At 64.1% G+C, this 112,089-nt stretch carries 113 protein-coding genes, 1 tRNA gene, 1 other RNA gene and 1 pseudogene (2 of these 116 running past the window's edge); 59 read left to right on the top strand and 57 right to left on the bottom strand.

The window, feature by feature from the left end:
• Positions 1-84: the end of a cupin domain-containing protein gene (locus C7G61_RS01735; RefSeq protein ID WP_108512334.1), read on the top strand. It extends 471 nt beyond the left edge of the window; only the last 84 of its 555 coding nucleotides appear in the window; the start codon falls outside the window, past its left edge; it ends in the stop codon at positions 82-84.
• Here C7G61_RS01735 and rocF read toward each other — a convergent pair.
• From rocF to C7G61_RS01720, 3 genes are all read right to left on the bottom strand, one after another.
• Complete coding sequence (gene rocF / locus C7G61_RS01730; protein ID WP_108512333.1) at positions 81-1,055, bottom strand: arginase; 975 nt, start codon at positions 1,053-1,055, stop codon at positions 81-83. The two genes, C7G61_RS01735 and rocF, sit on opposite strands and share 4 nt — an antisense overlap.
• 118 nt (positions 1,056-1,173) lie before the next feature.
• Positions 1,174-1,992 (bottom strand): acyl-CoA thioesterase, encoded by an 819-nt coding sequence (locus C7G61_RS01725; RefSeq protein ID WP_108512332.1) that lies wholly within the window; start codon positions 1,990-1,992, stop codon positions 1,174-1,176.
• A gap of 229 nt (positions 1,993-2,221) precedes the next feature.
• A complete protein-coding gene (locus C7G61_RS01720) occupies positions 2,222-4,762 on the bottom strand; it encodes a glycogen/starch/alpha-glucan phosphorylase (protein WP_420836732.1) in 2,541 nt (846 codons plus the stop codon).
• A gap of 241 nt (positions 4,763-5,003) precedes the next feature.
• Between C7G61_RS01720 and C7G61_RS01715 the strand changes: the two genes are divergently transcribed.
• On the top strand, positions 5,004-5,234 hold the full coding sequence (locus C7G61_RS01715) for a hypothetical protein (RefSeq protein ID WP_108512331.1): 231 nt from the start codon (positions 5,004-5,006) through the stop codon (positions 5,232-5,234).
• A 19-nt stretch (positions 5,235-5,253) separates the two neighbouring features.
• On the opposite strand, the gene C7G61_RS01710 is transcribed toward C7G61_RS01715, so the two are convergent.
• Positions 5,254-5,484, bottom strand: coding sequence for a hypothetical protein (locus C7G61_RS01710; protein ID WP_108512330.1), 231 nt, complete (start codon positions 5,482-5,484; stop codon positions 5,254-5,256).
• A 169-nt stretch (positions 5,485-5,653) separates the two neighbouring features.
• On the opposite strand from C7G61_RS01710, the gene C7G61_RS01705 reads away from it, so the two are divergent.
• Entirely contained in the window at positions 5,654-6,085 is a 432-nt protein-coding gene (locus tag C7G61_RS01705) for a hypothetical protein (protein ID WP_108512329.1), read from the top strand.
• A gap of 102 nt (positions 6,086-6,187) precedes the next feature.
• On the opposite strand, the gene C7G61_RS01700 is transcribed toward C7G61_RS01705, so the two are convergent.
• Entirely contained in the window at positions 6,188-6,997 is an 810-nt protein-coding gene (locus tag C7G61_RS01700) for a DUF2865 domain-containing protein (protein WP_190241616.1), read from the bottom strand.
• Between the two features lie 249 nt (positions 6,998-7,246).
• On the bottom strand, positions 7,247-7,810 hold the full coding sequence (pyrE, locus tag C7G61_RS01695) for an orotate phosphoribosyltransferase (protein WP_108512327.1): 564 nt from the start codon (positions 7,808-7,810) through the stop codon (positions 7,247-7,249).
• 226 nt (positions 7,811-8,036) lie between these two features.
• On the opposite strand from pyrE, the gene C7G61_RS01690 reads away from it, so the two are divergent.
• Complete coding sequence (locus C7G61_RS01690) at positions 8,037-8,663, top strand: glutathione S-transferase family protein (protein ID WP_108512326.1); 627 nt, start codon at positions 8,037-8,039, stop codon at positions 8,661-8,663.
• A 38-nt stretch (positions 8,664-8,701) separates the two neighbouring features.
• Here C7G61_RS01690 and C7G61_RS01685 read toward each other — a convergent pair whose 3' ends face one another.
• The 3 genes from C7G61_RS01685 to C7G61_RS01675 form a co-directional block, all read right to left on the bottom strand.
• The gene (locus tag C7G61_RS01685) at positions 8,702-9,337 is read right to left on the bottom strand and encodes a LysE family translocator (RefSeq protein ID WP_108512325.1); all 636 of its coding nucleotides are present in this window, start codon (positions 9,335-9,337) and stop codon (positions 8,702-8,704) included.
• 100 nt (positions 9,338-9,437) lie between these two features.
• On the bottom strand, positions 9,438-12,512 hold the full coding sequence (gene polA, locus C7G61_RS01680; protein ID WP_108512324.1) for a DNA polymerase I: 3,075 nt from the start codon (positions 12,510-12,512) through the stop codon (positions 9,438-9,440).
• 106 nt (positions 12,513-12,618) lie between these two features.
• Positions 12,619-13,674, bottom strand: coding sequence for an acyltransferase family protein (locus C7G61_RS01675; protein WP_108512795.1), 1,056 nt, complete (start codon positions 13,672-13,674; stop codon positions 12,619-12,621).
• A 181-nt stretch (positions 13,675-13,855) separates the two neighbouring features.
• On the opposite strand from C7G61_RS01675, the gene C7G61_RS01670 reads away from it, so the two are divergent.
• The 4 genes from C7G61_RS01670 (at position 13,856) to C7G61_RS01655 (ending at position 20,079) form a co-directional block, all read left to right on the top strand.
• On the top strand, positions 13,856-15,166 hold the full coding sequence (locus C7G61_RS01670; RefSeq protein ID WP_108512323.1) for a UDP-glucose dehydrogenase family protein: 1,311 nt from the start codon (positions 13,856-13,858) through the stop codon (positions 15,164-15,166).
• 173 nt (positions 15,167-15,339) lie between these two features.
• A complete protein-coding gene (hrpB, locus tag C7G61_RS01665; protein WP_190241615.1) occupies positions 15,340-17,817 on the top strand; it encodes an ATP-dependent helicase HrpB in 2,478 nt (825 codons plus the stop codon).
• Positions 17,818-17,940: 123 nt separating this feature from the next.
• Positions 17,941-18,456, top strand: a complete 516-nt coding sequence (locus tag C7G61_RS01660) for a TIGR02281 family clan AA aspartic protease (protein WP_108512322.1) — start codon at positions 17,941-17,943, stop codon at positions 18,454-18,456.
• 123 nt (positions 18,457-18,579) lie between these two features.
• Positions 18,580-20,079 (top strand): phosphomannomutase/phosphoglucomutase, encoded by a 1,500-nt coding sequence (locus tag C7G61_RS01655; RefSeq protein WP_108512321.1) that lies wholly within the window; start codon positions 18,580-18,582, stop codon positions 20,077-20,079.
• Positions 20,080-20,242: 163 nt separating this feature from the next.
• On the opposite strand, the gene C7G61_RS01650 is transcribed toward C7G61_RS01655, so the two are convergent.
• The 6 genes from C7G61_RS01650 to C7G61_RS01625 form a co-directional block, all read right to left on the bottom strand.
• Positions 20,243-21,712 carry a methyl-accepting chemotaxis protein gene (locus C7G61_RS01650; protein WP_108512320.1) on the bottom strand — a complete coding sequence of 490 codons (1,470 nt, stop codon included), beginning with the start codon at positions 21,710-21,712 and terminating at the stop codon, positions 20,243-20,245.
• Positions 21,713-21,733: 21 nt separating this feature from the next.
• A complete protein-coding gene (locus tag C7G61_RS01645) occupies positions 21,734-22,027 on the bottom strand; it encodes a hypothetical protein (RefSeq protein ID WP_108512793.1) in 294 nt (97 codons plus the stop codon).
• A gap of 120 nt (positions 22,028-22,147) precedes the next feature.
• Positions 22,148-22,648, bottom strand: coding sequence for an Lrp/AsnC family transcriptional regulator (locus C7G61_RS01640; RefSeq protein WP_108512319.1), 501 nt, complete (start codon positions 22,646-22,648; stop codon positions 22,148-22,150).
• A 68-nt stretch (positions 22,649-22,716) separates the two neighbouring features.
• Positions 22,717-23,679, bottom strand: coding sequence for a sugar kinase (locus C7G61_RS01635; protein ID WP_108512318.1), 963 nt, complete (start codon positions 23,677-23,679; stop codon positions 22,717-22,719).
• An 80-nt stretch (positions 23,680-23,759) separates the two neighbouring features.
• Positions 23,760-24,710 carry an NAD(+) diphosphatase gene (gene nudC, locus C7G61_RS01630; protein ID WP_108512317.1) on the bottom strand — a complete coding sequence of 317 codons (951 nt, stop codon included), beginning with the start codon at positions 24,708-24,710 and terminating at the stop codon, positions 23,760-23,762.
• 4 nt (positions 24,711-24,714) lie between these two features.
• Complete coding sequence (locus C7G61_RS01625; RefSeq protein WP_108512316.1) at positions 24,715-25,140, bottom strand: HIT domain-containing protein; 426 nt, start codon at positions 25,138-25,140, stop codon at positions 24,715-24,717.
• Between the two features lie 257 nt (positions 25,141-25,397).
• On the opposite strand from C7G61_RS01625, the gene ffs reads away from it, so the two are divergent.
• The 5 genes from ffs (at position 25,398) to C7G61_RS01600 (ending at position 28,843) form a co-directional block, all read left to right on the top strand.
• Positions 25,398-25,494, top strand: an RNA gene (gene ffs, locus C7G61_RS01620) — signal recognition particle sRNA small type.
• A gap of 109 nt (positions 25,495-25,603) precedes the next feature.
• On the top strand, positions 25,604-27,442 hold the full coding sequence (locus C7G61_RS01615; protein WP_108512315.1) for a DNA polymerase III subunit gamma/tau: 1,839 nt from the start codon (positions 25,604-25,606) through the stop codon (positions 27,440-27,442).
• 24 nt (positions 27,443-27,466) lie between these two features.
• Positions 27,467-27,787, top strand: a complete 321-nt coding sequence (locus tag C7G61_RS01610) for a YbaB/EbfC family nucleoid-associated protein (RefSeq protein WP_108512314.1) — start codon at positions 27,467-27,469, stop codon at positions 27,785-27,787.
• Position 27,788: 1 nt separating this feature from the next.
• On the top strand, positions 27,789-28,394 hold the full coding sequence (gene recR, locus C7G61_RS01605; protein ID WP_108512313.1) for a recombination mediator RecR: 606 nt from the start codon (positions 27,789-27,791) through the stop codon (positions 28,392-28,394).
• Positions 28,395-28,417: 23 nt separating this feature from the next.
• Positions 28,418-28,843 (top strand): hypothetical protein, encoded by a 426-nt coding sequence (locus C7G61_RS01600; protein WP_190241613.1) that lies wholly within the window; start codon positions 28,418-28,420, stop codon positions 28,841-28,843.
• A 141-nt stretch (positions 28,844-28,984) separates the two neighbouring features.
• Here the strand turns inward: C7G61_RS01600 and C7G61_RS01595 are convergent, their stop codons facing one another.
• Both C7G61_RS01595 and C7G61_RS01590 read right to left on the bottom strand, forming a co-directional pair.
• Complete coding sequence (locus C7G61_RS01595; RefSeq protein ID WP_108512312.1) at positions 28,985-30,352, bottom strand: AmpG family muropeptide MFS transporter; 1,368 nt, start codon at positions 30,350-30,352, stop codon at positions 28,985-28,987.
• A gap of 58 nt (positions 30,353-30,410) precedes the next feature.
• Positions 30,411-31,616: a DNA recombination protein RmuC gene (locus C7G61_RS01590; RefSeq protein WP_108512311.1), complete on the bottom strand. Its 1,206-nt coding sequence runs from the start codon at positions 31,614-31,616 to the stop codon at positions 30,411-30,413.
• Between the two features lie 170 nt (positions 31,617-31,786).
• On the opposite strand from C7G61_RS01590, the gene def reads away from it, so the two are divergent.
• The 3 genes from def (at position 31,787) to truA (ending at position 34,129) form a co-directional block, all read left to right on the top strand.
• Positions 31,787-32,314 carry a peptide deformylase gene (gene def / locus C7G61_RS01585; protein WP_108512310.1) on the top strand — a complete coding sequence of 176 codons (528 nt, stop codon included), beginning with the start codon at positions 31,787-31,789 and terminating at the stop codon, positions 32,312-32,314.
• A gap of 145 nt (positions 32,315-32,459) precedes the next feature.
• Positions 32,460-33,392 (top strand): methionyl-tRNA formyltransferase, encoded by a 933-nt coding sequence (fmt, locus tag C7G61_RS01580; protein ID WP_108512309.1) that lies wholly within the window; start codon positions 32,460-32,462, stop codon positions 33,390-33,392.
• A complete protein-coding gene (gene truA, locus C7G61_RS01575; protein WP_108512308.1) occupies positions 33,392-34,129 on the top strand; it encodes a tRNA pseudouridine(38-40) synthase TruA in 738 nt (245 codons plus the stop codon). Before fmt ends, truA begins: the two co-directional genes overlap by 1 nt.
• A 124-nt stretch (positions 34,130-34,253) precedes the next feature.
• Here truA and dapE read toward each other — a convergent pair whose 3' ends face one another.
• From dapE to rpmH, 11 genes are all read right to left on the bottom strand, one after another.
• Entirely contained in the window at positions 34,254-35,408 is a 1,155-nt protein-coding gene (dapE, locus tag C7G61_RS01570) for a succinyl-diaminopimelate desuccinylase (RefSeq protein ID WP_108512307.1), read from the bottom strand.
• Positions 35,405-36,055 carry a DUF805 domain-containing protein gene (locus tag C7G61_RS01565; protein ID WP_108512791.1) on the bottom strand — a complete coding sequence of 217 codons (651 nt, stop codon included), beginning with the start codon at positions 36,053-36,055 and terminating at the stop codon, positions 35,405-35,407. Before C7G61_RS01565 ends, dapE begins: the two co-directional genes overlap by 4 nt.
• 73 nt (positions 36,056-36,128) lie before the next feature.
• On the bottom strand, positions 36,129-36,974 hold the full coding sequence (gene dapD / locus C7G61_RS01560) for a 2,3,4,5-tetrahydropyridine-2,6-dicarboxylate N-succinyltransferase (protein ID WP_108512306.1): 846 nt from the start codon (positions 36,972-36,974) through the stop codon (positions 36,129-36,131).
• 166 nt (positions 36,975-37,140) lie between these two features.
• The gene (locus C7G61_RS01555) at positions 37,141-37,839 is read right to left on the bottom strand and encodes a pyrimidine 5'-nucleotidase (protein ID WP_108512305.1); all 699 of its coding nucleotides are present in this window, start codon (positions 37,837-37,839) and stop codon (positions 37,141-37,143) included.
• 168 nt (positions 37,840-38,007) lie between these two features.
• Positions 38,008-38,994 carry a DUF1036 domain-containing protein gene (locus tag C7G61_RS01550; RefSeq protein WP_190241653.1) on the bottom strand — a complete coding sequence of 329 codons (987 nt, stop codon included), beginning with the start codon at positions 38,992-38,994 and terminating at the stop codon, positions 38,008-38,010.
• 101 nt (positions 38,995-39,095) lie between these two features.
• Positions 39,096-39,992 carry an acetylglutamate kinase gene (argB, locus tag C7G61_RS01545; RefSeq protein WP_108512303.1) on the bottom strand — a complete coding sequence of 299 codons (897 nt, stop codon included), beginning with the start codon at positions 39,990-39,992 and terminating at the stop codon, positions 39,096-39,098.
• Positions 39,993-40,225: 233 nt separating this feature from the next.
• Positions 40,226-40,597: a DUF423 domain-containing protein gene (locus tag C7G61_RS01540; protein WP_108512302.1), complete on the bottom strand. Its 372-nt coding sequence runs from the start codon at positions 40,595-40,597 to the stop codon at positions 40,226-40,228.
• On the bottom strand, positions 40,594-41,247 hold the full coding sequence (gene yihA, locus C7G61_RS01535; protein WP_108512301.1) for a ribosome biogenesis GTP-binding protein YihA/YsxC: 654 nt from the start codon (positions 41,245-41,247) through the stop codon (positions 40,594-40,596). The genes C7G61_RS01540 and yihA overlap by 4 nt, the downstream gene beginning before the upstream one ends.
• 187 nt (positions 41,248-41,434) lie before the next feature.
• Positions 41,435-43,312 (bottom strand): membrane protein insertase YidC, encoded by a 1,878-nt coding sequence (gene yidC / locus C7G61_RS01530; RefSeq protein WP_108512300.1) that lies wholly within the window; start codon positions 43,310-43,312, stop codon positions 41,435-41,437.
• Between the two features lie 20 nt (positions 43,313-43,332).
• On the bottom strand, positions 43,333-43,677 hold the full coding sequence (rnpA, locus tag C7G61_RS01525) for a ribonuclease P protein component (RefSeq protein ID WP_108512299.1): 345 nt from the start codon (positions 43,675-43,677) through the stop codon (positions 43,333-43,335).
• 25 nt (positions 43,678-43,702) lie between these two features.
• On the bottom strand, positions 43,703-43,837 hold the full coding sequence (rpmH, locus tag C7G61_RS01520; RefSeq protein ID WP_008542748.1) for a 50S ribosomal protein L34: 135 nt from the start codon (positions 43,835-43,837) through the stop codon (positions 43,703-43,705).
• 431 nt (positions 43,838-44,268) lie between these two features.
• Here rpmH and C7G61_RS01515 point away from each other — a divergent pair, with 431 nt between their 5' ends.
• The gene (locus tag C7G61_RS01515) at positions 44,269-45,744 is read left to right on the top strand and encodes an ATP-binding protein (RefSeq protein WP_108512298.1); all 1,476 of its coding nucleotides are present in this window, start codon (positions 44,269-44,271) and stop codon (positions 45,742-45,744) included.
• A gap of 49 nt (positions 45,745-45,793) precedes the next feature.
• Here the strand turns inward: C7G61_RS01515 and C7G61_RS01510 are convergent, their stop codons facing one another.
• Genes C7G61_RS01510 through C7G61_RS01500 form a run of 3 tightly spaced genes read right to left on the bottom strand, consistent with a single transcriptional unit; the run spans position 45,794 to position 48,407 of the window.
• The gene (locus C7G61_RS01510; protein WP_108512790.1) at positions 45,794-46,762 is read right to left on the bottom strand and encodes a Bug family tripartite tricarboxylate transporter substrate binding protein; all 969 of its coding nucleotides are present in this window, start codon (positions 46,760-46,762) and stop codon (positions 45,794-45,796) included.
• Positions 46,763-46,818: 56 nt separating this feature from the next.
• A complete protein-coding gene (locus tag C7G61_RS01505; protein WP_202975746.1) occupies positions 46,819-47,658 on the bottom strand; it encodes an alpha/beta fold hydrolase in 840 nt (279 codons plus the stop codon).
• A 35-nt stretch (positions 47,659-47,693) separates the two neighbouring features.
• Positions 47,694-48,407: a GntR family transcriptional regulator gene (locus C7G61_RS01500; protein WP_202975745.1), complete on the bottom strand. Its 714-nt coding sequence runs from the start codon at positions 48,405-48,407 to the stop codon at positions 47,694-47,696.
• Positions 48,408-48,481: 74 nt separating this feature from the next.
• Between C7G61_RS01500 and C7G61_RS01495 the strand changes: the two genes are divergently transcribed.
• The 7 genes from C7G61_RS01495 to C7G61_RS01465 all read left to right on the top strand — a co-directional run bounded on the left by C7G61_RS01495 (position 48,482) and on the right by C7G61_RS01465 (position 53,703).
• Complete coding sequence (locus tag C7G61_RS01495; protein ID WP_274542256.1) at positions 48,482-49,156, top strand: glutathione S-transferase family protein; 675 nt, start codon at positions 48,482-48,484, stop codon at positions 49,154-49,156.
• The gene (locus tag C7G61_RS01490; RefSeq protein ID WP_108512297.1) at positions 49,149-50,366 is read left to right on the top strand and encodes a CaiB/BaiF CoA transferase family protein; all 1,218 of its coding nucleotides are present in this window, start codon (positions 49,149-49,151) and stop codon (positions 50,364-50,366) included. Before C7G61_RS01495 ends, C7G61_RS01490 begins: the two co-directional genes overlap by 8 nt.
• Positions 50,363-50,980 (top strand): carboxymuconolactone decarboxylase family protein, encoded by a 618-nt coding sequence (locus tag C7G61_RS01485; RefSeq protein ID WP_202975744.1) that lies wholly within the window; start codon positions 50,363-50,365, stop codon positions 50,978-50,980. The genes C7G61_RS01490 and C7G61_RS01485 overlap by 4 nt, the downstream gene beginning before the upstream one ends.
• A complete protein-coding gene (locus tag C7G61_RS01480; RefSeq protein ID WP_108512296.1) occupies positions 50,980-51,870 on the top strand; it encodes an amidohydrolase family protein in 891 nt (296 codons plus the stop codon). The genes C7G61_RS01485 and C7G61_RS01480 overlap by 1 nt, the downstream gene beginning before the upstream one ends.
• Entirely contained in the window at positions 51,867-52,652 is a 786-nt protein-coding gene (locus C7G61_RS01475; RefSeq protein WP_108512295.1) for an enoyl-CoA hydratase/isomerase family protein, read from the top strand. Before C7G61_RS01480 ends, C7G61_RS01475 begins: the two co-directional genes overlap by 4 nt.
• Positions 52,653-52,962: 310 nt before the next feature.
• A tRNA-Arg gene (locus tag C7G61_RS01470) sits at positions 52,963-53,039 on the top strand.
• A gap of 73 nt (positions 53,040-53,112) precedes the next feature.
• Complete coding sequence (locus C7G61_RS01465; protein ID WP_190241612.1) at positions 53,113-53,703, top strand: alpha/beta fold hydrolase; 591 nt, start codon at positions 53,113-53,115, stop codon at positions 53,701-53,703.
• Here the strand turns inward: C7G61_RS01465 and C7G61_RS01460 are convergent.
• Complete coding sequence (locus C7G61_RS01460; RefSeq protein ID WP_108512785.1) at positions 53,654-54,151, bottom strand: GYD domain-containing protein; 498 nt, start codon at positions 54,149-54,151, stop codon at positions 53,654-53,656. The genes C7G61_RS01465 and C7G61_RS01460 overlap by 50 nt on opposite strands.
• 138 nt (positions 54,152-54,289) lie before the next feature.
• Positions 54,290-54,760 carry a methyltransferase family protein gene (locus C7G61_RS01455; protein WP_108512293.1) on the bottom strand — a complete coding sequence of 157 codons (471 nt, stop codon included), beginning with the start codon at positions 54,758-54,760 and terminating at the stop codon, positions 54,290-54,292.
• A gap of 406 nt (positions 54,761-55,166) precedes the next feature.
• On the opposite strand from C7G61_RS01455, the gene C7G61_RS46960 reads away from it, so the two are divergent.
• Positions 55,167-55,301, top strand: a complete 135-nt coding sequence (locus tag C7G61_RS46960) for a hypothetical protein (RefSeq protein ID WP_274542255.1) — start codon at positions 55,167-55,169, stop codon at positions 55,299-55,301.
• An 824-nt stretch (positions 55,302-56,125) separates the two neighbouring features.
• Here the strand turns inward: C7G61_RS46960 and C7G61_RS44405 are convergent.
• The 5 genes and pseudogenes from C7G61_RS44405 to C7G61_RS01430 form a co-directional block, all read right to left on the bottom strand.
• A pseudogene (locus C7G61_RS44405) lies at positions 56,126-56,419 on the bottom strand (ArsR/SmtB family transcription factor); the annotation flags it as partial.
• 143 nt (positions 56,420-56,562) lie between these two features.
• Positions 56,563-57,489, bottom strand: coding sequence for a hypothetical protein (locus C7G61_RS01445; protein WP_108512291.1), 927 nt, complete (start codon positions 57,487-57,489; stop codon positions 56,563-56,565).
• A gap of 13 nt (positions 57,490-57,502) precedes the next feature.
• A complete protein-coding gene (locus C7G61_RS01440; RefSeq protein ID WP_108512290.1) occupies positions 57,503-58,831 on the bottom strand; it encodes an HlyD family type I secretion periplasmic adaptor subunit in 1,329 nt (442 codons plus the stop codon).
• Entirely contained in the window at positions 58,828-60,561 is a 1,734-nt protein-coding gene (locus tag C7G61_RS01435) for a type I secretion system permease/ATPase (protein WP_108512289.1), read from the bottom strand. Before C7G61_RS01435 ends, C7G61_RS01440 begins: the two co-directional genes overlap by 4 nt.
• 131 nt (positions 60,562-60,692) lie before the next feature.
• Entirely contained in the window at positions 60,693-60,983 is a 291-nt protein-coding gene (locus C7G61_RS01430) for a hypothetical protein (RefSeq protein ID WP_108512288.1), read from the bottom strand.
• 182 nt (positions 60,984-61,165) lie between these two features.
• On the opposite strand from C7G61_RS01430, the gene C7G61_RS01425 reads away from it, so the two are divergent.
• A complete protein-coding gene (locus C7G61_RS01425) occupies positions 61,166-62,413 on the top strand; it encodes an NAD(P)/FAD-dependent oxidoreductase (protein ID WP_108512287.1) in 1,248 nt (415 codons plus the stop codon).
• Here C7G61_RS01425 and C7G61_RS01420 read toward each other — a convergent pair.
• Positions 62,401-63,240, bottom strand: a complete 840-nt coding sequence (locus C7G61_RS01420) for a hypothetical protein (RefSeq protein WP_145963541.1) — start codon at positions 63,238-63,240, stop codon at positions 62,401-62,403. The genes C7G61_RS01425 and C7G61_RS01420 overlap by 13 nt on opposite strands.
• A 682-nt stretch (positions 63,241-63,922) precedes the next feature.
• On the opposite strand from C7G61_RS01420, the gene C7G61_RS01415 reads away from it, so the two are divergent.
• The 6 genes from C7G61_RS01415 to C7G61_RS01390 all read left to right on the top strand — a co-directional run bounded on the left by C7G61_RS01415 (position 63,923) and on the right by C7G61_RS01390 (position 70,077).
• Entirely contained in the window at positions 63,923-64,840 is a 918-nt protein-coding gene (locus C7G61_RS01415) for an ABC transporter permease (protein ID WP_108512285.1), read from the top strand.
• Positions 64,837-65,718 (top strand): ABC transporter permease, encoded by an 882-nt coding sequence (locus tag C7G61_RS01410; protein WP_108512284.1) that lies wholly within the window; start codon positions 64,837-64,839, stop codon positions 65,716-65,718. The genes C7G61_RS01415 and C7G61_RS01410 overlap by 4 nt, the downstream gene beginning before the upstream one ends.
• On the top strand, positions 65,715-66,695 hold the full coding sequence (locus tag C7G61_RS01405; protein ID WP_108512283.1) for an ABC transporter ATP-binding protein: 981 nt from the start codon (positions 65,715-65,717) through the stop codon (positions 66,693-66,695). Before C7G61_RS01410 ends, C7G61_RS01405 begins: the two co-directional genes overlap by 4 nt.
• Positions 66,692-67,642: an ABC transporter ATP-binding protein gene (locus C7G61_RS01400; RefSeq protein ID WP_108512282.1), complete on the top strand. Its 951-nt coding sequence runs from the start codon at positions 66,692-66,694 to the stop codon at positions 67,640-67,642. Before C7G61_RS01405 ends, C7G61_RS01400 begins: the two co-directional genes overlap by 4 nt.
• A gap of 46 nt (positions 67,643-67,688) precedes the next feature.
• Entirely contained in the window at positions 67,689-69,218 is a 1,530-nt protein-coding gene (locus C7G61_RS01395) for an ABC transporter substrate-binding protein (protein WP_202975743.1), read from the top strand.
• 625 nt (positions 69,219-69,843) lie between these two features.
• Positions 69,844-70,077, top strand: coding sequence for a hypothetical protein (locus C7G61_RS01390; RefSeq protein WP_108512281.1), 234 nt, complete (start codon positions 69,844-69,846; stop codon positions 70,075-70,077).
• Between the two features lie 188 nt (positions 70,078-70,265).
• On the opposite strand, the gene C7G61_RS01385 is transcribed toward C7G61_RS01390, so the two are convergent.
• Complete coding sequence (locus C7G61_RS01385; protein WP_108512280.1) at positions 70,266-70,970, bottom strand: glutathione S-transferase family protein; 705 nt, start codon at positions 70,968-70,970, stop codon at positions 70,266-70,268.
• Between the two features lie 109 nt (positions 70,971-71,079).
• Between C7G61_RS01385 and C7G61_RS01380 the strand changes: the two genes are divergently transcribed.
• Positions 71,080-71,433, top strand: a complete 354-nt coding sequence (locus C7G61_RS01380; RefSeq protein ID WP_108512279.1) for a winged helix-turn-helix transcriptional regulator — start codon at positions 71,080-71,082, stop codon at positions 71,431-71,433.
• A gap of 19 nt (positions 71,434-71,452) precedes the next feature.
• Here C7G61_RS01380 and C7G61_RS01375 read toward each other — a convergent pair whose 3' ends face one another.
• A complete protein-coding gene (locus tag C7G61_RS01375) occupies positions 71,453-73,156 on the bottom strand; it encodes a tetratricopeptide repeat protein (protein ID WP_244608091.1) in 1,704 nt (567 codons plus the stop codon).
• Between the two features lie 271 nt (positions 73,157-73,427).
• Here C7G61_RS01375 and C7G61_RS01370 point away from each other — a divergent pair, with 271 nt between their 5' ends.
• Both C7G61_RS01370 and C7G61_RS01365 read left to right on the top strand, forming a co-directional pair.
• Entirely contained in the window at positions 73,428-73,721 is a 294-nt protein-coding gene (locus C7G61_RS01370) for a hypothetical protein (protein WP_145963540.1), read from the top strand.
• Positions 73,711-73,998, top strand: coding sequence for a hypothetical protein (locus tag C7G61_RS01365; protein ID WP_108512276.1), 288 nt, complete (start codon positions 73,711-73,713; stop codon positions 73,996-73,998). Before C7G61_RS01370 ends, C7G61_RS01365 begins: the two co-directional genes overlap by 11 nt.
• A gap of 171 nt (positions 73,999-74,169) precedes the next feature.
• Here the strand turns inward: C7G61_RS01365 and C7G61_RS01360 are convergent, their stop codons facing one another.
• The 5 genes from C7G61_RS01360 to C7G61_RS01340 all read right to left on the bottom strand — a co-directional run bounded on the left by C7G61_RS01360 (position 74,170) and on the right by C7G61_RS01340 (position 76,903).
• Positions 74,170-75,645, bottom strand: coding sequence for an amidase (locus C7G61_RS01360; RefSeq protein ID WP_190241611.1), 1,476 nt, complete (start codon positions 75,643-75,645; stop codon positions 74,170-74,172).
• A gap of 122 nt (positions 75,646-75,767) precedes the next feature.
• Positions 75,768-76,046, bottom strand: a complete 279-nt coding sequence (locus tag C7G61_RS01355) for a DUF1488 family protein (protein WP_108512275.1) — start codon at positions 76,044-76,046, stop codon at positions 75,768-75,770.
• A 29-nt stretch (positions 76,047-76,075) separates the two neighbouring features.
• Positions 76,076-76,255 carry a hypothetical protein gene (locus C7G61_RS01350; RefSeq protein ID WP_108512274.1) on the bottom strand — a complete coding sequence of 60 codons (180 nt, stop codon included), beginning with the start codon at positions 76,253-76,255 and terminating at the stop codon, positions 76,076-76,078.
• Between the two features lie 85 nt (positions 76,256-76,340).
• Positions 76,341-76,640, bottom strand: a complete 300-nt coding sequence (locus tag C7G61_RS01345; protein WP_108512273.1) for a hypothetical protein — start codon at positions 76,638-76,640, stop codon at positions 76,341-76,343.
• A complete protein-coding gene (locus C7G61_RS01340) occupies positions 76,637-76,903 on the bottom strand; it encodes a hypothetical protein (protein ID WP_108512272.1) in 267 nt (88 codons plus the stop codon). The genes C7G61_RS01345 and C7G61_RS01340 overlap by 4 nt, the downstream gene beginning before the upstream one ends.
• Before the next feature lie 192 nt (positions 76,904-77,095).
• Here C7G61_RS01340 and C7G61_RS01335 point away from each other — a divergent pair, with 192 nt between their 5' ends.
• Complete coding sequence (locus C7G61_RS01335) at positions 77,096-77,902, top strand: transglutaminase-like domain-containing protein (RefSeq protein WP_108512271.1); 807 nt, start codon at positions 77,096-77,098, stop codon at positions 77,900-77,902.
• A gap of 65 nt (positions 77,903-77,967) precedes the next feature.
• Positions 77,968-78,216 carry a hypothetical protein gene (locus tag C7G61_RS01330; protein WP_108512782.1) on the top strand — a complete coding sequence of 83 codons (249 nt, stop codon included), beginning with the start codon at positions 77,968-77,970 and terminating at the stop codon, positions 78,214-78,216.
• 67 nt (positions 78,217-78,283) lie between these two features.
• Here C7G61_RS01330 and C7G61_RS01325 read toward each other — a convergent pair whose 3' ends face one another.
• Positions 78,284-78,511, bottom strand: coding sequence for a hypothetical protein (locus C7G61_RS01325; protein ID WP_108512270.1), 228 nt, complete (start codon positions 78,509-78,511; stop codon positions 78,284-78,286).
• Positions 78,486-78,773: a hypothetical protein gene (locus C7G61_RS43755; protein WP_145963539.1), complete on the bottom strand. Its 288-nt coding sequence runs from the start codon at positions 78,771-78,773 to the stop codon at positions 78,486-78,488. Before C7G61_RS43755 ends, C7G61_RS01325 begins: the two co-directional genes overlap by 26 nt.
• Before the next feature lie 275 nt (positions 78,774-79,048).
• Here C7G61_RS43755 and C7G61_RS01320 point away from each other — a divergent pair, with 275 nt between their 5' ends.
• From C7G61_RS01320 to C7G61_RS46955, 7 genes are all read left to right on the top strand, one after another.
• Positions 79,049-79,984, top strand: coding sequence for a class I mannose-6-phosphate isomerase (locus C7G61_RS01320; protein WP_108512269.1), 936 nt, complete (start codon positions 79,049-79,051; stop codon positions 79,982-79,984).
• Positions 79,981-82,266 (top strand): glycosyltransferase family 4 protein, encoded by a 2,286-nt coding sequence (locus C7G61_RS01315; RefSeq protein ID WP_108512268.1) that lies wholly within the window; start codon positions 79,981-79,983, stop codon positions 82,264-82,266. The genes C7G61_RS01320 and C7G61_RS01315 overlap by 4 nt, the downstream gene beginning before the upstream one ends.
• A gap of 39 nt (positions 82,267-82,305) precedes the next feature.
• A complete protein-coding gene (locus tag C7G61_RS01310) occupies positions 82,306-83,601 on the top strand; it encodes a glycoside hydrolase family 130 protein (protein ID WP_108512267.1) in 1,296 nt (431 codons plus the stop codon).
• 47 nt (positions 83,602-83,648) lie between these two features.
• Complete coding sequence (locus C7G61_RS01305) at positions 83,649-83,891, top strand: hypothetical protein (protein WP_108512266.1); 243 nt, start codon at positions 83,649-83,651, stop codon at positions 83,889-83,891.
• Between the two features lie 374 nt (positions 83,892-84,265).
• Positions 84,266-84,463: a hypothetical protein gene (locus C7G61_RS01300; protein ID WP_244608090.1), complete on the top strand. Its 198-nt coding sequence runs from the start codon at positions 84,266-84,268 to the stop codon at positions 84,461-84,463.
• A 33-nt stretch (positions 84,464-84,496) separates the two neighbouring features.
• Positions 84,497-84,736 (top strand): hypothetical protein, encoded by a 240-nt coding sequence (locus C7G61_RS01295; RefSeq protein ID WP_108512265.1) that lies wholly within the window; start codon positions 84,497-84,499, stop codon positions 84,734-84,736.
• Positions 84,737-84,788: 52 nt separating this feature from the next.
• Entirely contained in the window at positions 84,789-84,923 is a 135-nt protein-coding gene (locus tag C7G61_RS46955) for a hypothetical protein (RefSeq protein ID WP_274542254.1), read from the top strand.
• A 90-nt stretch (positions 84,924-85,013) separates the two neighbouring features.
• Here C7G61_RS46955 and C7G61_RS01290 read toward each other — a convergent pair whose 3' ends face one another.
• A complete protein-coding gene (locus C7G61_RS01290; protein WP_108512264.1) occupies positions 85,014-85,976 on the bottom strand; it encodes a VOC family protein in 963 nt (320 codons plus the stop codon).
• A 924-nt stretch (positions 85,977-86,900) separates the two neighbouring features.
• On the opposite strand from C7G61_RS01290, the gene C7G61_RS01285 reads away from it, so the two are divergent.
• Both C7G61_RS01285 and C7G61_RS01280 read left to right on the top strand, forming a co-directional pair.
• Positions 86,901-87,467, top strand: coding sequence for a thiamine pyrophosphate-binding protein (locus C7G61_RS01285; RefSeq protein ID WP_108512263.1), 567 nt, complete (start codon positions 86,901-86,903; stop codon positions 87,465-87,467).
• Complete coding sequence (locus C7G61_RS01280; protein WP_108512262.1) at positions 87,464-88,063, top strand: thiamine pyrophosphate-dependent enzyme; 600 nt, start codon at positions 87,464-87,466, stop codon at positions 88,061-88,063. Before C7G61_RS01285 ends, C7G61_RS01280 begins: the two co-directional genes overlap by 4 nt.
• A 98-nt stretch (positions 88,064-88,161) precedes the next feature.
• On the opposite strand, the gene C7G61_RS01275 is transcribed toward C7G61_RS01280, so the two are convergent.
• Entirely contained in the window at positions 88,162-89,085 is a 924-nt protein-coding gene (locus C7G61_RS01275; RefSeq protein WP_108512261.1) for a LysR family transcriptional regulator, read from the bottom strand.
• A gap of 165 nt (positions 89,086-89,250) precedes the next feature.
• Here C7G61_RS01275 and C7G61_RS01270 point away from each other — a divergent pair, with 165 nt between their 5' ends.
• Positions 89,251-90,483: a rhodanese-like domain-containing protein gene (locus C7G61_RS01270; protein WP_108512260.1), complete on the top strand. Its 1,233-nt coding sequence runs from the start codon at positions 89,251-89,253 to the stop codon at positions 90,481-90,483.
• A gap of 70 nt (positions 90,484-90,553) precedes the next feature.
• Here C7G61_RS01270 and C7G61_RS01265 read toward each other — a convergent pair whose 3' ends face one another.
• Positions 90,554-91,273 (bottom strand): DNA-3-methyladenine glycosylase I, encoded by a 720-nt coding sequence (locus tag C7G61_RS01265; protein ID WP_108512259.1) that lies wholly within the window; start codon positions 91,271-91,273, stop codon positions 90,554-90,556.
• 320 nt (positions 91,274-91,593) lie between these two features.
• On the opposite strand from C7G61_RS01265, the gene C7G61_RS01260 reads away from it, so the two are divergent.
• The 4 genes from C7G61_RS01260 to C7G61_RS01250 all read left to right on the top strand — a co-directional run bounded on the left by C7G61_RS01260 (position 91,594) and on the right by C7G61_RS01250 (position 95,286).
• Complete coding sequence (locus C7G61_RS01260; protein WP_108512258.1) at positions 91,594-93,468, top strand: DEAD/DEAH box helicase; 1,875 nt, start codon at positions 91,594-91,596, stop codon at positions 93,466-93,468.
• Positions 93,469-93,528: 60 nt separating this feature from the next.
• Positions 93,529-93,819, top strand: a complete 291-nt coding sequence (locus C7G61_RS01255; protein WP_108512257.1) for a DUF1330 domain-containing protein — start codon at positions 93,529-93,531, stop codon at positions 93,817-93,819.
• Between the two features lie 15 nt (positions 93,820-93,834).
• Complete coding sequence (locus C7G61_RS46950; RefSeq protein WP_274542253.1) at positions 93,835-93,969, top strand: hypothetical protein; 135 nt, start codon at positions 93,835-93,837, stop codon at positions 93,967-93,969.
• 63 nt (positions 93,970-94,032) lie between these two features.
• A complete protein-coding gene (locus C7G61_RS01250) occupies positions 94,033-95,286 on the top strand; it encodes an aminopeptidase (protein WP_108512256.1) in 1,254 nt (417 codons plus the stop codon).
• On the opposite strand, the gene C7G61_RS01245 is transcribed toward C7G61_RS01250, so the two are convergent.
• From C7G61_RS01245 to C7G61_RS01235, 3 genes are all read right to left on the bottom strand, one after another.
• On the bottom strand, positions 95,287-96,339 hold the full coding sequence (locus tag C7G61_RS01245) for an amidohydrolase family protein (RefSeq protein WP_108512255.1): 1,053 nt from the start codon (positions 96,337-96,339) through the stop codon (positions 95,287-95,289).
• A gap of 62 nt (positions 96,340-96,401) precedes the next feature.
• Positions 96,402-97,394 carry an alpha/beta fold hydrolase gene (locus tag C7G61_RS01240; protein WP_108512254.1) on the bottom strand — a complete coding sequence of 331 codons (993 nt, stop codon included), beginning with the start codon at positions 97,392-97,394 and terminating at the stop codon, positions 96,402-96,404.
• Positions 97,395-97,439: 45 nt separating this feature from the next.
• Positions 97,440-98,267: an MBL fold metallo-hydrolase gene (locus C7G61_RS01235; RefSeq protein ID WP_108512780.1), complete on the bottom strand. Its 828-nt coding sequence runs from the start codon at positions 98,265-98,267 to the stop codon at positions 97,440-97,442.
• 152 nt (positions 98,268-98,419) lie between these two features.
• Here C7G61_RS01235 and C7G61_RS01230 point away from each other — a divergent pair, with 152 nt between their 5' ends.
• Positions 98,420-99,364 (top strand): alpha/beta fold hydrolase, encoded by a 945-nt coding sequence (locus tag C7G61_RS01230; RefSeq protein ID WP_244608089.1) that lies wholly within the window; start codon positions 98,420-98,422, stop codon positions 99,362-99,364.
• A gap of 94 nt (positions 99,365-99,458) precedes the next feature.
• Positions 99,459-100,442, top strand: coding sequence for a Bug family tripartite tricarboxylate transporter substrate binding protein (locus C7G61_RS01225; protein ID WP_108512253.1), 984 nt, complete (start codon positions 99,459-99,461; stop codon positions 100,440-100,442).
• Between the two features lie 2 nt (positions 100,443-100,444).
• Here C7G61_RS01225 and C7G61_RS01220 read toward each other — a convergent pair whose 3' ends face one another.
• Together C7G61_RS01220 and C7G61_RS01215 are read right to left on the bottom strand one after the other, a co-directional pair.
• Positions 100,445-101,968, bottom strand: coding sequence for a permease (locus C7G61_RS01220; RefSeq protein ID WP_108512252.1), 1,524 nt, complete (start codon positions 101,966-101,968; stop codon positions 100,445-100,447).
• Complete coding sequence (locus tag C7G61_RS01215; protein WP_190241610.1) at positions 101,965-102,717, bottom strand: ABC transporter ATP-binding protein; 753 nt, start codon at positions 102,715-102,717, stop codon at positions 101,965-101,967. The genes C7G61_RS01220 and C7G61_RS01215 overlap by 4 nt, the downstream gene beginning before the upstream one ends.
• A gap of 289 nt (positions 102,718-103,006) precedes the next feature.
• Here C7G61_RS01215 and C7G61_RS01210 point away from each other — a divergent pair, with 289 nt between their 5' ends.
• The 6 genes from C7G61_RS01210 to C7G61_RS01185 all read left to right on the top strand — a co-directional run bounded on the left by C7G61_RS01210 (position 103,007) and on the right by C7G61_RS01185 (position 109,833).
• Positions 103,007-103,882, top strand: a complete 876-nt coding sequence (locus C7G61_RS01210; RefSeq protein ID WP_108512250.1) for a branched-chain amino acid ABC transporter permease — start codon at positions 103,007-103,009, stop codon at positions 103,880-103,882.
• Positions 103,882-105,033, top strand: a complete 1,152-nt coding sequence (locus C7G61_RS01205) for a branched-chain amino acid ABC transporter permease (protein ID WP_108512249.1) — start codon at positions 103,882-103,884, stop codon at positions 105,031-105,033. The genes C7G61_RS01210 and C7G61_RS01205 overlap by 1 nt, the downstream gene beginning before the upstream one ends.
• The gene (locus tag C7G61_RS01200) at positions 105,030-105,788 is read left to right on the top strand and encodes an ABC transporter ATP-binding protein (RefSeq protein ID WP_108512248.1); all 759 of its coding nucleotides are present in this window, start codon (positions 105,030-105,032) and stop codon (positions 105,786-105,788) included. Before C7G61_RS01205 ends, C7G61_RS01200 begins: the two co-directional genes overlap by 4 nt.
• A 10-nt stretch (positions 105,789-105,798) precedes the next feature.
• Positions 105,799-106,578 (top strand): ABC transporter ATP-binding protein, encoded by a 780-nt coding sequence (locus tag C7G61_RS01195; RefSeq protein ID WP_108512778.1) that lies wholly within the window; start codon positions 105,799-105,801, stop codon positions 106,576-106,578.
• A 136-nt stretch (positions 106,579-106,714) separates the two neighbouring features.
• On the top strand, positions 106,715-108,553 hold the full coding sequence (locus C7G61_RS01190; RefSeq protein WP_108512247.1) for an AMP-dependent synthetase/ligase: 1,839 nt from the start codon (positions 106,715-106,717) through the stop codon (positions 108,551-108,553).
• Positions 108,554-108,633: 80 nt separating this feature from the next.
• Entirely contained in the window at positions 108,634-109,833 is a 1,200-nt protein-coding gene (locus C7G61_RS01185) for an ABC transporter substrate-binding protein (RefSeq protein WP_108512246.1), read from the top strand.
• Positions 109,834-110,139: 306 nt separating this feature from the next.
• Here C7G61_RS01185 and C7G61_RS01180 read toward each other — a convergent pair whose 3' ends face one another.
• A protein-coding gene (locus C7G61_RS01180; protein ID WP_108512245.1) for a PQQ-dependent dehydrogenase, methanol/ethanol family crosses the window boundary here: on the bottom strand, positions 110,140-112,089 show its 3' portion. The gene runs 231 nt beyond the window's last position; the window shows 1,950 of its 2,181 coding nt (coding positions 232-2,181); its start codon lies beyond the right edge, outside the window; the stop codon is at positions 110,140-110,142.

The following is a 112,089-nucleotide window of genomic DNA, read 5'->3' as shown; positions in this document are numbered from 1 at the left end:
GCGACGCCGTCATCCTCGCATCCGACGGGGCGCACCGTGAATGGCTGTCTCGTGCACGTCGCGATGAGCCTCGATCAGCACTAAGTGCCGTTGCCCGGCAACACCGCGTTGCTCGGCGTTCGGCGATCGGTGATCTGCAGTCCGAACAGGCTGCCGATCAGTTCGACGGCGACACGCGCCGTGCGGCCGCGTTCGTCGAGGAACGGGTTGAGCTCGACGATATCGACCGAGCGCACCAGATCCGAATCGTGCAGCAGCTCCATGATCAGATGCGCCTCGCGATAGGTCGCGCCGCCCGGCACCGTGGTGCCGACGCCGGGCGCGACCGCGGGATCGAGAAAGTCGACGTCGAAGCTTAGATGCAGCACGCCATTTTTGGCGCGCACGCGATCGATGACTTTGCGGATCAGCACGCCGACGCCGAACTCGTCGATCGCGCGCATGTCGGCGATCGCGATGCGGCGCTCGAACACCAGCTGCTTCTCCAGCGGGTCTATCGAGCGGATGCCGAACAGGTCGAGCTGGTCGGGGCCGATCGAGGCGCGCGGATGGTCACCGAGCAGGCCGTCGAGGCCGCCCTCGCCGCACAGAAAGGCCGCCGACATGCCGTGCATGTTGCCGGTCTCCGTCGTCTGCGGCGTGTTGTAGTCGGCATGCGCATCGAGCCACAGCACGAACAGCGGCCGGCCCTGCTCCTGCCAGTAGCGCGCAACGCCGTTCACCGATCCCATCGAGAGCGAATGATCGCCGCCCATGAAGATCGGAACGGCGCCGGAACTCGCCAGCGAGTAGGAACGCTTGCTGAGCTCGCGGATCCAGCCCTTGATGGTGTCGTAGTATTTGGCATTCGCCGGCGGCGGGCCCTCGTCGGGAGCAACGCCGGGTTTGGCCATGTTGCCGTGGTCCTCGACGGCAAAGCCGAGCTGACCGAGGATGCGGCCGATGCCCGCGGTGCGCAGCGCGTCCGGCCCCATCAAGGTTCCGAGTTGCGAAGCCCCGATCTCGATGGGGACGCCGAGCAGGGCGATCTTTGGTCGGCTGGCGCGTTCGGACATGAGGCGAGGCCTCCGAAGAACTGTAGGGTGGGCAAAGCGTAGCGTGCCCACCGATAAAGATCACCAGCCGGATAGATGGTGGGCACGGCGCAAACGTGCCTTTGCCCACCCTACGCCGCTACGCTTTAAAATACGCGATTTGCGTTGTGGTTGCGAGCAGGCGTCCCGAAGGCGACCACAATTCGCCGTTCTGGTCGCCATAGCTCCTGTGGAAGATCTTGGCATCCGCCACAGCCAACACCCGCGTGATATCCTCGGCCGCGAGGTCGTCCGACGCCGTGTGGAAATACGTCGTGATCGATACCGTGCCGAACGGCATCAATTCCCGGCGCGCCAGAAATACCCGGCCGAAGAACGCATCCGACATCGACATCAGCGACAGCATGTCGATCTTTCGCGGCACGTGATCGCTGATCCACTGCTTCGAGTACGCATCGAGCGGCGGCGACGCCGGCGAGCCGTAGAAGCTCGGTTCGCCCTCGACGAAGCGGAAATCATACTGGTGCGTCCACGTCATCGGAGTGTTCGGGAACGCGCGCGCCTGCTCGAACGGTGTGGCGCCGGGAAATTTTGCCTGCTGGTGCGACCATGACGGGCGGCGCTCGGCGAATATTGCGGTGGCCAGCGTTGCGACGTCACCGCCGCCCTGCGTCATCTCCACGCACCAGTGCTGGCTCGAACGGTTGGCCTTGACCAGGCGAACGTCGAGATCGAAGGCGCCTTCGACCACCGGCGCGCAGAAATTCACGGTCAACGACAGCGGATCGCCCGCCCGCTGCGGATGGTCGATCAGCGCGCGCAGGATGGTGGCGGCCGTGCAGCCGCCGAACGGGCCGACGAAGGCCCAATAGTCCGGGCTGGTCCTGCCCTGCCAGCAGCTATCGCCGGCGGTGACGCGTGTGGCGTTGTCGAAAAGGTGAGGGGTCTTGGTGAGCATGAATACTCTTCAGTCTTGAGAGACGCGACGTGGTTGCCGCAGATGCCGTCATTGCGAGCGAAGCGACTTGTCCGCCGTAGCTCGAAGAGCGAAGGCGGAAGCAATCCATCGCGCCGCAGAACTGGATTGCTTCGTCGCTACGCTCCTCGCAATGACGGCGGATGGAGTATCGCGACTCTTTGGCCGAATTCAATGACGCCCGAGGTAATGGCGTCCCGCGTCCCGGGATTTACCGCGTCACCCCGCGCTGGGCGCTTGTCTCCGGCACCGGCGCGGCGGCGCGCACCGGCACGTGCCAGATATCCTCGGCATATTCCCGGATGGTGCGGTCGGAGGAGAACCACGGCATCCGCGCGACGTTGAGGATCGAGGCGCGGGTCCAGGCCGGCACCACCTGCCAGCGGGCGTCGATGCCGCGCTGAGCCGCGTAGTAGGAATCGAAATCGGCCGAGACCATGTAGTGGTCGAGATAACGCAGCGCGTGACCCATGGAGGCAAAGCGGGCGGGATCGTCGGGCGAGAACGCGCCGCTCTCGATGGCGGTGATGGCCCGGGCCAGCCGCGGCGAGCGGCTGATCACGTCGGTCGCATCCAGGCCCTGCTTGCGCCGGACCATGACGTCGCCGGCCTCCATGCCGAAGATCGCGATGTTCTCCGCGCCGACATGGTCGCGGATTTCGATATTGGCGCCGTCAAGCGTGCCGATAGTGAGCGCGCCGTTGAGCGCCAGCTTCATGTTGCCGGTGCCGGAGGCTTCCATGCCGGCGGTCGAGATCTGCTCGGAGAGATCGGCGGCCGGAATGATCACCTCTGCAAGGCTGACATTGTAGTCGGCGAGGAAGACGACCTTGAGCCTTCCTGCGATGACGGGGTCGTGGTTGACGACTTCGGCGACATCGTTGATCAGCTTGATGATCAGCTTGGCATAGCGATAGCTCGCCGCCGCCTTGCCGGCGAAGATCTTCACCCGCGGCACCCAGTCGCGCTGCGGCTCATCCTTGATCGCCTGATACAGTGCGACGGTCTCGACGACGTTAAGCAATTGACGCTTGTATTCGTGGATGCGCTTGATCTGGATATCGAACAGCGCCGACGGATCGATCTTGATGCGGAGCCGCTCGTTGATCAGGCGCGCCAGCGCCAGCTTGTTGTGATGCTTGACCTCGCGAAAACGCTGCTGGAACGCGTTGTCGCTGGCGCGGGCCTCGAGGCGCTCGAACAGGGAGAAGTCGTCGAGCACGGCCTCGCCGCAGACCTCGCGCATCAGGCCGGTCAGCTTCGGGTTGGCGAGCATCAGCCAGCGGCGGAAGGTGATGCCGTTGGTCTTGTTGGTGATGCGGCTGGGATAGAGATGGTTGAGATCGTGGAACACGGTCTCCTTCATCAGGTCGGAATGCATCGCCGAGACGCCGTTGATGCGGTGCGAGCCGACGAAAGCGAGTTGCCCCATCCGCACCCGCCGTCCGGACTTCTCGTCGATCAGCGACACCGAAGCGCGGAAATCGATGTCGCCGGGACAGCGCTGATCCGCCAACGCCAGATGCGCGACATTGATGCGGTAGATGATTTCGAGATGCCGCGGCAGCAGCCGCTCGAACAGTTCGACCGGCCAGGTCTCCAGCGCTTCCGGCAGCAGCGTGTGATTGGTGTAGGACAGCGTCGCCACCGTGAGCTTCCACGCTTCGTCCCAGCGGAAGTTGTGCAGGTCGACCAGGATGCGCATCAGCTCGGTGACGGCGAGGCTCGGATGGGTGTCGTTGAGCTGCACCGCGACCTTGGAGGGGAGGTTGCGCAACTGCCCGTCGGATGCGAGGTGCCGCTTGATCAGGTCCTGCAGCGAGGCCGAAACGAAAAAATATTCCTGCCGCAGCCGGAGTTCGCGCCCCGCAGAGCTCTCGTCATTCGGATACAGGAATTTGCAGATCGATTCCGCACGCGCTTCCTCGGCGACGGCGCCGAGATAATCGCCGGTGTTGAAGACATCGAGCCGCAGCGGGTCGGGCGCACGCGCCGACCACAGCCGCAGCGCGTTGACGTGCTGGCCGCGCCAGCCCACGATCGGGGTGTCGTAGGCGACAGCTTGCACGGTTTCCGCCGGACGCCAGGTGGCGCGGTCGCGGCCGCGGTCGTCGACGTGGTCGACAAAGCCGCCGAAATGGATGTGGTAGACCACCTCGGCCCGCTGGAATTCCCAGGGGTTGCCAAAACTCAGCCATTCGTCCGGGTATTCGTGCTGCCAGCCCTGCGCGATGATCTGGCGGAACAGACCGAAATCGTAACGGATGCCGTAGCCGATGGCGGGAATGGCCAGCGTCGCCATGCTCTCCATGAAGCACGCCGCGAGCCGCCCGAGGCCGCCATTGCCGAGCGCCGCGTCCGGCTCGCATTTGCGCAGGTCGTCAAGCCCGACGCCGAGATCGCCGAGCGCCGCCTCGAACACCGGCAGCAGGCCCATATTGTTCAGCGCGTCGGTGAACAGCCGGCCGATCAGGAATTCGAGCGAGAGGTAATAGACCCGTTTGCTGCCGGCATCGTAGCTCTCCTTCTCGGCCGTCAGCCAACGGTGCACGATGCGGTCGCGCAGCGCCAGCGCCGCGGCCTTGTACCAGTCGCGCCGTGTCGCCATGCCGGCGTCCTTGCCGATCGCAAGCCGGAGCTTGGCGAGGATTGCGCCCTTGATTTCGGCCAGCGACAGCTCGTCGATCGGCTGATCCAGCGCCGGATAACTGGCCGGATGGTTTCCTGGGATTTGTTCCTGCAATACGTCGATTCCTGCGATTGAGACTCAGAACGAAGATACGCGCCTTGCCCGGCAATCGAAACGTCGGAGTATGCCGGAGTGCGTTGTGCACTGCGCTGGTATGATTTTATGCAAGGACCGGGCCGATTTCGCGGCACCGGCGGCCGTCTTTTGGTGATATAATTGGGGTGCAAAAGCCGAGGGATCGCTGGGATAACCGGGTGCCAGTACGCGTGACGGAAACGTGTGCCGCCAGAACGGGAGGCCTGCCATGAGATTGACGATAGAGATCGTCGCCACTGCGTTGTTGGTTGTCTGCATCAGTGCGACCAGCGCAGCCTTTGCCGCCGGCAAGGCCGGCAAGAGCGCCGACGGCCTGAGCTGTTCCTTCAGTGTTGCGCAAGGCGCTTCGCCCGCCGCGCGCTGTGCGGCGATCAAGCGGCAATGCGGCGGAAAGTTCTACGCCAATTACTGCGGCGACAAGCTGCTCTCGGCGATGTGAAGGATTGAGCCCGGACGGTTCATGCCGTGGCGCCGTTCCAGCCTTCGCCTTCCTCGGCAAGTCCGGGGTAGCGGAGATAGAGCTTTTGCAGCAGCTCGAAATGCAAGGCGGACGATATCTCGTCGAGAGGCTTGGCAAGCAGGGCCCGATCGTCGCTGTCGAGGGCGGACACGATCGCATTCGTGCGGTCGATCGCGTCGGCCGCTTCCAGTAACAAGGTCCGGATCTCGGTAGCCTGCGTCGCGTCCATCGTCCTCGGTTCTTTGCGGCAAATCACCGAAAGACAATCTCTGATAGGGGACATTTTGCTGCTCTACCAGAACAAATTAAGAACACTTTAGCAAGTGTTTGATATATCATTGTGATTCGGCGCAGTGCCGGCACAACATCTATGGTCTATCCGAGTTTGTGAGGACTACATGTCCACCATCGCCTTCGATCAGTTCGCTCTCACCCGTATCGCCGATTTCGCGCGCTCGCTGTCGCGCCTGCATCAGGCCTCGCGCCGCCGGCTCGTCGACGACGACGCGATCGACCGCGAGTTCAACGCGGTCTGCATGTCGGTGTGGGGTTACACCACGGACGATTTCAGCGACGAACTGTTTTCGGTCGAGGACCACGCCTTTCTCGACGCGCTGGATGAAGCGCAGGCACGAATCTTTGCCGCCGAACAAGGCTACGACCTCGTCGACGATCAGGGCATGCTGACGGATTGGTGGGGCTATTGCTGGATGATCCTGGCCGAGAAGCGCGGCTTGCTGACGCCGGAAAACCGCGCCGCGGCGCGTGCGGCGATCGAGGAAAAATATCTGTCGGCGCCAAACGTGATCGGCGTCATCGTCGGGCGGTAGCCGACGTCAGCCTTGTAGCCCGGATGGAGCGCAGCGCAATCCGGGAAAGTGTGCGAGACCGGCCCCGGATTGCGCTTCGCTTCATCCGGGCTACAAGATCGCCTAGTTCACTTCCGCACGCTTCGCTGGCTTCGGCGCAACTGTCTTCGGTATCGAGGCGGTCGGCAGTTCGGCGTCGCGTCTTGCCTCGGGAAGCGGCGCGCCGGCCGCGACCATCTCGGCGCTGACCGGCGCCACCTTCATTTCGCCAAGGCGGGCGCGGACATCTGCTGTGAGGCCGGGATAGGAGGCGACGGGAGTGAACTCCGCCGTCTGCTCGGCCCCTAAGCGAACGCCGGTATAGGCCACCAGGCCGTCGGTGGTGGCAACGACATCGCCGGAGCGCAGCGAGGTATCGAGCGTGAGATCGACCGGCGCCAGCCCGGACGGGCTTCGGCCGTTGCAGGTGCAATCGGCGCGCAGCGCCTTGCGATAGGCGAAGGCGTTTTCGCTGTCGGCATAGCGCTCGCCATTGCCTGCGGTCGCGCTGTCGATATGACTGCCGTAAAACACCTTGGTGACGCTCGCCGGGCAGAAGGCCTGGCAGGTCTGAACCGGCGTGGCGTTGCCGCGCATGGTCAGCGGAAAATACTTGCCGTCGCAGCTTCGCACGCAGAAGGCAGGCCCAGACCCCGCAACGCGCGGCGCCGGCGCGGAATGGGCCGGTTGATTGGTGCCGAACGGATCGGCGAAGAAGTTCGCCTGCGCGGGGGCTTGCCGCGCCTGCGGCTTTTGGGCGCCGCCGAACAGGAAATCGAACAGACCTTCGGCGGAGACGCTGCCGGGTGCCAGCGCAAGCGAGCCCGCAAGGGTCGCGGCGGCCACAACCGTCGCGCGGCGCCGCACGCGCGAAAAAGCCAACTCTGTACGCAACGCCAACTCCACCCCACGCAACCGACGCGCTGAAGCGCCATAGACTTCAGTTCGGGGTAACCTTAACGGGGGATGGTAAATGAGCTTTTACCGGGGGCGGGAAGGCGGAAAAGAAATGCGGAGGCGAGCGCGGCAAGTACGCCCTCTCTCGTCATGGCCGGGCTTGACCCGGCCATCCACGTCTTCCTTGCCCGTGGATGCCCGGGTCAAGCCCGGGCATGACGACAGTGTGGACGGAGAGGGCGAGCCTCACGCCTTCAAGAATTCACCGGCCTTGTAGAGCGAACGAAACTCCAAGCCGGCTTCCGCGAACGTTTCGGTCGCGCCTTCCTCGCGGTCGACCATGGTCAACACCAGCACGATCTCGCCGCCGGCGTCGCGCACGGCTTCCACCGCCTTCAGCGCCGAGCCGCCGGTCGTTGTGACGTCCTCGACGATGACGATGCGCTTGCCCTGCAAGGTCTCGCCCTTGGCGAGCCCCTCTACCGCGAGGCGGGCGCCATGTTCCTTCGGCTTCTTGCGCACGAAGAAGGCGGCGATCGGGTGACCCTTGAGCCAGGACAGCTGCGCGATCGCGCCCGCCAGTGGGACTGCGCCCATTTCCAGCCCGCCGACGAAATCGAGATTGTCGTCCTTCAGCGCCTCATAGGTCAGTTCGGCCAGCAGCGCCGCGCCTTCGGGGTCGAGCATGGTCGGCTTGAGGTTGAAGTAGAAGTCGCTCTTGCGGCCCGAGGCCAGCGTGATCTCGCCGCGCCCGAACGAACGCTTGCGGATGATCTCGGCGAGGCGGGCGCGGGAGGCGGATTTGGACAAGGCGGTTTCCCCGGGGTTTCAGGCCGGGCGCAATCTATCGGCGCTGCCAGGCACATTCCAGCGCTGATCTCGTGCCGTCAACAGGGCACGGTGTCCCGCGGCGGCCCGATGAACGCAGGGACGGCATTCGGAAAGGACCGTTGTAAGGCCCTTTGGTTCCGCGCTACGGGAGGGCCAAAGCTTCTACCAAAGCTTCTATCAAAGCTTCTCTTGGGGGAAACCGTAAATGACGATCGAACTGCACACCTGGAACACGCCGAACGGCCGCAAGATCTCGGTAGCGCTGGAGGAAATGGGGCTGCCCTACAAGGTGATCCCGGTGAACATCACCAAGGGCGAGCAGAATGCACCCGCCTTTCTCAAGCTCAGTCCGAACAACAAGATCCCTGCGATCGTCGATCCCGACGGCCCCGGCGGCGAGCCGGTCAGCATCTTCGAATCCGGCGCGATTCTGCTCTATCTCGGCGAGAAGACCGGCAAGTTCCTGCCCAAGCCGCTCGCGGAGCGTATCCCGGTCTATGAATGGCTGATGTGGCAGATGGGCGGTTTTGGGCCGATGCCGGGCCAGGTGCACCATTTTATCGCGCTGGAAAATGAAACCGACCGCGCCTATGGCCTGAAGCGCTTCATGGCCGAGACGCGCCGGCTCTATGGCGTGCTGGACCGCCGGCTGGAGGGGCGCGAATTCGTCGCCGACGCCCTGTCGGTCGCCGACTTCGCCATCCTCGGCTGGGCCTGGCGCCACCCGCGCCACAAGGTGGAGCTGAAGGATTTTCCGAACGTCGAGCGCTGGTACAACGCGTTGATGGCCCGCCCGGCCACCAAGCGCGGCATGGAAGCGAAATTGGATTGAGCTTCTTCCTTCTCCCACAAGGGGAGAAGGAAGAAAGATCACGCCCGCTTCGCTTCAAACGCCATCTTCACGGCAAGCCCCGCCAGCACGGTGCCCATCAGCCAGCGCTGCACCAGAAGCCAGCTCGGCCGCGTGCCGAGAAAGCGCGCGATCGATCCGGCGGCGAGCGCAATCATGGCGTTAACACTGACGCTGATGACGATCTGGATCGCGCCCAGCGCCAGCGACTGCGTCAGCACGCTGCCGACGGCGGGATCGATGAACTGCGGCAGCAGCGCCAGATACAGCATCGCGATCTTCGGATTGAGCAGGTTGGTGACGAACCCCATCGCAAACAATTTGCGCGGGCCGTCGACTTGCAGCTCCTTCACCTGAAACGGTGAGCGCCCATTAGGTTTTAGCGCCTGCCACGCCAGCCACAGCAAATAGGCGGCGCCGGCGAAGCGCAGCGCGTCATAGGCGTAAGGTACGGCGAACAACAGCGCCGTGATGCCGAACGCAGCGCACAGCATGTAGAACACAAACCCGAGCGCCACGCCGCCGAGCGACACGATCCCCGCTGCCGGCCCTTGCGTGATCGAACGCGAAATCAGGTAGATCATGTTCGGCCCGGGCGTCAGCACCATGCCGAGCGAGACCAGCGCGAAACCGAGCAGCGTTGCAATGTGAGGCATGGGAGACTCGCGGGAGGAATTCGCAAGTTTCTAGCGCGCGTCGGACCGCGATGTCATTTCGTATATTGCTCCGAGGACATTTCTGTCGATGACAGCGTGGCTAATGCGCCTCATCCCAATTATTCGCGGCGCGCGCGTCCACCTGCAGCGGCAGCGAGAGCAGCACCGCGGGGAAAGGCGCGTCCTGCATCACGTGCTGCACGACCGGAAGTGTCGCCGCCACCTCGTTGTCGGGCACCTCGAAGATCAGTTCGTCGTGCACCTGCAAGAGCATCTGCGCGGAAAGCTTCTTTGCGGCAAGTGCATCTTCCATCCGGATCATCGCGCGGCGGATGATGTCGGCGGCGGTGCCTTGCAGGCGCGCATTGATCGACGCGCGCTCGTTGAAGGCGCGAACCGACGCATTCGAAGCCTTGATGTCGGGGTAGTACATCTTCCGGCCGAACAGCGTGGAGACATAGCCGTTCTTGCGGCATGATTCCTTGGTCTCATCCATATAGGCGCGGATGCCCGGAAAGCGCTCAAAGTACTTCTTGATGTAGGCGGAGGCTTCCTCGCGGGCGATGCCGAGCTGGTTGGCGAGGCCGAACGCCGAGATGCCGTAGATGATGCCGAAATTGATCGCTTTGGCGCGGCGGCGCACCTCGCCCGGCATGTCCTTGATCGGCACGCCGAACATTTCGGAGGCCGTCATGGCGTGAATGTCGAGCCCGTCGCGGAACGCCTGCTTCAGCACGGGGATGTCAGCGATCTCGGCCAGCAGTCGCAATTCAATCTGTGAATAATCCGCCGACACCAGCTTGTGGCCGGGCGTCGCGATAAAGGCGCGGCGGATCTTGCGGCCGTCCTCGGTGCGAACCGGGATGTTCTGCAGGTTCGGCTCGTTCGACGACAGCCGCCCCGTGGTGGTAGCTGCCAGCGCATACGTCGTGTGCACGCGATGGGTCTGTGGATGCACATATTCCGGCAGCGCGTCGGTGTAGGTCGATTTCAGCTTCGACACCTGCCGCCATTCCAAAATCTTCTTCGGAAACTCATGACCCTGTTCGGCGAGTTCGTCGAGGATCTGCGCCGAGGTCGACCATGCGCCGGTCTTGGTCTTGGTGCCGCCGGTTATTCCCATCTTGCCGAAGATAATGTCGCCGATCTGTTTGGGGCTGCCGACATTGATCGGCTCGCCCGCGATCTCCTGCAGCTCGGCCTCGACGCGGGCCGCGGTCTGGGCGAACTCGCCCGACAGCCGCGACAGCACCTGCCGGTCGATCGAGATGCCGCGCCGTTCCATTCGCGCCAGCACGCTGACCAGCGGCCGTTCGAGCGTCTCGTAGACCGTCGTCATGTGTTCGGCGGCGAGCCGCGGCTTCAGCACACGATGCAGCCGCAGGATCACGTCGGCGCTCTCGGCCGAATAGGTGGTCGCCTTGTCGATCGCGACCTGATCGAAGGTCAGCTTGTTCTTGCCGTTGCCGATTAGCTCGCTTTCGCCGATCACGGCATGGCCAAACCAACGTTCGGCGAGCGACCCCAGCGCATGTGAATTGCGTCCAGCGTCGAGCGCGTACGACATCAATTGCGCATCGTCGATATTGCACAGTGTGATGCCGTGCTGCGCCAGCATCACGGCGTTGAATTTGATGTCGAAGCCGATCTTGAGAATGCCTGGTGATTCCAACAGCGGCTGCAGTGCCGCCAGCGCCTCGGCGGCCGTGATCTGGTCCGGTGCCAGGCCAGCGTCGAACAGGCCTGCGCCGCCGCCCGATTGCTTGTGCGTGAGCGGAACATAGCAGGCGTCGTTTGGCGCCAGCGCCAGCGCGATACCGCAGATGTCGGCCTGCATCGGATCGCCCGAGCTCGCCTTGACGTCGATCGCAAACGTGCCGGCGTCATAGGCCCGCGCAACCCAGGCATTGAGCTCATCGAAATTACGGATGGTCTGATACTTGCTCCGGTCGACCGGCAGTTTTCGTGCGGCTTCGGCGCGGGCGGCGGCGAGTGAGATTGGCGTTCCCTTGGGGCTCGCGGCCTTGTCCTGCTTGTCGGCGCCTTTGTCCGGTGTCGTCTTTCCCTTGCCTGAGGGCGAGGCGGAAGGAGAACCCGGGGCATCGAACAGCGTCGCTCCCTCGGAATAGCCTTCCGGCTTCTTGCCCGAGGGCGGCACCGCGAAAACACTGGCGCCGCTTTTGTTACCCGCATCCGCCTCGATATCCGCCGGGTCAACTTGCGAATATTCGGCCACGCGGCGGGTGAGTGTGGAGAACTCCATCGCCTTGAGGAAGGCAATCAGCTTGCGCGCATCCGGCTCGTGCACCGCGAGGTCGTCGAGCGGAACCTCAAGATCGACTTTGTCGTCGAGCAGCACCAGTTGCCGCGAGATACGCGCCTTCTCGGCGTTCTCGATCAGGGCCTCGCGCCGCTTCGGCTGCTTGATCTCGCCGGCGCGGAACAACAGTTGTTCCAGATCGCCATATTCGATGATCAATTGCGCGGCGGTCTTGACGCCGATGCCGGGCACGCCGGGTACATTGTCGGTGGAATCGCCGGCCAGCGCCTGCACCTCGACGACTTTCTCGGGCGGCACGCCGAATTTCTCGATCACTTCGGGAATGCCGATCCGGCGATCCTTCATGGTGTCGTACATGGTGACGCAATCGGTCACGAGCTGCATCAGGTCCTTGTCCGAGGACACGATGGTGGCGGAAGCCCCGCGCTCGCAGGCGATTCGGACATAGGTCGCGATCAGATCGTCGGCCTCGAAGCCGACCTGTTCCAGGCAGGGCAGGTCGAACGCGCGCACCGCCTCGCGGATCAGCGCAAATTGCGGGATCAGGTCATCCGGCGCCGCTGTCCGGTGCGCCTTGTAATCGGGATAGAGCTTGTTGCGGAACGTGATCTCGGATTTATCGAACACGACCGCCAGATGCGTTGGCCGGTTATCCTCCGGCATTTCGCGGAGCAGCTTCCACAACATATTGCAGAAGCCGAGCACGGCATTGACCTGCAGCCCGTCGGATCTGCGGTTTAGGGGCGGCAGCGCGTGATAGGCGCGGAAAATGTAGCCGGAACCGTCGACCAGAAAGACATGGTCGCCCTTGCCAGGCTGTTTGGCGGGCGCCTTGGCAGGGGTTTTGGCGGCGGGAGCGGGTTTCGCGGCGGCTTTGGGGGCTGATTTCGGCATGGCCGAAATTTAGGGATTTTTGCGCGGAATGACAGCCTTGTGAGGTGGATTTTGGTCGCTACCGCACAGCCAAATTGCCGTCGCCCCGGGCTACGGGGCCGACGACTTACTCCGCCGGCTGCAGCGCCGGAGCGGCCTTTTTCGGCGCGATCCAGAAGGCTTCGGGGCGCTCGAACAGGAAGTCGGCGCGCAGCGCCAGCGCCAGCCGCCAGATCACCACTGCGCCTGCGACGCCGGCAACGGTGACGATCAGCGAGATCACCCCGATATCGGCGATCAGGCCGGTCTTCAGCAGCAGCGTTCGGGTCACCGCCATCGGCAGGAAGAACGCGAGATAGATGACGATGGAGTGTTCGCCGCAATAGCGCAGGAAATTGAGCCACTGCATCCGCGCCAGCAGCGTTCCCATGACGATGATGGCGCCGGCGCCGGCGAACCCGAGCGCCAGCGAGATCAGCGGCCAATGGCTGAAGTCCGCGATCACGAGGCCACCATTGACAAGCGCCCACAGCGCCAGTCCAATCAGCGCCAGCGCCAGCGCCGGCTTCTCTCGCGAACGATCCGACAGCGCGAACACGTAGGAAGCAAACAGATAGCCGGAATAGAAATAGACGAAGCGTCCGCAAAATTCGTCGATCACCGTCCAGCCGGTCACGACATGCGCCGTCTCGAGCGCCGCGGCGACGAGCCAGATCGCGATGGCGGGGATGCCGCGTGACAGTTTTGTGACGACGAAGAATACCGGCAACAAATAAATGAACCACAGCGTGCCGAACGGCTCGACGAAGGATTCCAGATACAGCAATCCGACATGGCGCCAGCCTTGTTCGGCGGCGAAGCCCGGCGCCTTGAAGCCGAACTGGATCGTCATCCACAGCACGTAGAAATAGGCGAAGTGCAGGACTTTGCGGTCGAGATAGGTGCGCCAGTCGCGATCGATCACGACGGCGAGAAACAGGCCTGAAATCAGGAAGAAATCCGGCATCCGGAACGGCTGCGCGAACATGACGAACGCATGCATGAAACCAGTGTCACCGGCCGCCTTTTCCACGCCCAGCACCGAATGCATCATCACCACCATGACGATGCAGATGCCCTTGGCGTAGTCCACCCAGTCGATGCGGGTGGAACGTTCGGTGACGGCTGTGCCGTTTAAAGTCATCGGTGTCCCTTTTCGGCGCGAGGCGGCCGCATCTTCGGCCCGATCCGTTGCTTTCTCCTTTATCCATACAAGCGACATGCCGGCTTTCTGTGCTTTTTCCGGTTTCCCCTTTTGCTGAAAAATGCTCTAAGACGCCCGCGAATTCGGGATTGGCGTTAACCATCAAATACGGACTGATTTCATGCGAATCGCCATGATTGGCACGGGCTATGTGGGGCTGGTATCCGGCGCCTGCTTTGCGGATTTCGGCCACCAGGTCACCTGCGTGGACAAGGATGCCGGCAAGATCGAAGCCCTGCGCAGGGGTGAAATCCCGATCTTCGAGCCCGGGCTCGACGCGCTGGTGGCGTCCAACGTCAAGGCCAAGCGGCTGGATTTCACCACCGACCTGACCGCACCGGTCGCGGAAGCCGACGCCGTGTTCATCGCGGTCGGCACCCCATCGCGGCGCGGCGACGGCCATGCCGACCTCACTTACGTCTACAGCGCCGCGCGCGAGATCGCGGCTGCGCTGTCCGGCTTCACGGTGGTGGTGACAAAATCGACTGTGCCGGTAGGCACCGGTGACGAGGTCGAGCGCTTGATTCTCGAGGCCAATCCGTCGGCCGATGTTGTGGTCGCCTCCAATCCGGAATTCCTGCGCGAGGGCGCTGCGATCCGCGACTTTAAATTCCCCGATCGCATCGTGGTCGGTACCGATGATGAGCGCGGCCGCAAGGTGCTCGGCGACGTCTACCGGCCGCTGTCGCTCAACCAAGCGCCGCTGATGTTCACCGCGCGGCGTACCGCGGAATTAATCAAATACGCGGCGAACGCGTTCCTCGCCACCAAGATCACCTTCATCAACGAAATCGCCGATCTGTCAGAGAAGGTCGGCGCCGACGTGCAGCAGGTCGCGCGCGGCATCGGGCTCGATAACCGGATCGGCTCGAAATTCCTGCATGCCGGGCCGGGCTTCGGCGGTTCGTGCTTTCCGAAGGATACCCGTGCGCTGGTCAAGATCGCGCAGGACCATGATGTGCAGTTGCGCATCGTCGAGGCGGTGCTCGGCGTCAACGACATCAGAAAGCGGGCGATGGCGCGCAAGGTTTCCAATGCCGTCGGCGGCAATTTGCGTGGCAAGACGGTGGCCGTGCTCGGCCTAACCTTCAAGCCTGACACCGACGACATGCGCGAGGCGCCGTCGATCCCGCTGGTCACCGGCCTGCTCGACATGGGCGCGAAAGTGCGGGCGCACGATCCGGTCGGCATGGAGCAGGCGAAGAAGGAACTGCCCGAGATCGAATATTGCGCCGACCCTTACGAATGCGCGCGCGGCGCTGATGCGCTGGTGATCGTCACCGAGTGGGTCCAGTTCCGGGCGCTCGATCTGGCCCGCCTCAGGGCCGAAATGGCGCAGCCGGTCGTGGTGGATTTGCGCAACATCTACCGTCCCGAGGACATGGCCGCGCATGGCTTTACCTATGAGAGCGTGGGGCGCGTGACGACTTGATCTTCCTTCCCTTCTCCCCTTGTGGGAGAAGGTGGCTTCGCGAAGCGAAGACGGATGAGGGGTCTCTATCCGCGGAGACAGACCCCTCACCCGTCTCGAATGAGCTGACGCTCATTCGATCCACCCTCTCCCACAAGGGGAGAGGGGAAGAGAGCCAATGATACGAGCCGCAATTGCCCCGCACCTTCGACACGCCTCTACCGATCGACGCGGTGCTGGACGAGCTCGCGCACGCGCTCGCGGCCAACAACGCCGCGGTGCTGGTGGCCCCTCCCGGCGCCGGCAAGACCACGCGGGTGCCGCTGGCGCTGCTCGACGCGCCCTGGCTGAACGGCAAAAAGATCATCATGCTGGAGCCGCGGCGGATCGCGGCGCGGGCCAGTGCCGAGCGGATGGCACGGACGCTCGGCGAGCGGGCAGGGGAGACCGTCGGCTACCGCGTCCGTTTCGGCTCAAAAATATCGCGCGCGACGCGGATCGAGGTCGTCACCGAGGGAATTTTTTCGCGCCAAATTCTTGATGATCCCGAACTGAACGGCGTCGCCGCCGTGCTGTTCGACGAGTTTCACGAGCGTTCGCTCGACGCCGATCTGGGCCTGGCGCTGGCGCGCGATGCGCAGACCGGCTTGCGCGAGGATTTGCGCATCCTGGTGATGTCGGCGACGCTTGACGGCGCGCGGGTCGGCAAATTGCTAGGCGACGCGCCGGTGGTGGCCAGCGAAGGCCGCGCCTTTCCGGTCGAGACACGCTATCTCGGCCGCAAGGCGGATGCGCCCATTGAGCGGCAGATGGCGGATGCGATCGCTGTCGCGCTGCGCGCCGATCCCGGCTCGGTGCTGGCGTTTCTGCCGGGCGCGGCCGAAATCCGCCGCACGCAGAATTTTCTCGGCGAGCGCGTTCATGATGCGAGCGTCGAAATCGTGCCGCTGTTCGGTGCGCTCGACGCCGCCGTGCAGGACCGTGCGATCGCGCCGGCGCCGAACGGCCAGCGCAAGGTCGTGCTGGCAACCTCGATCGCCGAGACCTCGCTGACAATCGAGGGCGTCCGCATCGTCGTCGATTCCGGCCTGGCGCGGGTGCCGCGCTACGAGCCAGATATCGGCCTGACGCGGCTGGAGACCGTGCGCGCCTCGCGCGCCGCGGTCGATCAGCGTCGCGGCCGCGCCGGCCGCACCGAGCCCGGCGTGTGCTACCGGCTGTGGGACGAGCCGCAGACCGCTTCGCTCGCGGCCTATACCCAACCCGAGATTCTCTCGGCCGATCTGTCCTCGCTGGTGCTCGATCTCGCGCAGTGGGGCGTCCGCGATCCCTCCGCGCTGGCATTTCTCGATTCGCCACCGGCGCCGGCCTTGAAGGAAGCCAACAGCCTGCTGCACGAACTCGGCGCGCTCGATTCGGATGGCCGGATCACCGCGGAGGGCAAGAGCCTCCGCGCGCTGGCGCTGCCGCCGCGGCTGGCGCGCATGATCGTGGATTCGCATCGGCTGGGGGCGGGCGAGGAGGCGGCCGACATCGCGGCGATCCTGACCGAGCGCGGCCTCGGCGGTGACAGCGTCGATCTCGATCACAGGCTCGACCAGTTCCGCCGCGACCGCTCGCCGCGTGCCAGTAGCGCCCGCAGCCTGTCGCAGCGCTGGGCACAGCAGGTGGCTTCAACGGAAGGGCCAGCCGGCGAGGACGCATCGCCGTCGACCGGGATCATGCTCGCACTCGCCTTTCCCGACCGCGTTGCCCGCAATCGCGGCAATGGCAGCTTCGTGCTCGCCAATGGCCGTGGCGCCGCCGTCGAGCAAACCTCGTCGCTGGCACGCGCGCCCTATATCGCCGTTGCCGAGCTGACCGGCACCGCGGCCCAGGGGCGCATTCTGCTGGCGGCGCCGATCGCGCAAGCCGATATCGAAGCGCGCTTCGCCGATCAGATCGAGGATACCGAAGAGACTTCGTTCGATCGCGGCGCGATGGCGCTGCGCGGGCGCCGCAAGCGGACGCTGCACGCGATCACGCTGTCGGAAGCGCCGATCGCGCTGTCGCCCTCGGCGGAAACCGCGCGCATTTTCGCCGCAGGATTGGTTGCGGCCGGGATCGACAAGCTGCCGTGGTCGAAATCCCTGAAGCAGTGGCGCGACCGCGTGATGTTCCTGCGCAAGGCGGAAGGCGATAGCTGGCCCGATCTGTCGGACACTGCGCTCGCTGCCGACTGCGAGAACTGGCTGGTTCCTGTTCTCTACGACAAGACCTCGCTGAAGGAGCTTTCCCCGGGCGATCTTTCGGACGCGCTGATGGCATTGTTGCCGTGGGAATTGCGCGCGCGGCTGGAGCGCGAAGCGCCGACGCATTTCGAAGCGCCGACCGGCACCATGCTGGCGATCGACTACGAAGCCGAGCAGGGCCCGACCATTGCCGTGCGCTTGCAGGAATTGTTCGGGCTCAACACCCATCCCTCGATCGCCAAGGGCGCGGCGCCGCTGGTGCTGGAATTGTTGTCTCCGGCGCAGCGTCCCGTGCAGGTGACGCGCGACCTTCCGGGCTTCTGGCGCGGCAGCTATGCGGCCGTGCGTTCCGACCTGCGCGGCCGCTATCCCCGCCACCCCTGGCCGGAAGACCCGGCTACCGCGCTGCCGACCCGCCGGGTCAAGCCGCGCGGGACGTAAACGCGCGCCCGTTAACGCTTCACTCATCCTTTTCGTCAAAATGGCAGCCGCGGTCGCCTCTGTTAAGTCGCGGCTTGCCCCTGCCGTGGTGTTATCGGTGGTCTGGGAATCGAGTGTGGCGTAATGCGTAACCTGATGATCCTTGCCGCCGTCCTGGTCGGTCTCGGCACCTACATGGGGCAGATGGCGGACAAGATGTCGCTGGCGCCGGCCTCCGCCAGCACTTCGCCGAAAGCAGCGCCCGCGCAAACGGTCGCGCAGGCCTCCGGCCGCAGCCTCGACATTCCCCGCGACGCCCGCGGCCATTTCCAGACCGACGGCCACATCGACGGTCAGCGCATGAATTTCATGGTCGACACCGGCGCCTCGCTGGTGGCGCTGAACGAAAAGTCCGCGGCGCGGTTTGGCTTCCGTCCTTCGCGCAGCGACTACAACGCGACCGTCACCACCGCCAACGGCACTATCAAGGCCGCGCGCACGCGGCTTGCGATGATCGAGCTTGGCGGCCTCGTGGTGCGCGACGTCGACGCCGTGGTGCTGCCGGATGAGGCGCTGTCGGAAAACCTGCTTGGCCTGTCGTTCCTGTCGAAGCTGAAGCGGTTCGAATACGCCAACGGCAGGCTGGTGCTGGAACAGTAAGGTTTACCGGTTACCAATCTGCCTTAATTAGCTGCCACAACGCGCCAGTCCCGCCTATCGCCCGGCCCGCGTATTCGCTATGGCTGCGGTGTTCCCTTAAGCATTTTCACGACAAGGCAGCCCATGTTCCCCAAGCCCAAATCCATGCTGGTTCCGAATACCTATGAGTTCGAATCCGGGCCGATGGTAAAGGCAACCGGCTTTCGCGAATACGACGCGCGCTGGCTGTTCGAGAAGGAAATCAACCTGATGGGTATTCAGGCGCTGGGCATGGGGCTCGGCGCGCTGATTGCGGAACTCGGCGTCAAACAAGAAATCGTTACCGGCCATGATTTTCGCGGCTATTCGGCCTCGATCAAATACGCGCTGATCTCAGGCCTGATGGCGGCGGGCTGCAAGGTGCACGACATCGGGCTGGCGGTGACGCCGATGGCTTATTTCGCGCAGTTCGATCTAGACGTGCCCTGCGTCGCGATGGTGACGGCCTCGCATAACGACAATGGCTGGACCGGCGTCAAGATGGGCGCCAACCGTCCGCTCACCTTCGGCCCCGACGAGATGACGCGGCTGAGGCAAATCGTGCTCAACGCCGAGTTCAACAACAAGGCGGGCGGTTCCTACCAGTTCCACGAAGATTTCCCGGCGCGCTACATCGCCGATCTCACCAGCCGGCCGAAGCTGAAGCGCAAGCTGAAAGTCGTGGTCGCCTGCGGCAACGGCACGGCCGGCGCGTTCGCGCCGCAGGTGATGGAAGCGATCGGCTGCGAGGTGATCCCGCTCGACACCGAACTCGACCACACCTTCCCGAAATACAATCCGAACCCCGAAGACATGGAGATGCTGCACGCGATTCGCGACGCGGTGCTCAAGCACAAGGCCGATGTCGGCCTGGGCTTCGACGGCGACGGCGACCGCTGCGGCGTGGTCGACAACACCGGCGAGGAAATCTTCGCCGACAAGGTCGGCGTGATGCTGGCGCGCGACATGTCGGCGATCCACAAGGATGCGCAGTTCGTGGTCGACGTGAAATCGACTGGACTTTTCGTGACGGACCCGGTGCTGCAGAAGCAGGGCGCGAAGACGGCCTATTGGAAGACCGGGCATTCCTACATGAAGCGCCGCACCAACGAGATGGGCGCGCTGGCGGGGTTCGAAAAATCCGGACACTTCTTCTTCAACAAGCCGTTCGGCCGCGGCTATGACGACGGTCTGGTCTCGGCGATTGCGATCTGCGAGATGCTCGACCGCGCGCCTGGCAAGTCGATGGCGGACCTGAAAGATGCGCTGCCGAAGACCTGGTCGTCGCCGACGATGTCGCCGCATTGCGCCGACGAAACCAAATACGGCGTTGCCGATGCCGTGGTGAAGCATTTCGAGGCGTTGCAGAAAAACGGCGACAAGGTTGCCGGCCAGAAGATCCGCGATCTCGTCACCGTCAACGGCGTCCGTGTCACGGTTGAAGATGGAAGCTGGGGCCTGGTGCGGGCCTCATCCAACAAGCCGGAACTGGTCGTGGTGGTCGAGAGCCCGGTGAGCGAGCAGCGCATGCGCGACATGTTCGAGGCGATGGATTCCGTGCTGCGCACGCATCCGGAAGTCGGCGCGTATAATCAGAAGATTTGAGAGCGGCGGCGCTTGCTTCACACGCGATCGTCGTCCCCCGCGAAGGCGGGGGATCCAGTACGCCGCGGCTTATCGGTTGAAAACGAGCGTCTCTGGAATATTGGATCGTCCGCCCCAGTGCGCAATTGCGCACAAGGCGGACGATGACAGTGTTCTCGAATTCTTACGCTACGTGCAGCGAGCCCAGGAAGCTGCCGACCTCGGACTTCAGCCGGTCGGATTGCGACGACAGACCGTTCGCAGCATCCAGTAGCTTCGATGTTGCCCGGCCGGCCTCTTCGGAAGCACGGCTGACACTGAGAATGTTGCCGTTGACGTCCCGCGTACCGTTGGCCGCCTGCTGCACATTGCCGGCGATTTCCCGCGTCGCTGCGCCCTGTTGATCGACGGCGGCGGCGACTTCATTGGATATCTCGTCGATCTCGGCGATGGTTCCGCCGATCGCCTGGATGGCGCTGACGGCCTGGCTGGTGGCCGTCTGGATGTCCTGCACCTGCGCGGAGATTTCTTCCGTTGCCTTCGCGGTCTGATTGGCCAGCGCCTTGACTTCGCTCGCCACCACCGCAAATCCCCGTCCATGTTCGCCGGCACGGGCGGCTTCGATCGTGGCGTTCAGCGCCAGCAGGTTGGTCTGGCTCGCAATGCTCTGGATCAGCGTGACGACTTCGCCGATCTTCTGGGTGCCGGCGGCAAGCCCCTCAACCACGGAGTTGGTGCGGCGGGCCTCTTCGGCGGCCTTGTTGGCGATTTCGGCGGAGCGCGTCACCTGCTGGGCAATGTTGCTGATGGAGGCCGTCAGCTCCTCGGTCGCCGCCGCAACCGTTTCCACGTTCGACGAGGCCCGGGTCGAGGCGGCCGCCGCCTCTGCGGTATGCCGCGTGGTTTCCGCGTTGCTCTTGCTCATCAAAGTGGAGAGGCCCTGCACCTCGTTGGCGGTTAACGCGACCGCCTCGACGATGCTGCCGATCTTGCGCTCGAAGCCCGCGGCGAGTTCGCGTCGCGTCGCGTCGCTGTCCTGTTTGGCCTGCCGTTCGGCGGTCATCCGGTCGATATTGGCTCGGGCTTCGGCGGCATTTGCCGCTTCCGCCTCGGCGGTCTTCTGCGCGGTCGTCTCGAACAGGCTGGACAGCTTCACCGCCAGCCAGCTCAGCACGCCGGCCTCGATCAGAAGAATGACGGCGTGAAGCACGACGCGGCCGAGATCGGCGCCGCCGGGATAAACCGCCGCCGGAAGCAGGAAGTTCAGCACCAGATGATGCAGCGCGACCGCGACCGCGCCGGCGAGGATCGGGCGATAGTCGCAATAGGCGAGGAGACATGCCAGCGTGGCGAAGAAATACATGTGCGTGTCGACCTGCCAGGCATGGCCGGCGAGCTGGAAGGTAAACACCGACACGCTGCCCATCAGGGCGACGCCAAAGATCAGCCGCGTCGAAAGCCCGTTACCCGAGGTGCGCCACGACAGGGTCGCAGCCAGCGCCATCGCCGCCGTCAGCGCGGTTGGCGCCAGCCAGCCGCTATCGCGCATCAGGCCGATGGCGAGCGCAATGGGAACATGAAGCCAGAGCAATCCCAGCAAGGCCTTGCTGGTGGTTTCGCGCAAAGCTGCAAGGTCATCGCTTTCAATGGTCATTTCCGGATTCCCAATATGCATTCAATAAATAGCTGCTTTGTTTGTGAAACAGGCCGCGATCGCTTGCGGATCGATTACGAACCAGGCTCCGGCCTCGTGCAGCCGTGACAATCCCTCAACGCCGTCGGGCCGCACCACCAGCAGCGATGGAACGGCGGTCACGCGGACGATTGCAGCATTGGCTGAAGCGGCGGCTGAGAACGCCTGCTGAGAATCCCACCAAACTGGAAATGCTACGGCCACGACTTCGGTGCCCGGGCGAGCCTGAAACGACAGTGCTGCGACGCCGATGAAGCTGGCGATCAGCAACAGCACGGCGTTGAGCCATGCGGGCCATCGGTGGCTGAGTGTGACATTCCGACCCATCCGCCGTGTCTATGGACACAGGGCTAACGTTCGGTGAACGGACCCGCTCCGTAGAATTACGGAGGTTACTTACGCCGCCGGCACCGGCAGCGCGGTCACCGACTTGATCTTCTCCATCGCAAAACGCGAGGTGACGTTCTTCAGCGGCACGGCGCTGATCAGCTTTTTGTAGAACACGTCATAGCTCGCCATGTCGGCGACCACGACGCGCAGCATGTAGTCGACGTCGCCGGCCATGCGGTAGAACTCCATCACCTCGGGCATGGCGCTGACGGCGCTGGCGAACGTCTTCAGCCAGGCCTCGGAATGGTCGGAGCTCTCGACCGAGACGAACACCGAAATGCCGAGCCCGATCTTGTTCTGATCGACCAGCGCCACCCGGCGCAGGATCACGCCGTCGGCCTCCAGCCGCTGGATCCGCTTCCAGCACGGCGTCGACGACAGCCCGACCCGGTCCCCGATCTCGGCGACCGACAGGGAGGCGTCCTCCTGCAGCACCGTCAGGATCTTGCGGTCGATGGCATCCAGGCGGCGGTTGGCTTCAGGGAGCTGAACGGCTAGATCGGTCATGAGAAGAATGTTCCATACGGGAGGTTCAATCTCCTAATATATAGAAAATTCTTCTATAGCAAGTCCTGCTATTGACCGGTCGGCGCCCGGTCTGCCACCTGGCCGTGACTCAAAAGCTCTTCAACTTCAGCACGTTGCGGGGCTGCGAAAGCGCCGCCGAAGCGGGTGCATTTCAGCGCTGCGGCGGCGGAGGCGAATCGCAGCGCTTGCCGCAATTCCTGCTTCTCGGTGATGGCCAGCGCAAACGCGCCGTGGAACACGTCACCGGCGCCGAGGGTGTCCACCGTATGCACCGGGAAGGCCGGGGTTTCCTGGATCTTCCCGTTCTCGTCGAGCCAGATCGTGCCCCTCGGGCCGCGGGTTCCCGCCAGGAACGACGGGGTCAGTTTTGCGATCTTCTTCAGCGCCTGGGCGTCGTCGGTGACGTCTGCAGTCTCCTGCAGCGGCTCGCTCGAGAACACCAGGTGGGAGGAGGCGTTCAGCAGGCCCTCGCGCAGCGACATCGCGCGATCGACGTCGACGATCACGGGAATGCCACGCCTGATAGCCTCGGCGCAGAGGTCGGTGCAGAATTCGGCGCAGCGGCTCTCGGTGAGAATGGCGGCGCAGTCCTCCAGCAGCGTATCGAAATCAGGCAATTTCACATGCCACAATTTCGGATCACGGAACGTTACGATCGTGCGCTCGCCGGAAGGGTCGATCATCACCGCCGATATCGGCGTCACCAGCCCCGGCATGTGAAGGAGGTGTTTTGTTTCGATGCCCTCATGCGCCATTTGCTCGAAGATGAAACGACTGGATGTTTCCTTGGAATCACCCATCGGCCCACAGATCGAGGCGCGGCCCCCTAACCTTACGATGCCAATCGCGGCATTCAACGCGTTGCCGCCGCAGATTTCGTCGAAGCCTGTCGCATTTTCCTTGGAGCCGCGCCCGGGTACAGCGGGGGTATTGAAGGTAAGGTCGCGCACCGGCATGCCGATGCAGAGAATCCGTGGCGGGATTTTGGGCGCATTGTCTTGGAAGTTCATTCGGGAGTCCGTCATGTCGGTTCCGCCTTCAGCCGGAACCAAGGTCCGGAGTTAATCAACTGGTCCATGGACGGTTCCCGCTATGCGCTCGTTTCGTTTCCCCCATGCACCCAGCGGCCGATCAAATGGTGCGCAATCGCGAACGGATGCGCCGCAAATAAGCCGTCAGGATGTTCGCGCCGATGCATCAGGGCGACCTCGGCGCGATCGAACCAGCGCGCGTCCTCAAGCTCGGTGCGATCAACCACGATGTCCTCGTTGAGCGCGCGCGCGGCGCATCCGATCATCAGCGATGATGGATACGGCCATGGCTGCGTCATGTAATAGCTCACGTCGGTGCAGCGGATGCCGGATTCCTCGAAAATCTCGCGGCGGACCGCGTCTTCGATGGTCTCGGCGGCTTCGACGAAGCCGGCCAGACACGACCACATTCCAGGCATGAACTGCTTCTGTCGGCCGAGCAGGCATTTCTCGCCTGACGTGACCAGCATGATCACGACCGGATCGGTGCGCGGAAAATGCTCGGCCTTGCAGCTCGGGCACTCGCGCTTCCAGCCGCCTTCCTTCATCCCGGTGCGGGTGCCGCAATTGGCGCAGAAGCCGTGGCGCTGGTGCCAGGTCACCATCGATTTGGCCATGGCGATGGCGGAGAGCTGTTCCGGCGGCACCGTGCCCTGCATCGCCATGCCGCGCAGCTCGGTCACGGCGACGTCGTCGCGCGTGATCAGCTTCTCAACGGCCGTGGCCGAAATGCCCATGCCGAAAACCGGCGCGCCGTCGCGTAGCCCCAAAAAGATCGTGCCGGGATTGGCGCCGAGCTTCACCGCCTCTTCGACCCCGAGCAGCACGCGCGGTCCATCCGCCTCCTGCCTCACCAGAAGCGAGTCGCGGTAGATCACATAGGCGCCGGCGTTGCGCTGGCTCTCCAGCGCGAACAGTTTTTCGTCATTGGTGCGCAGATGCGCGGCGCGATCCAGAATATGGGTGACGAAAGCGGGCTTCCCCAGCGGATATTTGTCGAATGTGGACATCGGTTCAACCCAACCAGATCTTGCGGCGAAGCGCGTTGATGAAATTTTGTACTTCCTCGGCGTCATGCGCCAGCGGCGGCATCACGCCCCAGACCGGGCGCGGCCAGGCCGCATCGCTGGTGCGCCGCGCGATGACGTGGACATGCAACTGCGGCACCAGATTGCCGAGCGCCGCGACATTCAGCTTGTCGCAGCTGGTGATCTCTTTCAGGGCGCGCGAGACCCGCGCAATTTCGGTCATCAGCTGCGCCTGCGCGACCTCGTCGAGGTCGATGATTTCCACCGCATTCTCCCGGCGCGGCACCAGCAACAGCCACGGGTAATGCGCGTCCTTGATGACCAGCACCTTGCACAGCGGCAGGTCGCCGATGTCGATCGTGTCCTTTTTGAGCTGGGAATGCAGCGACCAGGCGGAGGCGTCAGAGGGCATCAGGGGTTTCTCTATTTTGGAGCAGCCTTGCAGAGAGTGCCCCCGCAAACAACTCCCCGTCATGCCCGGGCAGAAGCGCGAAGCGCGTTTTCGCGCTAGGTGACCCCGGGCATCCACGCCTTTTTCGCGCGTCACTGAAAAAGCAAGACGTGGATGGCCGGGTCAAGCCCGGCCATGACGAAACGGGGGTAGTTCCGGCGCATGGCACTCACCAAGCCCGCTTGCTTTCCGGACCTTTTGGCCCCAAATAAGGACCGGGAGATTGGCGGTGGACGAGCCACTCGCCAACCGGGTCAGGTCCGGAAGGAAGCAGCCCTAACGAGGTCCGGATCGGGTCGCTCGTCAGTCTCCTACCTGTTTTTCGAGCGAATCGCGCAAGGTGGTGGCAAAGCCTACCCCTTGCGCCTGATTTCGTTCCTTTCCGCAAGCCGGCCCCGAGAGACAATCAATTGCGGATCGACCGATGAGTGATGCTGGCGCTCCCCCCGATCACCCCGATGGCGCCGGCCAGGGCGGTTTTGCTCTCGGCCAGGACGAGGCGGCCAAGCCCTACCGGGTGCTGGCACGCAAATACCGCCCGTCCAGTTTTGAAGACCTGATCGGCCAGGAGGCCATGGTCCGCACCGTCTCGAATGCGTTCGAGACGGGCCGGATTCCGCAGGCCTGGATCCTGACCGGCGTCCGCGGCGTCGGCAAGACCACCACGGCACGGATTCTCGCCCGCGCGCTGAACTACGAAAAGCAGGACGGTTCGGTGAAGGGGCCGACCATCCACATGCCGGACCTCGGCGTGCACTGCCAGGCGATCATGGAAAGCCGTCACATGGACGTGCTGGAAATGGACGCCGCCTCCCATACCGGCGTCGACGACGTCCGCCAGATCAATGACAGCGTGCGCTATGCGCCAGCCAGCGCCCGCTACAAGGTCTACATCATCGACGAAGTCCACATGCTGTCGACGGCGGCCTTCAACGCCTTCCTGAAGACGCTGGAGGAGCCGCCCGAGCACGCCAAATTCGTGTTCGCCACCACGGAAATCCGCAAGGTACCGGTCACGGTGCTGTCGCGCTGCCAGCGTTTTGATCTCCGCCGGGTCGAGGCCGACGTGCTGATGGGGCATCTTTCCAACATCGCGAAAAAGGAAGGCGTCGAGGTTGAGCCCGAGGCGCTCGGCATCATCGCCCGCGCCGCCGAAGGCTCGGTGCGCGATTCGCTGTCTTTGTTCGACCAGGCAATCGCGCATGCGGCGGGCCTTGTCCGTGCCGATGCCGTGCGGCAGATGCTGGGGCTCGCCGACCGCACCCGGGTGATCGATTTGTTCGAGCATCTGGCGCGCGGCGATATCGCCAGCGCCTTTGGCGAATTCCGCAGCCAATATGACGTCGGCGCCGATCCGGTCGTGGTGCTGTCCGACCTCGCCGAATTCGTCAATTTCGTCACCCGGGTGAAGGTCGTCCCCGCCACAGCCGATAACGTCGCATTCGGCGAGACCGAGCGGGTTCGCGCCCGCGAATTTGCCGCAAAATTGTCGATGCGGGTGCTGTCGCGGATGTGGCAGATGCTGCTCAAGGGCATCGCCGAGGTGCAGACCGCGACCCGGCCGGCGGCGGCCGCCGAAATGGTGCTGGTCCGCATCGCCTATGTCGCCGATTTGCCGACGCCGGACGAGGCGATCCGGATGCTCGACCAGAACGGCGGCGGATCGCAAATGGCCTCCGGCGGCGCGGCGCCGTCACGCCCTGCGTCCACCGCACCGGTATCTTCAATGTCTGCCGCTTCGCCGATGCGGACGCCTGCCTCGCCCCGCTCCGGCGCGGAAGCTTCCGCGCGTCCGCAGATGGCGCCGTCGGCCCAAACCGCGTCCGCGCCTGTCCTGCGGATCACCACCTTTCCGCAACTCGTCGCCCTCGCCGGCGAGAAACGCGATATCCTGACCAAGGCGGCGCTGGAATCCGATATGCGCCTCGTCCGTTTCGAGGATGGGCGGCTGGAAGTGGCGCTGGAGCGCAACGCGGCGCGCGGGCTGCTCAACGACCTCTCCCGCAAGCTGGAATTATGGACCGGGCGGCGCTGGACCGTGATCGTCTCCAACGAGGCCGGCCAGCCGACGCTGCGCTCACAGAATGAGCAGGCGAGGAACGAGCACGCCCGCGCCGCCGAGGCCGATCCGCGGGTGCAGGAGGTGCTGGCGCGATTTCCCGGCGCCAAAGTGGTCGAGGTGCGTCGACTTGCCGCCGAGCCGCCGGAATCCAATATTAACAGTGAAGAGTTGAACGAGAGCGCCGACGGCGACGACGACTGACCGGACTCTCGAGAGGATGCATGAATGGCTGATTTTCTCGGCATGATGAAGCAGGCGCAGCAACTGCAATCCAAGATGCAGGCGATGCAGGACGAGCTCGGCAATCTCGAGGTCGAGGGCATTTCCGGCGGCGGGCTGGTTGCCGTGCGCATGACGGCGAAAATGGAAGTGAAGGGCGTCAGGATCGATCCGTCGCTGATGAAGGCCGAGGAGCGCGAAGTGCTCGAGGATCTGCTGGTGACCGCGCATAACGACGCGCGACGCAAGGCGGAAACCGCGGCGATGGAAAAAATGCAGGCGCTGACCGGCGGGCTCGGTCTGCCGCCCGGGCTTGGCCTCACCTGAAATGGCAGCCAGCGTTGCCGGCCCCGAAATCGAACGGCTGATCCAGCTCCTGGCGCGGCTGCCGGGGTTGGGGCCGCGCTCGGCGCGGCGTGCGGCGCTGCATCTGATCAAGAAGCGCGAAGCGCTGATGACCCCGCTCGCCGGTGCGCTGCAGGTCGCAATCGACAAAATTCAGGTCTGCAAGACCTGCGGTAATATCGACACGCAAAATCCCTGCACGGTCTGCACCGACCCAAGGCGCGATTCCTCGACCATCGTCGTGGTCGCCGACGTCGCCGATCTCTGGGCGCTGGAACGGGCGAATGCGACCAGCGGCCGCTATCACGTGCTCGGCGCCACATTGTCGCCACTTGACGGCGTCGGTCCGCAGGACCTGACCATCGACGCGCTGGTGGCCCGCGCGCACGAATCACAAGTCTGCGAGATCGTGCTGGCGCTGAACGCAACGGTTGATGGCCAAACCACCGCCCATTACATCACCGATCTCCTGCAGGACGCCAACGTCAAGGTGACCCGGCTCGCCCATGGCGTGCCTGTCGGCGGCGAGCTTGATTATCTCGACGAAGGTACGCTATCGGCTGCCATGCGGCAGCGAACGCTGTTCTAGCCAACACAACGGAACTGATCGACATGACGAGACCGCGATTCGGCAAGCGCTCCTGTTTTGTTTTCATGATGGCGGTGGCCTTGGCCGCGCCTTCCGCGTGGGCGCAGCAGGCCGAGCCGGCGCCGAAGCCCGGCAAGCCGATCAATGCCGGCGATGTCCTGTCCGGTGAACTCAACGCCATGAAGGGCGGCAAGAAGAGCAAGCGCGCGGCGACCTACCAGATCACCAGCGAACCGCGCCGGCTGCCGGCGCCGAACGGGCTGTGCAACCTCGAAACCGGACCGGAGACGTTCCAGCTCGTCACCAGCAGCGACGCCCAGGCCGCGCAACTGAAGAATTTCATCGGCAAGGAAATTTCCGTGAAAGTCGACGAAGTCGCCTGCGCGCAGGACGCCGGGCAGATGAGCGAAGCCGTGATCACCAAATGGAGCGTGGTGACCAAGCATTGAGTATCGAACTTCGTAGCCCGGATGGAGCCAACGGGTCGCGCGAATGCGCGCCCGATGACAGGCTCCGCGCAATCCGGGATGCCTTCACCGCCGTCGGACCGACCCCGGATTTCGCTTCGCTTCATCCGGGCTACAAGAGACTTAAACCCTCACCGGCCCCACTGCCTCGAAATGCCCGCGCCGCTGCAGCCAGGCCAGCAGGATCAGGCTCGGCACCGCGACCGCGACGGAGATCACGAAGAACAGAGGCCAGCCCGTGGTCTCCGCCACAAAGCCCGCGCCGGAGGATAAATAAGTCCGCCCGACCGCGGCCAGTGCGGTGAGCAGCGCATATTGGGTAGCCGTGTGTAGCGGGTTCTGGCACAGCGCGGAGAGATACGCGACGAAGATCACGGTGCCGATCGCACCAGTGAAGTTTTCGGCCGAGATGGCGACCGCCAGCGCCCATTGATTGACGCCGACATAGGCGAGCCAAGCGAACACCAGGTTGGAGATCGCCTGCAGCACGCCGCCGATCCACAGGCTTGCAACCAGCGAATATCGCCGCGCCAGATAGCCGCCGGCAAAACCGCCGATCAGGGTCGCGATGAGGCCGACGCCCTTGACGATCGCGGCGTAGTCGTTGCGGGTGAAGCCGAGGTCGATCACGAACGGCGCGGTCATCGTGCCGGAAAATGCGTCGGTGAATTTGAACAACACCACGAAGGCCAGCGCTACCCAGGCATATTTGCGGGCGAGAAATTCGGAGAATGCCCCGATGGCCGCATGCATGACGCGCGAGAAAGCTGCCTCGCCGCGGGTCTTGGCCTCCGCGCGCACCGATTGTTCGGGTTCGGTGGCGGCCAGCGCCGTGAGGGTGCCGATCAGCACCAGCGCGGCCATGGCAACATAGCCCCACATCCATGCCGCGTTGCGCCCGATGCCGGTGTCTTCGAATGCGCTCACCAGGAACAGCACGCCGGCAGTCGAGACCAGCATGCCGATCCGGTAGGCCGCGACGTAGGACGCCATGCCGGCGGCCTGTTCGCTCTCGGGCAGGCTTTCGACGCGGAACGCATCGACCACGATGTCCTGCGTCGACGACATCGTTGCGACCAGCAGCGCGCCGAGCGCGACGAACAGCGGCGAGCGCGCCGGATCGGTCAGCGCCAGCAGCAGGATCGCACCGATCAGGAGCAGTTGTGAGAACACCAGCCAGCCGCGCCTTCGGCCGAAGGCGCGCGTAAAGATCGGCACGTGCAGTGCATCGACCAGCGGCGCCCAGATGAATTTCAGCGTGTAGGGCGTGCCGACCAGCGCAAACAGCCCGATGGTGCCGAGATCGACGCCGGATTCCCGCATCCACACCAGCAGCGTCGATCCCGACAGCGCCAGCGGCAGCCCGGAGGAGAAGCCGAGCATCAGCACGATCAGTACGCGCGGCTGCATGTAGACCGCCCACGCCTCGCGCCAGGAGGGCGTGGGGGCGGGCGTTGCTGATGCCGGCGACGTGGTTTCAGGTGCGGTCATGGAGGGGTGTTAGCAGATTCTGACAGTTTGATATTGGCTATAGCGGCGCAATAAACGCCTACTCCCCCGCCTGCAACTTGCGCGGCACGGGGAACAACTCGGCTGTTCCGGCCTTCACGCGCGGCACTTCCACCGGCGCGTCGGCCTTGCTGAAGTCCAGTTCCTCGATCCGACCGGCGCGCTTTTCGATCTTGTCGGCGGAGATCAGGATCTGGCGAACGTCCTCGTTGACGTCGCCAAAGTGCTTTTGCAGCTTCAGTACGCGCTCGCGCAGGCGCCCCAGATCGTCACCGAGATTGAGCACTTCGGTGCGGATCTGGTCGGCGGCGTCGCGCATCCGCGCGTCTTTCAGGATCTGCTGCATCACCTGGATCGCCAGCATCAGAAGCGAGGGCGATACCAGCACGACGCGGGCGCGGTAGGCCTTCTGGATTACGTCGTCGAAACCGTCGTGAATTTCGGCATAGACCGATTCCGACGGCACGAACATCAGTGCGGTGTCCTGGGTCTCGCCGGCGATCAGATATTTCTCGGCGATGTCGTTGACGTGCTTCATCACGTCGTTGCGCAGGCGTTGCGTCGCGAATTTGCGCTCCTCATCGCTGCGTGCGTCATGCAACGCGGTCATCGCTTCCAGCGGAAATTTCGCGTCGATACACAGCGGGCGCTGGTCGGGCAGGAACACCACGCAGTCCGGCCGCTTCCCCGTCGAGAGCGTGTGCTGGAACTCGTAGGAGCCCTGCGGCATGCCGTCCTGCACGATCGCCTCCATCCGCGCCTGGCCGAAGGCGCCGCGCGACTGCTTGTTGGCGAGCACATCGCGCAGCGTCGTCACCTGCGAGGTCAGGTCGGTGAGGTTCTTGTGCGCGTTGTCGATGATGCCGAGCCGCTCGTGCAGCACGCGCAAGCTGTCCATGGTGTGGCGCGTGGTCGCCTCCATCGACTGGCCGACCCGGTGCGTCACCGAATCCAGCCGCTCGTTGACCGCGCGCGCCATTTCGGCCTGGCGGCCGGCCAGCGACTGGGCCATGGCGTCGACCCGGCCGGTGGATTCGCTCTGCGCCCGCAGCATCTGGCTTAAGCGCTCTTCCAACTCGTCGGCGCGAATCGCCTGCGCCATCGCCAGTTCCGCGCCACGGCGGCCGGAACGGGCAATGACGACGGCAATCGCCAGCAGCAGCACCAAAGCGAGCGCGCCAAAACCTGCCAGCGCCTCGCCAACGTGAATCGGCAGGTCGCCGACGGTGAAAAGAATTTCGTTCATGCGGCTATGTAGCCCGATTCGCCGGCTTTCGCGAACGAAGAGGGAACATTTATGGTAAATGAAGGCTTAATTTTCGTGGTTAACGCCGCGTTAAAAATCATGGTTAAGGCCGCCTTAACGGGCGCCCCGGCGCATTGACCGCGACAAATCAGCAGCTTAAATCGCGCGCTATGGCCTTAAGAGAAATCATTATCCTGCCGGACAAGCAGTTGCGGCTGGTCTCCAAACCCGTCGAGAAGGTGACGGCGGAGATCCGCAAGCTCGCCGACGACATGTTCGAGACCATGTACGACGCGCCCGGCATCGGGCTCGCGGCGATCCAGGTCGCGCAACCCTTGCGGCTGATCACCATGGACCTCGCCAAGAAGGACGAGAACGGCGAGACCAAGCCGAGGCCGCGGGTGTTCATCAATCCGGAAATCATTTCCTCGTCGGAGGAATTGTCGGTCTACGAGGAGGGCTGCCTCTCGATCCCCGAATATTACGAGGAAGTCGAGCGCCCGGCGCAGGTCCGCATCCGTTTCACCGATCTCGACGGCAAGGTGCACGAGGAGGACGCCGACGGCCTGTTCGCGACCTGCATCCAGCACGAGATCGACCACCTCAACGGCGTGCTGTTCGTCGACTATCTGTCGAAGCTGAAGCGCGATCGCGTGTTGAAGAAATTTACCAAAGCCGCCAAGCGCGCGGCGGAATAGGCCGCCACTCTATCGACCGTCATGCCCGGCCTTGTGCCGGGCATCCACGTCTTTCTTTCTTTCTCGCTGCACGGAAGACGTGGATGGCCGGGACAAGCCCGGCCATGACGGATTAAGCTGAAATCGTCCCGGGATTTTCCGCCTCATGCCGCTTCGCTTGATCTTCATGGGCACGCCCGATTTCGCGGTGCCGACGCTGCTGGAACTCGTGGCCCACGGCCACGAGGTCGTGGCCGTCTACACCCGCGCGCCGAAGCCGGCCGGGCGGGGCATGAAGCTGCAGCCGACGCCAGTCGAGCAGGAGGCGCGGCGGCTGGGGATTCCCGTGTTGACGCCAACCACGCTGAAGACGCCGGAAGCGCTGGAGGAATTTCGCGCGCACAATGCCGATGCGGCGGTCGTCGTCGCCTACGGCATGATCCTGCCGCAGGCCATTCTGGATGCGCCGCCGCTCGGCTGCTTCAACCTGCACGCTTCACTTTTGCCGCGCTGGCGCGGCGCAGCCCCGATCAACCGCGCCATCATGGCAGGCGACGTCGAGAGCGGCGTGATGGTGATGAAGATGGATGTCGGCCTCGACACCGGCGACGTCGCGATGGCCGAGCGGCTGGCGATCACGGACACCATGACCGCCGCCGATCTGCACGATGCGCTGGCGCCGCTCGGCGCCGATTTGATGGTGCGTGCGATGGGCGGGCTCGCCCGCGGCGGGCTGCAGCTCCAGAAACAGGGCGAAGACGGCGTGACCTACGCCGCCAAGATCGAGAAGGCCGAAGCGCGGATCGACTGGAGCAGGCCGGCGCGCGAAGTGCTGCGGCATATTCACGGCCTGTCGCCGTTCCCCGGCGCCTGGTGCGAGATCGCAACCGATGGCGAACCGGCCCGCATCAAGATCCTGCGCTGCGAACCGGCCAAGGGCGCGGGCGCGCCGGGCGAGGTGCTCGACGATGGGTTGACGATCGCCTGCGGCGACGGCGCCATCCGCATTCTGGAACTGCAGCGCGCCGGCAAGGCCCCGATGAAAGCTGCGGATTTCTTGCGCGGTGCGCCGCTCAAGCCACCAGCGCGGCTCGGCTGATGCCCCGCTACAAACTCATCATCGAATATGACGGCACGCCGTTTTCCGGCTGGCAGATCCAGGACAACGCACCGACGGTGCAGGGCGCGATGGAAGCCGCGGTGAAGGCGATCTGCGGCGAGCAGGTTCGCGTCCACGGCTCGGGCCGCACCGACGCCGGAGTTCACGCGCTGGCGCAGGTCGCGCATTGCGATATACAAAAGCCGTTTCCGCCGGGCCGGCTGCGCGACGGCCTGAACGCGCATTTGCGCCCGCATCCGATCGGCGTGCTCTCCGCGGAAATCGTCGCCGATGATTTCGAGGCGCGTTTCTCCGCCAAAAGGCGCCACTACCGCTACCGCATCACCAACCACCGCGCCAATCTCGCGCTCGATATCAAGCGAAGCTGGCGGGTGCCGCGCCATCTCGATACGGACGCGATGCACGTCGCCGCGCAACGGCTGCTCGGCAAGCACGATTTCACGACCTTTCGCGATACTGAATGCCAGGCAAAATCGCCCGAGAAGACGCTCGATCAGCTCGACGTGATCAGGGATGGCGACGCGGTTTCGATCCTCACTTCCGCGCGCTCGTTCCTGCACAGCCAGGTGCGCTCGATGGTGGGTTCGCTGGTGTGGGTCGGCGAAGGCCGCTGGAGCGCCGACGACCTCGCGGCTGCTTTAGCCGCCCGCAACCGCACCGCCTGCGGCCCCGTCGCGCCGCCGGAGGGATTGTATCTGGTGCGGGTGGAGTATTAGTCGCCGCCGACGATCTCGTAGGATGGGTGGAGCGAAGCGATACCCATCGGGCTAGCGGCGAGGTGATGGGTATCGCTGCGCTCCACCCATCCTACGATTCTTCGCGGACGATGACGGCGGTGCGCTAGGCAAAATACCGGTCCAGCAAACCCCGATAAATCCGCGTCAGCTTTTCCAGGTCCGACACCGGCGTGCGCTCGTCGATCTGGTGCATGGTCTGGCCGACCAGGCCGAACTCGATCACCGGGCAATAGCTCGAGATGAACCGTGCGTCCGAGGTTCCGCCGCTCGTCGAAAGCTCCGGCTTGCGTCCTGTCACCTCCTCGATCGCGGCGACCGCGAGATCGGTGAACGCGCCGGGTTTTGTCACGAACACGTTGGAGTTGGAATATTCCCACACGATGCGGGCGCGGATGCGGTTGCCGCAGGCCTTCGTCAGCCGTTCCTCGACCAGCGCGCGCAGCGTTTCCTGGGTGTGGTTGTCGTTGAAGCGGATGTTGAATTTTGCGCGCGCCTGGCCGGGGATCACATTGCTCGCGGTGTTGCCGACGTCGACGGAGGTGAATTCGAGATTGGAGGCCTGGAACTGCGCGCTGCCGTGGTCGAGCGGCTCGTCGGAGAGCGCCACGATCAGCCGCGAAATATCCGGCACCGGGTTCGACGCACGGTGCGGATAGGCGACATGGCCCTGCACGCCGTCGACATAGAGCGTGCCGGATTGCGAGCCGCGGCGGCCGATCTTGATGCAGTCGCCCAGCACCTCGACATTCGACGGCTCGCCGAGCACGCAATGATCGAATTTCTCGCCGCGCTCCGCGCACCATTTCAGAAGCTTGATGGTGCCGTTGACGGAAATGTCTTCCTCGTCGCCGGTGATCAGAAACGAGATCGAACCTTTCGGCTTGCCGCCATTATCGGCGAGATATTGCAGCACCGCGGCGACGCTGCAGGCGATGCCGCCCTTCATGTCGACCGCGCCGCGGCCATAGAGGAAACCGTCCCTGATCTCGCCGGAGAACGCGCCGAGCGTCCATGCGGTCTCGTCGCCGGGCGGCACCACGTCGGTATGTCCGGCAAAGGTGATGTGCGGCGCCTCGGTGCCGATGCTGGCGTAGAGGTTGTCGATGTCGGCGGTGCCGGGCTCGGAGAAGGTCACGCGGTGGCAGGCAAAGCCGGCTGCGGCGAGCGCCTCTTCAAGCACCCCAAGAGCACCGGCGTCGGCCGGGGTTACCGAGGGGCAGCGGATGAGATCGCGGGCCATGGAGAGAGCATCAGTCATGTGCTCCGCTTAACATGCATGCCGCCGGGCGGGCTAGCGCTGGGTGGGACAATTTCGAGCTCGCTCTGCTGGTCCCAGCTTTTTTGTGCGGGCGACGAGGACGCGGAGCTGTCCTCGACTTCGGCCAGCGGATCGGGACCGAACCGGTTGCTGCCCAAGCTGCCGCGCAGACCGAACATTTCGATGAGCCCCCACAGCCAGGGAATTTGCATGGCCAGGACGAACGCAAGGCCCCAGTTTGAATCGGGCAGCAGGTCCGAGAACTGGGTGAACAGGCCGGGCACGACGAAGAACGGAACGATCCACCAGCCGCTCCTGTCACGATCATGCAGCCGTTTGATCGCAGTCGCGAGGTAAATCCACAGGAACAGCGACGTGCCGAGCGCCTTGAGAATCAGGGTCGAGCGGTCGGCGGACGCCAGCAGGCGATAGGCCCGGGGATCGACCACCTTGAAGAGGTCGTCGAGAGCAAAGTCGAAGGAGAAGCTGAGCGTGGAGGTGAAAGATCTCTGGCCGTTGAGGACGTGAATCGCCTGACCGATCAGTCCGAGCAGACTGGCCAGCAGCACCACAATCAGCAGCGCCTGCCAGAGCAAGGCGCGGTTGATGCGGCCGTCGAATCGGAACAGGTACCAGGTCCAGTCCATGCCCAACTCTCCGGACGGCGGCAGAATGCCGCCCATCCGGTACATTGGTCGCGCGGACAGGTCCCCGGTTCGATTAATCCCGCAACAACTCGTTGATGCTGGTCTTGGCGCGGGTGCGCTCGTCGACGCGCTTGACGATCACGGCGCAGGCGGTGGACGGGCCGGGCTGGCCGTTCTTCATGGGCTTGCCGGGTAGGGCACCGGGAACCACCACCGAATATTCCGGAACTTCGCCGATGAATATCTCGCCGGTCTCGCGGTCGACGATCTTGGTGGAGGCGCCGAGGAACACGCCCATCGACAGCACCGCGCCCTTGCGCACGATCACGCCTTCCGCCACTTCGCTGCGCGCGCCGATGAAGCAATCGTCCTCGACGATCACGGGCTCGGCCTGCAGCGGCTCGAGCACGCCGCCGATGCCGACGCCGCCGGAAATATGCACGCGCTTGCCGATCTGCGCGCAGCTTCCGACGGTGGACCAGGTGTCGATCATGGTCGCCTCATCGACATAGGCGCCGAGATTGACGAAGGACGGCATCAGCACGACGTTGCGGGCGATGAACGCCGAACGGCGCACGATCGAGCCCGGCACCGCGCGGAAGCCTGCATCGCGAAAACGGTTCTCGCCCCAGCCCTCGAACTTCGAGGGCACCTTGTCCCACCACGACGCCTTGCCCGGGCCGCCGGGGATCGCGCTCATGTCGTTGAGGCGGAACGACAGCAGCACCGCCTTCTTCAGCCACTGATTGACCTTCCACTTGCCGCTGGCCTCGCGCTCGGCGACGCGCGCCTCGCCCTTGTCGAGCAGCTCGAGCGCGTGATCTACAGCCTCGCGAACTTCGCCCTTGGTCGACGTCGAAATGCCGTCGCGGGCATCGAAGGCGGCGTTGACGGTGGATTCGAGTGCGGACAGGGACATCGGGATTTCCTCAGGCTTTCGGGCGAAGTTGACGGGCTTTTTCGGGATTTGAGAAGGGAGAGTCAAGGCGGGAAGAGCGTCGTAGCCCGGATGGAGCGAAGCGCAATCCGGGATTGTTCACCCCATTTGCGAGACCGTCCCCGGATTTCGCTGCGCTCCATCCGGGCTACGCGGCACTCAACTTCTCCAAAAACCCGGTCAGATCATCCGTCACGTGATCGACGTAAGCCGCATCGCGGCCTTCCAGCTCCCAGTCCTCGCGCACCACTTCCTTGGCGCCGTCGGGCACCACCAGGACCGTGGTCATGCCGAGCTGGTGCGGCACCACGAGGTTGCGGGCGAGATCTTCGAACATCGCCGATTTCAGGGGATCAACGCCGTGGACGCGCAGGAATTTGTCGTAGGTCTGCGGCGCCGGTTTCGGCTCCAGTTCGGCGGCGATGATGTCGAACACCGCCTCGAAATGTTCTGTTATGCCGAGTCGTTCCAGCACCGCGCCGGCATGGTCGGTCGAGCCGTTGGTCAGGATCAGCTTGCGGCCTGGAAGCTTTGCGATGGCAGCTCCCATCGCCGGGTTCGGCTCTAGCGGCGAGTGATCGATCTTGTGCACATAGGCCAGATAATCGTCGGCGTGCACGCCATGCTCGGTCATCATGCCGCGCATGCTGGTGCCGTAGCGGCGGTAATAGTCCTTCTGGATCACGCGGGCTTCTTCCGCGGAGATTTTCAAGTATGCGCTGATGAACTCGCCGATCCGCGCGTCGACCTGCTGCCACAGATTGACGTGATGCGGGTACAGCGTGTTGTCGAGATCGAACACCCAGGTGTCGATGTGCGTGAAGGGGCGGGGCGAGTTGGTTTTCATTGCTCCCTCATCCCGTCGTCCCTGCGAACGCAGGGACCCATACGCCGCGGCGGCTATTGGTGTGCACGGTGCGTGTTGCCTTTGGTCTTGGGTGGCGTCGTAGCCAAAACTCAGTTCGGTGGTTATGGGTCCCTGCGTTCGCAGGGACGACGATAGAATTGTGACTCATCACGGCATCGCAAATCGCAGCGTCTTGCCGCCGCTCGACATATCCACCGGCGCAAAGCCGATCGCCACAAGTCCGCGGCTACCGCAATCGCCCTGCTCTGAAATCTCGAACTTGCTCTCGCGCGTGCAGAGCTCTTTCGCCCCGCCCCAGTTCAACGGCTTGTCCCTGTATTTGACTGCGCGGTTTTCGCTGTCGACGGCTTCGGCAAAGCTGTAGACCTGCTTCGGCTGGCCGGTCACATCGGGATGCAGGCACTTGCCGGGATCGATGCGGTACCAGCCGCGGCTGGTCAGCGCCTTGCCATCGTCGGTGGCGACCGCCGCCATGATCTTGTGCGGCGTATCGTTGCACCAGGTCAGCCCGGTGGAGGAAGGCTTCTGCACGGCGTCGATCATGGTGGTGAAGAAATTTTGCGACTGCACGATGTCGGCGGCGAGCCCGCGGCTTTTGAGGAATGCCGCCAATGCGGCTTGCGTCTTCGGCCCGTCGACGCCGTCGATCGGGGCGGCGTCATAGCCCGCGATCACCAGCAGCCGCTGGATGCCGGCAAGCCGCGCCTGCTCGTCGTCATATTCGGAATCCTCGGCGAGATAGGCGACGAGGTTGCCGTCGTCGGTCCGCGTCGGCGTGATCTGGGTGAAGGGCGCAGGCGTCTGGTTGCCCCGGCACTGGCGGGCAGCGGCGATGACGAAATTTTCCGGCGCAATGCACAGCGTGTCGCTGCCGTTCTGAGGGATCGGCGAAGCGCCGTAGACGCCGAGCGCGCGTGCATTCAGCAAGATGCGGTCGGCGGTCAGCGCGCCCTGCAGCACCACGCGGCAGACGGCGGGATCGATCCGGAACCAGCCCCGCGTCGCGGTCGCCGATTTGTCGTCGATACCGATCGCGGCCTCGACCACATAGCTCATGCGGTTGCAGAGTTTGAGGTCGGCGAAGGCAGGCAGCGAGGAAGCGAACAGCGAGATCGCCGTGGCCGGCAGGGACATCAGGAAACGGATCAATGCTGAGCAGCGTGGACGCCTCGTTCTCAACTCGTCATGGCCGGGCTTGACCCGGCCATCCGCGACTTTCTTTTTCTGCTCGTGCATCACTTGTGGATCAGCGTGCCGGTGCCCTGGTTGGTGAACAATTCGAGCAGCACCGCATGCTGCGTCTTGCCGTCGATGATGACGACGCCCTGCACGCCCTGTTCCAGCGCGTAGATGCAGGTCTCGACCTTCGGGATCATGCCGCCGGAAATCGTGCCGTCGGCGATCAGTTTTCGCGCGTCCTTCACCGACAGCTCCGGTATCAATTTTTTCGACTTGTCGAGCACGCCGGGAACGTCGGTCAGCAGCAGCAGCCGCTTGGCCTTCAGTGCGCCGGCGACCGCGCCCGCAAAGGTGTCGGCGTTGACGTTGAGCGTGTGGCCGTCATGCGAGGTCGCGAGCGGCGCCAGCACCGGGATCAGTTCGTGTCCGATCAACTGGTTCAACAGCGTGAGATCCACCTTGTCGGGATCGCCGACGAAACCGAGGTCGATGGCCTTCTCGATGTTCGAATCCGGATCGACCATGGTGCGCGACGTCTTCGACGCCTTCACCATGTTGCCGTCCTTGCCCGAGAGGCCGACGGCCTTGCCGCCGGCTTCGTTGATGTAGCCGACCAACTGCTTGTTGACCGAGCCCGCCAGCACCATCTCGACGATTTCGATGGTAGCGGCGTCGGTGATGCGAAGCCCGGCGGCGAATTCCGACTGGATACCGAGCCGCTTGAGCATGGTCGCGATTTGCGGCCCGCCGCCATGCACCACCACCGGATTGATCGCGGTCTGCTCCAGCAGCACGATGTCGCGCGCGAACGCCTTGGCGGTTTCTTCCGCGCCCATGGCATGGCCGCCATATTTAATGACGATGGTTTCCTCGTCATATTGCTGCATATGCGGCAGCGCTTCCGACAGGATGCGGGCCTGATCGAGTGGGCTGATAGTCGGCGCTGATGTCATGAAGCGGGGTCTCGCCATTCCAGATGTCGGGGCGGGTTCTATCCGATTGGCGGGCAGGGCGCAAAGTGGGGGAATGTTGCTTTCTTCCCCTCTCCCCTTGTGGGAGAGGGTGGATCGAATGAGCGGAGCTCATTTGAGACGGGTGAGGGGTCTGTCTCCGCGGAGAGAACCCCTCATCCGGCGCGGATTTCATCCGCGCCACCTTCTCCCACAAGGGGAGAAGGGAAGGCGTCTCACCCCCGCTTCGGCCAGGCCGCCGCGACAGCCAGCGCCAGCCAGCTCATAATCAGCAGCGTCCCGCCGGTCGGCGCGGCCATCGGAAACAGCCCGTGCCCCGCATAGTGCCGCAGCGTCAGGTCGCCGGCGAACAGGCTTGCCGCTAGCACGAAGCCGAACGCGGCCACGATCCCGATGCGGCCATGGACAATCCCGCGCTCGGCCAGCGCGACGGCACCCAATACCGCGCTGGCATGAAACAGCAGCATTGACGAGGCGGAAGCCAGCCGCGACGCGTCCGCGCCATGGGCGGAGGCGGCTGCCAGCATGACGCCATCGGCGCCCATGATGGCGGCGAGCACGATCAGGATGCGGGCCGTGCGGTTCATCGGGCGCGCTCGTGCAACAGGCGCACCATCGCGGCGCGCAATTCCGGCATTCCGGCGCCGGAGCGTGAGGACGTTACCAATACTTCCGGAAACGCCGCCGGATGCTTGGCGAGCGCCGCCGTGGTTTGCTCGATGTTCTTCTCCAGCTCAGTCGCCTTCACCTGATCCGCCTTGGTCAGCACCACCTGATAGCTCACGGCGGATTTATCCAGCGTCTTGAGCACGTCCTGGTCGACATCCTTGATGCCGTGGCGCGCATCGATCAGCACATAGACCCGCGCCAGCGTGGCGCGTCCCTGCAGGAATTGATGGATCAGCTTGGTCCAGGACGCGACCTGGGTCTTGGGCGCCGAGGCGTAGCCGTAGCCGGGCATGTCGACCAGCCGAAGGCCTGCATTGTCCGGGCCGTCGAAGAAGATCAGTTCCTGGGTGCGGCCCGGCGTATGCGAGGTGCGCGCCAACGCGTTGCGGCCGGTGAGCGCATTGATCAGGCTCGATTTGCCGACATTGGAGCGGCCGGCGAACGCCACTTCCACGCCCGCCATCGGCGGCAACGTCTCGATCGAGGGCGAGGCCCAGACGAACTTCCAGTCGCCGGCGAAGAGTTTTCGGCCCTCTTCGATCAGCTTCGCATCGATGTCAGCGTTCATGCGAAGGTCTTTCCGTTGCTCGTCATGGCCGGCATAGCCGTCCAAAGGACGGAGTCGCTTCCGCTCGCCTACGCCCGGCCATCCACGTCTTTCTCTATCACTAACACCGTAAAGACGTGGATGCCCGGCACAAGGCCGGGCATGACGGGGCTAGAGAGTGCTTTCACCGCTGCAAGTGTGGCAGCTCTCACGTCTTCTCGACGGCCTTCTTGGGCGCGAACGTCGCCTTGATGTTGTCGAACAGCTCCACCTTCACGCCGTTCTTGCGCATGATGTAGCTCTGCTGCAGCACCGAGAGCAGGTTGTTCCAGGCCCAGTAGATCACCAGACCCGCCGGGAAGCCCGCCAGCATGAAAGTGAAGATCAGCGGCATCCAGTCGAAGATCATCTTCTGGGTCGGATCCGGCGGCGTCGGGTTCAGCTTCATCTGGAACCACATCGTGATGCCCATGATGATCGGCCAGACGCCGAGCGCGAGGTAAAATCCGATCACCGGTATATGCGTCGGATCGAAGGGCAGCAGACCGAACAGGTTGAACAGGTTGGTCGGGTCGGGGGCCGAGAGGTCCTTGATCCAGCCGTAGAACGGCGCGTGGCGCATTTCGATGGTGACGAACAGCACCTTGTAGAGCGAGAAGAACACCGGGATCTGCAGGGCGACGGGAAGACAGCCGGCGATCGGGTTGATCTTCTCCTTGCGGTAGATCTCCATCATCTCCTGCTGCTGCTTCTGGCGGTCGTCCGGATAGCGCTCCTTCAGCGCGGCCAGTTGCGGCTGCACCGACTTCATCTTCGCCATCGAGGCGTAGGATTTGTTGGCGAGCGGGAAGAACAACAGCTTCACCAGCACCGTCACCAGCAGGATCGAGACGCCGAAATTGCCGACCAGGTGGAAGAAATAGTCGAGCGCCAGGAACATCGGCTTGGTGATGAAGTAGAACCAGCCCCAGTCGATCAAGAGATCGAAATGGTTCAGATCGAGTTGCTTGTTGTAGCCGCCGTGGCCGGCCAGCGGGAAGTTGATGCCGACGACGCCGGCTTCCTTGGCCCCCGCAAACAGCCGCGCATTGGCGCTGCCGGTGCCGCCGATCGCAATGGTCTGCGGATCCTGCAGGTAATCGGTCTGATAGCGAACCTTGGCGCCGGGTTCGGCGAGGAAGCGGGCCTTGAGGCGTGCCGTCGTGTCGGGCAACAGCGCCGCGGCCCAATACTTGTCGGTGATGCCGAGCCAGCCATTCGTCACATTGAACTCAAAACCCCGTCCGCCGCTGCCCAGAACAGGCGCCTCGGCGACGGCCTTGTAGCCGTGCTCCTGCAGGCCCTTGTCACCGAGATAGCCTATCAGGCCTTCATGCAGGATGTAGTAGCCCGAGACCTCAGGCGTGCCGTGGCGGGAGATGAGGGCGAACGGATAGAGCGTGACCGGCGCAGGGCCGACGTTGGTGACGTCGTCCTTGACGGTGAAGAGATAGCGGTCGTCGATCGCAATGGTGCGGCGGAAGGTGAGGCCTTCGCCATTGTCCCATTTCAGCGTCACCGGGGTGCCGGGCGTCAGGCTGCCGGAGCCCTCCTGCTGCCACACCGTCTCACGGTCGGGAAGCCGCGCCGTCGCGCCCGAGGCCGCGACCCAGCCGAACTCGGCATAATAGGGATGAGCCGTGTTCGAAGGCGAGAACAGCACGATCGCGGGCGACTTCGGATCGACGGTATCGCGGAATTTCTCCAGCGACAGGTCGTCGACGCGCGCGCCCTTCAGCGCGATGCTGCCCGAAAGGCGCGGTGTCTCGATCTTGATGCGGGGCGATGCAGCGATCGCGGCGTCGCGGCTGACGACGGGCGCGGGCGCGCCCGGCTGGCCGGCCGGCGTGGTGGCGGATGGCGCCGAGCCCGGTTGTGGCGTGGTCGATCCCGGCGCCGTCTGCGGCGACGGCTTGCTGAGCTCGGCCTGGGTCTGGGTTTGCGCGCGCTGCCGCTCCATCTGCGGCATGTTGTAGAAATACTGCCAGGCGATCAGCACGAGGCCGGACAGAATGACGGCGAGGATGGTGTTGCGATTGTCGGTCATCGTTTTTGAGGTCTCGCCATTCAATTCGGAAGTTTGGTCGGCTGCCGGTCGAGGCGATGCAGCGCCGAGCGGAGATCGTCGAGCATGGTTGAGAAGTCGCGGGTGAGCGCGGCCCGGCGGCCTACCAGCACATAATCATGGTGTGGTCGCATGGATATGACGTCCAGCCGCTTCACGAGTTCGCGAAGCCGGCGCCGGATGCGATTGCGCTCGGTGGCGGTACCGTTCTTTTTGGTAACGGTGAAACCAATCCGGATCGGGCCGTCATCGTCGCGGGCGCGGCCCTGCACTACGAAGGCAGCGCTGTTCGCCCGCGTGCCATTGGCAACGGCGAGAAAGTCCGCCCGCTGCCTCAGCCGATCCATGAATGAAATCTCCGGAAGATCCGGCTCAGGCGCTCAGACGCTTGCGGCCGCGCGCACGGCGGGCGGCGAGAACCTTGCGGCCGCCGGCAGTGGCGAGACGGGCGCGGAAGCCGTGACGGCGCTTGCGCACCAGTTTGCTGGGTTGATAAGTCCGCTTCACGGGTATTTCTCCGCTGACCGGGCAATTTGCCTGTTGGATTGAGATGCGTCCGGTGATGCGGGCCAGCCCGAAAAGGGGCCAATTACGGCCCAAACGAGCCGCCCCCGGTGGAACCGGGCCATCGCGGACAGTTGGCGCGGCTTATACGGGAGCGACCTGTTTTCGTCAATGTCGGGGGTTGCTGCAGCGTCAGTTCTTTGAAACGTCGCAATTGGGGCGAATATATCTGTTTTCGCGGGGTTTTTGTGGGCGAGAAGGCGGCGCGCCCAGACCATCGGAACCCGCGGACATTAGCGATCGGTAATTTGACCGGTCAGGGGCGCAGAACGCATCCTCGGAATCAGTGTACGGGTCAAGACCAGCGCCGGTCCTGTGTCCGGCAGGGCTCCAAACATGGGGCTCCAATCACATAGATATCAAGGCGAATATTCGTGTCAGCGACCGACGACCAGCCGATCCCTCAAGCCCCGCGGTGCACGGGCCCGCGTCGGCTCGGCTTGTCCGGCAAGCTTTTGCTGCTGACCATCCCGCTCGTGATGATCGCGCTCTTGATGATCTACGTGCCTTCGATCGCAAATTTCTGGACCAACCGGCTGAACGACCGCCTCGCGGCGGCCAACACGGCCGCCCTGGTGCTGGATGCGGCCCCCTTGGGGATGGTGCCGGATTCGCTGGCGCGTCAGATCCTGACCAGCGTCGGGGCACGCGCGGTTGCCATCAAGATGGGGCAGCAGCGCCGGATGCTCGCCAGCGCCGATCTGCCGCCGGCGATCGACCGCGACATCGACATGCGGACCCTGACGGTGTGGTCCGCGATCGTCGAATCCTTCGAGACGATGCTGGAGCGAGGCAACCAGACGATTCGCGTGGTGGGGCCTGCGCCCGGCGGCGCGCAATTCATCGAGGTCGTGGTCGATGAAAAGCCGTTGCGGCAGGCGATGTACCGGTTTTCCCGCAATCTGCTGCTGGTCTCGCTGGGGATCGCGATGCTCGCCGCGGGACTGGTCTATCTCGCGCTGCATTATCTGTTCGTTCGCCCGATGCGGCGGCTGACTGCAAATCTGGTCGGCTTCCACGAAAATCCGGAAAGTGCTGCGCGCATCATCGTGCCGAGCCAGCGCGGCGACGAGATCGGCGTGGCGGAACGCGAACTGTCCGACATGCAGCGCGATCTGGTCTCGATGCTCTCGCAGAAGAGCCGGCTCGCCGCGCTCGGCCTTGCGGTGTCGAAGATCAACCACGATCTGCGCAATCTTCTCGCGTCCTCGCAATTGCTGTCGGATCAATTGGCCAGCGTGCCGGATCCGCGCGTGCAGCGATTTGCGCCGAAACTGATGCGCTCGCTGGAGCGCGCTATCGACTTCTGCCAGTCGACCCTTTCTTACGGCCGCGCGCAGGAAGCCGAGCCCGACCGTCGCATGATCCTGGTCGAACCGGTGGTATCGGAGGTGCGCGAATCCGCCGGCCTCGCCGCCGATGCCTCGATCACCTGGATCAACGCGATCGAGCGCTCGCTGTCGATCGATGCCGATCCCGACCAGCTGTTTCGCGTGCTGCTCAACCTGGTGCGCAACGCCGCCCAGGCGCTGGAAAGCGCCAAGGGGGATGCTGCGACCTTGCAGATCCGCATCACCGGCCGCCGCGAAGGTTCGGTCGCGATCATCGAGGTGTCCGACACCGGCCCCGGTGTGCCGGCGAAGGCGCGCGAGCATTTGTTCGAGGCGTTCCAGACCTCCGGCCGCCCCGGCGGCAGCGGGCTGGGGCTTGCGATCGCCGCCGAACTGGTGCGCGCCCATGGCGGCGATATCCACCTGGTCGAAGGCACCATCGGCGCCACCTTCCGGGTCTCGATCCCCGACCGCCCGGTGGAACTGCAGAGCATCCGCAACGAGCGGGCACTGGCGTAACTCAGGCGCCACGTTATTATTCCGGCTCGCCGGCCCGGCTTCCTGCGAATCACTGCAGCTTGACGCCCGCCGCCTTGCCGACCTGCGCCCACTTCTCCATCTCGGCCTTCACATGTGCCGCAAACTCTGCGCCTGTGCTGCCGACTGTGGTTGCGCCCTGAAGGGCGAGCTTTTCCTTGACCTCGGTCGAGTTCAAGGCGTCGACGGCTGCTGAATAGATTTTGGCGGCGACGTCGGCTGGAATGCCGCTCGGCGCCACCAGCCCATACCAGTTGTTGGCGAGCACTTGCGGCATGCCGAGCTCGGCCGTCGTCGGCACATCTGGCGCGCTCGGGGCACGCCGGCCGCTGCCGATGGCGAGCGCACGGAGTTTGCCGGCCGTGACGTTGCCGAGCAGCACGGGAATGTCGGCGAACATCATGTTGACGTGACCGCCGAGCAGGTCGTTCACGGCCGGTGCGGCGCCGCGATACGGCACGTGCTCGATGTCGACGCCTGCCGACACCTTGAGCAATTCCCCTGCCATGTGCGGCACGCCGCCGACGCCGGTCGAGGCGAAATTCAGCTTGCCCGGTTTCGACTTGGCGAGCGCGATCAGTTCGCCGAATGTCTTCGCCGGGACGTTGTCGGCGACAACAAGCAATTCGGGAACCTCGACGACCTGCGTCAGGAGCTTCAAGTCCTTGTGCACGTCGTACGGCATCGTTTCGGAAAGCACCGGCGTGATCGCGAGCGGGCCGGCGCTTGAAAGGCCGATGGTGTAGCCGTCGGGTTCCGCTTTCGCGACCGCGGCTATTCCCGTCACGCCGCCGGCGCCGGCACGGCTTTCGATGATGATCGGCTGGCCCAGCAGAGGCGCCATCTTCTCCGTCAGCACACGCGCGATCGTGTCGGCCGGACCTCCGGCCGGAAACGGCACGACCAGCTTGATCGGCTTGCTGGGATAGGACTGCGCCTGTGCCATTTGCGGCCCGACCAGAAGCGCGGCCACGATCATCCCGCGAACAAGACTTCGCATCATTACTTTCCTCCCATGTGCGAGGCGCTTGCTGCACCTCGTTTTTCATTGGTGCGTTACAGCTTCGCGATCCATGCCACGATGGCGTCGACGACGGCGCCCGGCTGCTCCGGGATCAGCGCGTGGCTGGCGTTCGGAATCACGACGACGGACACGCGCTCGCCGAACTCCGCGCGGCTTTCATTCCACTTCTCCTTCGGCTTGAACGGATCCCGGTCGGGAACCAGATCGAGCATCGGCACCGTGCCGGCCTGCCAGTATTCAGCCTGTTTCGTCGCGGATGCAGCCACGCCCTGCGCCTTGTTCGCCGCCGGCGCCCAGCCGCGGAGCCACACCGAGGCGTCATGGGCCGGAAGGAAGAAGCCCTTGCGCAAGGCCGTGAGGCGCTGCTCGTCCGGCAGGCTCGCATCGGCGGATTGCTGCACGACGGCGCGCAGTTCGTCCGGGAACGTTCTGGCGGCGGCCGCCATGAGAACGATGCCGCGCACGAGCGCGGGATGGTCGGTGGCGGTCATGCGCGCAACCCAGTTGCCGTAGGCATGACCGGCGATCACGGCCGGGCCTGCATTCTCGCGGGCGATGACATGCGCGACATCGCGGGCGAGATCCTGCATCCGGATGCCTTCGAGTGGGCCCGTGCTTCGACCGGCGCCCCGCGGCTGCGGCCGGAGGACGCGATAGCCGGCCTCTGCAAGCCGGGACGCGACATCGTCGAAATCCTCGGAGTCGCGGCCGCGCGATGGCAGCATGACGATCAGCGGCCCGCGCCCTTCGGCGATGAGATCGATTTCGACGTTGTCATAGCGCACGATTTCGCGGCTGCGCGTCACCTCGGCGGACGCCGCCGGGCCAGCCATCACCGGCCCCATCGCGGCCAAAGCGACCATGCTACGCATAAGTACATACTTATGACCTATCGGGCCCATGCCGGTTACTTGACGTCCATGTCGACGCGCACGACGTCGCCGCGGTAGATGCCCTTCGACACCAGCACCAGCCGTCCCCGCTGATCCACTGCCGAGCGATCGACGAAACAGATCGGCGCATTCAGCGGCAATCCGAGCAGCTCCGAGACTTCCAGATCCGAACTGCCGATCGTCATGGTCTGACGTGCGCATTCGATCTGCACGCCGGGAATGCTCGCGACGAGGCGCATCGCGGTCAGCGTGGTGATGGCGCGCTTCGGCAGGCGGCTCGCCAGGCCTGCGTCGATATAGACCTCGGCGATAAGGAACGCCCGCCCGTCGCGGGAGTGGCGGCGCCGCAGCCGCCGGTAGGTCCGCGATATCGTGCCGATATCGTGCGGCCATCGCTCGGGCGCAGGAACCAGCGTATCCTCGAGCACCTCGATCGTCGCGCCGTCGCGCGTGTTCAACATGCCGCGGAGGTCGGTCGTCACGTCGAGCCAGACATGCGCCCGGGCCTTGTCCGTGACGAACGTGCCCTTGGCGCGATAGCGCGAGACGAGGCCTTCGTCCTCGAGCAGGCCGAGCGCCTGGCGGATCGTTGCACGCGCGACGCCGAATTCGGCCATCAGCGCTTCGATGGTCGGGATCTGCGCGCCGGCGGCCCACTGGCCGGACATGATGCGGCTGCGGAACAGGGTTGCGAGCTGGATGTAGCGCGCCACGGCGCTACGGTTCAAAGGTACTCCGGCGTCGGTCAGGCTCGCCACGGCTTTCCCCCGGCTGGCAGTTGAATTGACAAAAGTCCGTATATATGACCTTTACCGCGAAAGGAAGGCCCTTCAAGCGGCCTGCATTCTCGACGGGCGAAAGCATGAAACTGCATTGGTCTCCACGGTCGCCATTCGTGCGAAAGGTGATGGTCGCCGCGCACGAACTTGGCCTCGCCGAAAAAATCGAATGCGTGCGCAGTGTCGCGGCGATGGGCAAACCCAACCCCGCGATCATGCTGGACAATCCGTTGAGCAAGATCCCGGCGCTGGTTCTCGCGGACGGCACGGTGCTGATCGATTCGGCCGTCATCGTCGAATATCTCGACAGCCTCGCCGGAGGCGGCCGGCTGATCGCGCCGGCGGGTAGGCAGCGCTGGCTGGTGCTGAGCCGCCAGGCTCTCGCCGACGGCCTGCTCGACCTGCTCGTGCTCTGGCGCAACGAGCGCGACAAGCCGGCCGGCCGGCAGACGAACGAGTGGCTCGACGCCTTTGCCGTCAAGGCCGCCGCCACGCTCGACCGCATGGAGGCGGAGGCGGGCGCACTGGAAAGCGAGCCGTTCGGGATCGGGCACATCGCGGTCGGCTGCGCGCTCTCCTATCTGGACTTCCGCTTTGCCGATCTCGCGTGGCGCGAGGGCCGGCCCCGGCTGGCGGCGTGGCAGGCCACGTTTGCGGCGCGCCCGTCGGCCAAAGCGACGGAAATCGTCGATGGCTGAAGCGGCGCAACCACGCACGGGTCCATTGACGCACATCCGCGTGCTCGACCTCGGGCGCATCATGGCAGCGCCCTGGGCGACGCAGATTCTCGCCGACCTCGGTGCCGACGTCATCAAGATCGAGCGGCCGGGCGCAGGCGATGATACGCGCGCCTGGGGGCCGCCGTTTCTTAAGGGCCGGGAGGGCGGCGCCACCGGTGAAAGCGGTTATTTCCTCTCGGTCAATCGCGGCAAGCGATCGGTTGCCGTCGACATCGCGACCGCCGAGGGCCAGCAATTGATCCGCGCCATGGCGCAGCAATGCGATGTCGTGATCGAGAATTTCAAGGTCGGCGCTCTCGCGAAGTACGGTCTCGATGCGGCGTCGTTGCGCGGGCTGAAGCCGTCGCTCGTCTACTGTTCGGTCACCGGTTTCGGCCAGGACGGTCCGAGGAGCCAGAACGCCGCATACGACTTCGCCATCCAGGCCATGGGCGGCCTGATGAGCGTGACCGGTGAGCGCGACGGCGAACCCGGCGGCGGCCCGCAGAAGGTCGGCGTTCCCGTTGTCGATCTGATGACGGGCATGTACGCGACTGTGGCCATTCTTGCGGCACTCGCACGACGCGCCGAGACGGGGCAGGGCGAGACCATCGACCTCGCCATGCTCGATGTTGCGGCGGCGTTCCTCGCCAACCAGGCGATGAATCATCTCGTCTCCGGCAAAACGCCGCAGCGCGGCGGCAACCGCCATCCCAACATCCAGCCGCAGGACGTGTTTGCGGCGTCCGACGGACATTTCGTGCTCGCGGTCGGCAATGACGGTCAGTTCGCAAGGCTGTGCGAGGTGATCGGCGACGCTGGTCTCGCGCGCGACCCGCGCTTTTCGACCAACGCGGCCCGCGTCCGCGCCAATGCCGACCTGACGGCGCTGTTGTCCGCGGCCTTCGCCGCGTGGCAGCGGGACGCGCTCGTTGCCGCGCTGGACGCCGCCGGCGTGCCGGCCGCGCCGATCAACACCATCCCTCAAGTCTTTGCCGATCCCCAACTGCAACATCGCGGGATGCTGCGGCACCTGGCGCATCCGCTCGCAGGAAGCGTGCCCCAGGTCGTGAGCCCGATCAGGCTCGCCGACGCGCCGTTGCGCTTCGACCGGGCGCCGCCGCTGCTCGGTCAACATACGCAGGAGGTGCTGCGCGAACTCGGGCTGCTCACGTCAGGCGCATCGTGACCGGCGTCGAGGACCAGCGCCCGCGCATTCCACTGCTCGACGTCGCAGACATGAACGCCGAGCAGCGCCGGCTTCACGATTCTGTGGTGTCGGGTCCGCGCGGGCAGATGATCGGTCCGTTGCGAGCGGCAATCCACAGCCCCGAGTTGGCGTCGGCATGGTCGGCGCTCGGCGAGTTTCTGCGCTACCGCACCTGTTTGCCGGCACGCCTCAACGAACTCGCGATCATCGTGACGGGACGGCGTTGGACAGCGCAGGTAGAGTGGTGGGTGCATGCGCGCGCCGCGGTAGCGGCGGGCCTGAAGCAGCAGATCGTTGATACCATCGCAGCCCTCGAAAGCCCGGCGTTCGACGACGCGGCGGAGTTCGAGGTCTACGAGTTCGCGCGCGCATTGCAGCAGACCGGGCGCGTGCCGGCAGACACGTATGACGCCGTATTGCGCCGCTGGGGCGCGCGCGGCGTGGTCGAGTTGACGGCCGTGATCGGCTATTACACGATGGTGGCGCAGACGTTGAATGCGCACCAATTGCCGTTACCCGAGGGCGCGACGGGTCTGGCGCCCGAGACGATCCTGGTCACCCTGCTGCCGGGTCGCCACGGGAGCGCGGCGTGATGGCGGCCGGCTTCGAGACCGTTCCGGCGCCGAACGCCAGCGTGCCGGGCTGGGCGCTGCCGCCCGGCGCGTGCGATGCGCATTTTCACGTGTTCGGCCCGCACGATCGCTTCCCTCCGGCGGCGCGGCCGGTCTACGCGCTTCCCGACGCGACGCCGCAGGTCGCGGCCGCCCTGCGCCGGACACTTCGCCTGACGCGTGGCGTGCTGGTTCAGCCGGCGCCCTATGGCAGCCATCCCGATGCCATGCTGAGCGCCATCGCGGACGCGCCCGACACGCTCCGCGGCATTGCGGTCGCATATCCCGGCGTCGACACCGGCACACTCGCGGCCTGGCGCGCCGCGGGCATCGTCGGGCTCCGCTTCGTCGAAATGCGCGCACCGGATGGCAGCCGTTATCCCGGCAGCGTCGGCTTCGATGCCATCGGGGTGCTGGCGCCGCGCATGCGGGCAGTTGGCCTTCACGCCCAGCTATGGGCCAGGGCAGATGTTCTCGCGGACTGGCTACCGCATTTGCTGCGGTCGAACGTGCCGCTGGTGCTGGACCACATGGCGTGTCCTGACCGGCTGTACGGGCCTAATGCCGCTGCCTTCAGATCCATTCGCGCGCGCCTCGCCGACAGCGACGTCTGGGCCAAGCTGACGGTTTGCCGTGTGTCGCAACAACCCGGGCATGACGATGTGCGTGTCTTCCACGACGCCCTGATCGCCGCCGCGCCGGAACGTGTCGTGTGGGGGTCTGACTGGCCCTATGTGCGCATGAACCCGGCGCCGGATGCCGGTCAAATGCTCGATCTCCTGCGCCGCTGGGTGCCCGATCCGGCGCAGCGCACCCGCATTCTCGTCGACAATCCCGCCTGCCTCTACGGCTTCGAAAGGACTATCCCATGAAAGGTCTCGAAACGCTCGAACGTTTCCGCATCGACGTCACCGATCACGTCGCGACGCTGACGATCACAGCGCCGCCGGTGAACTCGCAGGATCGCAGGTTTCGCGAAGAGATCATCCGGATTTTCGACGTGCTCGGCGCCGAGATCGACGTGCGCGCGATCGTGCTGACGGGCGACGGCAAGATTTTCTCGGCGGGTGCGGATCTGTCGGAGCGCCCCGCGCTGTTGCAGGAGCCGGGCGGCTATTCGCGTCACAACCGTCTGGTGCGCGCCTCGTTCGATTGCGTGATGGAATGCCCGAAGCCGGTCATCGCGGCCGTCAACGGCGCGGCGATCGGCGCCGGTTGCGTGCTCGCCCTCGTCTCCGACATCCTCGTCATCGCCGAGGAAGCCTACATGTCCATGACCGAGGTCGACTACGGGCTCGCAGGCGGCGTCCGTCACGTACTGCGCTCGTTCAGCCCGTCGGATGCGCGCCTGATGATCTATACGGCCAGGCGCATGTCGGGCGCCGAGCTCTACCGCATGAACGTCGCGTCCGTCTGCGTGCCGCGCGAGCGTGTCGTTGCCGAGGCGCAGGCGATCGGCAGGACGATCGCGGAGAAGGTGCCGCTCGCGGTTGTTGCGGCCAAGCGTTCGTTCGGATTGACCGAGGAACTGCCGCTGCGCGACGGCTATCGCTACGAACAGAGCCAGACTGCGGCGCTGGCCGAAACCGAGGACACGAAGGAGGCGCTCGCCGCGTTCCGCGAGAAGCGCAAGCCGGTGTTCAAGGGGCGGTGAGGCGCCGGCGGGGCCCACGATTCTTGCTTGCGACGGCTGCAAATCACGCGTGGCGGGCGGCATGTCCCGGCTGGGGCATCGCGGTGCGATGGACCGGTAATTGTTTATAATTGCAAGTAAATTTCGGATACGCTCCGCCGGGCACCCGGAAATGACGTCAAATTGTCGGCCTCCGTTTCGGCCGGCAAATCGCACGAAGCGGACCTTGCAAAGCGGGGCCGGAGCAGGTAGCTAAAGCGCTCTTTCGCGACCGTCCGGACCTTATTCGGACGCATCCGGGCTCTTTAAAGCCCAAATGCCAAGCGAAAACGCGCCCGTAGCTCAGCTGGATAGAGCACCAGACTACGAATCTGGGGGTCAGGAGTTCGAATCTCTTCGGGCGCGCCATTTCGGTATAAACTGCGAACACCAGCAGCCGCCGATTCTACGCTGTCCGCAGCAGTTCGGTTTTGCGATGCCAATGGCGGCGCATTATGCTGCCGAGCAAGGACTTCGACCCGTGAGCAAGCAAGTCCTGTTCATTCAAGGCGGAGGCGCAGGGGCCCATGATGAATGGGACAACAAACTCGTCGACAGCTTGAGGCGAGAACTTGGGCCCGACTACAACGTCCACTACCCGCGCATGCCGATCGAGGCGGATCCCAGCTATACCATGTGGAAGGCCGCGCTCGCGGAAGAGATCGCCGGCCTCGACGATGGCGCTATACTGATAGGCCACTCGATTGGCGGAACGATTCTGATCAACGCCCTGGCGGAGGCGCCGCCGAACCGGAAGCTTGCTGGCGTATTTCTTATCGCAGCGCCTTTTGTTGGCGCTGGCGGCTGGCCGAGTGAAGACATCGAGCCGACGGCCCACCTCGGAGCGCGACTCCCTCCAAGGACGCCGATCTATCTCTATCACGGCAGCGAGGACGACACTGCACCGTTTGCGCATATCGATCTTTATGAGAGAGCGGTACCCGGCGCGATCGTGCATCGGCTCCTCGGCCGCAATCATCAGCTCAACGACGACTTGGCCGAGGTTGCCGCTGGTGTCCGCGCTTTGACATGAGGCGGGCCTGCCTAGCCATCGCGGCCCACGAATGTACATCGCGCATCAACGGGCACGTGTTGTCGCATCCCAATATCGCCTTGGGGCCGCCCGAGGACACGCTTGAATGCGATGCTGAAGGCGCTTTCGAATGTGTAGCCGGGCGTCGCAGCCACCTGGTGCTTAGGCCGCTGCGTCCTTGATCGCGGTCTCGAAGGTCTTTGCGTCGAAAGCCGGCATACCTCTGGATCCGTCCCAGGCCCTGGGTCGCGTACCAGACGGAGAACGCGAGCATCGCCGCCTCATTCGGGGCATCGACGATGTCGACGAAATCGTAGTAGCCCTGCATGTAGTGGATCGACTCGATCTTGATGCCCAGCTTGTCGAGTTTTGCCTTGGCCTTGCTGGTCCGCTCCGATTGCTTGCTGGCCCACTCCGGGCTCAGGTTACCCAGCAGCACGTATTTCATGGCCACCCTCCATGTCATGTTGATCATGCGCGAAGGACCACACAATTATGTGCCTTCCGGCGACCCGCGCCCATGCCGTTCCGCGTAGCGGGAACGGCGAGGTAGGGAACTCCCGGCCCCATACTTGGCCGGCAAGCCCTACACCCAGCGCCGTACCCGCGCGCGGTAGCGGCGATAGACGTCCCCGAACTTGCGCTTGAGATAGGCTTCCTCGCGGGCGATCACACCGTAGCGGATGACAAGCGCGAAGGGCACCAGCGTCATCAGCAGCCAGAGGCTGTTGAAGGCAATGGCCAGGCCGATGAGCCCCAGCACCATGCCGAGATAGATGGGGTTGCGCGTGAAGCGGTAGGGGCCCGTCTCCACGATGGTCGTGGTCGGCAGATTGGTGGGTACGTTCGAGCCGGCCCGGGTCATGGTAAAGATCGCCCACGCGACCAGTGCCAGCGCAAGGGCAAATACGATCGCGCCGAACCGGCCTGCAGAAATCACGGCCGGCAAGAACGGCCAGGGCATGAGCCAGTTGAGCGCGAGCCCGGCCAGCACCGCGAGCGCCCACGCGATCGGCGGCCGGACAATGACGTCAGCGGTATCTGCCGGGTTAGCCATGGCGGGACCGGTGAACCTGCGCTCCTTTCGATGTTGCCAGCCCGAAAACTATTTGCAAGCGTAGCGCAAAATCGCTTGCAGTCCGAGATTTGCCGGTTGGAGCGCGTGGCGCGCTGCAGCATCATCGCGCCACGGCGAAGCAGTAGTGGAGATCTTTATCGGCCGGGGCCGCGCCCTACGCCAGAACACGCTGGACCATGTCAGCACGTCCCGGCGATCGCGCCGGGCGCCGCCATCCTCACCAAACGGATCAAGACCGACCAGCAGCGATCGGAACGATTCGGCAGATGCCAACTTGAATCGCGGAGCCGTTGTGTGGGGCGGCACCTTCGCCCGACCTGGGGCGGTAGTCCAAACACGAAGTCCGTGCTTGCGCATCAAACGGACCGAACAAGGGAGGAATACGATGAGTTGGAATTGGGGCGAACTGATTGGGCTAAGCTTCGCTGTGTTGCTGCTCGGCGCTGCGATGATTGCCAATGTCAGTGACGGCCCTATGCGCGAAGTGCGTGGGGCTTGGGTGGCCAAGGTCCTGCGATAGGCAGGCCTGGCCTCTTGGCTGAGGTCAATGGCGGCGCTTGCGCCACGCTAGCTATTTCAACGTCTACTGCCGAAGCCTGATCTCCGACGCGCTCGTGCAAACGAACGCCACGGCGAGGCCGTCTACGATTGCAGCCGCACCTGTAGGCTTCGGCTGCAGCGAGGAATTCTTGGTGGCGCGCACGGTGAAACATGGTGCCGATCTTCATCGGCCGTGGCGCGCCACGCGTGAATATCGCGGACCCCTCGCGCCCGATCAGGACGGTGTGTGGCCGAGGCGATACGCCGTCGCCTCGACCAGCCGGACTGACGCAGCCGTCAGCTCTCCTTGGCAAACAGCTTGGCGTAGCGCTCCAGATAGAGCGGCCAACCCCGATCGCCGGCCACGCCCTCGCGGACGCCTTGCCAGCCCTCGCCGTGGCGGTCGAGATTGCGGTGCTCGATCTCGACCCGCGTGCGTTGCGGAGTTTCGGCGATGAACCGTACTTCCCACTCGCTGGTTTTCAGCGGGTCGTCCTCGATTTGCCACCGCGGGCTGATGTCCCAGCTCAGCAATACCCGGCCAGGCGGCTCGTAGGCCAGCACCCGCGCCCAACGGCACACGCTGCCGTCAACCCCGCGGTCGTAGAGAAAGCCGCCGACCTTCGGCTCGAACACGGTCTCGGCGATCTCTACCTTGAGCAGGTTGTGCTCGGCGGGCTTGAAGCTGCCGAAGTCCTCCGTGAAGACCTTGAATGCGCGCGCGATCGGAGCCTCGACCACGATCGACGTGCGCACGGATGTCTCTGCTGCCTGGATACTCATCGGATCTCCCTCTCTTGGTTGCTCGACCGCCGTCTTGTAGGCCGCGAGCGTCTTGGTCCAGAAGCGGTCGAGTTCGGCCCGAAGCGCTGCCAGCCCATCGCGGTCGACCTCGTAGATGCGCTGCTTGCCGGCTCGTCTGTCGACAACCAGACCGGCGTCCTTGAGCACCTTCAGATGCTGCGAGACCGCCGGCCGGCTGACGGGCAGCGCGCGGGCCAGCTCGCTGACCGCGCTGGGGTGCTCGATCAGCCGCTCAAAGATCGTCCGCCGGGTCCGATCACCCAGCGCCGTCCAGCCGTTCGTTGCGTAAGTCATCACTTACGCGTAAGTCTATACTTACGCGTTTCGCGGAGTCAACCCAGTCTGCAGGCTTCTTGAACACGTCCCAGTGGGCGGAGGCACGTCGGACGCGCCAGCTCGAGCCCTCTTGCCAGCAGCGTGTAGTGCCGACTTCTTCTTCAGAAATGATGCACGCCCAGCGCCGAGAATGCGCCGTCGTGCGGCTCGTGGCCGTCCATCGTCGGCTGGCCGAGAAAGCCGAGCTGCAGCGGCATCGGGTGCAGGAGCGACGTCGGTATCGCGCCCGCGGTGTCGAGCAACGGTATGTCGTGCTGCGCGGCGCCGGAAAGATCCGTCGTGCTGGATGTCAGTCCGGAAAGGTCCGTCGCCAGCGGCGCAAGCAGGCCCGTGGCGGGTGTGTCATGGAGCAGGCCGCTCACCGCGCCGGTAAGACCATCGACCAAGTGACCGACGGTGTCTGTTACTGTCGACGTCAGTTGCCCGACCGTGGTGTTCAGGCTCGATATCGTGCTCGACACCGCTGTGAGTGCGGTGTCGACGATGCCGGTGACGGTGTCGGCAAGCGTGTGAACGGATGCGCCGAGATCGAGCGTGGATGAGGCGATGCTGCCGCCATGCGAGGCGGTGCTCTCGCCCGCCGATGGCGCGCGATCGATGGAGGCGCTGAAGCTCGATAGCGCAGGCGACGATGCAAGAGCGTTCGTGGCGAGCACTTCGCCTGCCGGCGTGTGGTCGAGGGTCGCGCCCGCATCCTGCGGCGGGACCGCTGCCGTCGCGTCGGCGTGGACCGCCGGTGAAAGATCGGCGGCCGGAGAGTCGATCGTGCCGGCATGCTGCTCCTCGTGGCCCGGCCCCGGATCGGCCGGCGCCAGCGTCGCTGGAATGATTTCTGCCGGAAGCGGATGCACGGCAGCCGATTCCGCCGCGCGTGCCTCCCCCTCGTGCTCGAGGCGATGCAGCGCCGTGTCGGCGTCGTTGAGCAGGCCGAGCAGCATGGTGGCGAAAGCAACCGACTCGGTTGCCGAGATATGACGGCTGCGCTCGGCTTCGTCGGAGCGGCGGGCGTTCTTTTCGGATTCGACCATGGCCACCTCCTCGTCAGCGTTCGCGGAATGCGCGGGTGATTTCGTCGCGCAGCGGTCCGAGCAGATATTCGAACAAAGTGCGCGGACGCGTCGGCACGATCACCTCGGCCGGCATGCCGGCCTGCAGATCGATGCGCGATTTCTTGACGTCGTTCGGATCGAGCGCGACCTCGACGGCGTAATAGCCCTGTCCGGACTTGTCGTCGGTCAGGCGGTCGGCGGACACCGTGTGCACGGTGCCGTATAGCCGGGGGCGCTCGATATAGTTGACGCCGGTGAGCTGCACTTCGGCGCGGTGGCCGACGGCGACGTCGTTGATGTCGGACAGTTTCAGCTTCGCGGCGGCGATCAGCGGATTGTCCGTCGGCACGATGTCCATCAGCCGCGCACCGGGCTGGATCACGCCGCCCTCGGTGAAGACGTCGAGGCCGACCACGGAGCCGGTCGCAGGCGCCGTAATCCGCGTGCGGGTCATCACGTCAGTGGCGGCGTCGATCTTGGGCGTCAGTTCGGCGAGCTTGTTTTCGGTCGCGCGTAACTGGTCGGTGATCTCGCTCATGCGCGCGCGCTCGACCCTGGCGATCTCCAGATCATTCTGCGCGATCTGCTGCTGCATGCCGGCGATGCTGGCCTGCTGCGCGCCGATATCCGCCTGCAGTCTTGCGTCTTCGCGCTGCAAGGCGAGGATGCGGGTCTTCGGCGTATAGCCTTGCGCGAACAGATGCTGCGCGCCGTTCATCTCGTCCGTCAGCAGTTCCCGCTGCTTCTCGGTGCCGGCAAGCTGCGCCCGCGTCCCCGTGATTTGCGACTCCAGTTCCTTGATCTTGCCACGCAGTACCGCCGTCTCGGCGGCGAACTGGTGTTTCCGCGCCGCCATCATCGCCGTCTCGTTCGCCATCGCCTGGCGCACGGCGGACAGCTCGCCGCGCGCGCGGAGGCCTTCGTCGAAATCCGGCGCATCGTTTTTGTCGCGTTCGGCCATCAGCCGCGCGCGGGCGGCCAGCGCGGCGTCGCGATCGGCTGCGAGAACGTCGAGCTTGGCGCGCGGGTCGCTGTCGTCGAGCCGGATCAGCAGCTGGCCTTTTTCGACGCGCGCGCCGTCACGGATGGTGAGCTGGCGGACGACGCCGCCGTAAGGATGCTGCACGCTCTGCCGCCGTCCTTCGACCTGCAGGTTACCGTTGGCGATGGCTGCGCCCGAAATTGGCGCGAGCGTTCCCCACATCGTCATCGCGGCCGCGAATGCCGCGACCACGCTGCCGCCGATCAGCGCCGGCCGGGCGGGTCGCGCGTAGCGCGCGCGGTCACGCATCGGGGTGAGGCCGTCGTCGATCGCGGTCATGATGGGCGCCCCGCGGCGGCCTGCTGCAGGGCGCGATAGACCTCACCCGGGGGCCCAAGCATGTCGAGCATGCCGCCCCGCAGCACCATCATGACGTCGACGATGTCGAGAATGGTGGTCCGGTGGGTGATCACGATGACGGTGGCGCCCTCGTTCTTGGCCTGCAGCAGCGCGATCTTGAGCGCCTCTTCGCCGGGCGCATCGAGGTTGGCGTTGGGCTCGTCGAGCACGAGCAGCGGCGGCCGGCCGAGCAGCGCACGCGCCAGCGCCAGACGCTGGCGCTGCCCGCCGGACAGGCCGACACCGCCGGGGCCCAATCGCGTGTCGTATTGCTTCGGCAGGTCGAGCACCATCTCGTGAATGCCGGCGCGCTTGGCGGCGTCGATGATCTCCTCCGTCGAGGCGTCGCCGAAGCGGGCGATGTTCTCGCGGACGGTGCCGGCGAACAGGCCGACGTCCTGCGGCAAATAGCCGACATGGCGGCCGAACTCGAGCGGATCCCAATGGCTGTAGTCGAGCCCGCCGAAACGCAACCGCCCGTCGGCCGGTGCGATGGCGCCAACAAGAAGGCGGGCCAGCGTGCTTTTGCCGGAGCCGCTCGGGCCGACGACGCCGAGCGCCTGGCCGCCGCCAAGCTCGAACGTCAGGTCCTTGATGACGGGCTCCTTGCGCGCCGGCAGCAGGCAGCGCAGTTCGCGCGCTTCGATGGTGTTGCGCGCCCGCGGCACGATGGTATGCGGCGGCGTCAGGTCGATGTTTCCGAGCAGCTCGCGCACTTCCGCATAGGCCTCGCGTGCTCCGATGAACTGCTTCCAGGTGCCGACGGCCTGTTCCACCGGGACCAGCGCCCGGCCCATCACGATGCTGGCGGCGAAGATGGTGGCCGGCGTGATGGCATGGTCGATGGCGAGCCATGCGCCGGTGCCGAGCATCAGCGACTGCAGCAGCAGGCGGAAGAACCGGATCGAGGACGTCATCACTGCGTTCTTGTCGCTGGCCTGCGCCTGCTGCACCAGCATCGACGAGCGCTGGCTCTGCCAGTTGCGCTCGACCGCCGGCTGCATGCCCATCGCACGGATGACGTCGGCGTGGCGCAGGATGTTCTCGGTGAACACGTAGGACTGGTTGCCGGCGGCCTCCGCTTCCTTCATCGGCTCGCGGGTCATCACCTCGTTGAGGCCGGCAAGCCCGAGCAGCAGGATGGCGCCGATCGTCGCGACGATGCCGAGCAGCGGATGGATGAAGAACAGCAGCATGAGATAGATCGGTATCCACGGCAGGTCGAACGCGAAATAGATGCCTGGACCGGTCACGAAGGTGCGGAATTGATCGAGATTGCGCAATTGCTGCGCGCCACGCGAGGCGCCGCGCTGCGCCGAGTGCACCACCAGCGCCTCGAACACGCGCGCCGACAATTCCATGTCGAGGCGGATGCCGCAGCGGATCAGGATGCAGGAGCGCACCGCGTCCAGCGCCGCCATGGTGAGCAGCGCGATCGCCAGTATCAGCGTGAGCAGGACGAGCGTGGAAACGTTTTCGTTGAGCAGGACGCGGTTATAGACCTGCATCAGATAGAGCGGCGAACTCAGATAGAGCAGGTTGATGGCGCTGGAGAACAGCCCGGCCCAGAGGAAGTGCGGCCACAGCGCAATCAGCGCCTGGCGAACGTCGTCGGTCCGGCGCTGCGGGGCGACGGATTCATCAAGCGCGGTCAGCGTGCCCGTAGGCATTGAGCGATCACCTTGGGCGTGGTTGACATGGTGCTGCGCGATCCGGGATGTGCAGCGCAGGCGGTCGAGACGTGACGTGGGGATGCGTTCCCCACGCCGCGCGTTCTTGAAATGATTTGACTCAGCGAAGGTTAGGCGAGCCCGTGGAGCAGGCCGCCGACATCGAGATGACCGACATCCGCGCTGGCACCGATCAGGGTCGGTGCGGAAACCGAGGCGTCGATACCCTCTAAGCCGGCAGAGAGGTCGATGCTCGGGCTGGTCTCAATCAGCGCGCCGAGATCGAGCGTGTTCGACAGATCCGCCGTGGTGCCGGCGCTTGCAGAGGCGCTGCCGCTAGCGCCTGCGCCGCCAAGGACGCCAGTGGCGGTTCCGAGCAGGCCATCGACGGTACCAAGCAGGTTTCCGAGTAGAGCAGCCATGTAGTCAACTCCTTTGATAGTTGGCTGAAATGCGACGAACGTCGCGCTGCACAAAGCCATGGCAGGCGGAAAGGTTGCGGACTCACATGCGGCGTTTTGGTGATGATTTGTTGGGAGCGGAACCTTCCCGGGTTGCCGGTCGCCGACGGGCCGACCATGATGTGATTGTATTTGGAAAGTCGATGTCGGAAGAGAAAGCTGAAGTCGTGGTGCTCGGCGCGGGCATCGTCGGCGTATCAACGGCCTATGCTGCACGAGAGCGCGGGATGTCGGTCGTTCTCGTCGACCGGCGCGAGCCGGGCAGCGAGACCTCCTATGGCAATGCCGGCATCATCAGCAGCGGCTCGATATCGCCGCTCAATAATCCGTCGCTGTGGAAGGCGCTGCCGAAATACCTGACCAACCGCCACGCCGCGTTGCGCTGGAATCCAATATGGGCGGTTCAAAACGCGGGATGGGTCGTGCGTTTTCTGGCCGATTCGGCATCGTCGCGTTTCAGGCCGCGGGCGACCGCCCTGCATGGTTTGATCGGCGCTTCCGCGAAATTGCACCGGGAATGGATCGTGAAAGCGGAAGCGGGGCATCGCATTCGCGAAACGGGCTGGCTGAGGGCGTGGCGCGGCGATGCGGTCGCGGCGGCGAAGCAGGAACAGGCGCTGCTGGCCGAATACGGCATCGCCAGCGAACTGCTTGACCGCCAGGCCATCTCCGCGCTCGAGCCCGGTATCGTGCCCGTCTATAAAGTGGGCATGCTGCACACGGAGACCGCTTCGGTCGACTCGCCAGGCGAGGTGGTCAAGGCCTATGCGAGGATGTTCGCCAGCGCCGGCGGCGATATCAGGCAGTCGGATATCAAGGCGATCGCGCCTGACGGCGATCGTTGGCGCGTTGTGCTGGCCGATGGTGAGATTTCGGCGCGCCATGTCGTGGTCGCGCTGGGACCCTGGTCGGCAGAAATCCTGCGGCCGCTCGGCTACCGCGTTCCGCTTGCCTTCGAGCGTGGCTATCATCGCGAATTCAAGCCGAACCCGGCGCGTCCGTTGCGGCGTCCGATCTATGACATCGACGGCGGTTTCATCATGACCCCGATGGAGCAGGGCATCCGTGTCACCTCAGGCGTCGAGCTGACCGGCCGCGACGCGCCTTCCTCGTTCGCCCAGCTCGATCAGGTGGTTCCGCTGGCGCGCGGCGTGGCCGAATTCGGCGATGCGGTCGGCGATGCATGGCGAGGCTCGCGGCCGACGCTGCCGGACAGCCTGCCGATGATCGGTCCGGCGCCCCGGCATGCCGGCCTGTGGCTTGCTTTCGGCAACCAGCATATCGGCTTCACGACCGGTCCCGCGACCGGCGCCGCCACCGCCGCCATGATCGGCGGCGCGCCGCCGCCTTTCGACGTCGCGCCGTTCGCGCCGGATCGCTATATTTCTTGACGCCGCTGGCGCACCGCCGCTGCCCTGGCCGCGACCAGCATGAAGAAGCTGAGCACGCCGCTCACCCCGGCGGTGACGAAGAACGGCTTCAGGTCCGCGCCGGGGCTGACGTCGAGCACGATCGGCGGCGATGCGACCGCGATGTTGTTCTTGCGGTAGCCCTCGCCGACGGCCCCGGGAAGACCATCACGCACCAGAACGCCCGGTTGCGTCGTGATCTGGAAGGCCGGCGTTCTCGGCGAAAGCATCACCATGCTGCCGCCACCGGGCGGCACATAGGCCGTCGTGTTGGTCTTCATGAAATAGACGAGAGGTTGCCCCGGGCGCCAATTCGCCGGAGTCAATGGAATGTAGCGGTCGAGTATCGTCGTGCCGGAGCTTTTGGTCCCGAACTCGATGATGTATTCGGTCCGCGCGATGCCGGTGATCGTCACATGTGTTGATCGCGGCGTGTTGCCCTTCGACAGGTCGAGGCTCTCGACGTCGACCGTTTCCGTCGACTTCACGTAGCCGTACCAGCCGGCGCCGGCCGCGATCGCGAGGGCCAGGACACCCAGCAAAACGAAAGTCGCGGGCGATCCGGCGCCCGCAGTGGCGCCGCGCAGTTGATCCTGCATGCCGGTAAGCGTGACGAGCACGGCGGCTGGAGTAAGCAGCACCATGAGCGGAAAGATCAGGGTGCGCTTCAGCCCGTAGGAGCCGAACTGCTCCAATTGCCACTCGGCGGCCAGCCGGTAGAGCCCTGCGTAAGCGTACCACTCGTAGAAAATATAAGCGCAGGCCGCCGCGATGTAGAGCCAAATGACCCACTTAAGAACCGACTTCATCATTCCCCCTCAAAGGCGCCTCGGCTGCAAATGCGCGGGCTGTGATGGTTGGTCGAGATTGCGTCAACCCTGCGATGCAGACTGAGAAAAAATTTAGACGTCACGGAATAGGACGGATGACTCGCGTTTTTTTCCCTGGGGGAGTCCGCAAAAAATGATCGACCGCACCTGCCCGGCAGCATGAGACCGCGTGCGGCCCCGAACGATGCAAGCGAAGATCTCCGCATGAGTGCGGGCAAAGCTGCCGGGCAGCATCGCGAGCGCCGCAAGCAAGACACCAGCTCGGACTCGTTCGCTGGCCGATGAGCCCTGACGCCGCGCAACCGGCGGCCGTGTTGAGCCATCTCGGTTCAGGTCGCTCGAAAAATGGGCGCAGGCTTCGAGGCGGCGGGCCTCGGTGTCCGGTGCGGTCCCTGCATGGCCCACATTCTGGAACCAGGGACATTGAATTCGCTCGAACTTTTTGCGGCCGCTAAACCTTCTCTGGATCTGGCGCCTGTTGTGAGACCGGGGGGTGCCTTGGCACGCGCATTGCAGTCACCGCAATGGGCATTGTCGCGGTGGGCAATCGTGGCAATCTCTAACTCGCTCTTGCATGGGACGACAGTTTGGTGACACCGTTGCGCTTGCTTTGCCGGCCTGAGAACGTGGGGCGTGCTGGTCGGTTTTGGGGTTTTTGTAGATGTTGCGTCTGATTGCCCGGCGTCTTGCCATCGGTGTGCTGGTTGCGCTCACCGTGATGACGCTCGCGTTCCTGCTGACGCGGTTGTCCGGCGACCTTGCGGTCTCGATCGCGGGCCCGTCGGCAACGCAGGCCGACGTCGAAATCGTGCGCAAGGCCTACGGCCTCGATCGCCCGCTTTATGTCCAGTTCTTCGCCTGGACCGGCCGCGCCATGGTCGGTGATTTCGGCCAGAGCTATTTCTTCAAGGACAGCGTGGCGAACCTGATCCAGAAGCGCCTGCCGATCACGGTCACGCTCGGCCTCGTCGGTCTGAGCCTTGCGTTGGTCATCTCGATTCCACTCGGCATCCTGGCCGCGCTGCGCGAAAATACCTGGGTCGACCGCGGCGTCACCCTGTTCACGATGGTGGGGCAGGCGGTGCCGAGTTTCTGGCTGGCGCTGATCCTGATGATCGTGCTCGGCCTGCAGCTCGGCATCCTGCCGATCTCGGGCACCGGCACCTGGCAGCATTTCGTGATGCCGGGGATCGTGCTTGCCTTCACGGCGATCCCGGCGCTGACGCGGCTGACGCGTTCGGGGATGATCGAGGCAATGGCGTCCGACTATATCCGTACTGCGCGCGCAAAGGGCCTGTCGCGGGCGCGCATCGTCTTCAAGCACGCGCTGCGTAACGCCGCCATTCCCGTCGTTTCGATTGCGGCCGTTCAGCTCGGCTTCATGCTGGGCGGCTCGATCGTCATCGAGACCGTGTTCGCGCTGCATGGCGTCGGCTATCTCGGCTGGGAGAGCATCGCCAAGAACGATTTTCCGGTGGTGCAGGCGGTGGTGCTGGTGCTCGCCGTGTTCTATATCGGCCTCACTCTCCTGGCCGACATCCTCAATGCCCTGCTCGATCCGAGGCTGCGCACGGGATGAGCGAGCCGATTGCCATTCAGGCGCCCCAACCTTCGAGCACAGGTAGCTTGCGCATCGGCACCGCCGGCTTTGCGATCGGGATCGCCATCGTCGCGCTCGTCGCCGCAGCCGCGGTGGTCGGCAACGCGCTGGTGCCGCAGGACCCGTTCATTCAGGACCTCGGCAATCGATTGATACCGCCGTTCTGGATGGAGGGCAGCCAGGCCGGGCACCTGCTCGGCACCGATCAGCTCGGGCGGGACTATCTCGCCCGCCTGGTCTATGGCGCACGCATTTCGCTCTTGATCGGCATCATGACGGTGATCACGTCCGGCCTGATCGGCATCACGCTCGGCGTGCTCGGCGGATTCTTTGGCGGCCGCGTTGACGATTTCGTGCTGTTCGCTATCACGACGCGGTTGTCGATCCCCGTCGTGCTGGTCGCGCTCGCGGTGGTCGGGCTGATGGGATCGGGCCTCGGGCTCGTCGTCGCGACCCTTGGGCTGTTGTTGTGGGATCGCTTCGCGGTGGTGGCGCGCGCCACCACCATGCAGGTCCGCAACCACGATTATGTCAGCGCCGCCTGGTGCGCCGGTGCCTCGATGCCGCATATCCTGATCAGGGAGATCCTGCCGAACATTGCGAGCCATCTCGCCGTGGTGGCAACGCTGGAGATGGCGCTGGCGATCCTGCTCGAAGCCGCCTTGTCGTTCCTCGGCCTCGGCGTGCCGCCGCCGCTGCCGTCCTGGGGGCTGATGATCGCCGAGGGCAAGGATTACATGTTCTTTTCACCCTGGGTGATCATGATCCCCGGCGTCGCGCTGGCCGTTCTGGTGCTCGGCATCAATCTGGTCGGCGACGGACTGCGTAACCTGCTCGGCGCGGAGCGGCTGCGATGAGCGCGCTGCTGGAGGTCGAGGAGCTTCAGGTGAGTTTCGGTGGCCGCACCGCGGCGGTGCGCGGCGCCTCGTTCCGGGTCGAGAAGGGCGAGACGCATTGCCTGGTCGGCGAATCCGGCTGCGGCAAGTCGGTCACCGCGCTGGCCGTCATGAGCCTGCTCGCCCGCGGCGGCCAGCGTTCGGCAAAACAGATGAGCTTTGCCGGCACCGACCTCACGTCGCTGTCGGACCGCGAAATGGCGCGGCTGCGCGGCAACCGCATGGCGATGATCTTCCAGGAGCCGATGACCAGCCTCAACCCGGCGTTTACGATCGGCTCGCAGATGGCCGAGGTGCTGACGCGCCACAAGGGCGGCTCGCGCGCGGCGGCGCTGGACCGCGCCGCCGAACTGATGGGCCGCGTCGGCATCACTGCGCCTGGCATGCGGCTCGGCCAGTTCGCGCACCAGCTCTCGGGCGGCTTGCGCCAGCGCGTGATGATCGCGATGGCGCTGATGTGCGATCCTGAATTGCTGATCGCCGACGAGCCGACCACCGCGCTCGACGTCACCGTGCAGGCGCAGATCCTGCGGCTGCTCGCCAACCTCAAGCGCGAGTTCGGCCTCTCGATCCTGCTGATTACCCACGACCTCGGCATCGTCGCGCGCATCGCCGATCATGTGTCTGTCATGTATGCCGGCGAGGTGGTCGAGCGCGCGACGACCGCGGAACTGTTCCGTGCGCCGCAACACCCCTACACACGCGGTCTCCTGTCCTGCGTGCCGGTGCCTGGCCGCGTGCAGCGCGACCGGCCGCTCGGCTCGATCCCCGGCGTGGTGCCGGCGATCGGACCCGGCTTTGCCGGCTGCGCCTTCCGCTCGCGTTGCGCCCACGCCGACGAGACTTGCGAGCATAAAATTCCGCGGCGGCAGGCAGGCGACGCGCACGACTATCTTTGCCGGCTCGAGCCGGACTGGGCGGAGCTGCAACCCGCATGACCGCCGCGATCGAGGTCGAGAACCTGCGGTGCGAATTCCGCGTCCACACCGGGTTGATGTCGGCGGAAAAGCGCGTGGTCGCGGTCGACGATGTCACCTTCAGCGTCCCGGCCGGCAGCGTGCTCGGCATTGTCGGCGAGTCCGGCTGCGGCAAATCCACGCTTGCGCGCCTGATCCTTGGGCTGCTCAAGCCGACGGCGGGGACCGTGCTGGTCGACGGCAAGCGCCTGTTCGACCTCGACCGCAAGGCGCGTGCCCGGCTGATCCAGCCCGTATTCCAGGATCCGTTTGCTTCCCTCAATCCGCGCCGGCGCATCAAGGACATCGTCGCCCTGCCACTCGCAGCCCAAGGTACCGTCTCGCGCGGCGAGATCGAGCGCCGGGTCGGCGACATTCTCGAGCGCGTCGGGCTGTCGGCCGCCATGGGCGAGCGCATGCCGGCGCAGCTTTCCGGTGGGCAGCGCCAGCGCGCGGCGATTGCACGCGCACTGGTGCTGGAACCCAGGATCGTGATCTGCGACGAGCCGACCAGCGCGCTCGACGTCTCGGTGCAGGCGCAAATCCTCAACCTGCTTGCCGATTTGCGCCGCGATCTCGGGCTGACCTACCTCTTCATCAGCCACAATCTCGCCGTCGTGGAGCACGTGGCGAGCGAAGTCGCCGTGATGTATCTCGGCCGTTTTGTCGAGCGCAACGAAACCGATGCACTTTTTCGCAAGCCCCGGCATCCCTACACCCAGGCGCTGCTGGAGAGCGTGCTGACGCCGGAGCCGGGCAAGGGCGTGCCGGACATCGGTCTCGGCGACGTCATGCCGGATCCGGCCAATATTCCGCCGGGCTGCCGGTTCAACCCACGCTGCCGCATCGCGGTCGAGCGCTGCCGCCATGAGGCACCAACGCGCATGGTCCGGCCTCCCCAGGGAATGGTAGAGTGTCATCTGGCATAGGGCGTGCTTCACGCCACTTCGAAAAACACCAATAATGGAGCGCGATATGCGTATGCAAACTAAACTCGGTGCTGCCATTCTGGCGGCGGCTTTGCTCGGCGCCGGTGCGCTGCCCGCGACGGCTCAGAAATCCGCCGACACGCTGCGGATCGTGATGCGCGACGCGCTTCCCAACGTCGATCCCTATTTCAACAATTTGCGCACCGGCGTGGTGATGCACCACCAGGGCTGGGACGCGCTGGTCTACCGCAATCCGGATACGTTCAAGCTCGAACCGCTGCTCGCCACCGAGTGGAAGCTGCCGGATCCGACCACCATCGAGTTCACACTGCGTCCGGGCGTCAAATTCCACGACGGCAGCCCGTTCACGGCCGATGACGTCGTCTACACCATCAACCTCGTGGCCGATCCGACGAGCCGCGTATCGACGCCGTCGAACTACAACTGGATCGACAAGGCCGAGAAAACCGGCGACCTTTCGGTGCGCGTCACGCTGAAGCGGCCGAACCCCGCGGCGCTGGAATATTTCGCGCTGGTACTGCCGATCTATCCCAAGGCCTATCGCGAGAAGGTCGGTGCCGAGGGCTACGCCAAGGCGCCGATTGGTGCAGGTCCCTACAAGATGACCAAGGTCGAGCCTGGCGTCTCCATCGACTTCGAGCGGTTCGAGGATTACTGGGCCGGCAGCCCGAAGGGCAAGCCGGCGATCAAGAAGATGAGTGTGCGCTTCGTGCCGGACGCCAGCACCGAGATGACCGAATTGCTCGCCGGCCGGGCCGACTGGATCTGGAACATGAACCCGGACCAGCTCGAACCCGTCAACCGGATGCCGCATCTGCAGTCGGTGCGCAAGGAATCGATGCGGATCGGCTTTCTTTCGATGGATGCCGGCGGCCGCACCGGCGCCGACAATCCCCTGACCAAGCTGAAGGTACGGCAGGCGATCTGGCATGCGATCGACCGCAAGGCGATCGCCGAGAAGCTCGTCACCGGCGGCAGCCGCGTTCCTTCAGCGCCGTGCTTCCCGTCGCAGTTCGGCTGCGATGCCGAAGCAGCAGTAGCCTACGACTACGATCCGGCGAAGGCGAAGAAGCTTCTGGCAGAGGCCGGTTATCCCGATGGCTTCGATGTCGAGCTTGCCAGTTACGTGCTGCCGCAATGGGGCTCGGCGGTCCAGAACTACCTGCATGCGGTCGGCGTCCGCGCCAAGCTCAACCAGCTTCAGACGGCAGCCCTGATCCAGCGTGCCAAGGCGGGCGAATTGCGGATGTATCTCGGAAGCTGGGGCAGCTATTCGATCAACGACGTCTCGGCCGTCCTGCCCAATTACTTCGACGGCGGCGCCGACGACTATGCGCGCGATCCCGACGTGCAGAAATGGCTGCTGCAGGGCGGATCGTCCATCAACCCGGAGGTGCGCAAGGAGGCCTATTCGGCGGCGATCAAGAAGATCACCGAGCAGGCCTACTGGGCGCCGCTGCATACTTACGTGACGACCTACGGTCACTCCAAGCAGCTCGATTTCACACCGTACCCGGACGAGTTGCCGCGCTTCTATCTGGCGAAGTGGAAATAGGGGCGGATAGGGCTCGCAGGCTTAACCGACTTTGGCCGGTCCCGTGCGTGCATGGGGCTTCTGAGCGATGCGATGCTCTTAAGCAAGTCATGAGCGGTCGCGCCGCTGTTTCATTCTGGGCCGGCGTTTCCCGAAAAAGCACAACGCCGCACCAGCGGAGTATGATCGCTGGGCGGCGTTGGGAATTTACTGGGCCCTCAAATCCCCAGCACTGATATGTCAGCAAGACGCGTGCCGGGTTCGATCACGATCTGTAACACTCCGGTCGAGCGCGCCTACCCACGGACCATCGGAAATCGGCAAATTCTGCGCCTGGGCTGCGAAAAGCGTTTCTAATTGATGAACTCAATGCCGGTCCGGCCGTTGCATCGTGCGAGCGGAGTGCCTTGAGCCGACGGGACAGGAGCCGCAGTCTGTCGACTACCCGACACGGCTTGTCTTTTGACTTTCTTTGATCGATCGGATCAGGGGGCGGCGGGCTCGAGTAGCAATTGCCACTGCGCTAGCTAGTCCGACTTCTTTACGCCCAGAGCCTTTGCAACGGTATATCGACCAGCGTCAGGCGTTGATCGTCGCTAACGCAGACCCCGGCCGTCAACGGTCGGCTCGATTGGATTTGAGACCGATGGATTATCAGGCGTTCACCAACGACAGTCTCACCATGATGTACGAGGGCATCCGTGGCGCGCTTGCCTCTGATGATGCGCAGAAGGCGGCAGGCGACCAGCCCCGGTTTCGCGTTCGGGAGACGCCCGATTGGAGAGCGCACGCGGCCAATCTGGAGAGCGAGATGCTTCGGCGCGGCATGTTTTTCGAGATCATTGACTGGTCGGAAGACCAGCAGCAGCTTCCGTTCTAGAGCTTCGGTTCTGATTGAATCAGAACCGAAGCTCTAGATTGTTGTTTTGACGCGTTTTCTTCACGCGAAGCGGTACCCACTTCGCTCGAAAACGCTATAGTCCGGCTGCCCGGATGCACGCCGGGCTTCTTGCACGGCGTTCCACTTGCCGCGATCGAGCGCCAGCCAGACGATGCTGCGCAGTGACCTCAGCCGCCGAACCGCTCGATAACATCTGCGAGCGGAATATGGCCGACACAAGCGCCTATTCCCGAACCGATGTCGCCGTTCTCCAGCGCCGTTGCATGGATCACGGCGGGGTCGGCTTCGATGCGTCGGCGCAGGGCGGCGAGTTTTGGCCAGCGTGAGGGATCGGCGACCTGATGGAAGTCGAGCCATCGCGCGACGCCGACCAGAAGGCCGTCGGCCAGCGTCGGGCGCTCACCCATGAGAAAGGGCTGATCGTCGATCATGGCCTCGAGCTTGTCATGCCGCTCGATCACCCGCGCGGCGCCGAACTCGCGCAGCGATGCCTGCATTTGCGGGTTCGGTTTTTCCATCTCCATCGCGACCCATAGCGGCGAGAAGGCGCCGGTGAAGCCCGTGTTAACAAAGGCCATCAGCTGGTGCATCCGGTCTGCTTCCGGCGACAGTGGCGCGAAGCTGATGCGGTGCTCGCTGTCTCGTGCCTCGAGCCATCCGGCGATCGCCATCGTCTCGGTCAGTACCCGCCCTGCATCCGTGATCAGGGCCGGCGTTTCATGCCTTGCATTGATGCGGGCATAGGAAGGGTCGCGCATCTCGCCGAGCATATCGACGCGGCACAGCCGATAGGGTTTGCCAAGCCATTCGAGCGCGGCGACAAGCCCCATCGAGCTTCCGGCCGGGAAGCCATAAACAAGAATCGGTTCCATTGGTATGTTCTCCGTGATTTCTGCTGATCACGCTGCGCAGCGTGACTGGAAACTACGGATCGCGCTGCCCAAGTAAATGACGCACCTTTTTGTAACCACGAGCAATCGGATGAAAGATCTCGTCTCCCGCTGTCCCATCGAAGAAGTGATGCAGGTCGTGAGCGGTCGCTGGCCCGGTCTGCTGATCTACTATCTGAAGCAGGGCACGAAACGCTTCAGCGACCTGCGCAGGGACAACCCCGCCATCTCGCACAAGATGCTCACTTTGGAGCTTCGCAAGTTGGAGGACGCCGGCATTGTCGCGCGCAGCGAATTCGAGGGATATCCGTTGCGCGTGGAATATGACCTGACGCCGGCCGGCCTCAAGCTCGTGCCGCTGCTTGATGCGCTGGGTAGCTGGTGGGAAGCGACTGAAGCTGGCCGCAGTCAGGGCAGCACGTTGCCGGTCGAGGTGACGGAATAATCGCAGGGCGCGCGATGCGTCAGCCCTCCGGCAACCCCGCCGCCGCCATCAACTGCATAATCCGTTCGGTCGCCTCGATATAGATCGGGCTGGAATTCTTTTTGGGCGTTGGGACGCTTTGCACGGTCGAGCCGGGCCGCAATTCACGGCCCTTTTCCATCGCGGCTCTGGCTTCCTCGGTCCTGCCCATTTGCTGATAGGCCGCCGCCAGCAGCATATGCGTTCGTCCGCTGGCTGCGGTGATCGCGATTGACTTCAGCAGCCACGGCACGGCGTCTTCGGCGCGGCCCATCAGCATGTTGGCCCAGCCCGCGCCGATCATCCACGTCCAGCGCGAGACCTGCGGGGTATCGAACCGGTCAGCCTGCTTGAACGTCGCTAACGCGTCCTCGAAACGTCCGGTCTGGATCTGCGCAAGGCCGACATGATACAGCGCGATCCCGTTCCAGGGATCGAAGCTCAGCGCCCGCGCGCACGCCACCAGGCTCGAGCGGAACTGGTTGGTGGCGTTGAGGAAGCGGCAATAGGCTTCATTCGCCGGAATATGATTGGGTTTGGCGCGCAGCGTCTGCTGCAGCATCGCCTCGGCCTTGCTCTCCGCCGTCTCGCGCTCGGCTCCGCTCACCCACACCATCTGCACGCCGCGCATCAGCAGTGCGGCAAGCGCGATCTGAACGTCTGTGTTGTCGGGGTCCTCGGTGAGCGCCTGTTCCAGTATTGCCTGCGCGGCCTTGAACCGTTCCGGCGAGGTCTGGTTGATATGGGCGGTGGCCTGTTCGATCACGACCTTGCTCTTCGCAGCGGATCGCGTGTCGGCATTCAGCAGTTCGTTGATGCGCAGCGCCAGCGCGTGACCGACGCCGGCGGCGAGCCGGGACTGCTGCATCTGCAAGTCCGTATCCGCAGGGTTGACCTGATATGACGCGGTCCATTTGACCTCGCCGGTTGCCGCCTCTGTCATGCGCGTTCGTATCGTCCAGGCCCGCTCGCTCTTCTGCAGTTCGCCCTTCACCACGAAGTCGGCCTTCGGTGCAGCCGCTTCCGGAGCCAACACGCGGATGTTTTCGATCTTCGCCAGCCCGTCGGTGAGGCGGCCGCTTACGTCGGCCGCCATCTGGGCGACGAGGGGATCGTTGCTCGCATCTGCGATCGGCATCACGGCGATGCTTGTCGGCCCGCGCGCAAAGATCAGGCCGGGGCGCAACATCCACACGGCGACCGCCGTGCACAGGATGGCCAGCCCCGCGACAGAAGCGAACGCGATGCGCCGCCGGCTGAAGTCGAAAAACCGCTTCGCGGGTTCACGGTTGGTTGCGACCGCCACCGTCGTGTCTGGTGAGGCCCGCTCCGGCTGGCTGACGGGCGCAATGTCCGGCGCGGCCGGGACGGCGACCTCGGTCACGCCGGCCTCGGTCGCTTGGGCTCCCGTCACCTCGGCCTGGAACAGGTAGCCGCGGCCGGAGATGACCCGGACCACCTGGCGCTTGTCGTCGCCAAGCGCGGTGCGGATTTCGCGGATGCACTGGAACAGGCTGTCCTCGCCGACATGGACGTTCGGCCAGGCGGCTTCCATCAACTGTTGCTTGCTCAGGACGCGGCCGGCATTGCCGGCGAGCAGCCGTAGTATCTCCAGGCTCTTGGGCCGGAGCCTGATCGTCCCGCCATCGGGCCGGCGCAGCTCGGCGCGCTCAGAATCGAGCTCAAACCCAGCAAAGCGCAGCACCGTCCCCTCCAAACCGGCAACTGTCCCCATTTGGTCCCCGGATCGACCCTAAAAATGTGTCCAAACACACAAGTGGGCCGAATATCAGAAAAATTTCAGAATGTCCTGGGTGCAATCTCAGGACCTTCGGACGGCGAAATGAGAGGAAAGGGGGAGTTGAAGAGGGGGAGTCGTGTCGAATGGGGGCTGCGATGCCGGACAAGCGCGCGGACCTCTGCGGGCTGGGGGCGGAAGATGTTCGATATACGTAATTATTACTGTGCTGCGGGCTGTGTCGGCCAAGTGGCTGCGCGCCGCGCTGTTGGGGGCTCACCGGCGGCGGCCCAGGACGCCACCTGGCTCGCCAGCCCCGGCTCGGGCGACTTCAGCACGGGCAGCAACTGGAGCACTGGCCGCGAGCTTCGTAGTCAACGGCGCCGCGCAGGCACGCGATGCCGCCCTGACCACCGCGTCCGCCGAAGTGAAATGGCGCAACGGCTTTGCGGTCGGCACCACCTTCGAGGGCGGGTTCTCCAACGTCACCCGCAGTTGCGCAGGCAGGGGATTCTTGCGCCATGTGTGGTGAGCTTCACAATCGGACCGGCATCTTCATGCTAAAATTAATTTGCCCCGCCCACGACCAGGCCTTTGAAGAAGCCGATCAGCCCCCAGCGCAAGGATCCAAAGAGATGGACAATGCGGTGAACCTCGCCCAGGTCAGGGCCGAGCTGTCCTATCTCAATCGTCTGGACGAAATTCGCGAGACCAATGTGGCGAGTTTGAAGCGCCTGAAGGACGCCCGTGACGCTCTGCTTGGCAGGGGAAGTGAAATCGCGGCGATATCAACCTCACGAAGATCCTAGCGCCGCCGAAATACCACGCCCGCGGACGACGGCGGTCGGCGGTGCATCCCCCGCCATTGCGAACCAACGGGTCGCGCGAATGCGCGCCCGATGACAGGCTTCGCGAAGCAATCCATCTTTCCCTGCGCCGAGGCATGGATTGCTTCGCTGCGCTCGCAATGACGGTTGAGCTCATTCCTTCGTCACATGCACGCCCGGCCTCTCGCCCGCGTTCCACTTGCCGCCGATCGCCCGCTCGATCTGCGCCGCCAGTTGCAACAGCAGCCCGTCATTGGCTTGTTTCGCAATCGCCTGGATGCCGAGCGGCAGGCCGTGCTCGTGGGTGGCGAGCGGCAGGGAGATCGCGGGGATGCCGCAGAGATTGGCGAGCGGCGTGAAGGCAAAATTGCGCCAGAGATTGCCGAACCAGTCCAGCACGGACGGATTGTCGCTGATCGTGAGGTACTCCGTGGTGCCGACCTTCGGTGTCGGCAATGCCGTGATCGGGGTCAGGATGATATCCCAATCCTCGAAGAAGGCGCCGAAGCCGCGCGAGGTGGTGTTGAACACCGCCTGCATGCGCGCCCGGTCGGCAAAGCTCATGTGCCGGCCCGCCTCCCAGATCCGCACGTTGACCGGTTCGATCAGATCGGCCGGCGGCTGCGTCAGCCCGCGCGCGGCGAGCATGTTGCCGATGACGATCGCAAAATTGCTGATGTAGCAGGTGGTCTGCGCCGCGAAGGCTTCGCGATAATCCAGATCGGGCAAGGCGTAATCGACGTGATGGCCGAGGCCTTCAAGGAAGCGCCCGACCTTTTGCAGCTCGGCCGCGATCTGCGGCGTCGCCTGGTAATCGCCCCACTTGTACGACAGCGCGATTTTCAGCCGGCCCGGATTGCGCATGATCATCCGCGTATAAGGCTCCGGCGAACTCCAGAACGGCATGAATTCGCCCGGCGCCGGCCCGCGGCAGGCGTCGACGAAAGCCGCGGTGTCGCGCACCGTGCGCGACTGGCAGCCCTGGATGGAGACCAGCCCGCTGAGGTCGGACAGAAGCGGCGACAGCGAGAACACGCCGCGCGAGACCTTCAGCCCGATATTGCCGTTGACGCCTGCGGGAATTCGGATCGAGCCGCCGCCGTCGGTCGCATGCGCGATCGGCACCGCGCCGGCGGCGACCATCGCGGCGCTGCCCGCCGACGAGCCGCAGGTGGTGTAGTCGGTATTCCAGGGGTTGCGCGTGACATAGACGGCGGGATTTTCGGCCGAACTGCAGACGCCGAATTCCGGCGTCGTGGTGCGGCCGATCAGATTGAGCCCGGCCCCGCGCATCTTCGTCGTCATGAACGTGTCGGCCGTGGCGCGGTTACCGCGCATGTAGAGCGAGCCCATTTCCTGCAGGCGGCCCTTCATTGTCGGGCCCAGATCCTTCATCAGGAAGGGCAGGCCGGCAAACGGGCCGTCGAGGTTGGTCCCGTCGGTGCCGGGGTCTGTGACCGCATCCTCGAAGATTTCGACGACGGCTGAAACCGCGGGATCGACTTTGGCGATGCCGGCGGCCGCCTGCGCAGCCAGTTCCGCGGCCGTCAGTTCACCCTTCGCGACGCGCGCAGCCAGCGCAACGCCGTCGTGGTCAGCCCATTCGTCCCAGCTCATCGGCAGGTTCATGCAATCGGTCCCCTCGGAAAACAGCTCGGAACCTTAGAACATGATTGGGGAGGGCGGAACTTTTTTTCACCGGTCCGCAGATCGCTTCATCGCGGCCGTCGTGACAGCGCTGAGCCGCAGCGTCAGGAACGGAAATCGATGCTGCGCACGATGATGCCGGGGGGAGTGCCTTCGAACTCCCGCGCCTGGAATTTGCGGGACGCGCAGGCCTCGATCCGGTCCCGCAACCGCGCGAACTGTTCCTCGCGCCGGTTGGCCGGCGTCCGCGGCACGTGTTCCAGATCATCCATCGCCGAAGCGCTGACGGCGCAGGGCACTTCCCTGCCGCCGTCCATCATGGAGAACAGCAGAACCATCCGGTCGTCGTCATAGCCTCGGATGTTGCCGCGCGCGAACGTCATCAGACTTTTCCTCCCGGAACGGAGCGGACTTAATTCTTCTTTTTCGTTACCGGCGGATTGATTTCTGCGATCCTGCGCAGGCAGTCCGCTTCGGAAGAATGCGGGCCCGAGACGAAGGTTCCACTGACTTTGGTCGAGTACCAGCCGGACTCCACCCCGAGACGAAGCGATTCTTCGGTCATGACGTGACGTGGCGAGAGGTTCTGCATCAGGTGCTTTCGGTTTACGCCGTTCGATCCTGGTCGGGACGGCTGGATGAAGTGTACAGTTCTTTTAGGCCCAACGTCGCCTTGTTCAGGTCTCCTCCCCGGAAAGCCGGGTAAGATCGGCAAGCACCGCGGCGACGAGGTCGCGGTGATGGGTGTCGGTCGGCGCGAGACCGGCCGAATAAAGGTTGAGCACGTAACGCGCCTTGGCCACCGCCTCGGGCCACGAGGTGGCCGGCACGGCAAGGAGCTGGAGTTCGACAGCGCCCTGCTCGTCACGCAACAGTTTTGCGTTGGCCTCGACGTCGGCAAGCACGCGACGGATATCGGTGGCCTTCTGCGCCGCCATGCCGCGATGCTTGTCGAGCTCGATCGGGGTCTCAGTCACGCGGGGGCGCTCGCGTCGATGCGTTGCGCGTCGGACAGATCGATCGAACTGATCGTGATCATTTCCATCGCGGAACGTTGCGGCGGCGCGCCGGGCACCATGATCATGGTGGCGACCCGCCGAAAGCTCGGAAACGAAAGGCCTTCGATCATCTCCTCGTCGGTGATGATTTCGTAAGCCCCCGGTGCGAGCTGCCGGTCGATACCCTTGAGGCGGAACGGATGCCTGAAATGAACCATTTCCCGTCGCGTGCGCGTGGTCATGCCGGCAGCCCGGCGAATCTGCGCGCGAAGTCATGAGGTTTGTCGGACATCGTGGCAGCGTGCGCGCTTTTGCGGCAATTAGCTATCGTTTTCTCTGCTAGCAGCCGTATTTGGTCGAATGAGGCGGCTGGCGCCTTGTATTCGCTGGTTTCGTAGCCACTTCGAGCGTTAGTAGCGGGAGAGGCCTTTCGAATGAAGATTCGCGTCGGATTCGAAATGCTCTACGATTTCCCGCAGCCGACGCCGATGATCATGGTGCTGGGCACACACTTCACCCGTGCGTCCGACATCATCGTGCCGGACTTCCTCACCACCGACCCCGTCGTCGAGATCGCACCCTATCGCGACATGTTCGGCAATTGGTGCAGCCGCATGGTTGCGCCCGCCGGTCGGGTGCGTCTCGCGGCCGATGGCGTCGTTCGCGACAGCGGCCTGCCCGATCCGGTGTTTGCTTCCGCGATTCAGCATGCGGTCGAGGACCTGCCCGCGGACACCCTGGTCTATCTGCTCGGCAGCCGCTATTGCGAGACCGAGCGGCTTTCGGAAATCGCCTGGCAATTGTTCGAGAAAACGCCGCCAGGCTGGGCGCGGGTCCAGGCGATCTGCGATTTCGTGCATCGTCACATCGCGTTCGGATACGAGCATGCGCGCGCCAGCAAGACGGCGTGGGAGGCTTACGCGGAAGGCAAGGGCGTCTGCCGCGATTACGCCCATCTCGCCGTCGCGTTCTGCCGCTGCATGAACATTCCCGCGCGCTATTGCACGGGCTATCTCAGCGACATCGGTACGCCGAAGCCCTGGGCCGCGGGCGATTTCGCCGGCTGGTTCGAAGCCTATATCGGCGGGCACTGGCGCACCTTCGATCCGCGCAACAACGTGCCAAGGATCGGCCGCATCCTGATCGCGCAGGGGCGCGATGCCTCCGATGTGCCGATCACCCAGACGTTTGGGCCAAACACATTGGTCGGCTTCAAGGTCTGGACCGACGAGGTCGCGTGACGACGGATAGCCCCCGCGTCGACCTGCTTGATTTAAAACTGCGACCCATCGGGAAGGAACTTCGGATGAAGACGACTCTCGCCGTGCTGGCACTGTGCGTGTGTGCGACGGCTGCTCTTGCCGCAGGGCCCGAGTGCCGCGCGATCGAAAACGCCAATGCGCGCCTGTCGTGCTACGACGCGGTGTATCCTCCGAAAATGGAAAAGTCCGCAATCTCCGAAAGAGACCCGTCGCGAGCCGCTAACAAAGATCCTTTCAGCGCAGAAGACGCCAGGACCAACGCCAAGCTGAAGAATATCTGCCGCGGTTGCTGAGATGGAGGCGCCTGGCTGGTAGGGGCGTTTCTACGCCCGCACGACAACGGCGCGATAGCTGGCTTTGCTAGCTCAACAAGGTGCGCGCCTTCATGACGGCATCGTAGACCTGGACCTGAAGCATCGGATAAGCGGTCTTCAGCTTTCGGCCGGAGACTTCGGCAGCCTCGGCCGTGTCAAACTGCGACTTGAAATGGCCGTCGACGATCGTCGCGAACCCTTCGGTCGGAGGCCTGTCGGCCCGCACCGTCTTCTTCGGCTCCGGCTCTTCAATGGAAAGCAGGGGTTTCTTCATTGTCATTCCTTTCGCGTTCACCGCGATGATGTCGTTGGAGCTGGCTCAGCGGCTCGTCTGAATGGGCGGCGGCATAAGATGGAGAGATGTCGGATGGAGAGATATCGTTCCGATCTTGCCGGAGATTCGCCGGGCCTCGCCAGAACAGGCCCGAACGCCCATCGCCTTGCGGGCTGGGATAGGCGGTGATCGGTGCAGCAGACGCTCTTTTCGTCACGATGTCGAGGGAAATCCCCACAGCGAAGGCAAGGTCAGCGTTCATGCCGCATCTGATCCGATCGCGATAGCAACGTGATGTAGAACCGGGATCGATCTCCGGCGAGCCGCGCCATGCTCGGCGTGCCGTCTTCTACGATATCGACCGCGCGCGAAGCAAAGTGGTTGCTATTGGATGCGACAGTATCCATATGACCAACAGCGTACCCGGTTTCGCAACAAGGCGAGTCCGCAGACGCGACGCTTAGCCACACAATCCCACGGACGATATCGACCAACGGCATGTCGCTTCGGCGTGCGCGTTACGGGTCAGGAGACGCTATGTCCATCGAACACGCGTCCGTGCAGGCCATACGCAAGCCCTGGGGCGTCAGCGATCTCCAGCCATGGAGCAGCGTCGACGGTACCGGGGATGCCGTGGGAGAGCTCTGGTTCGAACGAGCTGACAGCAGTGCGCCGGCCTCTGCCTTGCTTCTCAAGTTGCTGTTCACCAGCGCGCCGTTGTCGATCCAGGTCCATCCGGACGATACGTCAGCGCGCGCGATGGGGATGCCGAACGGCAAGAGCGAAGCATGGTACATCATCGCGGCGAAGCCGGGCGCGCAGATCGGCGTTGGCCTGAATCGACGGATCACACCACAGGAATTACGCGCGGCGATCACGAATGGCTCGATCGTTGATCTGGTTCAATGGCGTCCGGTGGCGAAAGACGATGTCATCTTCATTCCGGCCGGCACCATCCACGCTCTCGGCGCCGGCATCGTGCTCGCCGAGATTCAGCAGCGCAGCGACACGACATTCCGCCTGTTCGACTACGGCCGACAGCGTGAACTGCACATCGACAATGGCGTAGCCGTCGCCAACGTCTTCCCGCTTGCGCCGCCACGTCATCCCACCCGCCTCACTCTTGAGCGAATGGTTCTGGTCGCGAGCCAACATTTTGTGCTCGAGCGGCTCGATCTGCCCGAGGGTTCAAGCTGGGCGCTGCTCGCCGATTCGGAAACCTGGGTTCTCGCTCTCGACGGCCATGCGGCGATCGGATTGTCCGCGCTATCCGTCGGGCAGGCGATCTTCGTCGGCGGCGATCGCGCCAGCATCGAAGTCGGTGCCAACGGGTTATCCGCCCTGATCGCGTATCCCGCAAGCGCTCCGATCGGCTCCCTTTTGCACAGGCTTTCCGGGCGATCGACCAGACCTGTTCAGGCCGTTGCTGCCGACCTGGCGGAACTCAGCGGCCTGGCCGAGGCACACGCGTGACGCCGCTCCGCAGGATCGCGGTGATCGGAAATTCATTGCCTCGCCGCTGCGGGATCGCAACATTTTCGACCGACCTGCAGCGCGCGATCTCGAATTCACGGCCAAACCTGCAAACCTGCATCGTAGCGATGACCGACCACGACCAGACTTACGATTATCCTGCCTCGGTCGCGTTGCAGATCAAGGATGGAAGCATCGAGGAGTATGTCGGCGCCGCCGCGTTCCTCAACGCCGGCCGGTTCGACATCGTCTGCCTGCAGCACGAGTTCGGAATTTTCGGCGGCGAAGCCGGGACCCATATCCTGGAACTGCTTTCGCGCCTGACCATGCCGGTCGTCACGACGCTGCACACGGTGCTGGCCGCGCCGTCGGCGGCTCAGCGCGCGGTGATGGAGCGCATCGCCGAAATGTCCTCGAAGGTCGTCGTGATGGCCAGCAAGGGCCGCGAACTGCTGCGCAACGTCTATCGCGTTCCGGACGACAAGATCGAGGTCATTGCCCATGGCATCCCCGACTTTCCGTTCGTCGCGCCGGACGCGGCAAAGGCCAAGCTCGGATTTAGCAACCGGTCGGTCATTCTGACATTCGGTCTGCTGTCCCCCAGCAAGGGCATCGAGGTCATGATCGACGCCATGCCCTCGATCCTGCAAAGGCGGCCGGACGCGGTCTATGTGGTACTCGGTGCGACGCACCCCAATCTGGTTCGCGACCAGGGCGAAGCCTATCGCGGCAGCCTGATGGAACGCGTGCGCAAACTTGGCATCGAGGACCACGTCGTATTCCTCGACCGGTTCGTTGATCAGGCCACGCTGCTCGAATTCATTTCAATGTGCGACGTCTACGTCACGCCCTATCTCAACGAGGCGCAGATGACGTCGGGCACGCTGGCCTACAGCTTCGGCCTCGGCAAGCCGGTCGTCTCGACGCCTTACTGGCATGCGCGCGAATTGCTGGCTGATGGGCGCGGGGTTCTCGTTGCCTTTGGCGACGCGACAGGGACCGGCAACGAAATAGCACGATTGCTTACCGACGGCCCTCGCCGGCAGGCGATGCGCGAGCGCGCCTACGCTGCCAGCCGATCGATGACATGGGAGCGCACAGCCGGGCGTTACATGACCGCCTTCGAAAATGCCCGGCAGGGTCACCGGCTGAAGGTGATCGCGCGTGCCGCGCCGGACGCGATCGCGCTGCACGGTCACGCGGTGCCCGATATGCAATTGGGCCATTTCCTGTCGATGTGCGACGATACCGGCCTGTTCCAGCACGCCGTGCATTCGGTGCCTGACCGCGCGCACGGCTACTGCGTGGACGACAACGCCCGGGCGTTGCTGTTGGCTTGCGCGCTCAATGAACCGGGCGAGCACCCGCTTTCCGAAAGCCAGACGGGCCGCTTTGCCGCCTTTGTGCAGCATGCGTGGAATCCCGATACCAGGCGCTTTCGCAACTTCATGGGTTTCAACCGGACCTGGCTCGAAGATGAAGGCTCCGAGGACAGTCACGGGCGAACCCTGTGGGCCTTGGGTGAATGCGCGCGGAAGGATGCCAGCCTGTCACGGCGTCGATGGGCGGCGGCCTTGTTTGCCGAAGCCTTGTCGACCGCCGCGGCCTTTCGCTCGCCTCGCGCCATGGCCTTCACGCTTCTCGGGCTGGACGCCTATTGCGCCGCAGCTCCTGATGATCAGCGGGCCCGTGAGATCAGGCATTCTCTTGCCGACACGCTGGTGTCCGCCCTCGCTCTGGTCGAGACGCCGGACTGGGTGTGGTTCGAGGAAGGCCTGGCGTATGACAATGCGCGCCTGCCGCAGGCCCTGATCGCGACAGGCCTCGCCACGCAAACACCGGCCTATGTCGATGCCGGTTTGAGAACCCTGCGCTGGTTGATGACGCTGCAGACGACGTCGACCGGGCATTTCCGCCCGGTGGGTACGACGAGCTTCGGCGAACTTCGAAAGCCTCCCGGGGCCTTCGATCAGCAGCCGGTGGAAGCCACCGCCACGATCGCAGCGTGCCTGATCGCGTGGCGCGCGGACGGCGATGCCGAATGGAAGGTCATCGCGGCCGGGGTTTTCTTCTGGTTCTTTGGCGGCAACGACCTGTCGGTTGCGCTCGTCGATTCCGAGACCGGCAGTTGTCGCGATGGGCTGCATCCCGATCGTGCCAATGAAAATCGCGGCGGCGAGTCGGTCGTGTCCTATCTGCTGGCGCTGGCCGAGATGCGCCAGCTTGCGCGCGCCAATATCAATCCGACGAACCCCGTGACGCTTCGCGCCATCGGCGCTTGAGTTAAGCGTCCACCCACGCAAACGCGAACTGAGGGCACCTTGTTGCAAGCCACTTTCGTCAATCGACGGGCGCTCTATCTGCGGCCTGATCCTGCGCGCGTGATCGTGCGTCCGTTCAAGCCGGCGACCGAACCGCGTGATCTCAACCCGACCGACAAGACGCGCGCCAACCATATTGTCGAGCGCGTTCTCAATCTCGATCCGCAGGCCGCGGCAAGCCAACTGGCCGATGTGCTGGAAAATTTCCAGGGCCGGCACCGCAACCTGCTGGAGACGTTTGAGCGCCGGGCCGACGAAATGGAGGAGGCGCTGCTGGCGCACATTACGTTTTCCGAAGTGCAGCGCCAGCTTATCGGCGCTTACTTCCTGCACGAATACTCGTTCGAAGCGTCGGCACTGTTCAATCCCAGCATCGTGCCGCACCCCGACCAGTCAGGAATCCCGAACGGCAGCCTGCGCTTCATTCTGAGCCTCCGAGCCGTCGGCGAGGGGCACGTATCGTCACTGACGTTTCGCGCTGGCACCATCGCCGCTGAAGGCAGCATCAGAGTCGATCCGACGGCCCGGCTCGCTTCGAGTCCCCGGATCAGGCACCGGTTAGCTGGACCGATGGGCGACGAAGTCGACGTCGTTTTCGAGCCGGCACAGGACATCAGTGAACGTGTGATCTTTCCGGTCACGGATTCGCAATCGAACGGCATCGAAGACGCGCGCTTCGTCCAATTCAGCGATGGCGGTCGGACGACCTATTACGCAACCTATACCGCCTACAAGGGTACCGCGATCCGGTCGGAACTGATCGAGACCAGCGACTTCCTCTCGTTTCGAATGACGCCGCTGCACGGCGCAGCCGCGCGCAACAAGGGCATGGCGCTGTTCCCGCGCAAAATCGACGGCAAGTACGCCATGATCGCGCGACAGGATAACGAGAACCTTTATTTGATCTATTCCGACGACCTCTACAGATGGGAAGGCGGTCAGCCGATCCTGAAGCCGCAATTCCCTTGGGAGTTCGTGCAGATCGGCAACTGCGGATCGCCGGTCGAGCTGGAGGAGGGCTGGCTGATGCTGACGCATGGCGTCGGCCCGGTCCGAAAATATTCGATCGGCGCGGCGCTGCTCGACAAGCGCGACCCCACCAGGGTGCTGGCGCGTTCGAGCGAACCGTTGTTGCGGCCCGAGCCGTCCGAACGCGAAGGCTACGTTCCCAACGTCGTCTATACCTGCGGGGCGATGGCGCACAATGATCAGCTCATTTTGCCCTACGCCGTATCGGATACGTACTCCAACTTTGCAACAATCCAGATTTCCGCGTTGATGCGATCGATGTCCTGAATCAGAAATCGCTCGGTGCGGCGCCTGCGTCCTCAAAGGAGCGCCCCATGGCTCGCGAAACAAGCTACTTCGTTCAGGTCTTCGATGCCGGCCGGGGAGGAAACCTGAAAGCGGGCGCTCCGATCGCCTGCAAAACGGCAACGGGCGCGCTTCGCACCGCGGAGCGGCTGGCCCTGAGCAAGCTCGGGGTTGTTGCCTTTTCATCCACCGGCGATCCTGAGATGGGCGACTATGATGACGAGCCGACGATCATCTTCCGCAAGGGAGAGCTGCCATCGGCCTTCGATTGAGACAGGCTCTGCAACTTTCCGCGGATCGGGCCTGCTGTCGGACCGAACACGTGGATCTGCTCCGAGCCGGAAGCGACGGGATTGCGTCAGCTATCCTTCCGTAACCGCGATTGAGCTTGGGACACGTTAAGTGCGGGCATTACCGCTGGAAGGGCGCTCGCGATTGTCTACGCGGCGTTTTAGCGCTCGCTATTCCCGCGACGCGAGCCTAGGGTCGATCATCACCGCGTTTCCCACGGCGTCGATCGGTGATTGAGGGCTGAGAATGCTCACGCCCGGGCGAACGGAGCTTTTGTTGTCCCAGGTTTGCTTGGCCGCCGACCGGACCGTCCCGCAGTTCCATCCTTTGTCGGTGTCGGCCGTGGCATCCCTGCATGGATAGGACGACCGAACTGCATTACCTGATCAGCGGCAACAATCAATTTGGCCGGATCAATCTCAGCCGTGCGGCGGCGGGGGCGGCCGTCAAGAAGGCAAACGAGCTTTTGCAGGAAGGTTATTTGGACGTGAGGATATCCACGCCCCGGGGCCGGATCCTGTTGTCTGACGAGTTCGATCCGCTTGAAGGATAGCCGAACGCCCACCAGAGGTCCGGGAGGCAAGCCATGAGCGTCAGAGCCTTCAAGACCGCCAATGAGCTCCAGGATATCATTGTCGAGCAGGCAAGGACCCTCCATGGTCCCTGGCCGTCGGGGATGACGATGTTTGTTTTCGACGATGCTTACGGATGGAGCGCGAGCATCAGTCGGCCAATTTCGGAGGCCGACAATTTCTATCGCACCCGCACGCTCGATCTGATCGGGACGTTGAAGGTCCGATATGATCTGGACGCGCCGCGCCTCTAGTCGACCAGTCTGCGTTAGTTCCGGCATCACCATCAACCCTAAGGAGATCGACATGGCTAAAGGCGAGCAAAGAGGCAATCGGGAAACCAAGAAACCCAAGAAGGAGAAGATCAAGGTGATTGCCGCGGCACCGAGTCAGAAGACCGGCGGCTGGCAACCGACCTTGGGTTCCGGCAAGAAGAAATAATGCTTGGCGTTCCCTGGCGGGGACCGACCTCATTCCGTCCCGCGGTAGCGTGGCCTGCTGAGCAGGGCTAATCGACGATTGCTGCCGGTATCAGACTTTGATCAACCGCAGCTTCGTGCCCCAGGGATCTGATGTCTCGATGCCGTTCTCGATCGCTGCGGCCGGCGCGCCCGCCTGCCGCAGGCGCAGCGTTTGGGCCTCAAGAATTTGCTGCGTCGCGACCTCCAGCGAAAACCATGCAAGGCCCGTCGCTGTGTCGTCGCGCGGGCCGGCGCCGGCGCTCTGCCAGACGTTGATCCCGAGGTGATGGTGATAGCGCCCCGAGGAAAGAAACGCGGCGCCGCTGCGCTTGCGGGTCGGGTCGAAGCCGATGGCGCCGCCGTAAAAACGGTCCGCCTGTTCGAGGTCGCCGACGCGCAGATGCATATGGCCGATGCGCAGGTCATCGGGGGCCTTGGCATAGTTGGTCGTGCGCGTATCTGTCAGCGCCAGCAAGCCGTCGATGTCGAGCTGGTCGGTTGCCATCGCGACCGAGCTGCCATCCCATTTCCAGGTTTCGGGCGCACGATCGGCATAGACCTCGATGCCGTTGCCTTCGGGGTCGTCGAGGTAGACGGATTCGCTGACGAGGTGATCGGCGAAGCCGGACAGCGGGACCTTATTTTTCGCCGCGTGCACCAGCCAGCGCGCGAGGTCCTTGCGCGTCGGCATCAGGAACGCGGTGTGATAGAGCCCCGCCGCGTTCCGTGCCTCGGCGGGGGCGTTCGCGCGCAAGGAGAGATCGAGCAGCGGCACGCCGCCCGCGCCGAGACGGGCGCCCGTTGCCGTGCGCACCAAGACAGTGAGCCCGATCGCGTCGCGATAGTAGTCGGCGACGAGATCGAGGTTGCGCACGCGCAACGTCACCATGCCAATCCGCATCGGCGTCCGGTTGGCAAAGGTCGGCCCGCCGCCCGCCGTCCCCTCGGCCTGCGCCGCGGCGACGGCCGCAGCGGACAATGAGGAGGCACCCGCGAGATGAAGCAGGGTTCGGCGGGTCAGGTCGATGGTCATGCAGGCTCCCTTTGGCAATCGCCACAGCGAAGCAAATCTTGCGCCGGATTCCAAGCCGCAGCAATTCCGATCCCGTCGTCATTCTCCGGTGCGCAATTGCCCACCTGAGGGCTTGATGCTGCGTTCGCCCGGCATGACAGCGGCTCACTGCGACAAAACCACTTGTCGGGCAAATCACCAAAAACCTGTCCAGCCCTCCGCGCAAAAATATTCCGCTTTCGTTCTCACCCAAATCACCGGCATAACTCCGCCCGTCTCACGGCAGATGAGGGGCGTTGGCCATCGTCACGAACGTGCGGTGAGATGCGATGGACGCGAGAGCTGCGACTGACGTGTGTGGCTTGAGCGTACGGCGAAGTCGTGTGGTTCGGGCGCCGCGGTGCTGGCGTTAAGTCCGGGAGAGGCGACGCTTCTCTCGTGGCGACGGAGGCAAAAGAGCCGTTCTCCGGGAAGAGCACGAAGTAAGCCGTAAAGCCATTGCGCAGGGAAGGCCGGAGTGTTTCCGCTGCCCTGTATGCTCGTGTGCAGTTTTGTTTGCGCAAATCGCACGCGAGACCGCGGGTGCAGCAAGCACCCGGTCTTCCCTGCGCCCTCTATTTCGAAGAGGGCAAACGAAGATCAAACCTCGGACGCCATGCGCCGCGAGATCGCGAAGTTATGCCTCGTAGGATGGGTAGAGCGCAGCGAAACCCATCACCTTCTATGCCGGCATTGATGGGTATCGCTTCGCTCCACCCATCCTACGGGAGTGCATGACGCGGAGAGACCTTTCCCCCCACCGTGAGAAGGCCCCGACCTCCGCATCCCCACCCAGCCTTTCAATTTCGCAATACAAGCCATGCTCACATTCAAATTCCTTGTCCCGCTGCCGCGATCTATTCTGCGCACCAATCAACCCGGAAGTCGCAGAGGAAACTGAGCCCGATGGCGGAAGCAGCAAAATCACGGAGCGAGGCGGCACCAGCGCTGCCGACGTGGCCGGACGAAATCTATCGCGTGCTGAAGGACGCCGGCATTCGCCAGGTGGCGATAGTGCCGGACGCCGGCCACAGCCGTCTGATCCGCTCCTTCGAGGCCGACCCCGAGACCCGCGTCGTGACGCTGACGACGGAAGAGGAAGGCGTGGCGATGCTGGCCGGCGCATGGCTCGGTGGCGAGCGGGGCGTTCTGCTGCTGCAGTCGAGCGGCGTCGGCAACTGCATCAACATGCTGTCGCTGCCCGTCATCTGCCACATGCCGCTTCTGATGATCGTCACCATGCGCGGCGATTGGGGCGAGTTCAATCCGTGGCAGATCCCGATGGGGCAGGGGACGCGGCCCTCGCTGGAGGCCATGGGCGTGATCGTGAACAAGGTGGACGAGCCGCACCTTGTCGCTTCCACGGTGCAGGGCGCGGCGCACCTCGCCTTCAACAGCTGGAAGCCGGTGGCGGTGCTGATCGGACAGCGCGTGCTCGGCGCCAAGAATTTCAAGGAGCTTGCCCGCAAATGACCAATCCCAACGCACTTCTGCATCGGCGCGACGTCGTCAACGAATTGTTGCGTGACCGCGGCGATCTCCTTGTCATCGCCGGCCTCGGCGCGCCGAACTGGGATGTTTCCGCCGCCGGCGATCATCCCAACAATTTCCCGCTCTGGGGCGCGATGGGCGCCGCTGCCATGATCGGGCTTGGGCTGGCGCTGGCGCAGCCGAAGCGAAAAGTGATCGTCATTACCGGCGACGGCGAGATGCTGATGAATGTCGGCTCGCTCGCGTCAATCGCGGTGGAAGCGCCGAAGAATCTGACGATCGCCGTCCTCGACAATGAACGCTTCGGCGAGACCGGCATGCAGAAGACCCCGACTGCCTCCGGCGTCGACCTCGCCGCCATCGCTACCGCCTGCGGCATCCGCACCTCGCGCATCGTCCGCACGATGGCGGAAGTGACCGAGCTGCGCGACCTCGCCCATGAGGGAAGGGGAACGGCCTTCGCCCAGATCAAGATCAATCCCGAGGCGCTGGTGTTCGTGATGCCGCCGGCGGACGGGGTCATCCTGACGACGCGCTTCCGGCAATCGGTGTTGGGAGACGAGGCGCTATTTAATTGAGGTGGGGCACCCACACGACGTCGTCATGCCCGGGCAAAGCGCGAAGACGCGCTTCGCGCTTTGGCCCGGCCATGACGAAGAGAGAATGCCCGGCGGCGCTACGCCGTCATGTTGATCTTCCAAAGCCCTTCCCGGGAGAGCTGTTGAATCTCCGACACGATCAGCGTCGCAATCGTCGTCGTCGCGATCGACGGCGGATGGGCGATCGGCGATGCGAGAATCAGTTCGCGCGACACCGAGGGGCTGACGGCCGCCATCTCCAGCCGTTTCGCCGCCACTTCGGTGCGGATGGCGGAAGGCGGCAGCAGCGTGTAGCCGAGCCCTTCCTCCATCAGGCTGATCTGCGCGCGGTAAGAATCGACCTCGATCATGGCGTCGAGCTTCAACTTCTCGCGCGCCAGCGCCTTCTCCAGCAGCGCCCGCAAGCCGTGCGAGATGCTGGGCAGGATCAGCTTCTGCTTCACCAGCCATTTCAGGTCGACCTGCTTCCGCTTGCCGAGGCCGGACCCCGGCGGCCCGACGGCGACGATATCCTCGCGGCCGATCGACTGGACCTGAAGATGCAGATCTACCGCGGGACCGTAGATGATCGCGAGATCCATTTCGCCGCGGTGCAGCCACTCCACCAGATGCCCGCCATAGCTCTCCACGATGCGCAGCGAGACGTCGGGAAATTCGCTGATAACGCGGCGGGCGAACCGTCCGGACAGCACCGCGCTCACCGTCGGCACCAGCCCGAGGATGACGCGGCCCGACGGATTGCCGTTAGCCGATTTGAGGTCGTCGCTGACCTGTTCGATCTGGCGGATCAGGCCCGTCGTGCGGTCGAGCAGCATCCGGCCGGCGCTGGTCAGGAGCATGCCGCGGCCGTTGCGGACGAACAGCTCGACGCGCAGCTCGTGCTCGAGCAGCTTGATGTGCCGGCTCAGCGCGGGCTGGGCGGCGCGCAGCCGGTCCGCCGCCTTGCTGAGGCTGCCCAGCTCGGCCACGGCGCGGAAGGTGCGCAATTGTTTGAGGTCCATCGGATGCCTAAGTGCTTATCTGGTAGGCATCATATGCTGTTTTCGGCGAAGTCGGTGCAATCAGTTCAATGTTCGATGACATGAGAGTTAATGCCTCGCCCGGCGTGACGCGTGGCTCTCGATGCTGTTAATGGAGCAACGATCCCCATCCGGAATTCACGATCCATGACCGTACCCCCCGTCAGTCCCTCGCAAATCCGCACCGCGCTGCTGTTGCGCGATGAAATCGCACTGCTCGATGCCAGGCACGAGGCCGTCTTTGCCACCGGCCATCCGCTGTTTGCCGCCAACATGGCGGCTGACCGGATCACGCTGGAAGCCGCAGCGCGGCTGCCGCGCAAGGACGTGCCGATCGTTATCTATGATGACGGCGAAGGCCTCGTCGCCGTCGCGGCAGACCGGCTCACGGCGCTGGGCTACAGCAACGTCCGCCAACTCGATGGCGGATTGCAGGGCTGGAAACAGGCGGGCTTTGAGCTGTTCCAGGACGTCAATTCCTATGCCAAGGCGTTTGGCGAGCTGGTGGAGCATCGCCGCCACACGCCTTCGCTGGCCGCCGAGGAAGTCAGCGCCCTGATTGCGAATGGCGCCAACATTCAAATCCTCGATGTCCGCCGGTTCGACGAATACGCGACCATGAATATCCCGGGCTCGATCAGCGTACCGGGCGCCGAACTGGTGCTGCGTGCCGGCCGCGCCGCGCCGGATTCCGAAACCACCATTATCGTCAATTGCGCTGGCCGCACCCGCTCGATCATCGGCACCCAGTCGCTGATCAATGCCGGCGTTACCAACAAGGTGCGGGCGCTGCGCAACGGAACGATCGGCTGGACGCTGGCCAAACAGAATCTCGAACATGGATCCAACAGGCGCGGCGAGATCGGCACCATCGCGGGCGGTGAGGCCAGCGCGCGCGATGTCGCCTATCGCGCCGGCGTCCGGCACATCGGCTTTGCGGAGATGGCGGCGCTGCAGGCGCAGGCCGATCGTACGCTCTATCGTTTCGATGTGCGCTCGGAAGAGGAATACGCCGCCGGCCATCTCGCAGGCTTTCGCCATTATGCCGGCGGGCAATTGGTGCAGGAGATCGACATGGCTGCGCCTGTGCGCGGCGCGCGCATCGTGCTGACCGATAATTTGCGTGTCAGGGCCGATATGACCGCGTCCTGGCTCGCGCAGATGGGATGGGAAACCTATGTGCTCGAAGGCTGCTATGACGGCACGCTCGAGATCGGCCCGCCGCTTGCGATCCCAAAGCCCGATCCGTCACACCGCTACCGCCGTCCCTATGAGGGCACCGATATCAAGGAAAGCGCGATGCAGGCCTATCTCGACTGGGAATACGGCCTTGTCGAGCAACTCCGCCGCGACGGCACGCATGGATTCTTCGTCATCTGATTCCAACCGACGAATTCAGCCCATGGATTGGGCGGGCTTGTCGCGCCGTAGCTCAAAGAGCGAAGGCGGATCATTCGTCGCCGCCCATCATGCTCTCGAGCTTCTCCGCCGCATAATTTTCGCCGATCGATAGCGCACAAATCCGCGAGAGCTGCACGTAGGAAAGCCCGGTCTCCTCCGCCCATGCGTTGAACTGCGCCTGCACCTTGGCGAGATCGCGCTTCGAGGTCACCGTCTCCGCGATGTCGAGCCCGGCGTCGCGCAGGCACAGCACGACGTCCCGTGACGTGACAAAACCGTCCCAGCCGAGGAAGCGCAGCATCATCTGCCCGGTATTGCCGCCGAGCCGGCTGCCGCGCTTGGCCAGCAATTCCAGCAAGCCGGCCTCGTCGGACGAGGGCCAGTTCGCGAGGAACTTGCCGAAACTGCCGTACTCCCTGGCGATGTCCCTCACGAAGCTTGCATTGGCGCGCACCGACATGATCTTGGCGCCGTTGCGGACGATGCGCGTGTCCTTCAGCAGGTCGTCCCAGAACTCGTCCGGTTTCAGCGACAGCGGCCCCGGCTTGAAGCCGAGAAACGCCTTCTCAAAACCCGGCCATTTGGTCTCGATCACGCTCCAGGCAAACCCCGCCGAGAACACCCGCCTGGTCATTTCCGCGAGAATCCGGTCGTCGCCGAGCTTGCCAAGCGCCTTCGGGTCGGACTTGGCCGGCAGCAGCCTGGCGAGCGCCTTGGGGCCGCCCTTGCGCTTCTCGGCCCGGGCACGAACGGTCTTGAACGCGATCACGGTATACGGCCCCTTTTGAGCGACGCATGATCTGAAAACACGGGCGAAACGCCTCAAAACCGCAGTTTAGCCGATCGCTCCAGGATTCCCAGCGTCGGGATGCACGCACCGCGAAAGGTTAATCGCCACAGAAGTGATCGGCTGACCTGCAAAGAATGGATGGCGTATTGGCTGGTTTTCGCCTAAAGCATCCCCACCTCAGTGAAATCGGTCAGGCCGTACGGCTGCGCTTCGTGAAACGCGCAGCTTAGAGCCATTTTCGGTTCGGGGCGGTATTCAACATTTCCGGCTGATAGAGCCAACCTAAGGTCTGACATCTCGTGACATTATTGCCCACCCATCCGCCGCTCGCCCGAGCTTTGGCGGAACGCAACTTCGATCGGCTTACACAGGTCCAGACCGCGGTGCTGGCCGACGACGCGGCCAGCCGCGACCTGCTGGTTTCGGCGCAGACCGGTTCGGGCAAAACGGTCGCCTATGGCCTGGCGATCGCGAAGAATTTGCTGGATGGCGCCGACCGGTTCGAGCGGGCCGCGGCTCCGCTGGCGCTGATCGTCGCGCCAACCCGCGAGTTGGCTCTTCAGGTCCATCGCGAACTTGCCTGGCTCTATCAGCATGCCGATGCGCGGGTGGTTTCCTGCGTCGGCGGCATGGACCCGCGCCGCGAGCAGCGTGAGCTCGCCGCGGGCGCGCACATCGTGGTCGGCACGCCCGGGCGGCTATGCGACCATTTGCGGCGCGGCCGGCTCGACGTTTCGGAACTAAAGGCGATCGTGCTCGACGAGGCCGACGAGATGCTCGATCTCGGCTTCCGCGAGGACATGGAGTTCATCCTTGAGGCCACGCCGGAGGACCGGCGCACGCTGCTGTTTTCGGCGACCTTGCCGCGCGGCATCGTCGCGCTGGCGAAAGAGTATCAGCAATCGGCCTTTCGCGTCGAAGTCGCGGGCGAAGAAGGCGGCCATGCCGACATCGAGTACCGCGCCATCCGGATTGCCTCCGGCGATGTCGAGCATGCCGTCGTCAACATCCTGCGGTTTTTTGAATCGCCGGGCACGCTGGTGTTCTGCAACACGCGCGATGCCGTCCGGCATCTGCAGGCGACGCTGCTGGAGCGCGGCTTCTCCGTGGTGGCGCTGTCGGGCGAATTGACCCAGAATGAGCGAACGCTGGCGCTGCAGGCCCTGCGCGATGGCCGCGCCCGGGTCTGCGTCGCGACCGACGTGGCGGCGCGCGGCATCGATCTGCCGAACCTCGATCTCGTCATCCACGCCGATATTCCGAACGATCCGGAAGTCATGCAGCACCGCTCCGGCCGCACCGGACGCGCTGGTCGCAAGGGTGTCAGCGTCTTGCTGGTGCCGCCGGCACGCAAGCGCCGCGCCGAGGTGCTGCTCAATCTGGCCGGCATCGATGCCGCCTGGGGTTTGGCGCCGCAGCCGGATGAAATTCGCAAGCTCGATCAGGAGCGCATGCTGCGCGACGATCTGTTCGCCGCCGAGACGACGCCTGAGGATCTGGCGATCGCGCAGGCGCTGCTCGCCGAACGCTCGGCGGAGGATATCGCCGCGGCGCTGGCGCGGCTCTATCGCTCGCGGCTTCCGTCGCCCGAGGACATCGTCGGTCCCGGTGAGGATCGCGTCAAATCGCGGGCGGAACGTGCGCGGGAGAGGGTCGATCGCGAGGCTGGACGTGGGTCGAAGCCTGCGAAATCATCGCCGCGCCATCGCATGGCGGAGGATTCTGTCTGGTTCAGCGCGGCGATCGGACGCCGGAAGAATGCCGAAGCGCGCTGGCTGCTGCCGATGCTGTGCCGTCGCGGCGGCATCAAGAAGGAAGACATCGGCGCCATCCGCATTCTCGATACCACCACCGAGTTCGAGATTTCCGCGCGCAGCGCCGAACGTTTCGCAGCGCAAATTCGCCGTCCCGACAAGGAAGACAGCATCCGCATCGAGGCGCTCGCAGGAGCTCCATCGCGCGAGCCGGTTCGCGACGCGGCGGCGCCGAAGCCGAAGCACTTCGGCAAGAAGGCTGAAGGCGCCGACAGAGCGGGGTTTGACAAGAAACCGCGTTACGATACCAAGAGGCGGGATCGAGGCGAGCAGGCGTATGCCGGAAAGCCGCAGCATGAAAATGGGACGTCTGCAAAGCCCGCATTCGGAAAGAACAAAAAGAAGAAGTTTCGTGGCTGAGCGGCGCGACCATTGCTGAGAGCGCCGGCGCTCACCTGCCACGTGAGATGAGGAGCTATCATGAGCGTCTACATCATCGCGCAACTGAAGTTCACTCGCCGCGAACTCTACGACCGCTATCAATCGCGCTTCATGGACGTGTTCAAGAAGTTCAAGGGCAAGCTGCTGGTGGCGGACGCACATCCGGTGGTGCTGGAAGGCGAATGGCCGCGCGACAAGGTCGTGATCATGGAATTCCCGGATGAGGCCGCGGCGCAGGAATTCCAGACCTCGCCGGAGTATCAGGAGATATCCGTCGACCGCAAAGCGGGCGCCGACGGAATTGTGCTCACGGTGAGGGGCTTGCGCTGACCGGCGGCAGCGCTGATGGCTGATGGCCCGGCGCTGTTTGCGGGTTCCCTGCTCGGCATTGTTGCATTCCGGAACATCAACGAGATCGGCTTTCGCCGGACCATTCCTGTGCTATTGCTGTTGTCAGGCGCTTCGCTCGCTTTGGCTTGATTGTGTGATCACGGCCGAGGGCTGCGAGGCCTTCAAAATCGATGAGCATTGGCCGAAAGAATCATGACCGCACAGCGCAACGTTTCCCCTTCGATCGATCCCCTGAAACTCGACCGCCTCGCCGAAGTCGCGGTCAAGGTCGGCCTGCGGCTGCAGCCGGGACAGGACCTGCTGCTGACCGCGCCCTCAGTCGCGCTGCCGCTGGTGCGCCGGATCGCCGAACATGCCTACAGGGCCGGCGCGGGAATCGTGACCCCGTTGCTGTCGGATGAGGAGATCACGCTGGCGCGCTATCGTTATGGCCACAACGAGAGTTTCGATCGCGCCGCCGGCTGGCTCTATGAGGGCATGGCGAAGGCGTTCGCCGCCAACACCGCGCGGCTCGCCATCGTCGGCGACAATCCGATGCTGCTGTCGGGCGAGGACCCGGCAAAGGTCGCGCGCGCCAGCAAGGCCAATTCGATCGCCTACCAGCCGGCGCTGGAGAAGATCGTCAATTTCGACACCAACTGGAACATCATCGCCTATCCGAGCCCGTCCTGGGCCAGGCAGGTTTTCCCCGATGTTCCCGAGGACGTCGCGATAGCAAAACTGGCGGACGCGATTTTTGCGGCCTCGCGCGTCGATCAGGACGGCGCCGTTGCCGCCTGGGAAAAGCATAACGCCGTGCTGCGCGAGCGGACCGACTGGCTGAACGGCCAGCGCTTTCACGCGCTGAAATATTCCGGCCCCGGCACCGACCTGACGATCGGTCTCGCCGACGGCCATGAGTGGGAAGGCGGCGCCTCGACTGCGAAGAACGGCATCACCTGCAACGCCAACATCCCGACTGAGGAAGTCTTCACCACGCCGCATTGCCGGCGCGTCAGCGGCCATGTCGTCAGCTCAAAACCGCTGTCCTATCAGGGCACGCTGATCGACAACATCGCGGTGCGGTTCGAGGAAGGCCGCATCGTTGAGGCCAAAGCCTCGCGCGGCGAGGAGGTGCTGAAGAAGGTGCTCGACACCGATGAGGGCGCAGCGCGTCTCGGCGAAGTGGCGCTGGTGCCGCATTCCTCGCCGATCTCCAAGAGCGGGCTGCTGTTCTTCAACACGTTGTTCGACGAGAACGCCGCTTCCCATATCGCGCTCGGCCAATGCTACTCGAAATGCTTCGTCGGCGGCGACAAGCTGACGCCGCAGCAGATCGCGGCGCAGGGCGGCAACAAGAGCCTCATCCACATCGACTGGATGATCGGATCAAGCGAGACCGATATCGACGGCATTCACGCCGACGGAAGCCGCGTGCCGGTGTTTCGCAAGGGCGAGTGGGCGTAATCAGTCCAGCTTGAGCTTGTAGAAGTCGATCGCCGTCCCGGAGAACAGCGCCGTCTTCTCCGCTTCGCTATATTGCACGGCCAGCCGCTTGAAAGCGTTGAAGATCACCTGATAGCTGCACTGGCCTTTATCCGGTGGAAAATTGCTTTCGAACATGCATCGATCGGGACCAAACGCCTCGATGCAGGTTTCGATATAGGGACGCCATGCGGTAGCCGCCTCCTCCGAAGACGGCGGCTTCGGGCGCAGGTGAAAATCATAGCCGAGCAGGCTCATCGCGAGCCCGCCGAGCTTGACGACGACGTTTTCGCATCTGGCGATTTCCCGGATCGAGGCCTTCCACACCGGGAAGATTTCCTTGCGCCGCCCGGCATAGCTGCCGATGCCGATCGGCCCGCCGCAATGATCGAGCACGATTTTGGTGTCCGGAAAGGCGCGTGCGAGGTCGGTGAGTTCGCCGATTTGCGGATGGAACAGCCAGGCGTCGAAACTCAAGCCCAGTGGCGCAAGGCAGGCGAAGCCTTTGCGGAAGGTGCCGTCGAGCAACAATCCTTTCGGCCGCGTCGCATACATGCCGGCGACATTGGGGTCGGCATCCCACGCCGACGAGTGCCGGATGCCGCGGAAGCGGCCGTTGCCGGCAACGATCTCCGCCTCCAGCACGGCTTTCGCGCCGTCGCCGAGCAGCAAATTGACGTGGCTGACGATGCCGGCGCAGATCGCGGCCTTGCCGTAGGCGCCGCTCGCGGCCATCGCCGCCACGCCATTGGCGAACTCGACCTCGCCGACGGGGCGGAACGCCTCGGGGCCGCGCGCACGGTACATCGAGCGGCAGTCGACATAGACGGTGGCGACGATGTTGTGGCCGGAGGCGATGTCGGCGGCCATCTCCTCGATCATGTAACGCAAGCCGCCGCGGTCCCAGAGATGGTGATGCGGATCGACGATTGGGCGGGCGGGATCGATGATCTCTTCGGTATATTGCGCGAGCCAGTCCTCGCGCGGATCGGCGTAGAGCCCGCTTCTGGAGGCGGGTGCAGTGCTGGCGGCCATGGATTTCGCTCCCCTGGATTTTCTTGGATTATTGTTGGCGTGACCTTCCGTTCGCGGAAGCTTCAGCCCGGCAGGCGACGGATGAAATCGATGATCGCGGCGCTGACCTCGCTTGGGCGCTCCTGCTGGGTCCAATGCCCGCAGCCGGGCAGAATTCGCATGTTGCGCAAAGCCGGGACGAACTGCTTGAGATTGGCGAGATGCTGGTCCATGCCGGGGGCGGCAATCACCAAATCGTGGTCGCCTGCGACGAACAGCGCCGGGACCGTCACTATTACATCTGCAAACGCAGCCATCAGCTCCCAATTGCGATCGATGTTGCGATAATAGTTGAGCGGACCGCGGAAGCCGCTGCGCCTGAATTCGCCGGCATAGAACTCGATATCAGCTTCGCTGAGCCACGCCGGCAGCGTCGTCGTCGATCCTTGCAACATGCCTTCGCCGCGCGGAACCATGCCGGGCGTTCGCGTGATGTCGCCGCGGGCTGCGGCGTCCCGGAACGCCGCCGCGCCTTCGCCCGACGCGCCGTAGAGCATGCTCAGCACAGTAACCCGTGGATCCCGCTCCATCTCGGCCTCAGCTACGCCCGGCTCCTGGAAATAGAGCTGGTAAAATTGAGCGTCCGCGGTTTGCGGCATGACGCTGGTCGGGCGCACCGGCCCGCGAGGCCGGAATGGCACGCTGAGACCCGCAACGGCGCGGAAGCGGTCGGGGCGCAGGCGTGCTGCTTGCCAGGCGATAGCCGCGCCCCAGTCATGGCCGACGATAACGGCCGTTGGCGCTTCGAGGGCATCGAGCAGCCCCACCAGGTCACCGATCAGATGGAACATCGTGTATTGATCGACTGCCTCCGGCCGGTCGCTCTTGCCATAGCCGCGCATATCCGGAGCCACGGCGTGGAAGCCGGCAGCGGCCAGGGCGGTGAGCTGGTGGCGCCAGGAATACCAGGACTCCGGGAAGCCGTGACACAGGATCACCGGCGGTCCCTTGCCCTGCTCGGCGATGTTGAGGCGGATTCCGTTGCTCTCGATGGTTCGCTGCACAGGTCCGCTCAAGTTTCCCTCCCTTTGCATCGTCTTCGCTACGAAATTTCAGCGCGATCACACCCCTTCCAGAATGATCACCGTCGGCGTGCCCGGCAGCGTGTCCCGGGATATCTTCAGTGTCCGCTCGGTCCGCTGGTCGATGACGAATTGCTGGCCGATCAGCCGCATGAATTCGTCGAGCGGGGTGGCGAAGCGATGCATCGGCAGCACGATGGAGGAGCGCAGGCGCTTGGTGATCTCGGAGACGCCGTCGAGCGACATCGTATAGGTGCCGTCGATCGGCACCATCAGGATGTCGAGCCGGCCTATCGCCGCGAAATGCGTATCGTCGAGCTTGTGGTGCAGATGTCCGAGATGGCCGATGCAGAGGCCGGCGACCTCGAAGATGAAGATCGAGTTGCCGTCCTTGATCATCGCGCCGGAGCCCTCGCCATAGTAGCGGCGGATGTCGGTGGGGACGTTGCGGATATAGACGTCGCCGACGCGCGTTGAGACATGCGCGGCCTGTCCATTCTCGCCCCAGCCATGCAGAACGTGCGGAATCTTTGGATCGGGAAACAGCGTGTAGTGGGTCGAGTGTGCGCGGTTCATGGTGACGACGTCGGGCAGCCTGCCGGTCCGGTAGGCGCCGTTGAAGTCGGTCGCGATCCGCACGCCGCCGGGCGTGTCGATGTAATAGGTGGAATGCCCGACATAGGTGATCGCGACCTCTTCGGTCTTGGCGGCCGTGCGGCGAAGGCTGACGGGCACGGCGAGCGGCGGGGCCTTCGCCATCGCGAGGCACTCGCTGCGCAAAGGCTGCTGCTGGGCGGTCGCCGGGACGATTAGCGAACCGAGCAAGGCGAGGGCGACAGCAAGGACTACGTTAAGCGATCGCAACATGGCATGACCCATCCGCGGCAAAGGCCGCAGGCCGCACTGTATCGCCGAATTTTGGAAACGTCATGATGGCATTCGCGCACGGCAGCGTGCCGGAATTGCTTCATCGGGGGCGGGCGATGCCATATTGTAAAGCTCAACCAGGGAGTTTTGCCGTGACTGAAAAGACCACCGCCCCGGCCCCGCATGCCCCGTCATCGAAACGGCTGGAGCCGTTGCGCCAGGTCGATGCCGGTGTCCTCAGTATCGCCTATTACGAGGCGGGTCCCGCCGACGGATCGGCCGTGATGCTGATGCATGGCTTTCCCTACGACATTCACAGCTATGTCGACGTCGCGCCGCAACTGGCGGCCCAAGGCTGCCGCGTCATCGTTCCCTATTTGCGCGGCTACGGCCCGACCCGGTTTCGCGACGCGAGCACACCGCGCTCGGGCGAGCAGGCGGCGGTCGGCGCCGACATGATGGCGCTGATGGATGCGCTTGGCATCCGCCGCGCCGTGTTCGCGGGTTACGACTGGGGTGGCCGCGCGGCCTGTGTCGGCGCGGCGTTATGGCCGGAGCGCTGCATCGGGCTCGTCTCTGTCAATTCCTATCTGGTCCAGGATATTGCCAACGCGATGGCGCCACAGCGCCCCGAACGCGAGGTGGCGCTGTGGTACCAGTATTACTTCCAGCTCGAACGCGGCCGCGCGGGACTGGCTGCCAACCGGCGCGAGATTGCGCGGATATTATGGACGCAATGGTCGCCGAACTGGCCGTTCGACGATGCCTGTTTCGAGCGAACTGCAATGGCCCACGACAATCCCGATTACGTCGACGTGGTGATCCACAGCTATCGCCACCGTTTTGGTCTGGCCGACGGCGATCCGCAATATGCTGAAATCCAGCACAGGCTGGCGGCACTGCCTCCCATCACCGTGCCAACGATTACGCTGGATGGCGCAGGCGATGGCGTTGTGCCGGCAACTGATGGCACCGCCAGCGCGGCAAAGTTCACCCGCCGCCGCGTTCATCGCGTGGTGCCGCGCGCCGGGCACAATCTGCCGCAGGAAGCGCCCGAGGCGTTTGCGGCGGCGGTGATGGAGCTGATCAAGGCATAGGTCGAGTTTGCCGCATGGCAAGCCGTTGCGAAAACCGTCATCCTCCCTGCGCAAGTCCTCCGAGAAGGACAGAAATTTTACGGGGCGGAATTCCATGGCGAAGCATCACGTCTTGCTTGCGATCTGGCTGGTGACCTTTGCCTCGATTACATCGGCCTCCACATCGGCCTCGGCCGAGGAATTCCCCAGCCGTCCGATCACCTGGGTCGTGCCCTTCGCGCCGGGCGGCATCACGGACACGACGTCGCGCATCGTCGCCGAGGAAATGTCGAAGACGCTTGGTCAATCGGTCCTGATCGACAATCGCGGCGGCGGTGGCGGCACGGTCGGCACCGAACAGGTGGCGCGCGCCAAGCCCGACGGCTACACGATGATCTACGGCACGCAGGGCACGATGGCGGCCAACGTCACGTTGCGCAAAAACCTGTCCTATGATCCGCTGACGAGTTTCCTGCCGGTGCATCTGGTCGGCGAAAGCCCGAACCTGTTCGTCGCCTATCACGAGGCGCCATATAACTCGGTGCCTGAGTTCATCGCCTACGCCAAACAGAATCCGGGCAAGGTGACGTTCTCCTCCTCGGGCGTCGGCACCGCGACGCATCTGGTCGCCGAATTGTTCAAGACCGTCACCGGCATCGAAATGCAGCATGTGCCGTACAGGGGCAGCGCGCCGGCACTGAACGACATGATCGCCGGCCGCGTCGATGTCATGTTCGATTACCCGGTTTCGGTCGGCCCGCATGTCGAGGCCGGCAAGCTGAGGGTGCTGGCCACGACCGCGCCGGAACGGCTACGCGCATTCCCTGACGTGCCGACCATGGCCGAACTCGGCATGAAGGAGATGACCACCCAGAGCTGGTCCTCGATCATGGTGCCCGCAGGAACGCCCGCGCCGGTCGTCGACCGGCTGGCGGCGGCGGCACACGCGGCGCTGTCGTCGGAGCGCGTGCGCACGCATTTCGAAAAGGTCGGCACCCGCCCGATGCTGCTGCAGAAGGCCGAGATGATCCCGTTCATCGAAAAGGAGATCAAGCGCTGGGGCGATGTGATCGAACGGGCGGGGCTGGAGAAGCAGTAGGACTAGCCCCGCCGCGGGCTGATCTTCCACGTCGCCGCGAGAATGGCCGCGGTCATCGCGCCGCTGATCACGGCGGCGATCGGGATCGTGACGGCGAGCGCCGCGGTCGCGGCCCAGCCGATCGAGCAGAAGGCCTCTGCGAATGTCGCCAGCCGCGACGAGGTCTGACGGCGGCGAAACTGGCTGCGTCTGGCTTGCACGCGGAACCAGAGCTGGATCGCGGCCGCGGAGACGGTTGCGACGATTACGCCGAGCGCGGTGACGATCGCCTGCGTCACGGAGGCAAACGCAAGTGCTGCGATCAGTGGCGTGAAGATGGCACCGATTGAGATGAGCACCACCTCGACCTTGGCGCGGATCACGCGCGATGGCGGCAGCGGCGCGGTCGCGACCAGGTCGGCGGCGTCTTCGCCCGAGATCGTCAGCCAGGCGAGGCCGCCGGCAAGCTGGCCGGCCGCCATCACGATCACGGGCGTGATCAGCACGATCGCGGCCGAGCTTTCGGAAAAACTTCGCCACAGCAGCAAGGCCGGCGGCACCAGGTAGAGCAGTTGCATCAGGCTTTGCGACAACAGCCACGGATCGCGCCGCAGCAGCAGGAACTCCTTGGTGCGCAGCGCCTGTTGCCGCGAACCGCCGCGAAATGCGGTCAAGCGCGGCCCGCGACGGACAGACCGGGCAGTTGCGGCGACACTGACGACGGTATCGGCAAATCTCGGCGAGAAGACCGCCATCACAACGCCGAGCAGCAGGAGCCCGCCCGCCATCAGCCACGACAGCACCATGCCATCGCCGATCGCCGCGCGCGCCGGCCACCACAACGGGCTGTCGAGCGCAGGCGCGTAGGCTGAAGCGGCATCGGAGGTCAGCACCGTAAAGCGCGACAACGTACCGTATGAAAGGATGGCTGCGACCTGGAGCGCGATGACGAAGCCGGCGCCAATGATGGCGGCCACGATCTGCGCGACGAGGCGGGTGCGGCTTGGGCCGATCAACCTGAACAGCGCGACCGTGATCGCGATCGCAACGGCCGCGGCCGTAAGGCCGATGGCGATGACGACGCCGAACGCGGAGAGCCATCGGATGCCGCCGCCGATCACGAGAACGTCGACAAAGGGCGTCGACAGCAACAGCGCCATCCCGATCACGGACAGTCCGATCGCCGCGATCCGCACCGAGAACACGTTGGCGAGATTCGCCGGCGACGACATGATGAGGTCGAGATCAGCGCGGGCGTAGAACACCCGTGTCACCGACTCGATCGCCTGTGACAGCATCAACGCCCAGGCGAGAAAGATGGTCGCCGTGATGACGATCAATTCCGGCTTGCCGAGCGGGGCTTGCAAATCGGCGAAGCGGCCGATCACCGCATAGGCCGGCAGGTGCATGACGGCGACGAATACGATCAGGGCAATGATCGCGCGCTTTCGCTTGCCACGTCTGCCGGCAATCATCGCCAGCCATTCGCGCCACGCCAGCCGGATCTCGTGCCGGGCAAACCAGGTGAGCGCCGCGGCCGAACTCATGCGGCGGCCGCCTCAGTGTCGACGAGGGCGATGAACATGTCTTCGAGGCTGGTGTCGTTGCGGCCGTTCTGCTGGCGCAGCTCAGTGAGCGTGCCCTCGGCCACCAGTTTGCCTGCGGTGATGACGCCGATGCGGTCGGCCATCCGCTCGGCGACTTCGAGAATATGCGTCGTCATGATCACGGTGCAGCCGGCGCGGACGCGGTCCTGCAGCAATCCCTTGACGTGACGCGCCGACAGCGCGTCGAGCCCGGTCAACGGCTCGTCCAGGATGATCAACCGGGGATCGTGAACCAGAGCGCCGGCCAGCGCGACCTTCTGGCGCATGCCCTTGGAGAAGCCCTCGCAGCGTTCGTGCAGATGCGGCTCGAGGCCAAGCGACAGCAGAAGCTGCTGCGCCGCTGGGGCGGAAACCGTGGGATCGATGCCCCAGAGGCCGGCAACGAATTCGAGGTACTCCAGCGGCGTCAGCTTGTCGTAGATCATCGGCTCGTCGGAGACCCATGCGATGATCTGCTTGGCGGCGACGGGATCGGCGAGCGCATCGACGCCCAATATGGAGACAGAGCCGGCGTCAGGCCGCAGCAGGCCGGCGACCATCCGCAAGGTCGTGGTCTTGCCGGCGCCGTTGGGGCCGAGCAGGGCGTAGAACTCGCCGGTCCGAATGGTGAGGTCGAGCGCGTCGACCGCCGGGCGGTCAAAACGCTTCGTTAACCCTCGCACTTCGAGCGCCGATAGATCTGATTTCATGACTTCAGGGCGATCCAGTTGTTCACTGCGGACCATGCACCGAAGAGCTTTCGGCGCGGTGAATCTTGCACGCCAAATCGCAGCGAACCCCGCAACTTCCCGGGCTGCGGCATTTCTGCGCAATTCTTAACAGCACAGCAGCCACCGCTTTGTTGACAGGGCTCGGCGCTTTGGGCTCAATGCAGCGGGACATATGCAGCTGTTCGGCATCGTGGATGCCGGGTAGCGTGTAGACACAAGATGCGGAAGAGGCGATCGACAGAATCGCCCGGCATCGGGGAGGGAAATGATGCTGGACTTCGTTCAGCAGCTGGTGAGTGGCATCGCGCTCGGCTGCGTTTATGGGCTGATCGCGCTCGGCTTTGTGCTCGTTTACAAGGCAACCGAGGTCGTCAATTTCGCCCAGGGCGATCTGATGATGCTGGGCGGGTTCTTCGCCTTCACCTTCATCGGCATGCTCGGCCTTAATTATTGGCTCGGATTCGCCGGCGCGGTCATCGCCATGGCGGCGTTCGGCATGCTGGCCGAACGCGTCGTGGTGCGACCGATCCTTGGCTATCCGCAGTTTTCCATCATCATGGCGACGATCGGGCTCGGATATTTCCTGCGCTCCGTGGTCGGCATGATCTGGGGCACCGACGATTTCAAGATCGACACGCCGTTCAGCGATGGCGTGTTGCGGATCGGCTCGCTGGTGCTGGCATACGACAAGCTCTCGGTGATCGCCGCAACCGTGATCCTTTGCGCGCTGCTCTATCTCTTCTTCAACCGCACCACGCTCGGCACCGCGATGCGTGCCAGCTCGGAGAACATGCTGGCCGCCTACTACATGGGCATTCCGGTCAAGCGCGTGGTGTCGATCGTGTGGGCGATCAGTGCTGCGGTCGCGACTGCCGCCGGCGTGCTGCTGGCGCCGATCACCTTCATTCACTCCAATGTCGGTCTCGTGCTGGGCCTGAAGGCGTTTCCCGCCGCGGTGCTCGGCGGTTTCGGCTCCATCCCCGGCGCGGTGGTGGGCGGCGTGCTGATCGGCGTGATCGAGAGCATGGCCGGCTTCTACCTGCCGCAGGGCTGGAAGGACGTCGCGCCCTACATCGTGCTTCTGGTGGTGCTGTTGCTCAAGCCCGAAGGCCTGTTCGGTATCCATACGCGGAAGAAGGTCTAATGCGGTTCCTCTTCAAGACGGATTACGAAGACGACATCAGGCTGTTTCCGCACAGCGGCTACGTCGTCTCCTACGGCATCCTGCTGGCGTTTCTTGTGATCGCGCCGTTCGTGCTGTCGAGCTATCTGGTCAGCCAGCTGGTGTTCGTCTGCATCTACGCCACGGTGGGCGTAGGCCTGATGATTCTCACCGGATTCACAGGGCAGGCCTCGCTCGGCCACGCCGCCTTTCTGGCGATCGGCGCCTATACGGCGGCCTATCTGCAGCAATACAACGTTCCGTTCCCGGTCTACTTCCTGGCTGGCGGCCTGTTGACCGGCGTGGTCGGTGCGCTGGTCGGATTCCCGGCGCTGCGGCTGACGGGCATCTATCTCGTCATCGCGACGATTTCCTTTGCCTTCATCGTCGAGGAAGTGCTGGCGCGCTGGGAAAGCGTGACCCACGGCAATGAGGGCATGCGCGTCAAGACCTTGAGCCTGTTCGGGCAGGCGGTGCCGCAAAACGGCCCGGCCTTCTACTTTCTTTGTCTCGGCGTGTTGATCCTGACCATCATCGGCACGCTCAATCTGCTGCGCTCGCCCACGGGACGCGCCTTCGTCGCGATCCGCGACAGCGAAACGGCGGCGCGCAGCATGGGCGTCAATGTCTCGCTCTACAAGGTGAAGTCGTTTGCGATCAGCGCGGCGATTACCGGATTGGCCGGTGTGCTGTTCGCGCACAAGCTCTCCTTCATCTCTCCGGAAATGTTCACGCTGCAGCTCTCGATCGAGTTCATCATCGTGATCCTGATCGGCGGCACCTTCAGCCTGCACGGCGCGGTACTCGGCGCGATCTTCCTGGTCATGATCGATCCGTTCCTGACCTATCTGAAGGACGACCTGCCCGGCATCATCGCGGGAATCTTCGCAACGTTCGGCGCGGACAGCGTGACCGCGGGGAAGATCTACAGCAACGTCGCCGCCATTGCCTCCGCCAACGGCCTCAAGGGCGCGATCTACGGAGTGATCATCGTGCTGTTCGTGCTGTTCGAGCCGCTTGGCCTGTATGGGCGCTGGCTGAAGATAAAGCTCTTCTTCCAGCTATTCCCGCTCTACAAGCGTGCCACCTTCAAGCGTCAGAAAATCTATGTGAAATCGGAGCGGAACCGATGAGCTACTTCCGTGCCGAGAACCTGTCTTTGCATTTCGGCGGCCTGAAGGCGGTCGATTCCGTCAGCTTCGCGGTAGAGAAGGGCGAGATCCTCTCGATCATCGGCCCGAATGGCGCGGGCAAGAGTTCGATCTTCAACCTGATCTCGCGGATCTATCCGCCCACTTCGGGCAGGATCTTTTTCGAAGACCAGGACATCACCGAACAGCCGGCCTACGAGATTGCCGGCCTCGGCATTGCCCGCACCTTCCAGAACATCGAGCTGTTCGAGAATGCGACCATGCTGAGCAACCTGCTGGTCGGCCGTCACCGGCACTCCACCACGCAGCTCTGGCAGGAATTGCTGTTCCTGCCGAGCGTGCGCGCCGGTGAAAAGGTCCATCGCCGCCGCGTCGAGCAGGTGATCGAATTCCTCGATCTCGAAGCCTATCGCGACAAGCTGATCTCCGGGCTGCCTTACGGCGTCCGCAAGGTGATCGAGCTCGCGCGTGCGCTGTGCTCGGAGCCGAAGCTGATCCTGCTGGACGAGCCGTCATCCGGGCTGAACGTCGAGGAGACCGACGACATGTCGTTCTGGATCCGCGACATGAAGACCGAACTCGGCATCACTGTCTTGATGGTCGAACACGACATGACGCTGGTCAATCGCGTCTCCGACCGCGTGATCGCGCTCAACTACGGCCGCGTGCTCGCGATGGGCTCGCCGTCCGAGGTGCAGCGCCATCCCGATGTCGTCGCCGCCTATCTCGGCGCATGAGGATGATGCCATGAGCGCTTCCGACATCATCCTCAAGCTCAGCAATATCGAGAGCTATTACGGGCCGATCATGGCGATCCGCGGCATCAGCCTGGAGGTGCCGCGCGGCCGTATCGTCACGTTGCTCGGCGCCAACGGCGCCGGCAAGACCACGGTGCTCAAGACCATCTCCGGCATTCTCGATCCCCAGAAGGGCTCGATCGAGTTTTTGGGCAAGCCGATCCAGCGCATGGAAGCCGACAAGATCGTGCGGCTGGGCTTAAGCCACGTACCGGAGGGGCGTGAGGTGTTTCCGTTCCTCTCGGTGCGGGAAAACCTGATGATGGGCGCCTATCCGCGCAAGGACCGCGACGGTGTCGCGGAGGATCTCGAGCGGGTCTACGGCTATTTCCCGCGGCTGAGGGAGCGCATTAACCAGCCGGCCGGACAGCTTTCCGGCGGCGAGCAGCAGATGCTGGCGATCGGGCGGGCATTAATGAACCGTCCGACCCTGCTACTTCTGGATGAGCCGTCGCTCGGGCTGTCGCCGATCCTTGTGAAGGAGATATTTACCATCATCAAGCGCGTCAACGAGGAGCAGGGGATGTCCATCCTGCTGGTCGAGCAGAACGCCAAGGTAGCGCTGGAGACGGCGCATTATGGCTACGTGCTGGAAATCGGCCGGGTCGTGATGAACGACACCTGCGAGCGGCTGATGAATTCAAAGGACATCCAGGAATTCTATCTCGGCGCCAAGGAAGAAGGCGCCCGCGGCGAGCGGCGTTGGAAAAAGAAGAAGACCTGGCGTTAGAAGGTCCGGCGTTAACCGTCGCAGTCAAAAGCATGGCGTTCAGAACGAGTTAGGGCTAGATTCAGGCCTGCTTCAAGAAAGCAAGACCGGTTGCCAAGACCGGCACCTGAGGCAGGCGACAGAGGGAGGAAGACGCATGGCCAGACCGGCAGTGCTGACGGTCGCCGACACGATCGCGAAGAGTTTTCTGAAGTCCGTGGAAACCCGCGGCGACCGGCCGGCGATCCGCGAAAAGAAATTCGGCATCTGGCAGCCGACCAGTTGGCGCGAATGGCTGCAGATCTCCAAGGATATCGCATTCGGCCTGCATGCGTCAGGCTTCCAACCCGGCGACGTTGCCTCGATCATCGCCAACGCGGTGCCGGAATGGGTCTATGCCGACATGGGCATTCTCTGCGCCGGCGGTGTTTCGTCGGGCATCTATCCGACCGACTCCTCCTCGCAGGTCGAATATCTCATCAACGATTCCTCGACCAAGGTGATCTTCGCCGAGGACGAGGAGCAGCTCGACAAGATCCTGTCGTGCCGTTCGCGGTGTCCGACGCTGCAGAAGATCGTCGTGTTCGACATGGAGGGCCTGAGCGGCTTTACCGACCCGATGGTGCTGTCGCTGGCCGAGTTCACGGCGCTCGGGCGCAACCACGAGCAGGGCAATGAGGCGCTGTGGGATGAGATGATCGAACGCCGCAGTGCGGGCGATCTCGCCGTTCTCGTCTACACGTCAGGCACCACCGGCCCGCCCAAGGGCGCCATGCATTCCAATCGGAGCGTGACGCATCAGATGCGCCACGCCAACGACCTGTTTCCGTCGACCGACAACGAAGAGCGGCTGGTGTTCCTGCCGCTCTGCCATGTCGCCGAGCGGGTCGGCGGCTATTACGTTTCGCTGGCGTTGGGATCGGTGATGAACTTCGCCGAAAGCCCGGAGACGGTGCCGGACAATCTGCGCGAGGTGCAGCCGACCGCGTTCCTCGCGGTGCCGCGGGTCTGGGAGAAGTTCTACTCCGGGATCACGATTGCGTTGAAAGACGCGACAAATTTCCAGAAGTGGATGTACCGCAACGCGCTCGCCATCGGCAACCGGGTGACGGAGTACAGGCTGCAGGGCGATACACCGCCATTGTCGCTGCGGCTCGCCAACAGCGCCGCTTACTATCTCGTGTTCCGCAACATCCGCCGCATGCTCGGACTCGACCGCTGCCGGTTGGCTTTCACTGGTGCTGCGCCAATCGCGCCGGATCTGATTCGCTGGTATCTCGCGCTCGGCCTCGACATGCGCGAGGTCTACGGCCAGACCGAGAATTGCGGTGTCGCCACCGTGATGCCGCCCGATCGCATCAAGCTCGGTTCGGTCGGCAAGGCAGCACCCTGGGGCGAGGTCGCGATTTCGCCGCAGGGCGAGATCCTGATCCGCGGCGATTTCCTGTTCATGGGTTATCTGAACCAGCCGGAAAAGACCGCCGAGACCATCGACGCCAAGGGATGGCTGCACACCGGCGACGTCGGCTCGATCGACAATGAAGGCTTTGTCAGGATCACCGACCGGATGAAGGACATCATCATCACCTCGGGCGGCAAGAACATCACGCCGTCGGAAATCGAGAACCAGTTGAAGTTCTCGCCTTACGTCTCGGACGCCGTTGTCATCGGCGACAAGCGGCCGTACCTGACGTGCCTGGTCATGATCGACCAGGAGAATGTCGAGAAATACGCCCAGGACCACGACATTCCCTTCACCAACTACGCGAGTCTCTGCCGCGCGCCCGAGATCCAGGACCTGATCCAGCGCGAGATCGAGGCGGTCAACGTCAACTTCGCGCGCGTCGAAACCATCAAGAAGTTCTACCTGATCGAACGTCAGCTCACGCCCGAGGACGAGGAGCTGACGCCGACCATGAAGCTGAAGCGCAGCTTCGTGAACAAGCGCTATGCCGCCGAAATCAACGCCATGTATGGCGAACGGGCGGTGGCGTAGCGCAGCGGACATCGGAAACGGCGAAGGATTGAGAAGGCCCTACCCTTCGCTCAACACGGGCCAACAAGGAGGATATTGCAATGTCGAAATCGTTTAGGGCGTTGGGCCTTGCGGTGAGCGCCCTTGCGCTGACCCAACTGCCGGCCGCAGCCCAGACCAAGATTACCGATCAAGGCATCTCGGCGAGCGAGATCGTCATCGGAACCCATCAGGATCTATCCGGCCCGATCAAGGTCTGGGGCGTTCCGGTTTCCAACGGCATGAAGATGGCAGCCGAGGAAATCAATGCCGCCGGCGGTATCCACGGCCGCAAGATCAAACTGATCATCGAGGACAGCGGCTACGATCCGAAGCGCGCCGTGCTGGCGTCGCAGAAGATGGTCGAGCGCGACAAGATCTTCGCCATGGTCGGCCCGATGGGTTCACCCACCGTGCTCGCATCGCAGGACATCCTGTTCGATGCCGGCGTGCTGCAGCTATTCCCGCTGACGGCGGCCGAATTCACCTTCAAGTTCGATCCGGCGAAGCCGCAGGAGCGGCTGAAGTTCAACAATTTGCTGCCCTATGTCGAGAGCACGCGCGCGGCGGTCAAGTACATGATCGAGGGCAAGAACTTCAAGAAGCCCTGCATCCTGTATCAGGACGACGAGTACGGAAAGAACGTGCTTGACGGGTTCACGCAGCAGGTCAAGGCGATGAAGCTGGAGCCGGCCTCGGTCACCAGCTACAAGCGCGGCGCTTCCGACTTCAGCGCGCAGGTCGCCAAGATGAAGTCCGACGGCTGCGATATGGTCGTGCTCGGTACGGTGATCCGCGAAACCATCGGCGCGATGGGCGAAGCCAAGAAGCTCGGCTGGGACGTCACCTTCCTCGGCGCCACACCGACCAACGTGCTGGAAGTTCCGGCGCTCGGCAAGGAGGCGGTCGAAGGCCTCTATGCGGCTTCGGGCTTCGAAATTCCGTACGAAGACACGGCAAAGGGCAAGGTCAAGGACTGGCTCGCCAACTACAAGAAGATGTTCGGCTCGGACGCCAATACGCAGGCGATCATTGGCTACAACGCCATGACGACCTTTGCGTTCTACGCCGAGAAGGCAGGAAAGGACCTGACCGGCCAGAAGATGATGAACGCGCTGGAGTCAGGCGAGCAGTTCCGCGACATCTTCAACTCGCCCCCGACCAAGTTCTCCAAGACCGACCATCTCGCCAACACGATCACCCAGGTCCAGCAGATCAAGAACGGCCGCTGGGTGCTGGTCAAGGAAGGCCTGATGTTCTGAGCGAGGGCTCGCTCCCAACGGCAAAGGCTAACGACACAGGGCTGCGCGAGACGATCGCGCAGCCCTTACTTATTGTATTTGCGGTCTCCGATCGGAGCTCCGTCATTGCGAGGAGCGAAGCGACGAAGCAATCCATTCCTTCTTGCGGCACGATGGATTGCTTCGCTTCGCTCGCAATGACGGTTGTTACTACTTCGGCTGGAACCCCGCCGAAACAACAAAGGGCTGCGCGATCGTCTCGTGCGGCCCTTCTGCTTCGCTATGTGCTTCGGGTTCGCGGCTAGCACGCGCCCCGGAATGACTTCATCACTTCGGCCGGATCGCGTCCGCGGTGCCCTGGATGAAGGCCTGCAGCTTCGGGATATCCTCTTCCTTCAGCTTGCCGGTGAAGTCAGGCATGCCGCGGTCGCGGAACGGGCCCTTGAACACGATGTCCTTCAGGTTGGTGATGCTCTCCGGCGCGACATAGCCGAGGTTCCGGATGTTGCCGCCGTTGTCGACGCCGGGCACGCTGTGGCAGGCAGCGCAGGCGGCGACGTAGATGGCGGTGCCTTCAGGGATATCCTTCGGGTCATACTTCACGCCCTTCAACAGGCCTTCGGTCTGGTACTTCACGAAGGCCGGCAGCGGCGCCTTGCCATCGATCGCGAAGGTGTAGACCGTGCCGGGGCTCTGCAATTCGGTGGCGCGAATCCACTGGCCGATCACGCCGCCCCAGCCGACCGCGATCGAGACATATTGCTTGCCGTCGAGCATGTAGGTCGAGGCCGCCGCGACCACGCCGGAGCCGGTCGGGCTTTCCCAGAGCTTCTCGCCTGACGTGGCGTTGTAGGCGACGAAGCGGCCGTCGGCCGTACCCTGGAACACCAGGTTGCCCGCGGTGGTGAGGGTGCCGCCGTTCCACGGCGCCACGTGCTCGACGCGCCAGGCTTCCTTCTGCTTGACCGGATCCCAGGCCACCAGGCGTCCGAATGCCGGGTTCTTGGGGGGCGTGGCGTTCAGCATGAAGCCGATATTCCAGCCCGTTGCGCTGGCGAATTTGCCGGGCTCGACGGCATTGTGCTTGAAGGCCTTTTCCGGCGTGAGGTTGACGGGTACGCCCTGCGCCGGAATATAGACAAGACCGGTCTGCGGATTGAACGACATCGGATGCCAGTTGTGGGCGCCGGCAGGGCCGGGAATGCTGTCATAGGCTTCGTCGCTGCGCGCCTCCTTTATCTCGATCGGCCGGCCGTTGGCGTCGTAGCCGGTGGCCCAGTTCACGTCGACGAAGTTCTTCGCCGAGATGAACTTGCCGTTGGTGCGGTCGATGACGAAGAAGAAGCCGTTCTTCGGCGCATGCAGGATCACCTTGCGCGGCGCGCCGTCGATGTTGATGTCGGCGAGGATCATCGGCTGGGTAGCCGTGTAGTCCCAGTGATCGCCGGGCGTTTCCTGGTAGTGCCAGGCGTATTTTCCGGTATCGGCATTCAGCGCGACGATCGAGGACAGATACAGGTTGTCGCCGCCGGCGGGGCTGCGGACTTTCTGATTCCACGGCGAACCGTTGCCGGTGCCGATATAGACGAGGTTCAGGTCGGGATCGAAGGTGATGGTGTCCCAGACCGTGCCGCCGCCGCCGTTGATCCAGTATTTGCCGGCCGGATCCCAGGTCTTGGCCGCGGCCGCCATCGATTCATCCTCGAACGGCTTTGACGGATCGCCTGGCACCGTGAACCACCGCCATGCCTGGTTACCGGTCTCCGCGTCATAGGCGGTGACGTAGCCGCGCGCGCCGAATTCGGCGCCGCCATTGCCGATCACCACCTTGCCGTTGAATACGCGCGGCGCGCCGGTGATGGTGTAGGAGTGCTCCTTGCTGGCGATGGTGTCCTTCTCCCAGACCACCTTGCCGGTGGCGGCGTCGAGCGCGAACAGCCGGCCGTCATAGGCGCCGAAATAGACCTTGCCCTTCCAGAGTGCGACGCCGCGATTGACCACGTCGCAGCAACCCTTGTAGCCCTTCTCGCGGTCGACTTTCGGATCGAAGGTCCAGAGCCGCTTGCCGGTGCGGGCGTCGATGGCGTGCACCACGCTCCATGACGCGGTCTGATACATGATGCCGTCGACCACGACCGGCGTCGCCTCGACGCCGCGGGAGGATTCGAGCGGATAGCTCCACACCAAGCCGAGTTTCTTGACGTTGTCGGCGTTGATCTGGTTGAGCTTGGAAAAGCGCGTCTCGGCATAGTCGAGGCCGACGGTCGGCCAGTCCTG

The sequence above is a fragment of the Bradyrhizobium algeriense genome (assembly GCF_003062295.1).
Lineage (GTDB): Bacteria > Pseudomonadota > Alphaproteobacteria > Rhizobiales > Xanthobacteraceae > Bradyrhizobium > Bradyrhizobium algeriense.
This window is presented reverse-complemented; position numbering and strand designations above follow the sequence as displayed.

Coding starts and splice junctions, on each gene's coding strand:
- C7G61_RS43755 (WP_145963539.1), bottom strand. CDS start 78,773: ATGAACGCTGACCTTGCCTTCGCTGTGGGGATTTCCCTCGACATCGTG.
- C7G61_RS01625 (WP_108512316.1), bottom strand. CDS start 25,140: ATGCCCTCTGACGCCTCCGCCTGGTCGCTGCATTCCCAGCTCAAAAAG.
- C7G61_RS01205 (WP_108512249.1), top strand. CDS start 103,882: ATGCGGTTCCTCTTCAAGACGGATTACGAAGACGACATCAGGCTGTTT.
- C7G61_RS01190 (WP_108512247.1), top strand. CDS start 106,715: ATGGCCAGACCGGCAGTGCTGACGGTCGCCGACACGATCGCGAAGAGT.
- C7G61_RS46960 (WP_274542255.1), top strand. CDS start 55,167: ATGAGTTGGAATTGGGGCGAACTGATTGGGCTAAGCTTCGCTGTGTTG.
- C7G61_RS01555 (WP_108512305.1), bottom strand. CDS start 37,839: ATGAAAACCAACTCGCCCCGCCCCTTCACGCACATCGACACCTGGGTG.
- rocF (WP_108512333.1), bottom strand. CDS start 1,055: ATGTCCGAACGCGCCAGCCGACCAAAGATCGCCCTGCTCGGCGTCCCC.
- C7G61_RS01685 (WP_108512325.1), bottom strand. CDS start 9,337: ATGCCTCACATTGCAACGCTGCTCGGTTTCGCGCTGGTCTCGCTCGGC.
- C7G61_RS01250 (WP_108512256.1), top strand. CDS start 94,033: ATGACCGCACAGCGCAACGTTTCCCCTTCGATCGATCCCCTGAAACTC.
- C7G61_RS01505 (WP_202975746.1), bottom strand. CDS start 47,658: ATGCGTAGCATGGTCGCTTTGGCCGCGATGGGGCCGGTGATGGCTGGC.
- C7G61_RS01435 (WP_108512289.1), bottom strand. CDS start 60,561: ATGCCTACGGGCACGCTGACCGCGCTTGATGAATCCGTCGCCCCGCAG.
- C7G61_RS01590 (WP_108512311.1), bottom strand. CDS start 31,616: ATGAACGAAATTCTTTTCACCGTCGGCGACCTGCCGATTCACGTTGGC.
- C7G61_RS01270 (WP_108512260.1), top strand. CDS start 89,251: ATGACCGTACCCCCCGTCAGTCCCTCGCAAATCCGCACCGCGCTGCTG.
- C7G61_RS01400 (WP_108512282.1), top strand. CDS start 66,692: ATGACCGCCGCGATCGAGGTCGAGAACCTGCGGTGCGAATTCCGCGTC.
- dapE (WP_108512307.1), bottom strand. CDS start 35,408: ATGACTGATGCTCTCTCCATGGCCCGCGATCTCATCCGCTGCCCCTCG.
- rnpA (WP_108512299.1), bottom strand. CDS start 43,677: ATGGATCGGCTGAGGCAGCGGGCGGACTTTCTCGCCGTTGCCAATGGC.
- C7G61_RS01255 (WP_108512257.1), top strand. CDS start 93,529: ATGAGCGTCTACATCATCGCGCAACTGAAGTTCACTCGCCGCGAACTC.
- C7G61_RS01195 (WP_108512778.1), top strand. CDS start 105,799: ATGAGCGCTTCCGACATCATCCTCAAGCTCAGCAATATCGAGAGCTAT.
- C7G61_RS01245 (WP_108512255.1), bottom strand. CDS start 96,339: ATGGCCGCCAGCACTGCACCCGCCTCCAGAAGCGGGCTCTACGCCGAT.
- C7G61_RS01615 (WP_108512315.1), top strand. CDS start 25,604: ATGAGTGATGCTGGCGCTCCCCCCGATCACCCCGATGGCGCCGGCCAG.
- C7G61_RS01710 (WP_108512330.1), bottom strand. CDS start 5,484: ATGGACGCGACGCAGGCTACCGAGATCCGGACCTTGTTACTGGAAGCG.
- C7G61_RS01440 (WP_108512290.1), bottom strand. CDS start 58,831: ATGACCGCGATCGACGACGGCCTCACCCCGATGCGTGACCGCGCGCGC.
- C7G61_RS46955 (WP_274542254.1), top strand. CDS start 84,789: ATGGCTAAAGGCGAGCAAAGAGGCAATCGGGAAACCAAGAAACCCAAG.
- C7G61_RS01295 (WP_108512265.1), top strand. CDS start 84,497: ATGAGCGTCAGAGCCTTCAAGACCGCCAATGAGCTCCAGGATATCATT.
- C7G61_RS01350 (WP_108512274.1), bottom strand. CDS start 76,255: ATGCAGAACCTCTCGCCACGTCACGTCATGACCGAAGAATCGCTTCGT.
- C7G61_RS01445 (WP_108512291.1), bottom strand. CDS start 57,489: ATGGTCGAATCCGAAAAGAACGCCCGCCGCTCCGACGAAGCCGAGCGC.
- C7G61_RS01275 (WP_108512261.1), bottom strand. CDS start 89,085: ATGGACCTCAAACAATTGCGCACCTTCCGCGCCGTGGCCGAGCTGGGC.
- C7G61_RS01480 (WP_108512296.1), top strand. CDS start 50,980: ATGGCGGCCGGCTTCGAGACCGTTCCGGCGCCGAACGCCAGCGTGCCG.
- C7G61_RS01390 (WP_108512281.1), top strand. CDS start 69,844: ATGGATTATCAGGCGTTCACCAACGACAGTCTCACCATGATGTACGAG.
- fmt (WP_108512309.1), top strand. CDS start 32,460: ATGCCGCTTCGCTTGATCTTCATGGGCACGCCCGATTTCGCGGTGCCG.
- C7G61_RS01610 (WP_108512314.1), top strand. CDS start 27,467: ATGGCTGATTTTCTCGGCATGATGAAGCAGGCGCAGCAACTGCAATCC.
- C7G61_RS01455 (WP_108512293.1), bottom strand. CDS start 54,760: ATGGCTAACCCGGCAGATACCGCTGACGTCATTGTCCGGCCGCCGATC.
- C7G61_RS01670 (WP_108512323.1), top strand. CDS start 13,856: ATGCGAATCGCCATGATTGGCACGGGCTATGTGGGGCTGGTATCCGGC.
- C7G61_RS01200 (WP_108512248.1), top strand. CDS start 105,030: ATGAGCTACTTCCGTGCCGAGAACCTGTCTTTGCATTTCGGCGGCCTG.
- C7G61_RS01660 (WP_108512322.1), top strand. CDS start 17,941: ATGCGTAACCTGATGATCCTTGCCGCCGTCCTGGTCGGTCTCGGCACC.
- C7G61_RS01635 (WP_108512318.1), bottom strand. CDS start 23,679: ATGAACTTCCAAGACAATGCGCCCAAAATCCCGCCACGGATTCTCTGC.
- C7G61_RS01465 (WP_190241612.1), top strand. CDS start 53,113: ATGGCGGCGCATTATGCTGCCGAGCAAGGACTTCGACCCGTGAGCAAG.
- C7G61_RS01335 (WP_108512271.1), top strand. CDS start 77,096: ATGAAGATTCGCGTCGGATTCGAAATGCTCTACGATTTCCCGCAGCCG.
- C7G61_RS01365 (WP_108512276.1), top strand. CDS start 73,711: ATGTGTGGTGAGCTTCACAATCGGACCGGCATCTTCATGCTAAAATTA.
- C7G61_RS01410 (WP_108512284.1), top strand. CDS start 64,837: ATGAGCGAGCCGATTGCCATTCAGGCGCCCCAACCTTCGAGCACAGGT.
- C7G61_RS01380 (WP_108512279.1), top strand. CDS start 71,080: ATGAAAGATCTCGTCTCCCGCTGTCCCATCGAAGAAGTGATGCAGGTC.
- C7G61_RS01395 (WP_202975743.1), top strand. CDS start 67,689: ATGCGTATGCAAACTAAACTCGGTGCTGCCATTCTGGCGGCGGCTTTG.
- C7G61_RS01235 (WP_108512780.1), bottom strand. CDS start 98,267: ATGTTGCGATCGCTTAACGTAGTCCTTGCTGTCGCCCTCGCCTTGCTC.
- polA (WP_108512324.1), bottom strand. CDS start 12,512: ATGCCGAAATCAGCCCCCAAAGCCGCCGCGAAACCCGCTCCCGCCGCC.
- C7G61_RS01640 (WP_108512319.1), bottom strand. CDS start 22,648: ATGACCGATCTAGCCGTTCAGCTCCCTGAAGCCAACCGCCGCCTGGAT.
- C7G61_RS01340 (WP_108512272.1), bottom strand. CDS start 76,903: ATGACCACGCGCACGCGACGGGAAATGGTTCATTTCAGGCATCCGTTC.
- C7G61_RS01540 (WP_108512302.1), bottom strand. CDS start 40,597: ATGAACCGCACGGCCCGCATCCTGATCGTGCTCGCCGCCATCATGGGC.
- C7G61_RS01330 (WP_108512782.1), top strand. CDS start 77,968: ATGAAGACGACTCTCGCCGTGCTGGCACTGTGCGTGTGTGCGACGGCT.
- C7G61_RS01320 (WP_108512269.1), top strand. CDS start 79,049: ATGTCCATCGAACACGCGTCCGTGCAGGCCATACGCAAGCCCTGGGGC.
- C7G61_RS01495 (WP_274542256.1), top strand. CDS start 48,482: ATGACCTTTACCGCGAAAGGAAGGCCCTTCAAGCGGCCTGCATTCTCG.
- C7G61_RS01510 (WP_108512790.1), bottom strand. CDS start 46,762: ATGCGAAGTCTTGTTCGCGGGATGATCGTGGCCGCGCTTCTGGTCGGG.
- yihA (WP_108512301.1), bottom strand. CDS start 41,247: ATGAACGCTGACATCGATGCGAAGCTGATCGAAGAGGGCCGAAAACTC.
- C7G61_RS01565 (WP_108512791.1), bottom strand. CDS start 36,055: ATGGACTGGACCTGGTACCTGTTCCGATTCGACGGCCGCATCAACCGC.
- C7G61_RS01705 (WP_108512329.1), top strand. CDS start 5,654: ATGTCCACCATCGCCTTCGATCAGTTCGCTCTCACCCGTATCGCCGAT.
- C7G61_RS01460 (WP_108512785.1), bottom strand. CDS start 54,151: ATGAAATACGTGCTGCTGGGTAACCTGAGCCCGGAGTGGGCCAGCAAG.
- C7G61_RS01405 (WP_108512283.1), top strand. CDS start 65,715: ATGAGCGCGCTGCTGGAGGTCGAGGAGCTTCAGGTGAGTTTCGGTGGC.
- dapD (WP_108512306.1), bottom strand. CDS start 36,974: ATGTCCCTGTCCGCACTCGAATCCACCGTCAACGCCGCCTTCGATGCC.
- C7G61_RS01425 (WP_108512287.1), top strand. CDS start 61,166: ATGTCGGAAGAGAAAGCTGAAGTCGTGGTGCTCGGCGCGGGCATCGTC.
- C7G61_RS01360 (WP_190241611.1), bottom strand. CDS start 75,645: ATGAACCTGCCGATGAGCTGGGACGAATGGGCTGACCACGACGGCGTT.
- C7G61_RS01325 (WP_108512270.1), bottom strand. CDS start 78,511: ATGAAGAAACCCCTGCTTTCCATTGAAGAGCCGGAGCCGAAGAAGACG.
- C7G61_RS01290 (WP_108512264.1), bottom strand. CDS start 85,976: ATGACCATCGACCTGACCCGCCGAACCCTGCTTCATCTCGCGGGTGCC.
- C7G61_RS01420 (WP_145963541.1), bottom strand. CDS start 63,240: ATGAAGTCGGTTCTTAAGTGGGTCATTTGGCTCTACATCGCGGCGGCC.
- C7G61_RS01490 (WP_108512297.1), top strand. CDS start 49,149: ATGGCTGAAGCGGCGCAACCACGCACGGGTCCATTGACGCACATCCGC.
- C7G61_RS01715 (WP_108512331.1), top strand. CDS start 5,004: ATGAGATTGACGATAGAGATCGTCGCCACTGCGTTGTTGGTTGTCTGC.
- C7G61_RS01210 (WP_108512250.1), top strand. CDS start 103,007: ATGCTGGACTTCGTTCAGCAGCTGGTGAGTGGCATCGCGCTCGGCTGC.
- C7G61_RS01415 (WP_108512285.1), top strand. CDS start 63,923: ATGTTGCGTCTGATTGCCCGGCGTCTTGCCATCGGTGTGCTGGTTGCG.
- C7G61_RS01385 (WP_108512280.1), bottom strand. CDS start 70,970: ATGGAACCGATTCTTGTTTATGGCTTCCCGGCCGGAAGCTCGATGGGG.
- C7G61_RS01285 (WP_108512263.1), top strand. CDS start 86,901: ATGGCGGAAGCAGCAAAATCACGGAGCGAGGCGGCACCAGCGCTGCCG.
- C7G61_RS01550 (WP_190241653.1), bottom strand. CDS start 38,994: ATGTCCCTGCCGGCCACGGCGATCTCGCTGTTCGCTTCCTCGCTGCCT.
- C7G61_RS01355 (WP_108512275.1), bottom strand. CDS start 76,046: ATGACGTTCGCGCGCGGCAACATCCGAGGCTATGACGACGACCGGATG.
- C7G61_RS01305 (WP_108512266.1), top strand. CDS start 83,649: ATGGCTCGCGAAACAAGCTACTTCGTTCAGGTCTTCGATGCCGGCCGG.
- C7G61_RS01475 (WP_108512295.1), top strand. CDS start 51,867: ATGAAAGGTCTCGAAACGCTCGAACGTTTCCGCATCGACGTCACCGAT.
- C7G61_RS01650 (WP_108512320.1), bottom strand. CDS start 21,712: ATGACCATTGAAAGCGATGACCTTGCAGCTTTGCGCGAAACCACCAGC.
- C7G61_RS01725 (WP_108512332.1), bottom strand. CDS start 1,992: ATGCTCACCAAGACCCCTCACCTTTTCGACAACGCCACACGCGTCACC.
- C7G61_RS01600 (WP_190241613.1), top strand. CDS start 28,418: ATGACGAGACCGCGATTCGGCAAGCGCTCCTGTTTTGTTTTCATGATG.
- C7G61_RS01655 (WP_108512321.1), top strand. CDS start 18,580: ATGTTCCCCAAGCCCAAATCCATGCTGGTTCCGAATACCTATGAGTTC.
- C7G61_RS01430 (WP_108512288.1), bottom strand. CDS start 60,983: ATGGCTGCTCTACTCGGAAACCTGCTTGGTACCGTCGATGGCCTGCTC.
- C7G61_RS01675 (WP_108512795.1), bottom strand. CDS start 13,674: ATGACTTTAAACGGCACAGCCGTCACCGAACGTTCCACCCGCATCGAC.
- C7G61_RS01280 (WP_108512262.1), top strand. CDS start 87,464: ATGACCAATCCCAACGCACTTCTGCATCGGCGCGACGTCGTCAACGAA.
- C7G61_RS01220 (WP_108512252.1), bottom strand. CDS start 101,968: ATGAGTTCGGCCGCGGCGCTCACCTGGTTTGCCCGGCACGAGATCCGG.
- nudC (WP_108512317.1), bottom strand. CDS start 24,710: ATGTCCACATTCGACAAATATCCGCTGGGGAAGCCCGCTTTCGTCACC.
- truA (WP_108512308.1), top strand. CDS start 33,392: ATGCCCCGCTACAAACTCATCATCGAATATGACGGCACGCCGTTTTCC.
- C7G61_RS46950 (WP_274542253.1), top strand. CDS start 93,835: ATGGCTGATGGCCCGGCGCTGTTTGCGGGTTCCCTGCTCGGCATTGTT.
- C7G61_RS01690 (WP_108512326.1), top strand. CDS start 8,037: ATGACGATCGAACTGCACACCTGGAACACGCCGAACGGCCGCAAGATC.
- C7G61_RS01185 (WP_108512246.1), top strand. CDS start 108,634: ATGTCGAAATCGTTTAGGGCGTTGGGCCTTGCGGTGAGCGCCCTTGCG.
- C7G61_RS01225 (WP_108512253.1), top strand. CDS start 99,459: ATGGCGAAGCATCACGTCTTGCTTGCGATCTGGCTGGTGACCTTTGCC.
- C7G61_RS01300 (WP_244608090.1), top strand. CDS start 84,266: ATGGATAGGACGACCGAACTGCATTACCTGATCAGCGGCAACAATCAA.
- C7G61_RS01215 (WP_190241610.1), bottom strand. CDS start 102,717: ATGAAATCAGATCTATCGGCGCTCGAAGTGCGAGGGTTAACGAAGCGT.
- yidC (WP_108512300.1), bottom strand. CDS start 43,312: ATGACCGACAATCGCAACACCATCCTCGCCGTCATTCTGTCCGGCCTC.
- def (WP_108512310.1), top strand. CDS start 31,787: ATGGCCTTAAGAGAAATCATTATCCTGCCGGACAAGCAGTTGCGGCTG.
- C7G61_RS01595 (WP_108512312.1), bottom strand. CDS start 30,352: ATGACCGCACCTGAAACCACGTCGCCGGCATCAGCAACGCCCGCCCCC.
- recR (WP_108512313.1), top strand. CDS start 27,789: ATGGCAGCCAGCGTTGCCGGCCCCGAAATCGAACGGCTGATCCAGCTC.
- argB (WP_108512303.1), bottom strand. CDS start 39,992: ATGACATCAGCGCCGACTATCAGCCCACTCGATCAGGCCCGCATCCTG.